This is a genomic window from Pseudomonas sp. BP6, assembly GCF_017875935.1.
Classification (GTDB): Bacteria; Pseudomonadota; Gammaproteobacteria; order Pseudomonadales; family Pseudomonadaceae; genus Aquipseudomonas; species Aquipseudomonas putida_Y.
Genome location: NZ_JAGINI010000001.1, coordinates 3474949 through 3590291 on the forward strand (window position 1 = coordinate 3474949; position 115343 = coordinate 3590291).

Annotated in this window: 98 protein-coding genes, 1 other RNA gene and 2 pseudogenes (2 of these 101 only partly in view); 58 read left to right on the forward strand and 43 right to left on the reverse strand. The window is 62.8% G+C overall.

Annotated features, from left to right (window positions below; translation table 11 throughout):
- The 4 genes and pseudogenes from J3A98_RS15770 to J3A98_RS15780 all read left to right on the forward strand — a co-directional run.
- Positions 1 to 469: pseudogene (locus tag J3A98_RS15770) on the forward strand (DUF6861 domain-containing protein) (its annotated part extends 66 nt beyond the left edge of the window); the annotation flags it as partial.
- A 45-nt stretch (positions 470 to 514) separates the two neighbouring features.
- On the forward strand, positions 515 to 592 hold the full coding sequence (locus J3A98_RS26975) for a hypothetical protein (RefSeq protein ID WP_348635637.1): 78 nt from the start codon (positions 515 to 517) through the stop codon (positions 590 to 592).
- Positions 593 to 610: 18 nt separating this feature from the next.
- On the forward strand, positions 611 to 1228 hold the full coding sequence (locus tag J3A98_RS15775) for a GAD-like domain-containing protein (protein WP_209967255.1): 618 nt from the start codon (positions 611 to 613) through the stop codon (positions 1226 to 1228).
- Positions 1229 to 1250: 22 nt separating this feature from the next.
- Complete coding sequence (locus J3A98_RS15780; RefSeq protein ID WP_209967256.1) at positions 1251 to 1877, forward strand: GAD-like domain-containing protein; 627 nt, start codon at positions 1251 to 1253, stop codon at positions 1875 to 1877.
- Positions 1878 to 1893: 16 nt separating this feature from the next.
- Here J3A98_RS15780 and J3A98_RS15785 read toward each other — a convergent pair whose 3' ends face one another.
- The 5 genes from J3A98_RS15785 to J3A98_RS15805 are packed head-to-tail and all read right to left on the reverse strand — an operon-like array spanning position 1894 to position 8006.
- Positions 1894 to 2460, reverse strand: coding sequence for a nucleotidyltransferase family protein (locus J3A98_RS15785; RefSeq protein ID WP_209967258.1), 567 nt, complete (start codon positions 2458 to 2460; stop codon positions 1894 to 1896).
- Positions 2457 to 3428, reverse strand: coding sequence for an XdhC family protein (locus J3A98_RS15790; RefSeq protein WP_209967260.1), 972 nt, complete (start codon positions 3426 to 3428; stop codon positions 2457 to 2459). Before J3A98_RS15790 ends, J3A98_RS15785 begins: the two co-directional genes overlap by 4 nt.
- A gap of 3 nt (positions 3429 to 3431) precedes the next feature.
- Entirely contained in the window at positions 3432 to 4643 is a 1212-nt protein-coding gene (locus J3A98_RS15795; protein WP_209967262.1) for a cytochrome c, read from the reverse strand.
- Positions 4644 to 4645: 2 nt separating this feature from the next.
- Positions 4646 to 5182, reverse strand: coding sequence for a (2Fe-2S)-binding protein (locus tag J3A98_RS15800; RefSeq protein ID WP_003254265.1), 537 nt, complete (start codon positions 5180 to 5182; stop codon positions 4646 to 4648).
- A complete protein-coding gene (locus tag J3A98_RS15805) occupies positions 5175 to 8006 on the reverse strand; it encodes a xanthine dehydrogenase family protein molybdopterin-binding subunit (RefSeq protein ID WP_209967264.1) in 2832 nt (943 codons plus the stop codon). The genes J3A98_RS15800 and J3A98_RS15805 overlap by 8 nt, the downstream gene beginning before the upstream one ends.
- Before the next feature lie 657 nt (positions 8007 to 8663).
- Here J3A98_RS15805 and dsbD point away from each other — a divergent pair.
- The 5 genes from dsbD (at position 8664) to J3A98_RS15830 (ending at position 14227) form a co-directional block, all read left to right on the forward strand.
- Entirely contained in the window at positions 8664 to 10379 is a 1716-nt protein-coding gene (gene dsbD / locus J3A98_RS15810; RefSeq protein ID WP_209967266.1) for a protein-disulfide reductase DsbD, read from the forward strand.
- The gene (locus J3A98_RS15815) at positions 10379 to 11215 is read left to right on the forward strand and encodes a TlpA disulfide reductase family protein (protein ID WP_209967269.1); all 837 of its coding nucleotides are present in this window, start codon (positions 10379 to 10381) and stop codon (positions 11213 to 11215) included. Before dsbD ends, J3A98_RS15815 begins: the two co-directional genes overlap by 1 nt.
- A gap of 1 nt (position 11216) precedes the next feature.
- Entirely contained in the window at positions 11217 to 11975 is a 759-nt protein-coding gene (dsbG, locus tag J3A98_RS15820) for a thiol:disulfide interchange protein DsbG (RefSeq protein WP_176685682.1), read from the forward strand.
- Positions 11976 to 12788: 813 nt separating this feature from the next.
- Positions 12789 to 13526, forward strand: a complete 738-nt coding sequence (locus tag J3A98_RS15825) for a hypothetical protein (protein ID WP_209967271.1) — start codon at positions 12789 to 12791, stop codon at positions 13524 to 13526.
- Positions 13526 to 14227: an ATP-binding cassette domain-containing protein gene (locus J3A98_RS15830; RefSeq protein ID WP_209967273.1), complete on the forward strand. Its 702-nt coding sequence runs from the start codon at positions 13526 to 13528 to the stop codon at positions 14225 to 14227. The genes J3A98_RS15825 and J3A98_RS15830 overlap by 1 nt, the downstream gene beginning before the upstream one ends.
- A 41-nt stretch (positions 14228 to 14268) precedes the next feature.
- Here the strand turns inward: J3A98_RS15830 and J3A98_RS15835 are convergent, their stop codons facing one another.
- Positions 14269 to 27222: a non-ribosomal peptide synthetase gene (locus tag J3A98_RS15835; RefSeq protein WP_209967275.1), complete on the reverse strand. Its 12954-nt coding sequence runs from the start codon at positions 27220 to 27222 to the stop codon at positions 14269 to 14271.
- A 303-nt stretch (positions 27223 to 27525) separates the two neighbouring features.
- Between J3A98_RS15835 and J3A98_RS15840 the strand changes: the two genes are divergently transcribed.
- Complete coding sequence (locus tag J3A98_RS15840) at positions 27526 to 28056, forward strand: RNA polymerase factor sigma-70 (RefSeq protein ID WP_010954997.1); 531 nt, start codon at positions 27526 to 27528, stop codon at positions 28054 to 28056.
- A 226-nt stretch (positions 28057 to 28282) separates the two neighbouring features.
- Here the strand turns inward: J3A98_RS15840 and J3A98_RS15845 are convergent, their stop codons facing one another.
- Complete coding sequence (locus J3A98_RS15845) at positions 28283 to 29296, reverse strand: GNAT family N-acetyltransferase (protein WP_209967277.1); 1014 nt, start codon at positions 29294 to 29296, stop codon at positions 28283 to 28285.
- 63 nt (positions 29297 to 29359) lie between these two features.
- On the reverse strand, positions 29360 to 30160 hold the full coding sequence (locus J3A98_RS15850; RefSeq protein ID WP_209967279.1) for a transporter substrate-binding domain-containing protein: 801 nt from the start codon (positions 30158 to 30160) through the stop codon (positions 29360 to 29362).
- A gap of 171 nt (positions 30161 to 30331) precedes the next feature.
- Here J3A98_RS15850 and J3A98_RS15855 point away from each other — a divergent pair, with 171 nt between their 5' ends.
- On the forward strand, positions 30332 to 30883 hold the full coding sequence (locus J3A98_RS15855; RefSeq protein WP_176685184.1) for an exonuclease domain-containing protein: 552 nt from the start codon (positions 30332 to 30334) through the stop codon (positions 30881 to 30883).
- A gap of 74 nt (positions 30884 to 30957) precedes the next feature.
- A complete protein-coding gene (locus J3A98_RS15860) occupies positions 30958 to 31242 on the forward strand; it encodes a pyrimidine/purine nucleoside phosphorylase (RefSeq protein ID WP_021784456.1) in 285 nt (94 codons plus the stop codon).
- A 103-nt stretch (positions 31243 to 31345) separates the two neighbouring features.
- On the opposite strand, the gene J3A98_RS15865 is transcribed toward J3A98_RS15860, so the two are convergent.
- Positions 31346 to 32038: an alpha/beta family hydrolase gene (locus tag J3A98_RS15865; protein ID WP_245355031.1), complete on the reverse strand. Its 693-nt coding sequence runs from the start codon at positions 32036 to 32038 to the stop codon at positions 31346 to 31348.
- A gap of 50 nt (positions 32039 to 32088) precedes the next feature.
- Here J3A98_RS15865 and ccoN (J3A98_RS15870) point away from each other — a divergent pair, with 50 nt between their 5' ends.
- From ccoN (J3A98_RS15870) to J3A98_RS15945, 16 genes are all read left to right on the forward strand, one after another.
- Positions 32089 to 33513 (forward strand): cytochrome-c oxidase, cbb3-type subunit I, encoded by a 1425-nt coding sequence (gene ccoN, locus J3A98_RS15870; protein WP_003254280.1) that lies wholly within the window; start codon positions 32089 to 32091, stop codon positions 33511 to 33513.
- A gap of 13 nt (positions 33514 to 33526) precedes the next feature.
- A complete protein-coding gene (gene ccoO / locus J3A98_RS15875) occupies positions 33527 to 34135 on the forward strand; it encodes a cytochrome-c oxidase, cbb3-type subunit II (protein WP_003254281.1) in 609 nt (202 codons plus the stop codon).
- A 5-nt stretch (positions 34136 to 34140) separates the two neighbouring features.
- Positions 34141 to 34335, forward strand: coding sequence for a cbb3-type cytochrome c oxidase subunit 3 (locus J3A98_RS15880; RefSeq protein WP_021784453.1), 195 nt, complete (start codon positions 34141 to 34143; stop codon positions 34333 to 34335).
- Positions 34332 to 35273: a cytochrome-c oxidase, cbb3-type subunit III gene (gene ccoP / locus J3A98_RS15885; RefSeq protein ID WP_176685182.1), complete on the forward strand. Its 942-nt coding sequence runs from the start codon at positions 34332 to 34334 to the stop codon at positions 35271 to 35273. Before J3A98_RS15880 ends, ccoP (J3A98_RS15885) begins: the two co-directional genes overlap by 4 nt.
- 785 nt (positions 35274 to 36058) lie before the next feature.
- On the forward strand, positions 36059 to 37501 hold the full coding sequence (gene ccoN / locus J3A98_RS15890) for a cytochrome-c oxidase, cbb3-type subunit I (RefSeq protein WP_003254284.1): 1443 nt from the start codon (positions 36059 to 36061) through the stop codon (positions 37499 to 37501).
- Positions 37501 to 38109, forward strand: coding sequence for a cytochrome-c oxidase, cbb3-type subunit II (gene ccoO, locus J3A98_RS15895; RefSeq protein WP_003254286.1), 609 nt, complete (start codon positions 37501 to 37503; stop codon positions 38107 to 38109). The genes ccoN (J3A98_RS15890) and ccoO (J3A98_RS15895) overlap by 1 nt, the downstream gene beginning before the upstream one ends.
- Positions 38110 to 38114: 5 nt before the next feature.
- Positions 38115 to 38306 carry a CcoQ/FixQ family Cbb3-type cytochrome c oxidase assembly chaperone gene (locus J3A98_RS15900; RefSeq protein ID WP_003254287.1) on the forward strand — a complete coding sequence of 64 codons (192 nt, stop codon included), beginning with the start codon at positions 38115 to 38117 and terminating at the stop codon, positions 38304 to 38306.
- Entirely contained in the window at positions 38303 to 39280 is a 978-nt protein-coding gene (gene ccoP / locus J3A98_RS15905) for a cytochrome-c oxidase, cbb3-type subunit III (RefSeq protein WP_176685181.1), read from the forward strand. The genes J3A98_RS15900 and ccoP (J3A98_RS15905) overlap by 4 nt, the downstream gene beginning before the upstream one ends.
- Positions 39281 to 39576: 296 nt before the next feature.
- Entirely contained in the window at positions 39577 to 40992 is a 1416-nt protein-coding gene (gene ccoG, locus J3A98_RS15910; protein ID WP_209967281.1) for a cytochrome c oxidase accessory protein CcoG, read from the forward strand.
- 15 nt (positions 40993 to 41007) lie between these two features.
- Entirely contained in the window at positions 41008 to 41538 is a 531-nt protein-coding gene (locus J3A98_RS15915) for a FixH family protein (protein ID WP_176685179.1), read from the forward strand.
- A 136-nt stretch (positions 41539 to 41674) separates the two neighbouring features.
- Entirely contained in the window at positions 41675 to 44149 is a 2475-nt protein-coding gene (locus tag J3A98_RS15920; RefSeq protein ID WP_209967284.1) for a heavy metal translocating P-type ATPase, read from the forward strand.
- Complete coding sequence (gene ccoS, locus J3A98_RS15925) at positions 44128 to 44343, forward strand: cbb3-type cytochrome oxidase assembly protein CcoS (RefSeq protein WP_176685177.1); 216 nt, start codon at positions 44128 to 44130, stop codon at positions 44341 to 44343. The genes J3A98_RS15920 and ccoS overlap by 22 nt, the downstream gene beginning before the upstream one ends.
- A complete protein-coding gene (locus tag J3A98_RS15930) occupies positions 44336 to 45016 on the forward strand; it encodes a sulfite exporter TauE/SafE family protein (protein WP_176685176.1) in 681 nt (226 codons plus the stop codon). The genes ccoS and J3A98_RS15930 overlap by 8 nt, the downstream gene beginning before the upstream one ends.
- A 104-nt stretch (positions 45017 to 45120) precedes the next feature.
- The gene (hemN, locus tag J3A98_RS15935) at positions 45121 to 46503 is read left to right on the forward strand and encodes an oxygen-independent coproporphyrinogen III oxidase (RefSeq protein ID WP_209967286.1); all 1383 of its coding nucleotides are present in this window, start codon (positions 45121 to 45123) and stop codon (positions 46501 to 46503) included.
- Between the two features lie 186 nt (positions 46504 to 46689).
- The gene (gene fnrA / locus J3A98_RS15940; RefSeq protein WP_003254301.1) at positions 46690 to 47424 is read left to right on the forward strand and encodes a Crp/Fnr family transcriptional regulator FnrA; all 735 of its coding nucleotides are present in this window, start codon (positions 46690 to 46692) and stop codon (positions 47422 to 47424) included.
- A 55-nt stretch (positions 47425 to 47479) separates the two neighbouring features.
- Positions 47480 to 48028, forward strand: a complete 549-nt coding sequence (locus J3A98_RS15945) for an adenine phosphoribosyltransferase (protein WP_009683910.1) — start codon at positions 47480 to 47482, stop codon at positions 48026 to 48028.
- 117 nt (positions 48029 to 48145) lie between these two features.
- On the opposite strand, the gene recR is transcribed toward J3A98_RS15945, so the two are convergent.
- The 3 genes from recR to dnaX all read right to left on the reverse strand — a co-directional run bounded on the left by recR (position 48146) and on the right by dnaX (position 51532).
- Positions 48146 to 48748, reverse strand: coding sequence for a recombination mediator RecR (recR, locus tag J3A98_RS15950; protein ID WP_003254304.1), 603 nt, complete (start codon positions 48746 to 48748; stop codon positions 48146 to 48148).
- 303 nt (positions 48749 to 49051) lie between these two features.
- Positions 49052 to 49387, reverse strand: coding sequence for a YbaB/EbfC family nucleoid-associated protein (locus tag J3A98_RS15955; protein WP_003254305.1), 336 nt, complete (start codon positions 49385 to 49387; stop codon positions 49052 to 49054).
- A 63-nt stretch (positions 49388 to 49450) separates the two neighbouring features.
- Positions 49451 to 51532: a DNA polymerase III subunit gamma/tau gene (dnaX, locus tag J3A98_RS15960; protein ID WP_209967290.1), complete on the reverse strand. Its 2082-nt coding sequence runs from the start codon at positions 51530 to 51532 to the stop codon at positions 49451 to 49453.
- Between the two features lie 121 nt (positions 51533 to 51653).
- On the opposite strand from dnaX, the gene J3A98_RS15965 reads away from it, so the two are divergent.
- Positions 51654 to 52460 (forward strand): ABC transporter substrate-binding protein, encoded by an 807-nt coding sequence (locus J3A98_RS15965; protein WP_209967292.1) that lies wholly within the window; start codon positions 51654 to 51656, stop codon positions 52458 to 52460.
- A 265-nt stretch (positions 52461 to 52725) separates the two neighbouring features.
- On the opposite strand, the gene J3A98_RS15970 is transcribed toward J3A98_RS15965, so the two are convergent.
- Together J3A98_RS15970 and J3A98_RS15975 are read right to left on the reverse strand one after the other, a co-directional pair.
- Positions 52726 to 53001, reverse strand: a complete 276-nt coding sequence (locus J3A98_RS15970; RefSeq protein ID WP_049588194.1) for a hypothetical protein — start codon at positions 52999 to 53001, stop codon at positions 52726 to 52728.
- A 358-nt stretch (positions 53002 to 53359) separates the two neighbouring features.
- The gene (locus J3A98_RS15975) at positions 53360 to 53848 is read right to left on the reverse strand and encodes a DUF2938 domain-containing protein (protein WP_209969876.1); all 489 of its coding nucleotides are present in this window, start codon (positions 53846 to 53848) and stop codon (positions 53360 to 53362) included.
- An 83-nt stretch (positions 53849 to 53931) separates the two neighbouring features.
- On the opposite strand from J3A98_RS15975, the gene J3A98_RS15980 reads away from it, so the two are divergent.
- Positions 53932 to 54351, forward strand: coding sequence for a helix-turn-helix domain-containing protein (locus J3A98_RS15980; protein WP_176685170.1), 420 nt, complete (start codon positions 53932 to 53934; stop codon positions 54349 to 54351).
- Between the two features lie 28 nt (positions 54352 to 54379).
- On the opposite strand, the gene ffs is transcribed toward J3A98_RS15980, so the two are convergent.
- From ffs to J3A98_RS16005, 5 genes are all read right to left on the reverse strand, one after another.
- An RNA gene (gene ffs, locus J3A98_RS15985) (signal recognition particle sRNA small type) lies at positions 54380 to 54476 on the reverse strand.
- Positions 54477 to 54769: 293 nt separating this feature from the next.
- A complete protein-coding gene (ligA, locus tag J3A98_RS15990) occupies positions 54770 to 57100 on the reverse strand; it encodes an NAD-dependent DNA ligase LigA (protein ID WP_209967294.1) in 2331 nt (776 codons plus the stop codon).
- Between the two features lie 235 nt (positions 57101 to 57335).
- A complete protein-coding gene (zipA, locus tag J3A98_RS15995; RefSeq protein ID WP_209967297.1) occupies positions 57336 to 58229 on the reverse strand; it encodes a cell division protein ZipA in 894 nt (297 codons plus the stop codon).
- Positions 58230 to 58434: 205 nt separating this feature from the next.
- A complete protein-coding gene (gene smc, locus J3A98_RS16000) occupies positions 58435 to 61923 on the reverse strand; it encodes a chromosome segregation protein SMC (protein WP_209967299.1) in 3489 nt (1162 codons plus the stop codon).
- A 3-nt stretch (positions 61924 to 61926) separates the two neighbouring features.
- A complete protein-coding gene (locus tag J3A98_RS16005; RefSeq protein ID WP_209967302.1) occupies positions 61927 to 62586 on the reverse strand; it encodes a GntR family transcriptional regulator in 660 nt (219 codons plus the stop codon).
- A gap of 268 nt (positions 62587 to 62854) precedes the next feature.
- Between J3A98_RS16005 and xdhA the strand changes: the two genes are divergently transcribed.
- The 4 genes from xdhA (at position 62855) to guaD (ending at position 68981) form a co-directional block, all read left to right on the forward strand.
- Positions 62855 to 64309, forward strand: coding sequence for a xanthine dehydrogenase small subunit (xdhA, locus tag J3A98_RS16010; RefSeq protein WP_209967304.1), 1455 nt, complete (start codon positions 62855 to 62857; stop codon positions 64307 to 64309).
- Positions 64302 to 66701 (forward strand): xanthine dehydrogenase molybdopterin binding subunit, encoded by a 2400-nt coding sequence (gene xdhB, locus J3A98_RS16015; RefSeq protein ID WP_209967306.1) that lies wholly within the window; start codon positions 64302 to 64304, stop codon positions 66699 to 66701. The genes xdhA and xdhB overlap by 8 nt, the downstream gene beginning before the upstream one ends.
- Before the next feature lie 119 nt (positions 66702 to 66820).
- Entirely contained in the window at positions 66821 to 67666 is an 846-nt protein-coding gene (xdhC, locus tag J3A98_RS16020; RefSeq protein WP_021783021.1) for a xanthine dehydrogenase accessory protein XdhC, read from the forward strand.
- A 10-nt stretch (positions 67667 to 67676) separates the two neighbouring features.
- Positions 67677 to 68981: a guanine deaminase gene (gene guaD / locus J3A98_RS16025; protein WP_209967308.1), complete on the forward strand. Its 1305-nt coding sequence runs from the start codon at positions 67677 to 67679 to the stop codon at positions 68979 to 68981.
- On the opposite strand, the gene aqpZ is transcribed toward guaD, so the two are convergent.
- On the reverse strand, positions 68978 to 69676 hold the full coding sequence (gene aqpZ / locus J3A98_RS16030) for an aquaporin Z (RefSeq protein ID WP_176685153.1): 699 nt from the start codon (positions 69674 to 69676) through the stop codon (positions 68978 to 68980). The genes guaD and aqpZ overlap by 4 nt on opposite strands.
- A gap of 149 nt (positions 69677 to 69825) precedes the next feature.
- Positions 69826 to 70581, reverse strand: coding sequence for a GntR family transcriptional regulator (locus J3A98_RS16035; protein WP_176685152.1), 756 nt, complete (start codon positions 70579 to 70581; stop codon positions 69826 to 69828).
- A gap of 313 nt (positions 70582 to 70894) precedes the next feature.
- Here J3A98_RS16035 and J3A98_RS16040 point away from each other — a divergent pair, with 313 nt between their 5' ends.
- On the forward strand, positions 70895 to 72214 hold the full coding sequence (locus J3A98_RS16040) for an NCS2 family permease (protein ID WP_223843640.1): 1320 nt from the start codon (positions 70895 to 70897) through the stop codon (positions 72212 to 72214).
- Positions 72215 to 73470: 1256 nt separating this feature from the next.
- Here J3A98_RS16040 and uraH read toward each other — a convergent pair.
- Positions 73471 to 73824 (reverse strand): hydroxyisourate hydrolase, encoded by a 354-nt coding sequence (uraH, locus tag J3A98_RS16045; protein WP_003254328.1) that lies wholly within the window; start codon positions 73822 to 73824, stop codon positions 73471 to 73473.
- Between the two features lie 399 nt (positions 73825 to 74223).
- Between uraH and puuE the strand changes: the two genes are divergently transcribed.
- From puuE to J3A98_RS16080, 7 genes are all read left to right on the forward strand, one after another.
- Positions 74224 to 75150, forward strand: coding sequence for an allantoinase PuuE (puuE, locus tag J3A98_RS16050; RefSeq protein WP_176685151.1), 927 nt, complete (start codon positions 74224 to 74226; stop codon positions 75148 to 75150).
- On the forward strand, positions 75150 to 75665 hold the full coding sequence (uraD, locus tag J3A98_RS16055; RefSeq protein ID WP_176685150.1) for a 2-oxo-4-hydroxy-4-carboxy-5-ureidoimidazoline decarboxylase: 516 nt from the start codon (positions 75150 to 75152) through the stop codon (positions 75663 to 75665). The genes puuE and uraD overlap by 1 nt, the downstream gene beginning before the upstream one ends.
- 49 nt (positions 75666 to 75714) lie before the next feature.
- A complete protein-coding gene (locus J3A98_RS16060) occupies positions 75715 to 76218 on the forward strand; it encodes an ureidoglycolate lyase (RefSeq protein WP_003254333.1) in 504 nt (167 codons plus the stop codon).
- A gap of 44 nt (positions 76219 to 76262) precedes the next feature.
- Positions 76263 to 77582 carry a urate hydroxylase PuuD gene (locus tag J3A98_RS16065; RefSeq protein ID WP_176685149.1) on the forward strand — a complete coding sequence of 440 codons (1320 nt, stop codon included), beginning with the start codon at positions 76263 to 76265 and terminating at the stop codon, positions 77580 to 77582.
- A 229-nt stretch (positions 77583 to 77811) separates the two neighbouring features.
- On the forward strand, positions 77812 to 79167 hold the full coding sequence (locus J3A98_RS16070) for a nucleobase:cation symporter-2 family protein (protein ID WP_021783012.1): 1356 nt from the start codon (positions 77812 to 77814) through the stop codon (positions 79165 to 79167).
- A 137-nt stretch (positions 79168 to 79304) separates the two neighbouring features.
- On the forward strand, positions 79305 to 80090 hold the full coding sequence (locus J3A98_RS16075; protein ID WP_209967310.1) for an outer membrane protein OmpK: 786 nt from the start codon (positions 79305 to 79307) through the stop codon (positions 80088 to 80090).
- A 353-nt stretch (positions 80091 to 80443) separates the two neighbouring features.
- On the forward strand, positions 80444 to 81226 hold the full coding sequence (locus J3A98_RS16080) for an outer membrane protein OmpK (RefSeq protein ID WP_003254339.1): 783 nt from the start codon (positions 80444 to 80446) through the stop codon (positions 81224 to 81226).
- Between the two features lie 138 nt (positions 81227 to 81364).
- Here the strand turns inward: J3A98_RS16080 and J3A98_RS16085 are convergent, their stop codons facing one another.
- Positions 81365 to 82279: a DUF808 domain-containing protein gene (locus tag J3A98_RS16085; protein ID WP_209967311.1), complete on the reverse strand. Its 915-nt coding sequence runs from the start codon at positions 82277 to 82279 to the stop codon at positions 81365 to 81367.
- Positions 82280 to 82411: 132 nt separating this feature from the next.
- Here J3A98_RS16085 and J3A98_RS16090 point away from each other — a divergent pair, with 132 nt between their 5' ends.
- Positions 82412 to 83023, forward strand: a complete 612-nt coding sequence (locus tag J3A98_RS16090) for a TetR/AcrR family transcriptional regulator (protein ID WP_209967314.1) — start codon at positions 82412 to 82414, stop codon at positions 83021 to 83023.
- A 122-nt stretch (positions 83024 to 83145) separates the two neighbouring features.
- On the opposite strand, the gene J3A98_RS16095 is transcribed toward J3A98_RS16090, so the two are convergent.
- A complete protein-coding gene (locus J3A98_RS16095) occupies positions 83146 to 83586 on the reverse strand; it encodes a heme-binding protein (RefSeq protein WP_010955037.1) in 441 nt (146 codons plus the stop codon).
- Between the two features lie 257 nt (positions 83587 to 83843).
- Here J3A98_RS16095 and gcl point away from each other — a divergent pair, with 257 nt between their 5' ends.
- The 6 genes from gcl to J3A98_RS16125 all read left to right on the forward strand — a co-directional run bounded on the left by gcl (position 83844) and on the right by J3A98_RS16125 (position 91511).
- Positions 83844 to 85619 carry a glyoxylate carboligase gene (gene gcl / locus J3A98_RS16100; protein ID WP_010955038.1) on the forward strand — a complete coding sequence of 592 codons (1776 nt, stop codon included), beginning with the start codon at positions 83844 to 83846 and terminating at the stop codon, positions 85617 to 85619.
- 54 nt (positions 85620 to 85673) lie between these two features.
- Positions 85674 to 86456 (forward strand): hydroxypyruvate isomerase, encoded by a 783-nt coding sequence (gene hyi, locus J3A98_RS16105; RefSeq protein WP_176685145.1) that lies wholly within the window; start codon positions 85674 to 85676, stop codon positions 86454 to 86456.
- A gap of 152 nt (positions 86457 to 86608) precedes the next feature.
- Positions 86609 to 87502 (forward strand): 2-hydroxy-3-oxopropionate reductase, encoded by an 894-nt coding sequence (locus J3A98_RS16110; protein ID WP_103462236.1) that lies wholly within the window; start codon positions 86609 to 86611, stop codon positions 87500 to 87502.
- A gap of 240 nt (positions 87503 to 87742) precedes the next feature.
- On the forward strand, positions 87743 to 89017 hold the full coding sequence (locus tag J3A98_RS16115; protein ID WP_209967316.1) for a glycerate kinase: 1275 nt from the start codon (positions 87743 to 87745) through the stop codon (positions 89015 to 89017).
- The gene (pyk, locus tag J3A98_RS16120) at positions 89014 to 90429 is read left to right on the forward strand and encodes a pyruvate kinase (RefSeq protein WP_003254349.1); all 1416 of its coding nucleotides are present in this window, start codon (positions 89014 to 89016) and stop codon (positions 90427 to 90429) included. Before J3A98_RS16115 ends, pyk begins: the two co-directional genes overlap by 4 nt.
- A gap of 206 nt (positions 90430 to 90635) precedes the next feature.
- Positions 90636 to 91511: an urea transporter gene (locus J3A98_RS16125; RefSeq protein WP_209967319.1), complete on the forward strand. Its 876-nt coding sequence runs from the start codon at positions 90636 to 90638 to the stop codon at positions 91509 to 91511.
- A 497-nt stretch (positions 91512 to 92008) separates the two neighbouring features.
- On the opposite strand, the pseudogene J3A98_RS27200 reads toward J3A98_RS16125, so the two are convergent.
- Positions 92009 to 92269, reverse strand: a pseudogene (locus tag J3A98_RS27200) (RHS repeat-associated core domain-containing protein); the annotation flags it as partial.
- 179 nt (positions 92270 to 92448) lie between these two features.
- Between J3A98_RS27200 and J3A98_RS16135 the strand changes: the two are divergent.
- Together J3A98_RS16135 and J3A98_RS16140 are read left to right on the forward strand one after the other, a co-directional pair.
- A complete protein-coding gene (locus J3A98_RS16135; protein ID WP_209967323.1) occupies positions 92449 to 93270 on the forward strand; it encodes an ion transporter in 822 nt (273 codons plus the stop codon).
- A 210-nt stretch (positions 93271 to 93480) separates the two neighbouring features.
- Positions 93481 to 94479, forward strand: coding sequence for a sulfate ABC transporter substrate-binding protein (locus J3A98_RS16140; RefSeq protein ID WP_209967324.1), 999 nt, complete (start codon positions 93481 to 93483; stop codon positions 94477 to 94479).
- Between the two features lie 13 nt (positions 94480 to 94492).
- Here J3A98_RS16140 and J3A98_RS16145 read toward each other — a convergent pair whose 3' ends face one another.
- Both J3A98_RS16145 and J3A98_RS16150 read right to left on the reverse strand, forming a co-directional pair.
- Positions 94493 to 95449 carry a class I SAM-dependent methyltransferase gene (locus tag J3A98_RS16145; RefSeq protein WP_209967327.1) on the reverse strand — a complete coding sequence of 319 codons (957 nt, stop codon included), beginning with the start codon at positions 95447 to 95449 and terminating at the stop codon, positions 94493 to 94495.
- 1 nt (position 95450) lies between these two features.
- Positions 95451 to 96374 carry a DMT family transporter gene (locus J3A98_RS16150; protein WP_209967329.1) on the reverse strand — a complete coding sequence of 308 codons (924 nt, stop codon included), beginning with the start codon at positions 96372 to 96374 and terminating at the stop codon, positions 95451 to 95453.
- A gap of 133 nt (positions 96375 to 96507) precedes the next feature.
- Here J3A98_RS16150 and J3A98_RS16155 point away from each other — a divergent pair, with 133 nt between their 5' ends.
- The 3 genes from J3A98_RS16155 (at position 96508) to J3A98_RS16165 (ending at position 99719) form a co-directional block, all read left to right on the forward strand.
- Positions 96508 to 96945: an Lrp/AsnC family transcriptional regulator gene (locus J3A98_RS16155; protein WP_064493259.1), complete on the forward strand. Its 438-nt coding sequence runs from the start codon at positions 96508 to 96510 to the stop codon at positions 96943 to 96945.
- A gap of 496 nt (positions 96946 to 97441) precedes the next feature.
- Positions 97442 to 98974: an NCS1 family nucleobase:cation symporter-1 gene (locus tag J3A98_RS16160; RefSeq protein WP_209967331.1), complete on the forward strand. Its 1533-nt coding sequence runs from the start codon at positions 97442 to 97444 to the stop codon at positions 98972 to 98974.
- 16 nt (positions 98975 to 98990) lie between these two features.
- Positions 98991 to 99719: an aspartate/glutamate racemase family protein gene (locus J3A98_RS16165; RefSeq protein WP_209967333.1), complete on the forward strand. Its 729-nt coding sequence runs from the start codon at positions 98991 to 98993 to the stop codon at positions 99717 to 99719.
- Between the two features lie 115 nt (positions 99720 to 99834).
- On the opposite strand, the gene J3A98_RS16170 is transcribed toward J3A98_RS16165, so the two are convergent.
- From J3A98_RS16170 to J3A98_RS16195, 6 genes are all read right to left on the reverse strand, one after another.
- Positions 99835 to 101028: a D-amino acid dehydrogenase gene (locus J3A98_RS16170; protein ID WP_209967335.1), complete on the reverse strand. Its 1194-nt coding sequence runs from the start codon at positions 101026 to 101028 to the stop codon at positions 99835 to 99837.
- Positions 101029 to 101072: 44 nt separating this feature from the next.
- On the reverse strand, positions 101073 to 101735 hold the full coding sequence (locus J3A98_RS16175) for a histidine phosphatase family protein (RefSeq protein WP_176685136.1): 663 nt from the start codon (positions 101733 to 101735) through the stop codon (positions 101073 to 101075).
- Positions 101736 to 101969: 234 nt separating this feature from the next.
- Positions 101970 to 102308: an FKBP-type peptidyl-prolyl cis-trans isomerase gene (locus tag J3A98_RS16180; RefSeq protein WP_003254365.1), complete on the reverse strand. Its 339-nt coding sequence runs from the start codon at positions 102306 to 102308 to the stop codon at positions 101970 to 101972.
- Positions 102309 to 102434: 126 nt separating this feature from the next.
- Positions 102435 to 102842, reverse strand: coding sequence for a GFA family protein (locus J3A98_RS16185; RefSeq protein ID WP_176685135.1), 408 nt, complete (start codon positions 102840 to 102842; stop codon positions 102435 to 102437).
- Between the two features lie 67 nt (positions 102843 to 102909).
- Entirely contained in the window at positions 102910 to 103698 is a 789-nt protein-coding gene (locus J3A98_RS16190; RefSeq protein WP_209967337.1) for a PhzF family phenazine biosynthesis protein, read from the reverse strand.
- 51 nt (positions 103699 to 103749) lie between these two features.
- Entirely contained in the window at positions 103750 to 104688 is a 939-nt protein-coding gene (locus J3A98_RS16195) for a 2-hydroxyacid dehydrogenase (protein ID WP_209967339.1), read from the reverse strand.
- Between the two features lie 84 nt (positions 104689 to 104772).
- On the opposite strand from J3A98_RS16195, the gene J3A98_RS27205 reads away from it, so the two are divergent.
- Positions 104773 to 105018, forward strand: coding sequence for a hypothetical protein (locus J3A98_RS27205; protein ID WP_209967341.1), 246 nt, complete (start codon positions 104773 to 104775; stop codon positions 105016 to 105018).
- 562 nt (positions 105019 to 105580) lie between these two features.
- Here J3A98_RS27205 and J3A98_RS16205 read toward each other — a convergent pair.
- Genes J3A98_RS16205 through ccmA form a run of 10 tightly spaced genes read right to left on the reverse strand, consistent with a single transcriptional unit; the run spans position 105581 to position 112923 of the window.
- Positions 105581 to 105997 carry a hypothetical protein gene (locus J3A98_RS16205; RefSeq protein WP_209967343.1) on the reverse strand — a complete coding sequence of 139 codons (417 nt, stop codon included), beginning with the start codon at positions 105995 to 105997 and terminating at the stop codon, positions 105581 to 105583.
- 12 nt (positions 105998 to 106009) lie between these two features.
- Positions 106010 to 107203 (reverse strand): c-type cytochrome biogenesis protein CcmI, encoded by a 1194-nt coding sequence (gene ccmI / locus J3A98_RS16210; protein WP_209967345.1) that lies wholly within the window; start codon positions 107201 to 107203, stop codon positions 106010 to 106012.
- Positions 107196 to 107672, reverse strand: coding sequence for a cytochrome c-type biogenesis protein (locus J3A98_RS16215; RefSeq protein ID WP_209967347.1), 477 nt, complete (start codon positions 107670 to 107672; stop codon positions 107196 to 107198). Before J3A98_RS16215 ends, ccmI begins: the two co-directional genes overlap by 8 nt.
- On the reverse strand, positions 107669 to 108205 hold the full coding sequence (locus tag J3A98_RS16220) for a DsbE family thiol:disulfide interchange protein (RefSeq protein ID WP_209967349.1): 537 nt from the start codon (positions 108203 to 108205) through the stop codon (positions 107669 to 107671). Before J3A98_RS16220 ends, J3A98_RS16215 begins: the two co-directional genes overlap by 4 nt.
- Positions 108202 to 110190, reverse strand: coding sequence for a heme lyase CcmF/NrfE family subunit (locus tag J3A98_RS16225; protein WP_176685425.1), 1989 nt, complete (start codon positions 110188 to 110190; stop codon positions 108202 to 108204). The genes J3A98_RS16220 and J3A98_RS16225 overlap by 4 nt, the downstream gene beginning before the upstream one ends.
- On the reverse strand, positions 110187 to 110642 hold the full coding sequence (gene ccmE / locus J3A98_RS16230) for a cytochrome c maturation protein CcmE (RefSeq protein WP_176685424.1): 456 nt from the start codon (positions 110640 to 110642) through the stop codon (positions 110187 to 110189). Before ccmE ends, J3A98_RS16225 begins: the two co-directional genes overlap by 4 nt.
- Entirely contained in the window at positions 110639 to 110815 is a 177-nt protein-coding gene (gene ccmD / locus J3A98_RS16235) for a heme exporter protein CcmD (protein WP_003254380.1), read from the reverse strand. The genes ccmE and ccmD overlap by 4 nt, the downstream gene beginning before the upstream one ends.
- The gene (locus J3A98_RS16240) at positions 110812 to 111579 is read right to left on the reverse strand and encodes a heme ABC transporter permease (protein WP_010955058.1); all 768 of its coding nucleotides are present in this window, start codon (positions 111577 to 111579) and stop codon (positions 110812 to 110814) included. The genes ccmD and J3A98_RS16240 overlap by 4 nt, the downstream gene beginning before the upstream one ends.
- A 46-nt stretch (positions 111580 to 111625) precedes the next feature.
- On the reverse strand, positions 111626 to 112294 hold the full coding sequence (gene ccmB, locus J3A98_RS16245) for a heme exporter protein CcmB (protein ID WP_012051653.1): 669 nt from the start codon (positions 112292 to 112294) through the stop codon (positions 111626 to 111628).
- Positions 112291 to 112923: a cytochrome c biogenesis heme-transporting ATPase CcmA gene (gene ccmA / locus J3A98_RS16250; protein ID WP_176685423.1), complete on the reverse strand. Its 633-nt coding sequence runs from the start codon at positions 112921 to 112923 to the stop codon at positions 112291 to 112293. Before ccmA ends, ccmB begins: the two co-directional genes overlap by 4 nt.
- A 268-nt stretch (positions 112924 to 113191) precedes the next feature.
- Here ccmA and J3A98_RS16255 point away from each other — a divergent pair, with 268 nt between their 5' ends.
- The 3 genes from J3A98_RS16255 to J3A98_RS16265 form a co-directional block, all read left to right on the forward strand.
- Positions 113192 to 114748, forward strand: a complete 1557-nt coding sequence (locus J3A98_RS16255) for a flagellar hook-length control protein FliK (RefSeq protein WP_209967350.1) — start codon at positions 113192 to 113194, stop codon at positions 114746 to 114748.
- Complete coding sequence (locus tag J3A98_RS16260; RefSeq protein WP_176685421.1) at positions 114745 to 115083, forward strand: EscU/YscU/HrcU family type III secretion system export apparatus switch protein; 339 nt, start codon at positions 114745 to 114747, stop codon at positions 115081 to 115083. Before J3A98_RS16255 ends, J3A98_RS16260 begins: the two co-directional genes overlap by 4 nt.
- A gap of 67 nt (positions 115084 to 115150) precedes the next feature.
- Positions 115151 to 115343, forward strand: the beginning of a protein-coding gene (locus J3A98_RS16265) for a DUF6543 domain-containing protein (protein WP_209967352.1). Its footprint extends 2519 nt past the window's final position; only the first 193 of its 2712 coding nucleotides appear in the window; it begins with the start codon at positions 115151 to 115153; the stop codon falls past the right edge of the window.

Genomic DNA, 115343 nt, shown 5'->3' on the forward strand with positions numbered 1-115343 from the left:
CTACCCAAGCGGTGGCCAGTTCCGCACCAGCCTCAATGAAGAGGTCGCCTCACTGGGCCTCAACCTGCGCCGGATCGAAGCTGTCCGCACAGCCTTCTACCACGCTGAATGGCAGGCGGCGCACATGCTACGCCAGCGCTTCGCAGACCTCGACATCAACAGCATCGTCGACGAACTGCTGAGGGTCGTGCAGCAGATGGCAATGATCGTCGTCGGCAGCACCATTACCGGTGGCCTGCTTGGCGCGGGGGTAGGCGCATTCGCCGGCGGCGCCGGAACCATTCCGTTCGCCGGCGCAGGCGCGGCCATGGGCCTCAAGGTCAGCGGCTGGATCCTCGGTGCGCTGGGGCTGGCTTCCATTGCCGAGTTCTTCGTCGAGGGCTTGCCGCGTATCGGCGAGTACTACGTCGATGGCATCCGCTTCGCCTGGGAAGGCACCTGCGGCAATGAAGGTACCGGCCCGTTCTGGGTCAACTCCAGCATTGGTGCTCAATGGCGAAACAGACTAGCCAGCATAAAAGAGGCTGCGGAAAAATCGCCGAAATTCGGCACCCACTCGACTTGCATGAATGTAAGACTTCATAAGTGCTAACGACAAGAGGCATCGCAAATGGATGAGGTATTCTCCATATTCCTTGACAATATAGGCGCGCCTTTTTCCCGTCGAGAGGTGCCCCCCTCCAGCATTGATCGCTATAACGGAAAACTTCCAGAGTTGTTACTTGCATACTGGAAAGAGCATGGATGGTGTGGTTTTGGCGAAGGTATATTCTGGCTGGTTAATCCACAGGAGTATGAGGGCGTTGTCTCATCCTGGACCGAGGGCACCCTCCTTGAAAACCGGGACACTTACCACTTGGTTGCCAGAAGCGCTTTCGGCGACCTGTATCTTTGGGGAGAGAACAGTGGCTTTTCAGTAAAAATCACAAGTCTTCTGTCCCGTTACACAGGTGAAAACTGCACACTCACTGAAACGGAAGCAACCAGAGAGGTCCAAAGCTTCTTTCTATCAAGAAAAAAAGAACACAACGACTTTGAAAGCCTTTTTGAGCCCGCGAAGAAAAAGCTGGGCATCTTGAAAGAAGATGAGATATATGCATTTGTTCCTGCATTGATGCTGGGAGGGCGCCCCGACCTCAAAAACCTGGAAAAACTTAAAGCAATAGAGCATTTAATTTTGCTGTCTCAAATCACCGAACTCGAACCCTACAGCTTCTCTGACTTCTGAGCACACAAAAGGACCTAAACGAATGGATGTCATCTTCAGCATTTTCCTGGAAACCTTCGGCGAACCCATCAGCCAGCAACCCGTACCACCTGCCGCTGTCGATCATTACCAAGGCAAACTCCCCAATCGCCTCCTTGAATACTGGCAAGACCACGGCTGGTGCGGCTACGGCGGCGGCTTGTTCTGGCTGGTAAATCCTCAGGAATACCAGGGTGTAGTGGCCTCTTGGTTGGCCGGTACGCACTTCGAAGAATGCGACACTTATCACCTCATCGCCCGCAGCGCTTTTGGCGACCTGTACCTATGGGGTGAGAAAACCGGTTCGGTGCTGACCATTGCGGCCTACCATTCCCGTTACCTCGATGGCGCTCATAGCTCAGGCGACGAAGAACGGGACAGCAGGATCCACGGTTTGCTCATGTGGCTGATGACCGAGTGCGTCTACTTCGACGACCTGTTCGAACCTGCCAGGGAACGGCTCGGCACCCTGGGCCCAGACGAGATGTATGGCTTTGTCCCCGCCTTGATGCTGGGAGGCCCAGACAGCCTCGAGCGTCTTGAAAAGCTGAAGGCAGTGGAGCATCTGGTGCTGCTTTCCCAACTGGGCGAACTCGAACCCTATGAACTCACTGGCGAAGAAGATGAATAGCCTTTGACGAACGCATTCAAGGGCGCACCGCATCCGGCCTATCGACATCCTGCAGCACGCCGGCATCCTCGACATCCAGCCGGACGCAACGGTCCGCATGGGCCTTCAGCACCGAACGCGCCCCTTCATCACCCTTCAGCCGGGCAAGCGCCGGCCAGAAATCACGCCCGAACAACACCGGATGGCCCTGTCGTCCGGCATGACAAGGCAGGACTATCGTTGATCCACTGGCCTCGCGTGCAAGCAAATCCAGGGTCGCGGACGCCACCCAGGGCATATCACCCAACAGAATCGCTACTGCCTGGGCCTCGCTGTCAGCCAGCGAAGCGGCCCCGGCCGCCAGGCTATGGCCCATGCCCAATGTGAAATCCGGACTGGAGACCACCCTGCACCGCGCAGGCAACCCTAGGTCCACGCCTCGCTCCCCTTCACGCAACACCACCCGCACATCATCGAACACTGCGCAGGCGCTCTCTACGCTGTGCACCAGCAAGCTTCGACCGTCAGCCAGCAGCGAACGGCGCTTGTCAGAGCCAAAACGCACACTGCTGCCTGCCGCCAATACCAACGCAACCACGCTCACAGCGCCGCCCGCTCGATGCCGTTGCGCACACGAAGGATATCGGCCAGTACCGCCAGGGCGATCTCGGCCGGGGTCTTGCTGCCCAGGTTCAGGCCAATCGGCGCATGGATGCGCGCCAGCTCGTCGCAACCCAGGCCACCAATTCGCTGCAAGCGTTCGCGACGCTTGTCGGAGGTGGCCTTGGAGCCCATCACGCCGATGTAGAACGCTTCGGTCCGCACGGCTTCAAGCATGGCCAGGTCATCGATTTTTGGATCATGGGTCAATGCCACCACTGCCGTGTCGGCATGGCAACCGCCATTGGCGATGAATTCCGACGGAAGCTCGCGGCGCACCTCAATGCCATTCAGCACTACGCCGTCGAGTACTTCATCACGCGGCTCGCAAAGGATGACCTCAAACCCCATGCCCCTGCCGAATTCGACGCAAAAATGCGCCACGCTGGAATAACCGGCCAGCAGCAGCCGCTGGGCGGCGCCGACACGCAAGCGCACCCGGGCATTTTCCCGTTCCACCCGTGGCCCCTGACTATGGTCATCGAGCAGCTGGCGGGTACCCGTAGGCAGGCTCACCTCACGCAGTATCCGGCGCTGGCCCAGCAGCGCACGTTCCAGCTCACGCAGATGCGCCTGCACCTCGCATTCAACCGGCAGGTTCTCCACCAGTACTTCAAGCACACCGCCACACGGCAGGCGAACGCGCGAACGCGGGTCGCTGCCGTCGCCATAACGCACGATGGCAACTGGCTCCGGGAATTCCCCCAGGGCCACGCGTTCGAGAAAGTCGTCTTCGACACAGCCACCGGACAGCGAGCCCAGCCACTGGCCGCTGGCGTTCACCGCCAGCAGCGAACCCGGTGCACGCGGCGCCGAGCCGTAGGTGGCGAGCACCGTGCACAACCATACCCGCTGGCCGTTGCAGGACCACTGCAAAGCCTGACGGATCACCCGTAGATCGAGATGCTGCACGCTTTACTCCGCCTTCAGCTCGGCGAGCTGCTGTACGCTCAGGTCGCCGGGCAATCCACCCCAGGCCTGGCGCAGGTAGTTGACCATATCCGTCACCTGTTGGTCATCCAGCTTGTCGGCAAAGCCCGGCATCGGCTGCATGCGCTCGAAGCCGGTGAACTGCTGTTCACGGATGCCTTCGAGGACCACCTTGACCAGGTTGCGGGAGTCGGCCTGGCGCAGCACGGTGTTGCCGCGCATGGCCACGGCGATGTGCGGCTTGCCCTCGCCGTCGACCCCATGGCAGCCGGCGCAGACGTTCAGGTACTGCTGGTGGCCACGCTTGGCACTGTCGCTCATCTGCTCCAGGGCAACAGTCTCGATAGCCTTGGCCGGCGGCGGCTGGTCGCCCAGCAGGTAGGTAGCCATGGCCGCAAGGTCTGCATCTTCCAGGTGCTGGGTGCTGTGGTGCACCACCGGGAACATCTCGTTGAACATGCTGCCCTGGGCGCTGATGCCGTGCTTGAGGAAGGTGGTCAGGTCCGGCTGGGTCCAGCCGCGCTCGGCCAGGTCCTGGGCCAGCAGGCTTGGCGCCAGGTAGCCACCCAGCAGGCCGCCGCTCAGGCGCTGGTCCTGCTGCAGCGCACCGATCGGGTTGCGCGGGGTATGGCATTCGCCACAATGGCCCATGACCTCGACCATGTACTGGCCGCGCTGCCAGGCCGGGCTTTTACCCTCGGTCGGCTGCAGTTGCACGCTCTTGCCATACAGCATGTTCCAGCCGCTGAGGCCCATGCGCACATTGAACGGGAAGCGCAGCGAGGTCTGCGGTGCCGGGCGGTTGATCGGCGGTATGGTCATCAGGTAGGCGAGGATTGCGTCCGAATCTTCACGCTTCATCAGGTGGTACGAGGTGTAAGGCATCGCAGGATAAAGGTTGGCGCCATCCTTGCGCTTGCCCTCGGTGACTGCGGCGAAGAACTCGTCGGCGCTGTAGTTGCCGATGCCGTACTGTTTGTCCGGGGTGATATTGCTGCCATAAATGGTGCCGAACGGCGAATGGATCGGCAGGCCACCCGCATACGGCGCGCCGCCTTCAGCGGTATGGCAGGCCATGCAGTCGGCCGCGCGGGCCAGGTATTCACCGCGCTTGACCTGCGCATCGTCGGCTGCCAGGGCAATCGAACTGACAGCCAGCCCGAGGACCAACGCCGAAGCGCTACGTACGAAGCCCATGTTCAACCCTCCTTGACCAGGCCGAGATCGTTGAGCACCTTGCGGGTGGCATCGTAGTAACGCACGTAGCCTGTGCAGCGGCAGATGTGGTGACCGAGGCTGGCCTCGATGCGGTCCTCCACTTCGCTCTTCTTCAGCGGCTGGCGCTGGGCCGTTTCCACCAGCACGGTAGCGGCGTTGACGAAGCCTGGTGCGCAGTAGCTGCACTGGAAGGCGAACAGGTCGACGAACTTCTGCTGGATCGGGTTGAGCGTCAGGTTACCGGCCTCGTCTTTCTTGGCATGGCCTTCGATGGTGCGAACCTTCTTGCCTTCGAAGTAATGCGCACCGGTGATGCAGGTGCGCACTTCTTCGCTGGTGCCGTCGGGGTTGTCGACGATCACCACGCAGGCGTGGCAGATGCCCTGGCCGCACCCCAGGCGCGAGCCGGTGAGGTTCTGGTGTTCGTGCAGGTAGTCGATCATCGCCAGGTCCGCGGGGACCTCGACCGGCCCGACCGGTTGACCATTGAGCGTCAGTTGCAGTGGACGGTTAGCCATTGAGGGCCTCCTTGATACGGGCTGGGGTGATGGGGAGATCGCGCACGCGCTTACCGATGGCATGCGCGACGGCATTGCCGATGGCACCGACGACCGGGATCATCACCACTTCGGCGATGCCCTTGGAGGGGTCGGTCGGTGACAGCGGCGGGAGGATTTCGCTGGTCTGCTGCCACACCGCCACATCGCGCGCATGCGGCAGGCGGTAGCGGTTGAAGTTCCAGTCGCCCTCCCCGGGCCCACCCTCGTACAACGGCATTTCTTCGGTCAGTGCATGGCCAATGCCCATGGCGATCCCGCCTTCGAGCTGGCCCTTGACCAGCTCCGGCACCAGCACCCGGCCGCACTCGACCCAGCTGTGGTGGTTGAGCACCTGCGTCTCCAAGGTGCCTTTGTTGACCTTGACCTCGACGATGGTCGCCACCGGGCTGTAGTAGGTGACCATGGCATTGTTCAACTGGGTGTCGGGGTAGGCCGCATTCTGCCGGTCGAGCAGGTGGTAGCCATGGCTGTTCATCTGCGCCTTCTTCGCATTCACCGCCCCATCGCCGTATTTCACCGCCACCGCGTCGAGCGGTAAACGCTCACGCACGCCGTCGATGACGAAGTCGGCCTCGGCCCAGCTCCAGCGGTTGAAACCGTGCACACTGGCGCCGGTGACCAAGCCCATGTCGTGGGCCTTCTGTGCGAGCTGGGCGAACGGAATCGGTTGCAGACCGTTACCAGTCAGCTCTCCGTTGACCCACACAGCATTTTCGCGGCGCACCACCAGTGGGTTGGCCTGGCCGCCATACGGGCCCTGGCTCCAGATCGCCATGGCCGCCGGCCACAGGCCATGGTTGAACAGCACACGCGCCGCTTCGCGGGTAGCATGGCTGAAGTAGAAGGCCGAGTTGGTCGCCGACGATGGCGACGCCAGCTTGCCGACCCAGCGCGGGTTGCGCAGCGCGGCGTCCTGCTCAGGCTGGCTGATCAGGTACGGGTTGCCGCTGGTGCTCAGTTGCAGCTCAGGCCATTCGGTGACTGCCGTCGTTACCTCGTCGGCCGAACGGCCAAGGAAATCGCTGACCACCAAAGCCTGGGAGGTGGACATGCCGGTACCCAGCTCGGTGCCGATGTGGCGCAGGCTGATGCGCCCGTCGCGGCTGAATTCGATGCTGGCCATCGGTGCTTCGGAGCCCGTGCCGAAGTCCTTCTGGCAAATGGCAAACCCCACCCCGTACCAGTGGTCCTGATCCTGCGCGTCCATCTGCCGCTTGCGTGCGTCGCGGTCGCGCCACCATTCATGCACAGCTGCCTTGTCGAGGATCTCGTAAAGCCGCAGGGCGCCCGCCGGCACCGCACCCTGGGTGTTCTTCATGCCCGATTTCAGCGCGTTGGCGCGGCGCAGGTCGATGGCATCGACCCCCAGGCGGCCGGCGATCTCATCCACCATCATCTCGGTGGCTGCCATGCTCTGCAGGGTGCCGTAACCACGCATGGAGCCGGCCTCGACACCACGGGAATAGTAGGCGGTAACCGACAGGTCGTTCTGCGGCATGTAGTAGATCGACTGCGCTGCAGTGGCGCCTACGGCTGCCACCGACGGGCTGTAGTTGATGCGCCCGCCGCCGTCGCAGCTCATGTCGGCGCGGAAGATCTTGAAGCTGTTGTCCTTCTTGTCCACCGCCAACTGGTAGCGGATATCGAAGGCATGGCGCTTGATGCCGCTCTGGAACTGCTCGTAGCGGTCGTTGGCCAGGCGGATCGGCACCCCGGCGCCGTACAGCGCGGCCACCGCGGCATAGAAGACGAAGATATTGTTGTCTTTTGAGCCATAGCCCACGGTATAGCCCGGGTGCATGTTCAGCGTGTTCAGGGCGAAGCGCGACGGCTTGATCATGTGCACGCATTCCTGCGCCACTTCGAACGGGCACTGGGTGGCGACCACGAAGTGCAGCGTGCCCGTGGTAGGGTCGTACCAGCCGTTGCCGTTGTCCGGCTCCAGCGCGGCAGGTTCGATGGACGGCGTCTTGTAGCGCTCGTCGAACACCAGCCAGTCCTCGGGCGGGTTGTCCAGCTGCTCGGCCATGCGCTTGGCGTAGAACAACCCCTGCTCGGTCAGGTCGCCGTGCTGGTTGGGCTGCTTCGACCACACCGGCTTGCGGTTGAGGATGGTGGGGAACAGCATGGAGTTCTTCAGGCTGGAGAACTCATCGTCGTCGAACGGCGTGGTGCCGCCCACCCGCACGAAACGGAAGCTGCCATAAGGGTCGCGCTGGTACAACGGCGCCTGGGCACCGTAACGGATCGCCTGCTGATTGAACTGCAGCTTGCGCTTGGCCTGGCGGAAGCGCTCGAAGTCGTGCCAGATCAGGATCGCCACCGGGTGGCCGATGAACATCGGCACCTTGCCGGGCGGCAGCAGCGGGTCGGGCGAATGGGCCTCGGGCCAGGCGATGCCGTCCTGTTCGAGGTCGGCGGCGGTGACGATGCGGTCCGGCTGCAGGTCGGTGCCGAGCAGGCTGAGGTCATGGCCGGCATAAATCCGGTCGACCTTGGTCGCCTTGAGCAGCAGCGCATGACCTTGCTGCGCGGGCCAGCCGGGCATGTCCTTGGCGCGGATGTCGCGCGCGAACACTTTGTCGCCGCAGACCTTGGACAAGGCATCGTTACGGAAACGCGCCTTGCCGTCGTGGTTCATCCACTTCTGCGGCGAAGTGGTAACGCGCTCCTCCATCAACGCGGCGAATGCCGGGCTGCCTAATGGCGCCATGGTCACACCGACACCAGCGATCAGGCCGCCTTGCAAAAAGGCGCGCCGGGAAATATCACGGTTGGACATGCTTGATCCTCTGGGCAGTTGGGGCCTGCCCTTTCTTTTGATTCTTGGCCTGGCTTGAGAAAACTGACCTTGGCGTCAACTTTACAGGAATTGGGTGGATATAGGCAAAGTCAAGCCGACAATGTGTCGCGGTGTGTATAGGGCAAGAGGCGGAATTCGCGCTTTGGCGGGTAGGTGTTTGCCGGGAGATTTTCAGCGCCTGGTAGGTGTTCGCCGGGAGATTTTCAGCGCCTGTGAGATCGAGCGCCGCCCGCGCGGCGCTTCGCGGGTAAACCCGCTCCTACGTTTGTTTCGGGCCAATTATTCCTGTGGGATTTGCGCGCGACCGCCTTGGCGCATGTCTCGATATCGCGTCGTACAAACAAGGCGGTCGCACGCGACTGGTGCAGGAGGGACTGGCCCGAAACAAGCGTAGGAGCGGGTTTACCCGCGAAGCGCCGCGCGGGCGGCGCTCGATCTCACAGGCGCTGAAAATCTCCCGGCAAACACCTCAAAACTCCAACGCCGCCCCTCGAAAATCCAACAACGAAGACCCTGCAAATCCAGAACAAACTCTTAATACTCCTGACCCACCCCCAACCCCAACACCCGCGTTAACCTTCATTTAATCGACCCCAGCCAGCATGGCCCCATTCCCAGATCTGCCAAGGCGAAGACATGCGCGTTCTCCTGCTCTTCCTCACACTCCTACTGGCCGGCCCGTTGCAAGCCAACCCGTTCGATGTGAAACCAGACTTCCTGCCGGTTGACCAAGCCTTCGTGCTCACCCACGACCGCCAGGCCGACGGCCAGATGCGCCTGTACTTCCAGATCAAGCCGGGCTACTACCTGTACCAGAAGCGCCTGAAGTTCGATGGCCTGCCCACCGAGCAACACCCGCAACTGCCACCGGCACTCAACCATCACGACGAGTTCTTCGGCGACAGCGCGGTGTATCGCGACCAGCTTGAACTGCTATTGCCTGCCAACGCCCAGGGTCAGTTGCGCCTGGGCTGGCAGGGCTGCGCCGATGCCGGCCTGTGCTACCCGCCGCAAACCACCTCGATCGACTTGGGTGGCAGCGTAACGCCCGCCGCCGAGCAAGCCAGCGACCAGGCCCTGGCCAGCGGCCTTCAGCAAGGCCACCTGGCCTGGAGCCTGCTGGCGTTCTTCGGCCTTGGGCTGCTGCTGGCCTTCACCCCCTGCTCGCTGCCGATGCTGCCGATCCTTGCCGGGCTGGTGCTGGGCAATGGCGCCAGTGCCCGGCGCGGCTGGCTGCTGGCCGGGGTCTATGTGCTGAGCATGGCCCTGGTGTACGCCGGGCTCGGGGTGGTTGCTGCCCTGCTGGGTGCCAGCCTGCAGGCCTGGCTGCAGCAACCCTGGCTGCTGGGTAGCCTGGCGGGGCTGTTCGTGCTGCTGGCACTGCCGATGTTCGGCGCCTTCGAACTGCAACTGCCTGCCGCCCTGCGCGACCGCCTGGACCGCGCCGGGCAAGGTACCCGTGGCGGCAACCTGTATGGCGCGGCATTGCTCGGGGCGTTGTCCGGCCTGTTGCTCGGCCCGTGCATGACTGCGCCGTTGGCCGGTGCGCTGCTGTACATCGCGCAAAGCGGTGACGTACTGCAAGGCGCGCTGGTGCTGTTCAGCCTCGGCCTGGGCATGGGCGTGCCGCTGCTGTTGCTGGTAACCCTGGGCAACCGTTACCTGCCGCGCCCGGGTGCGTGGATGAACCGGGTCAAGGGTGTGTTCGGTTTCGTGTTCCTGGCCATGGCACTGTACACCGTGCGCAGCCTGCTGCCTGCTACCTTGCTGCTGGCACTGAGCGGCGCCTGGCTGATCGCCCTGGCCTGGGCCGCCTGGCCAGCCCTGCAGCGCCTGCCGGCGTTGCGTGCAGTGCCGTTGCTCGGCGCCCTGTGGGGCGGCCTGTTGCTGGTCGGTGCGGCAGCAGGCGGCGACGACCTCTGGCAGCCACTACGCCCGTTCGCCGGGGGTGGCAGCACAGCGGCCGCTGGCCAGCATGCCGAGGACAGCTTCGTCACCGTCAGCCGCCCCGAGGACCTGCAACGTGAACTGGACGCGGCCAAAGCCCGCGGCCAGTGGGTGATGCTCGACTACTATGCCGACTGGTGCGTGTCGTGCAAAGTCATGGAAAAACAGGTGTTCGCCCGCAGCGACGTGCAGACCGGCCTGGCCGGCGTGCACCTGCTGCGCCTGGACGTGACCGCCGACAGCCCGGCCAGCAAGGCCCTGCTGCAGCGCTACCAGGTACCCGGCCCGCCCAGCATCATCTGGATCGGCCCGGAAGGCGAAGAACGCCGCGCGCGGCGCATCACCGGTGAGGTGGATGCAGCAGCGTTCCAGCAACACTGGGTCCAGACCAGGAGCCAAGGCTGATGCTGACCGTAACACTCGGGCCACTGACCATGGCCCTCAACCACCTGCTGATGCTCACCGCCCTGGTGATCGCAAGCGTGGTCGGCTGGTGGGTCGCCCGACGTGGCGGCGAGAGCCCGGAATCGGCGCTGTTCAACCTGTTCCTGATCGGCCTGCTGTGTGCCCGCGCCGGTTTCGTGCTGGCCTACTGGACGATGTACCAGGACGAACCACTGCAAATCATCGACATCCGTGATGGCGGCTTCCTGTTCTGGCCGGGCCTTGCCGGCATCGTGGCAGGTGCCCTGTGGCAGGGCTGGCGCCACCCCGGCCTGCGTCGCCCGCTAGGCTGGGCGCTGTTCAGCGGCGCACTGTTCTGGGGCCTGGCCAGCCTCGGCGGCCACCTGTACAGCAAAGGCACCGAGTTGCCCGAACTGAGCCTGCGCAACGCCGGCGGCCAGTCCGTGGCATTGCACAGCTACCGCGGCAAGCCGCTGGTCATCAATATCTGGGCCACCTGGTGTCCACCGTGTCGGCGTGAGATGCCCGTGCTGCAACAGGCACAAAGCGATTACCCGCACGTGACCTTCCTGTTCGTCAACCAGGGCGAGACCCCGGAAAACGTCAGCACCTTCCTCGCCACCACCGGCCTGAGCCTGACCCACGTGCTATTCGACGGCACCGGCCTGCTGGCCCAGCGTGTCGGCTCCATGGCCCTGCCCACCACCCTGTTCTACGACGCCAACGGGCGGCTGATCGGCAGCCACCTGGGCGAGCTGTCCCGGGCCAGCCTGCGCCACGCTCTGGAACCCTTCGAACGGGCCCTGGCGCCCGCCCCTGCCGCACAAGGAAACTGACATGCGATTGACTGCACTGCTGCCCCTGTCCCTGGCCCTGCTGGCCACCCCTGCCCTGCAGGCCGAAGAACTGCCCAAGGCGGTTCAGCAACTGCAAGCCAAAGGCGCCGTGATCAAGGGCAGCTTCGATGCGCCCAACGGCCTGCGCGGTTATGCCGCCGAGTACCAGAACAACGCCCTGGCCCTGTACCTGACCCCTGACGGCAAGCACGTACTGGTCGGCAGCCTGTTCGACGAACAGGGCAAGGACCTTAGCGCCGAGCCACTGCAGAAGCTTGTATACGCGCCGATGAGCAAGGAAATCTGGGCGAAAATGGAAAAAACCGCGTGGATCGCCGACGGCAAGGCCGACGCGCCGCGCAAGGTATACCTGTTCAGCGACCCGAACTGCCCATACTGCAACATGTTCTGGGAACAGGCGCGGCCGTGGGTGGAGTCGGGCAAGGTGCAGTTGCGCCATATCATGGTCGGCATCATCCGTGAGGACAGCCCGGGCAAGTCGGCGGCGCTGCTGGCAGCGAAAGATCCGGCCAAGGCCCTGCAGCAGCATGAAAAGGCCGGCAAGGCCAGCACCCTGAAGGCACTCGAGCAGGTGCCAGAGGCTGTGCAACAGAAGCTGGCGGCGAACATGGCGTTGATGGAAGAGATGGGGTTGCAGGCGACCCCGGCCATTTTCTATCAGGATGAGCAAGGCAACCTGCAAAGCCAGCAAGGGGCACCACGGCCGGAGATGCTTGGGAAGATTCTGGGCAAGCGCTAGTGCATGTGGTGGGGCACAGATAGAGCGCCGCGAAGCAGATGACGCGGGGCATGGCACCGGCTACGCCGGTGTTCGCGGGTGAACCCGCTCCTACGGGGCTCGCGCTAACGGCTGGATTGTGATCGCAAGGCCTGCGCGGTCGGGTGTAGGAGCGGGTTTACCCGCGAAAGGGCCGGACCTGCTGGCCAATTTCCACCAGCCGTTCACCGTTGCCGCCGCCATTGTATTCGCGGGTAAACCCGCTCCTACGCTGATCGGGAGTGGACACACATTGGTGATTGGACGCAGGCCGTTCTTTCGCAAGCAGTAGATCTCCAGGCCCGGCAAATCTACCCCGCGCAGATTTAAATCTGCCACTCAACATACCCAGAAACAATTATTCGGCACGCCCCTTCGCCAAACATCGTCTGCTTGCTTCCCTTATTCAAATCCCACACACACGCACAACAAAGAACACTCGGACGTTCACGACAGAGTATTCGAGCATCAAAAACAGAAATTTCTCACACAATTAGAAGAAAAAATAAACCCCAAAAAACATTATCAGACTTAAGTAAGACCCTTCTGAAGAATTTTCCCACAAAAATAGCTTTAAACCAAACATTCCAATATCACTTCCAGCCACGCCACCCCCACCGAAAGATTGACTTTAAACAGCCGAACGCCTAAACCTCCATACCCGTACCTTTCAGACACACCAAAAACCAGGAGGCACTCATGAAAAATCAATATGGCATTAACCTCGTGGCATTGGCTTCGACACTCACTGCAAAATCAAATAACACGCAACCATGACACCAAAATGGTCCACCCATGAACCCAAACCACTTTATCCGCAGCGCAAAAAAAATCACGAGTATCACAAGAATCTTGACCACTGAGCACTTGAGGGAGCCCACATCGCTTCTTTGGTCAGCGCTGGCCCCTTGCATACTCTACATGATCACCAACCCAACGCATGCAACCTCAACCTATACCGCTTCAGCCGCCTGGTTCTACTCATACATCTCTGCCACCCTCGCGTTCTTTGGATTCAGCTTCTACCTTATCGGCAGAAGGGAAAGTGGCTTCACGCGGTCCTTCATCTACCAACACGGCGCAATCAAGCTATTCCTGACGGCCCATACACTCAGCTATTTATTATTGAGCACACTTTACGCCACACTATTTTACCTCTTGACCAAACCCTTGCGAGGTCAGTACTCACTCCCTGAATTCCTCTATCTGATGGCATGCTTTTACACCAGTTACCTCATGTTCACCTGTATCGGCCTGGGGATCGCTGCGCTGCCGATAAAATTCAGCACGGCCAGCACCCTTTTTTCGCTCATGTCATTTCTCATGCTGGTCTCCGGATACAACGGCGCCACAATGGGGCACGATGCTTCGCAGGCGCTAACGCTGATCAACCCGCTCTTTTTAAGCGCGCAGATCTTCCATGGCGAAATGCCCCTTCTCAACAGTTTCCTGATTGCACTTTCGGCCTCTGCAGCCTCGACATACCTGACTGGAAGGTATTTCAGAATTCAACCCATATGGAGCCGATACTGATGGACATTTTAACTATAAACAACCTTCAATTCGGATACAGCGGAAACCCGCTGCTGAACGACATTGAACTCACTATAAAAGCGGGGGAACTGGTCGGTATTCTTGGCAACAACGGAGCCGGAAAGACAACCCTTTTCGACCTCATCTGTAAAATAAAGAAGCCGACAAAGGGTGCTATTTCCAATTTATCCAGGCGTCAGGCCTATTTGACGCAAATCCTTACACCGCCCCCATTGCTCCGCATGAACGAAGCGGGCAAGCTTATCACCAGCCTGACCCCCAACGTTTCCCCAGATCACACAGAGATTCTCTCGAAACTAGCCAAATGGTCCCCGCCACTGTCCAGGCGATATGCGGACATCGCCAAGAAAAAAGCCGCCAATTGCAGCTACGGTGAAATTCGCAGCTATTTCACGCTGACCTTGCTACTTTTAAACAGTGACTTGATCATTCTTGACGAGCCAACGGCTGGCGTAGACCCTGAATTTCGACACTATATATGGCTCGGTATTAAAAGCGCGTGCGCGGAAGGTGCGAGCGTGCTGATATCTTCTCATTACACAGAGGAAATCACGAAAAACTGCCAGCGCTTTTATATGCTCGCAAACAAACGACTGGAAGCGTTTGACAGTGGTGGACAGTTCATGGAACGCCACCACGCCAAATCGCTGGATGAAGCCTTTATCAATGCTTCGGTCTAGGTACCGTGGCCATTGAAAGGGGCGCCAAGCGCCCCTGCCCATCACAGCCCCTCCAGCTCCGCCATCAGGTCACTGAGCCGATCGACCTTGTCATCATCCAGCGCACTGCCCTGCAGCCCCTGTACATACTCGGCCAACGCCTCCACCGTGCTGCACTCGAACATCGCCCGCAGCGGCACGTTCAGCTGTAGCTGCTTCTGCACCCGCGAAGCGATCTGCGTGGCCAACAGCGAATGCCCGCCCAGCTCGAAGAAGTTGTCGTGCACCCCCACCCGCTCGGCTTTGAGCACATCGGCCCAGATACCCGCCAACACGCCCTCCAATTCGTTGCGTGGCGCCTGATAGGCCTGACTGTATTGGCCGCCGATGTCGATGGCTGGCAGGGCCTTGCGGTCGAGCTTGCCGTTGGCGTTGTGCGGCAAGCTGTCGAACCAGCCCCAATGCAACGGCACCATGTACTCCGGCAACTCGGCACGCAGTCGTTGCTTGACCTGCTCCAGCAACGCGGCATCGGCACTGACGCCCTGGTGCGCCACCAGGTAGCCAACCAGATGCTTGCCGTTCACGCCCTCCTGCACCGCCACGGCAGCATCGCGAATTTCCGCCTGCTCATGCAGCCGGGCCTCGATCTCGCCCAGCTCGATGCGATAGCCGCGAATCTTCACCTGATGGTCGATGCGCCCGACGTACTCCAGCACACCGTCCGGGCGTTGCCGCGCCAGGTCGCCAGTGCGGTACAGGCGTTCGCCCGGCGCCCCGTAAGGGTGAGGGATGAACGCCAGTGCCGTGCGCACCGGGTCACCGACGTAGCCACGGCCTACACCCGTACCAGCCACGCACAACTCGCCCACCGCACCCAGCGGCACCAGTGCCTGGTCCTCGCCGAACAGGTACAGGCGGTTGTTATCGGTTGGCGTGCCGATGGGCAGGTAGCTGCCTTGGGTCGAGGCGGCATCGACGCGGAAGAACGCCACGTCATCCGAGCACTCCGCCGGCCCATAGGCATTGACCAGGCCGATCTGCGGGTAGCGCTGCAGCCACTGCGCCGCCAGCTCCGGTGGCATGGCCTCGCCGGTCGGCAGCATCCAGCGCAGGCCGTCGAGGGCCTGGTGGTCGCTGGCCAGCATGCCCTGGATCAGCGACGGCACGCTCTCCAGCACGGTGATGCCGGTAGTTTGCACATGCGCCAGCAGGCCCTGCGGGTCATGGGCGATGGCGTTAGGCACGATCTCTACCTTGGCGCCGAACAGCGGCGCAGCCAGGAACTGCCAGACCGAGATGTCGAAGCTTTGCGAGGCGGTCTGGGCAATCACGTCCTGCTCGCTCAGGGCCAGGTACGGCACCTTGCTCAGCTGGTTGTTGAGCATGCCACGCTGCTCGACCATCACCCCTTTCGGCAGGCCGGTCGAGCCTGAGGTGTAGATCACGTAGGCGAGGTTGTCCGGGCCACTGTGGATACCCGGATTGTGGCTTGCGATCGGGTTGGCCTGGATGTCTTCCCAGACCAGCAGTCGCGGCCGCAGCGCAGTCTCCAGCTCACCGAGCAACTGCCGCCCCTGCTCGGCGCAGGCCGCGCTGCACACCAGCACTGGCGTACGGCTGAGCTGGATGATGCTTTGCAGGCGCGCCGCCGGCAGGCCCGGGTCCAGCGGCAGGTAGCCGGCCCCGGCCTTGAAGCTGCCGACAATCATGCCCAGCAGCGGCAACCCACGCTCGGCAAGCAGTGCCACTGGCTGGTCCACGCAGACCCCGGCAGCCACCAGCGCATGGCCCAGGCGGTTGGCCGCCAGGTTCAGCCCGGCGTAATCGTAGGACGCCTCCAGGCAGCAGGCCACGGTACGCTGCGGATGCGCCACGACCTGCGCTTCGAACTGCGCGATGTAGCTTTGTTCCAGCGGATAAACCCGCTCGGTCCGGTTGCAGTCCTCCAGCAGGAAGCCTTGCTCTTGGGCGCTCAGCAACGGTAGCTCGCTCACCGTCCCTTCAAAACCTTGTACCAGCGCCAGCAGCAGGCGCTTGAATTCGGCCAGCAGACGCTCGACGGTCGGGTAGTCGAAGTAACGCTGGTCGAACGACAGGTGCAGGCCCAGGTCATCACCCGGGTAACACACCGCCGTCAGCGGGAAGTTGGTGTGGGTACGGCCCGAGTCGGAGCTGGCGTTCAGGTGCTGGGCGTGATCGAGCACGGCGGTTTCAACCGGCGCATTCTCGAACACGAACAGGCTGTCGAACAGCGGCTGGCCCTTGGGCAACTCGCTGCACGCCTGGATCGCCACCAGCGGCAGGTATTCGTACTCGCGCAGTTCCATGTTGCTTTGCAGCAGGCCCTGCAGCCACTGGCGTACGCTGCAACGCTCACCAGCGATGGGCAACTGCACGCGCAGGGCCACGCTGTTGATGAACAGGCCGACGGTGCGTTGCATCTGCGGCATGCTCACCGGGCGACCGGCCACGGTCACGCCAAAGGCCACATCGCGGTCGCCGCTGTGACGCGCCAACACCAGGGCCCAGGCCGCCTGGGCGAAGGTGTTGACGGTGAGCTGATGAGCCTGGGCCAGTTCGCGCAGACGCACACCATCACTCACCTCCAGGCGGGTGTAGCAGTCGCCGACGACCATGCCGCTACCGGCGTGATCATGGCGCAGCGGGCGGTCGCTAGGGATGGCTGTAGCACGTTCGAAGCCGGCCAGGTTGGCCTGCCACCAGGCGCGTGCGTCGTCCAGGCCCTGGCGTTGCAGCCAACCGATGTAATCGCGGTAACGCGGCGGCACCGGCAGTTGGGCCTGACGGCCTTCGCCAAGGGCCTGGTAGACCTCGAAGAAATCGTTCATCAACAGCGAGCGGCACCAGGCATCGATAAGGATGTGGTGGTTGCTCATCATGAACCAGTAGCGTTCATCGGCCACGCGCACCAGGCGCAGGTGGAACGGTGCCTCGCTGAGCAGGGCAAAGCCGGCCTCGCGCTCCTGCTTGTGCAGAGCCTGCAGGCGCTGCTCCTGGGCATCCTCAGCCAGGCCGCGCCAGTCCTGGTAGTCCACCGCCAGGTTGCCTGGCTTGTGGATGATCTGCAGCATCGCCTCGCCGCTGTTCCAACTGAACGAGGCGCGCAACGCTTCGTGGCGCGCCACCACCGCCTGCCAGGCCTGGGCGAAACGCTCGGGGTCTAGCGCGCTGTTGATGCGGTAGCGGTCCTGCATGTAGTAAAGGCCGGTGCCCGGCTCCAGCAGGGTGTGCAGCAGCATGCCTTCCTGCATCGGCGTCAGCGGGTAAACGTCCTCGATCTGCGCGGCCGGTACCGGCAATGCGTCGATCTGCTCCTGAGTCAGGTGCGCCAGCGGGAAGTCCGATGGGGTGAAGCTGCCATTGCCATCGGCCAGGCAATGCGCGACCAGCGCCAGCAGCTCCTGACGATAGGCCTCGGCCAGACCCGCGATGGTCTGCTGGTCGTAGCGCTCGGCGCTGAAGGTCCAGCGCAGTTGCAGAGCACCGCCATACACCTGGCCATCGACGCTCAACCAGTTGGGCAACGGCGCATCGAGGTCATGCGCCAACCCGGCCGGTGCCTCCAGGGGCTGGAACAAGGCCGCACTGTCGAACTGCTGGTCGAACTGGCCCAGGTAGTTGAAGGTGATGCGCGCCTGCGGCAAGGCCGCCATCTGCTCGCGCCCGGCGGCATCCGCCAGGTAGCGCAGTACGCCGTAGCCCAGGCCCTTGTGCGGCACATGGCGCAGTTGTTCCTTGATGCGCTTGATCGAACCGGCCCGCGCCGCGTCGTCTTCACCTGGCAGCGGACGCAGGCTCAGTGGGTAGGCATTGGTGAACCAGCCGACGCTGCGGGTCAGGTCCATGTCTTCGAACAGCCCGTCACGGCCATGGCCTTCGAGCTGCACCAGCACTTCTTCATCGCCGCTCCAGCGGCACAAGGCCCGCGCCAGTGCAGTCAACAGCAGGTCGTTGACCTGGGTGTGGTAAGCCGCCGGGGCTTGTTGCAACAGTTGTCGGGTCTGCTCCACGTCCAGGCCGATAGCCAGGGTCTGGGCGTGGCGGTGCAAATTGCTGCCCTGCGGGTGATCGCATGGCAGTTCGCGGCGCACGCTACCCAGTTGGCCTTGCCACCAGGTCAGTTCGTCACGCAGCGAATCGCTGCCGGCGTAGCTGGCCAGGCGCGCGGCCCAGTCGCCGACGGCGTGGGTCTTGGCCGGCAGAGGCTGGCCACGGTACAGCGCCTGCAGGTCTTCCAGCAGCACCCGCCAGGACACACCATCGACCACCAGGTGATGGATCGCCAGCAACAACCGCTGGGTGCCCTGCCCGTCACGCACCAGCAAGGCGCGCAGCGGCGGCCCCTGTTGCAGGTCCAGGCTGCGCTGCACGTCGGTGTAGAGTGCCTGACAATCATTGAAATCGGCGACAGTGGCGCTCCACAGCAGTTGCTCGGCGCCAGGCTGCGCGTACTGCGCCTGCCAGCGGCCCTGGGCGTCGCTGAAGCGCAGGCGCAGGCTGTCATGGTGCTGCACCAGCGCAGCCAATGCCTGTTCAAGGGTGGCCTCAACCAAGGGTTGGCGCACCTCCAGCAGCACGGCCTGGTTCCAGTGTTGCGGCTGTGGTACGTCACTGTCGAAGAACCAGTGCTGGATCGGCGTCAGCCCGGCCTGGCCCTGGCGCAGGCCCTGCTCGACGGTGCTCGCGGCTTCGCTGAGCTGAACCACAGTTGCCAGGGTCTGGATGGTCTGATGCTGGAACAGGTCGCGTGGGGTGAATTGCAAGCCGGCCTGTCGGGCGCGGCTGACCACCTGAATCGACAGGATCGAGTCGCCGCCCAGTTCGAAGAAGTTGTCCTGCACCCCGACCTGGGCAACGTTCAGCACGTCGCGCCAGATCTGCGCCAGTTGCGCTTCCACCTCATTACCCGGGGCCTGGTACTGCTGGCGCGCCTGCTCCAGGTCGGGCAGTGGCAAGGCACGGCGGTCGAGCTTGCCGTTCCCCATCAGCGGCAGGCTTTCGAGCAGAACCAAGTGTGCGGGCACCATGTAGTCCGGCAGGTGCTGGCGGGCATTGGCCTTCACCGCTTCGCGCAGCAGGCTTTGCGTATCGCTGTCGGCAGGGGCCTGCTTGCACACCAGGTAACCCACCAGTTGCTTGCCACCCGGCAGATCAAGGGCCAGCACCACGGCTTCTTCGACATCGGCATGCGCTTGCAGGCGGCTCTCGATTTCGCCCAGTTCGATGCGGAAGCCGCGGATCTTCACCTGCTGGTCGGCACGGCCGACATACTCCACCAGGCCATCAGTACCCAGGCGTACCAGGTCGCCGGTACGGTACAGGCGACCGCCTTCGGCACTGAACGGGTCGGCGACAAAGCGCTCGGCAGTGAGGCCTGGCCGGTCGTGGTAACCCTGGGCCAGGCCGGCGCCGCCGACATACAGTTCGCCAATGCCGCCTTGCGGCAACAAGGCCAGATCCTCGTCGAGGATGTAGGCCGTACGGCTACCGATGACGCGGCCGATCGGTACGCTGCCAAGGTCTGCTGGCAAGGCCTCTGGGGCCAGGCACGCCAGCGGCATGACCACGGTTTCGGTCGGGCCGTAGGCATTGAAGCACTGCTGCGGCGCAAAGGCCTGGCGGATGCGTTGCAGGTGCTCGCCGGTCAGCGCTTCGCCGCCGGTGATCACCAGGCGCACCGGCAACTGTTCGCCCCGCCCACCCAGGTACTGGGCCAGTTGGCTGCCGTAGCTAGGGGTGAAACCGAGGATGCTCACCTGCTGCTCACGCACCAGTTGGCAGATTTCCTCGGCGCCCCACTGCCCTTGGGCACGCAGCACCACACGGGCGCCACACAGCAGCGGCGCCCACAGGCGCTCGCTGGCGGCATCGAAGTTGATCGAATAGAAATGCAGTTCGCAGTCATCGCTGCGCATGCCGAACGCGGCGATCACTGCCTGGCAATGCATGGCGAATTCGCCATGGCTGACCACCACACCTTTGGGCTTGCCGGTGGAGCCGGAGGTATAGATCAGGTAGGCCTGGTGCTGCGGCAAATTGAGGTTGTCCAGCGGCGCGTCGCTGTGCGCCGGCAGGCTGGCAGCGTCGTCTTCCAGGCTCCAGCGCGCCACGCCTTCGGGCAGCTCGCCGAGGGTTTGCAGCAACGCGCGCTGGCTCAGCAGCAGGCCGATGCGGCTGTCTTCGATCATGTAGCGCAGGCGGTCGAGCGGGTACTCGGGGTCGAGCGGTACATAGGCGCCACCGGCCTTGAGGATGGCCAACAGGCCGACGACCATTTCCAGCGAGCGCTCCAGGGCCAGGCCCACGCGCACCTGCGGGCCGACACCACGCTCGCGCAGGGCGCGGGCCAGGCGGTTGGCCTGTTGGTCGAGTTCGGCGTAGGTCATGTGCTGGCCGGCAAAGGTCAACGCGCCAGCCTGTGGCGCGCGCGCGGCCTGGGCGGCGAACAGGCCGTGCAAGGTCTGGTCGAGGTCGAAATCGTGCTCGCCCTGCAACTGGCCCACCAGCACCTGCTGCTCGGCGCTGCTCAGCATCGGCAGTTCGCACAGGCGCTGTTGCGGGTTGTCCAGCAGGCCGACCAGCAGTTGCTGCCAATGCTCGGCCATGCGCGCGATGCGCGGCTCGTCGAACAGGTCACGGCTGTAGGTCAGGCAGCAACCCAGGCGACCGTCGAGGTCGGTCACCTCCAGGTACAGGTCGAACTTGGTGGCGCTGGCGTCATTGACCAGGTAATCCACCTGCATGCCGGCAAGCTGGCGGCTTTGCTGGAAGGCCCAGCGCTGCACGTTGCACATCACCTGGAACAGTGGGTTGTAGGCGCTGCTGCGCGGCGGCTGCAAGGCCTCCACCAACTGGTCGAACGGCAGGTCCTGGTGTGACTGGCCTTCGATGGCGGCCTGACGCATCTGCTCCAACAACTGAGCGGCGGTCATCTGGCCGTCCAGCTCGCAGCGCAGCACCTGGGTGTTGAGGAAGGCGCCGATCAGCCCTTCGCTTTCCGGACGGATGCGGTTGGCCACCGGCGCGCCGATACGCAGGTCGCGCTGGCCACTGTAGCGGTGCAGCAAGGCGGCCAGGGTGGCGGTCATGGTCATGAACAGGGTCAGGCCGCGCTGGCTGTTGAAGGCATGCACGCGGGCGACCAGGGCCGGGCCGAGGTCGAAGCGGTACAGCTCGCCACGGTGGCTTTGCACAGCCGGCCGCGGGCGGTCGGCGGGCAAGGCCAATACCGGGTGTTCATCGCCCAGGCGAGCCTTCCAGTAGGCCAACTGGCGCGCGCCCTCGCCGCTTTCCAGCCATTGCCGTTGCCACACGCTGTAGTCCAGGTACTGCACCGGCAGCGGCGCCAGCGGCGACTCGCGGTCATCGACGAAGGCCTCGTACAGCTCGCCCAATTCGCGGGCGAAGATGTCCATGGCCCAGCCTTCGGTGACGATGTGGTGCAGCGTCAGCACGAAGCAGTGCTCGCGCTCGTCGGCCTTGACCAGACAGGCGCGCAGCAGCGGCCCCCGCTCCAGGTCGAAGGGCTGGTGCGCCTGGTCGTCGGCCAGTTGTTGCAAACGTTGCTGGCGGGCATCGTCTGACAAAGCGCTGAAGTCTTGCCAGTCCAGATGCAGACCGCTGTCTTCGGCCACGCACTGGTACGGCACGCCGTCGATGCTGGGGAACGTGGTGCGCAAGGTTTCGTGACGCACGATCAGCGCCTGCAGCGCACGCTCGAAGGCGTCCACGTGCAGGGTGCCGCGCAGGCGTGCCATGCCGCCGACGTTGTACGCCGGGCTGTCAGGCTCCATTTGCCAGAGGAACCACATGCGCTGCTGCGAGTACGACAGCGGTACGGCCTGGCGGCGGTCGACGCGGGCGATTTCGCCTTGCAGGTTGCGCTCGCCGACCGCGCGCAAGCGCGCGATCTCGGCACAGAAGGCGCCCAGTTCGCTGGCTTCGAACAGGGTCTTGAGCGGCAGCTCGACATCGCAGGCCTGGCGGCTGCGCGAGACAATCTGGGTGGCCAACAGCGAGTGGCCACCCAGGGCGAAGAAGTCGTCCTGCAGGCCGATGCGCGGCAGGTTCAGCACTTCACGCCAGATCGCAGCGACCTGTTGCTGCAACTCGGTTTGTGGTTCGACATGCACACGCTGCTGCCACACCGGAGCCGGCAGCGCCTTGCGGTCGACCTTGCCGCTGGGGCCCAGCGGCATCTGTGCCAGCGGGATGAGCTGTGCCGGCACCATGTACGCTGGCAACTGGGCAGCCAGCACTGCCAACAGCTCGGCGGGCTGGGCGCTGCCACAGTAGTAGCCCACCAGTTGCGCGCCGACAGCATCCTTGTGAATCAATACCAGCGCCTGTTCGACACCCGCCTGCGCCAGCAGGCAGGCCTGGACTTCCTCGGGTTCGACGCGGAAGCCACGCACCTTTACCTGCTGGTCGAGGCGGCCAAGGTATTCCAGTGCCTCCATCTGCACCTGCCAACGGGCACCATCGCCACTGCGGTACAGACGCTGACCATTACCGTCGGCCTGGGGTACGAAGCGCTCGGCAGTGAGGCCGGGGCGGCCCAGGTAACCACGGGCCAACCCCGCGCCACCGAGGTACAGCTCGCCCGGCACCCCGGGGATAGTCAGTTCCAGCTCATCGTCCAGCACGCGGCACAGCACATTGCCCAGCGGCCGGCCGATGGGCGAGCGCTCGCCGTCCGCTGCCTGGCAGTGCCAGTGGGTGACGTTGATGGCGGTTTCGGTCGGGCCGTAACGGTTGTGCAGCTGCACCTGCGCCAGCACTTGCAGCACGCGGTCTCGTAGCGTGGCGGACAACGCTTCGCCACCCGAGAACACCCGGCGCAGGCTGGTGCAGGCACCCGCCTGCGGCTCCTGGACGAACACCTGCAACAGCGGCGGCACGAAGTGCAGCGTGGTCACCCCATGGGCCTGGACCATGGCAGCGATACGCTGCGGGTCGCGGTGTTCACCAGGGCCGGCGAGCACCAGCTTGCAGCCGGTGACCAGCGGCCAAAAGCATTCCCACACCGATACGTCGAAGCTGATCGGTGCCTTCTGCATCAGCACGTCGCTGTCATCCAACGCATAGGTGGCCTGCATCCACTGCAGGCGATCGGCCAGGGCCGCGTGAGTGTTGCCCACGCCCTTGGGTTGGCCGGTCGAGCCGGAGGTGTAAATCACGTAGGCCAGGTTGTCACCGTGCAGGTGCAGACCGGGAGCGTGGCTGGGCCAGCTGTCCAGGTGCAACTGGTCGAGGGCAATGGCACTGACACCGTCGACCTGCGGCAGCTTGCCCAGCAGGCTGCTGTGGCTCAGTAGCAAACGGGCGTCGCAGTCGGCCAGCATGTAGGCCATCCGTTCGGCCGGGTAATCGACATCCAGCGGCACGTAGGCACCGCCAGCCTTGAGAATGGCTAGCAGGCCGACCAGCAATTGCGGCGAGCGCTCGATGGCAATGGCCACACAGGTATCGGGGCCGACGCCTTTGTCACGCAGGTAGTGGGCCAGGCGGTTGGCTTGCTGGTGCAACCCGGCGTAATCCAGGCTGCCCCCGTCCCAAATCAGGGCGGTGCGCTGCGGCGTCAGGCGTGCCTGCTCATTGAGTTGCTCGACCAACAGGTGCTGCGCTGCGGCGGCCGGTGCCTGGCCCCAACCCAGCAGTTGCGCACGGCCGGGCTCATCCAGCAATTGCACGTCGCCCAGCGCCTGCTGCGGCGCGGCACACACCTGTTCCAGCAGCGCCAGCAGGTGATGGGCCAGACGTTCGACGGTGCTGGCTTCGAACAGCTCCGCGGCATAGTCGAAGGCCAGGCTCAGGCGGCCCAGATGGTCCTCCTCACTGTGCAACTGCAAGTCGAACTTGGCTTCGCGGCTGTGCCACGCCAGCTCTTCGGCCAACAGCCCCGGCAGACGCCGCAGGGCTGACAGGTCGCGTTGCTGGTGGTTGAACATGACCTGGAACAGGCCTTGCTCTCGGGCCTCTGGCAAGGCTTCGACCAACTGCTCGAATGGCAGGTCCTGGTTGGCCTGGGCTTCCAGGGTGGCCTGACGGACCTGGGCCAGCAACTGCGCGAACGGCAGGCGGCCATCGAGCTGCGCGCGCAACACCTGGGTGTTGATGAAGAAGCCGACCAGGCCCTGGGCTTCCAGTCGCGGGCGGTTGGCGTTGGGCACACCGACGCGGATATCGGCCTGGCCGCTGTAGCGGTGCAGCAGCGCCTGCCAACCTGCCAGCAGGACCATGAACAGGCTGGCGTGCTGCTCGCGGGCCAGGCCCTTGAGCGCTTCGGTAAGCCTGGCCGGCACCTTTAGGCTGAAACGGGCGGCGCGATGGTCGCGCTGGCTGGCACGTGGATGATCGGTACACAGGTCGAGCACCGGCAGTTCATCGCCCAGGCGCGCCTGCCAATACTGCAGCTGCCGCTCGGCTTCGCCTTCGGCCAGCCATTGCCGCTGCCAGGTGCCATAGTCGGCGTAGCCCAGGGTCAGCGGTGCCAGGCTGGCCTGCAGGCCCTGGCAGTGGGCGGCATACAGTTTGGCGAACTCATCGAGCAGGATGTTCAGCGACCAGCCGTCAGCGACGATGTGGTGCAGAGTCACCCACAGTTGATGATCTTCATCGCCCAGCCGCGCCAGGGTCACCCGCAGCAACGGGCCCTGGGTGAGGTCGAACGGCTGGCAGGCCTCGGTTTCACGCTGCGCGGCAACCTGCTCGGGCGAGTGCCCCCCAAGGTCCAGGCAATGCAGGCTGAACGGCTGTTGCGGCAGGATACGCTGCAGCGCCTGGCCATTCTCTTCGCTGAACACGGTACGCAACGATTCATGGCGTGCCACCAGCGCCTGGAAGGCCGCTTTTAGGGCGTCGACATCCAGCTCGCCGCGCAGGTGCAAGCCGGCGGGAATGTTGTAGGCCGCTGATTGCGGCTCCAGCAGCCACAGCAGCCACAAGCGGTTCTGCGCCAGCGACTGGGGCAACGCCTGGGCGCGCTCCAGCGTGGTGATGGCCACGGTGCCTGCGGCGCCATCGGCGATGATCTGTGCCACGGCCTTGCTGTAGTCGGCCAGTACCGGCGCCTCGAACAGCGTGCGCAGGCTCAGGTCGATACCCAACTCATCGGCCAGGCGCGCTGTGGCCTGGGTGGCGGCGATGGAGTTACCGCCCAGCAACAGGAAGTGGTCGTCCGCGGCCACCGCCTCTACCTCGAGGATGTCGCGCCACACAGCGCCGATGCGTGCTTGCAGCTCATCACCAGCGGTTGCACCGGCACCGGCTTCGCTTGCCTCAGGGAAACGGGCATAGCAGTCCAGGCTGCCATCGTCCATGCGCAGGCGGCAGGCAGAGCGCTGCAACTTGCCGCTGGAGGTCTTCGGCAGCGCACCGGGGTTCAGCAGCAGGACCACGGCGGGGGCCTGTCGGCAGGCGTCGGCGACGACCTGGCGCAGGGTCTTGATCAGGTCCTGGGGCTTGATTGCCTTTTGCACGTTGCGGCTGATCTCCACCGCGACACCGATGCCCTCCTCGCCTTGGTGCTCGACGGCGAACACCGCCACCCGGCCTTTACGCAGCACCTGAACTTCGCGCTCGAGGTTTTTTTCCAGGTCTTGTGGGTACAGGTTTTGCCCACGCACGATCAGCATGTCCTTCAGACGCCCGGTGACGAATACCTCGCCGTCACGCATGAAGCCCAGATCGCCGGTGCGCAGCCAGGTCTGGCCGTCCATTTCGACAAAGGTGCGAGCGCTGGCTTCGGGGTTGCGCCAGTAACCCAATGCGATACTCGGGCCGCCGGCCCAGATCTCGCCAACCTGGTTGTCATCCAGCACTTGCAGGCGTTGTGGTTCGACGATACGTACGGCATGCCCCGGCTGTGGGTAGCCGCAGCTCATCAGCACACTGCCCTTGCCCGGCTCGGCACGGTTGGCAGCGAAGGCTGCGGCGTCCAGCTCCAGCGCGGCGATACCTTGGCCACGGCGGCTGCCGCTGACGAACAGAGTGGCTTCGGCCAGGCCATAACTGGCGAAGAAGCTGTGCGGATCGAAGCCGCAGGCCTGGAACTTGTCGGCAAAGGTGGCCAGGCTGTCCTGGCGGATTGGCTCGGAGCCCGAATAGGCTACGCGCCAGCGGCTCAGGTCGAGCCCGGCCAGCGAAGCCTCGCTCACCCGCTCGCTGCACAGGCGGTAGGCAAAGTCGGGCCCGCCGCTGATGGTGCCGCCGTATTCGCTGATGGCCTGCAACCAGCGCAACGGCCGGGCCAGGAAGTACCCCGGCGACATCAGCACGCAAGGCACGCCACTGAAGATCGGCTGCAGCAGGCCGCCGATCAGGCCCATGTCATGGTACAGCGGCAGCCAGCTGACGATCACGTCGTCGGGGTTGAGGTCGATGCCAAAGCCTTGGCGGATCAGTTGCTCGTTGGCCACCAGGTTGCCATGACTGACCTGCACGCCCTTGGGCAGCGCAGTGGAACCGGAGGTGTACTGCAGGAAGGCGATGTCATCGCCCTTGAGTACGGGCTCACGCCAGTTCGCCGCCAGGGCCGGGTCCAAGCCATCCACTGCCAGCAGTTGGGGGGCATTGTCCGCCGCCAGGGCTTCCAGGCCCTGCAAGCTGTCGTGCAGCGCCGCCACGGTCAGCAGCAGGCGCGGCTCGGCGTCGTCGATGATCGACAGCAAACGCTCCTGGTGATGCTGACGCGCGGATTCCGGCGGGTAGGCCGGCACCGCGATCACGCCTGCGTACAGGCAACCGAAGAACGCCGCCACGTAATCCGGCCCGCTGGGGAACAGCAACACGGCACGGTCACCGAAGCTGGCGCGCGCCTGCAAGGCAGCGGCGATGGTGCGCGCGCGCTGGTCGAGGTCCCGGTAGCTGAGCACGGCCTGCTCGCCGGGAGCGTCGGCCAGAAAGCGCAAGGCGATCCTGTCCGGGGTCCGCGCGGCGCGTTGCGCCAGGGCCTGGACCAGCGAGAGCGGGAGTTCGAAGGCGTCCGTCATGGGGTGTTCCTGCCAGTGTCTGGTTAGGTCCGACAGCTGCTCCGCGAACGAGGGCGGGCAACGTATGCGACCGGGGATGTACACAGGGGAACGGATGGGAGGGGGGAGAAATTAGCAGGGAGGGCAGGCTTTAAGGGTTGATAAGGCATACCCCAAAGCCGGCCGCGGCTTAGAACTGAAACCAGAGATACTAATTACATTTCGCATTTGACAATTATTATCATCTTACATAGCTTGTCGCACGTCTTAGGAAGCTTCCCAACCTTGGGCGCCTCCTTCCCCCTCTGTGACAAGGTGATTTCCATGGCGGAACAACTATCCACAAGTAAGTGCGATTCACCATTACTGCAGGCCTTCGTCGACAACCGCAGCATCCTGGTCAAGATCGCCGCCCGCATCACAGGCTGCCGTTCGCGCGCTGAGGACGTGGTACAGGATGCCTTTTTCCGGCTCAGCACCGCCCCGCAGATCACCTCATCGTTCAAGGCCCAGCTGAGCTACCTGTTCCAGATCGTGCGCAACCTGGCGATCGACCACTATCGCAAGCAGGCGATGGAGCTGAAGTACTCCGGTAGTGAGGAGGAAGGCATGAACGTGGTGGTGCAGAACGCCTCGCCTGAAGCCACCCACATCAACCGCGCCGCGCTGAACGACATCGCGGAGGCCTTGAACGAACTGCCGCCACGCACCCGCTATGCTTTCGAGATGTACCGCCTTAATGGCGTGCCGCAGAAGGACATTGCCAAGGAACTGGGCGTATCGCCGACCTTGGTCAACTTCATGATCCGCGATGCGCTGGTGCATTGCCGCAAGACGGCCAGTCGGCAGGCCTGAAGCTAGCTGCAAGCAAAAGCGAGAGCGAACCTGGATCGCTCTGCTTTTGCTTGCAGCGCTAGTGTGGTGTTTTGCAAATACGGCCAATAGCTCGCGAGCGATTTTTGCGTTCAGGCAAGGCGTCGCGACGAGTCGTAGCCCAGCTACGGCGAGGAGCGACAACGCCGCATGAGTGCAAAAAGCGCCGCGAGTTATGGTCGTTATTTGTGAAACACCACACTAGCCCCTACGTCAGCTTGCAACGATCGAAAAACCGCTCCCGCCCCAGAATCATCAACGCCGCCCGCTTGTGTGGAAAGTCGAACTCTTTGTCGCAATGGAAACATTGGTCGTGCATGTAGCCAATCATCTTGCCGTTGTCGGCGCGCGGCTCGGCCACCACCCGCTGGGTGCGCGGGTCATCCAGGAACAGGTAGTGCACCAACGCCGATAGCCAACTGGCCACCTTGTGCGGCCCTCGGTGGCTCTCCTCTCCCACCAGCATATGGATACCGCGGTCGTAGTCATCGGCCGGGTAGAAGGGGGCAATGCGGTCCTCCTTGGCCCAGTACGCCTCGAAGTAGGCAAACGGCTCGTCATCGAAACAACCGATCAACGTCAACGTATGCGGGTCGGCTTCGAGCTTGCCCAAGTATTCGCGGTGCTGCGCCAGCGTGCCCCCCTCCTGCCAGAACGCCTCCACACGAGGGTTGTTCTGCCAGCGGTTGAAACGCTCCAGGTCATGCTCGATCTCCAGGGTACGCAGCGATACCCAACTGCCCAAGCGCGCATCGAAGCGTCGGTACACTTCGCCCCGCGGCTTGGGTGCCCGGCGCGGGTGGCGCTTGCCGTCGCTGATCTGCATCTGCTGCGGATAGACCCCGGCGGCCGACTCGCCCAGCCACGGCTGCGGTAGCTGCCAGAACAGTGCGCGCTCGCACAGGTACTGGCCAGGCTGTTCACCGGCCAGCAGCAGGCCACTGGCCAACGCCTGCGACTGCACTTCGGGCAGGTGCCAGGTCAGGCGCTGGCAGGCCGAATCGCGCGCCAGCAACCAATAGCAGGCGGCCCACAAGGCTTGGTAGGGGCGCTCGGGGCAAAAGCGCTCAAGGTGAACGTGCAGAGAAGCGCCAGGCTCCAGGCGCAACTGGATCAGGGGGCGGCCTTCAAGGGCCAGGCTTAGCCAGCTGTCGCCCTCCTCGGCACTGAGGCTGCGCCAGCGTGGCGGTGACTGTGGCTGCGAAGCGGCATCGTACGGCATGGGCTTGACTCACGAGAATGAAGAAAAGGCACACTGCAGGGAACGTTGCCGCAACACGGGAATTTAGTCTTGCGGTGCAGCCACCGTGATACGGTACGGCTCGAAGATGCGCGCCAGTTCGCCACTGTCGCGCAGGGCGCGCAGCAGCGCCGCGAACGACTGCTCGCCGATCGGCGCCCCCGGACGCAGCAAGGCGTAGTGGTGATAGACCTGGTCAATGCGTTGCGAAGGCACCAGTTGCGCCCTGCTCGCCGGGTTGCGTGCCAGGAAATCGCTGAGGTAGGAGCGCGTGACCAGGGCGATATCGGCGCGGCCGGCCTGCACCATCAGCAGGTTGCTGTCGTGGGAATAGGTCAGGGTCGCATTGTATGTCTTGCGCAGGTAGCCCGGCTCAGCGTTGAAACTGGCGAACGCGTAGTGGTAGCCGTTGAACAATGCCAGGCGTTTGCCGCGCAGGTCATCGAAGTAGTGTGGATCATTGCCATTTGCCTTGCGGGCGACGAACACTTCGGCATCTTCCAGGCCCATGTCCACGGCCTGATGGGCAATCTGCTCCCAGCCCCATTGTGGGTTCTCGAAAATTGCCATGTCGGTGCGGCCCTGCTGGAAGTCACCGAAGCGCCGCTGGATAGACGTAGGCACCAGAACGAAGTGATAGTGCTGCTGCGCCCGGTTGAGTGCATCGACCAACTGCGGCAGCAAACCGGTATCGGCGCCTTGCTCGGGGCGCACCGTGTAAGGCGGGAAATGGGCCGCGCCAATCTTCACTTCGACCGCTTCACCCGCCCGTACGGGTGCCGCCAACCAGAACACGGCCAGCAGCATCAGGGTGGACAAGGCCTTGAGGCCGGGCGCTGGAGTCAAGACGGACACTCATCACGGTTTATGCCGGTATCTGCTTAAGCTAGGCGTTTTCCGGGGGCGGCACAACTACCGGTGCCTGCTCTTTGTGCCAAAGCAGGCGGCAAAATGCCATAGGATGCCGTATGCCCAGACATTGGCTACGCTCTAGCAGGATCTGCAAGGGAGCCTGGTATGGGCCATTGGTTGGTGATCGACCTGGAAGCCACCACCGACGATGGTGGGTGGCCAGTCACAGAGATGGAAGTCATTGAAATCGGCGCAAGCCTGGTTACCCGCGAAGGCCGCGAGGTCGACCATTTCCAGCGTTTTGTAAAGCCACGGCGGCGTCCGCAGTTGACCCCGTTCTGCCGCGAACTGACCCACATCAGCCAGGCCGACGTGGACAACGCCGCGCCGTTTCGCGAGGTGTGGGCAAGCTTCGAGCGCTGGCTGGGGCACCACCGCGGGCAGCTTCAGGCCTGGGTCAGCTGGGGCGACTACGACCGCCAGCAACTGCACCAGGAGTGGCAGCAGCACGGCCTCGACAGCCTGCTGCGCACATTGCCGCACATCAATCTCAAGCAACGCTTTGCCAAGGCCCGCCACCTGCAGCGCCCCACCGGCCTGAACGGCGCCCTGCAACTGGCCGGCATGCACTTTTGCGGGCAACAGCACAGGGCCCTGGAAGATGCGCGCAACACGGCGCGGCTATTACCGTTGAGCCTGCCCGCCAACAGCCCCTGAAAGCAGATGACGAGGCCTGTGGGCTTGGGCATACTGGCGAGCCCTTTTTCACCACCTCTTTTCAGGAGTCGCCCATGTTCCAGGTCAACGAGTACTTCAACGGCACCGTCAAGTCGATCGCATTCTCGGGCGAAGAAGGCCCGGCCACCGTCGGCGTCATGGCTCCGGGCGAATACGAATTCGGCACTGCCAAGCGCGAGATCATGCATGTGGTATCGGGCGCGCTGACCGTGAAACTGCCGGGTAGCGACAACTGGGAAACGTTCAAGGCAGGCGACAAGTTCAATGTTGCCGCCGACAGCAAGTTCCAGCTGAAAGTGGCGGTGGATACTGCCTACCTGTGCGAGTACCGCGACTAAGCGTCGGCCTGTGCCGGCCTCTTCGCGGGTGAACCCGCTCCTACAGGTGCTTCGATGTTGTGCGGTCCTTGTAGGAGCGGGTTTACCCGCGAAGAATCCAGCACTAATCCTTCAGGAAGTCAGCAACGCGTTCAGCCGCCGCCTGCAAGTGCTGCTCATGGCTGAACCCCGAAGCCTTCAACGGCTTCAGGTCATGGTCCCCCGCCGCTAGCCAGCTCACCTCGATCGCCGGCGACAACGCATACCCCGCCACCGCCTCGCGGTTACCCAGCGCATCCCGCTCGCCCTGCACGATCAACGTCGGTGTCTTCAACTCGGCCAGGTGCTCTACCCGTGGCTTCTCGGGTTTACCCACCGCGTAGAACGGATAGCCCAGGCACACCAGCGCATCCGCGCCCAGTTCGTCGGCCAGCAGGCTCGCCATGCGCCCGCCCATGGACTTGCCCCCCACGGCCAGCTTGCCCGCGACCAAAGGTCGCACTTGCCGGTACACCTCGCGCCAGCATTCAAGCAACACCTTCTGCGGGTTCGGCGGCCGCTTGCCACCGGTAACCCTGCGCTCGGCCATGTACGGGAACTCGAAGCGCACTACCGCTACCCCAAGAGCCGCAAGCCTTTGCGCCATTTCGTCCATGAACCCGCTGTCCATCGGCGCGCCCGCGCCATGGGCCAGGATCAGGCACCCTTTGTAGCCCTCTTTACCTTCAACCCGCGGAGGATCGCAGCGCAAGCCTGGGACATTTGCGACCTTCGCCCATTGATCCCCGTCAATACCGGCACTTTGCCCATTAATCATGCTTGCCTCGCTGTAAAGCCTGCCAAATAACCGTGGATGGGAACCCATACATGAACACAACCAGCAGTACCGCCTATAACTACAAGGTGGTCCGCCAATTCGCCATCATGACGGTGGTGTGGGGAATCGTCGGGATGGGGCTCGGCGTCTTCATCGCCGCCCAGCTCGCCTGGCCGTCCCTCAACTTCGACCTCCCCTGGACCAGCTTCGGCCGCCTGCGCCCCCTGCATACCAATGCGGTGATCTTCGCGTTCGGCGGCTGCGCACTGTTCGCCACCTCCTATTATTCGGTGCAACGCACCTGCCAGACCACCCTGTTCGCACCGGGCCTGGCCGCGTTCACGTTCTGGGGCTGGCAACTGGTTATCCTGCTGGCGGCCATCAGCCTGCCGCTGGGCTACACCAGCTCCAAGGAATACGCCGAACTGGAATGGCCGATCGACATTCTGATCACCATCGTCTGGGTGGGCTACGCCATCGTGTTCTTCGGCACGCTGATGAAGCGCAACACCAAACACATCTACGTCGGCAACTGGTTCTTCGGCGCCTTCATCCTGACCGTGGCACTGCTGCACATCGTCAACAACCTGGAGCTGCCGGTCAGCCTGACCAAATCCTACTCGGTCTACGCAGGCGCCACCGATGCCATGGTGCAGTGGTGGTACGGCCATAACGCGGTGGGCTTCTTCCTGACCGCAGGCTTCCTGGGGATGATGTACTACTACGTGCCCAAGCAGGCCGAACGGCCGGTGTATTCGTATCGCTTGTCGATCGTGCACTTCTGGGCACTGATTACCCTGTACATCTGGGCCGGCCCGCACCACCTGCACTACACCGCCCTGCCCGACTGGGCGCAGTCGCTGGGCATGGTGATGTCGCTGATCCTGCTGGCACCTAGCTGGGGCGGCATGATCAACGGCATGATGACCCTGTCGGGCGCCTGGCACAAATTGCGCAGCGACCCGATCCTGCGCTTCCTGGTGGTGTCGCTGGCGTTCTACGGCATGTCCACCTTCGAAGGCCCGATGATGGCCATCAAGACGGTCAACGCCCTGTCCCACTACACCGACTGGACCATCGGCCACGTCCACGCCGGCGCCCTCGGCTGGGTAGCGATGATTTCGATCGGCGCGCTGTACCACACCATCCCCAAAGTGTTCGGCAAAGAACGCATGTACAGCCTCGGCCTGATCAATGCGCACTTCTGGCTAGCCACCATTGGTACCGTACTGTACATCGCTTCGATGTGGGTCAACGGCATCGCCCAGGGCCTGATGTGGCGCGCGGTCAACAGCGACGGCACGCTCACCTACTCGTTCGTGGAAACCCTGGTGGCCAGCCACCCAGGCTTCGTCGTGCGCTTCGTCGGCGGCGCGATCTTCCTCAGCGGCATGTTCCTGATGGCCTGGAACACCTGGCGCACCGTGCGTTCGCCAGCGCTTGACGTCGCCCCTGCGAACGCCCAGTTGGCTTGAGGAGAAACGCCTGATGAAACATGAAGTCATCGAGAAAAACGTCGGCCTGATGGCCCTGCTGATGGTATTTGCCGTCAGCATCGGCGGCCTGACCCAGATCGTCCCGCTGTTCTTCCAGGACGTCACCAACAAACCGGTGGAGGGCATGAAGCCCTACACCGCGTTGCAACTGGAAGGCCGCGATGTCTACATCCGCGAAGGTTGCGTAGGCTGCCACTCGCAGATGATCCGCCCGTTCCGCGCCGAAACCGAGCGTTACGGCCACTACTCGGTGGCCGGTGAAAGCGTGTGGGACCACCCGTTCCTGTGGGGCTCCAAGCGCACCGGGCCGGACCTGGCCCGGGTCGGTGGCCGCTACTCGGACGACTGGCACCGTGCGCACCTGTACAACCCGCGCAACGTGGTGCCGGAGTCGAAGATGCCGTCCTACCCGTGGCTGGTTGCCCAGCAGGTCGACAACAGCCACACCGACGTCAAGATGCGCACCCTGCGCACCCTGGGCGTGCCGTACACCGACGACGACATCGCCGGCGCCCGTGAAGCAGTCAAGGGCAAGACCGAGATGGATGCACTGGTCGCCTACCTGCAAGTGCTCGGCACTGCGATCAAGAACAAGAGGTGAGTGCGATGGAAATGGACATAGGCATGATCCGCGGGCTGGGCACCCTGGTGGTGATGATTGCCTTCATCGGCCTCACCCTGTGGGTCTTCAACCGCCGCCGCGACCGTGATTTCGCCGAAGCGCGCCTGCTGCCCTTCGTCGACGACCGCCTGCCCCCTGCCGGGCAGGAACCTGCTGCAAAAAGGAGTAACGGGCAATGACCACCTTCTGGAGTACGTACATCAGCGTACTGACCATCGGTAGCCTGATTGGCCTGACCTGGCTGCTGCTCGCCACGCGCAAGGGCCAGAGCAACAACACCACTGACGAGACCATGGGGCACAGCTTCGACGGCATCGAGGAGTACGACAACCCGCTGCCCAAGTGGTGGTTCTGGCTGTTTGTTGGCACCTTGGTGTTCTCGGTCGGCTACCTGATCCTCTATCCGGGCCTGGGCAACTGGAAAGGCATCCTGCCGGGCTATGAAAATGGCTGGACCGGTGCCAACGAATGGCAGAAGGAAATGGACAAGGCCGATGCCAGGTTCGGTCCGATCTTCGCCAAATACGCCGCCATGCCCGTAGAAGAAGTGGCGAAGGACCCGCAGGCGCTGAAAATGGGCAGCCGCCTGTTTGCCTCCAACTGCTCGGTGTGCCACGGCTCCGACGCCAAGGGCGCTTTCGGCTTCCCCAACCTCACCGACAATGACTGGCGCTGGGGCGGCGATCCGGAAACCATCAAGACCAGCATCATGGGTGGTCGCCATGGCGTGATGCCGGCCTGGGCCGAAGTGATTGGTGACCAGGGCGTGGCCGATGTGGCTGCATTCGTGGTCAGCAAACTCGATGGCCGCACACTGCCTGAGGGCGCGAAAGCCGATGTCGAGAACGGGCAGAAGATCTTTGCTGCCAACTGCGTGGCCTGCCACGGGCCGGAAGGCAAAGGTACGCCCGCCATGGGCGCGCCGAACCTGACCCACCCGCAGGCGTTCATCTACGGCTCGAGCTTTGCCCAGTTGCAGCAGACCATTCGTTATGGCCGCCAGGGGCAGATGCCGGCGCAGGCCGAGATCCAAGGGAATGACAAGGTGCACCTGCTGGCGGCTTACGTGTATAGCCTGTCGCAGGATGGTTCGGCTGAGACTGTGACGGCCAAGTGAGTTCGCCGAAAGGGATTTGCCAAGTGAGTTCGCCGAAAGGCATTCGCCGCCTGTGAGATCGAGCGCCGCCCGCGCGGCGCTTCGCGGGTAAACCCGCTCCTACGTTTGTTTCAGGCCAATTAATCCTGTGGGATTTGCGCGCGACCGCCTTGGCGCATGTCTCGATATCGCGTCGTACAAACAAGGCGGTCGCGCGCGCCTGGCACAGGAGGGATTGGCCCGAAACAAACGTAGGAGCGGGTTTACCCGCGAAGCGCCGCGCGGGCGGCGCTCGATCTCTGCCCCACCACAACACTCAAACCTTACACCCCCGCCCCATCACAACCCCCAAACCTTACACCCCCGCCCCATCACAACCCCCAAACCTTACACCCCCGCCCCATCACCCCCCCAAACCTTACACCCCCCGCCCCACATAACCCTCAAGCCTTGCACCCCCCCGCCCCACTACCAGCCTCAGTCCCCTTCCCTTGCACCCCCACCGAACACAACTAAGCTTGTTGCCTCAGTGGGCTTCGCTCCGAAAGGACCGGAGCAGACGCGGCGCATGGCCTGTCGCCGCCCCAGAAAAAGCTTGACCGATCGATCAGAAAAAGGTGAAAAACGGTACACATTACAAATATTTATTTGTGTACAATCGCCCAGACCCGATCCCTGCGGGACATCGGTGAACGGGTCTGGACACGGGTCGGCGTACCAAAGTTGCGTTGCGGTAACCTTGCCGGTTATCAATACTGGCGCCGATTTTTCGACCAACAAGAACATCAAAACCGTGGAACCTTAGAATGAGCACAGCAATCAGTCCGACTGCTTATAACTATAAGGTCGTCCGCCAGTTCGCCATCATGACGGTGGTCTGGGGGATCCTTGGCATGGGCCTCGGCGTCTTCATCGCCTCGCAGCTGGTGTGGCCGCAACTGAACCTGGACCTTCCCTGGACCAGCTTCGGCCGCCTGCGCCCGCTGCACACCAACCTGGTGATCTTCGCCTTCGGGGGCTGTGCGCTGTTCGGCACCAGCTACTACGTGGTGCAGCGCACCTGCCAGACCCGGCTGATCTCCGACAGCATGGCCGCCTTCACCTTCTGGGGTTGGCAAGCCGTGATCGTCGGTGCGCTGATCACCCTGCCGATGGGCTACACCACCACCAAGGAATACGCCGAGCTCGAGTGGCCGCTGGCGATCCTGCTGGCCATCGTCTGGGTAACCTACGGCCTGGTGTTCTTCGGCACCATCGTCAAGCGCAAGACCAAGCACATCTATGTCGGCAACTGGTTCTACGGCGCCTTCATCGTGGTCACCGCGATGTTGCACATCGTCAACCACATCTCGCTGCCGGTGAGCCTGTTCAAGTCCTACTCGGCCTACTCCGGCGCCACCGACGCGATGATCCAATGGTGGTATGGCCACAACGCCGTGGGCTTCTTCCTCACCACCGGCTTCCTGGGGATGATGTACTACTTCGTGCCCAAGCAGGCCGAGCGACCGATCTACTCGTATCGCTTGTCGATCGTGCACTTCTGGGCACTGATCACCCTGTACATCTGGGCCGGCCCGCATCACCTGCACTACACCGCCCTGCCTGACTGGGCGCAGTCGCTGGGCATGGTAATGTCGATCATCCTGCTGGCGCCAAGCTGGGGCGGCATGATCAACGGCATGATGACCCTGTCGGGCGCCTGGCACAAACTGCGCACCGACCCGATCCTGCGCTTCCTGGTGGTGTCGCTGGCGTTCTACGGCATGTCCACCTTCGAAGGCCCGATGATGGCCATCAAAACCGTGAACTCACTGTCGCACTACACCGACTGGACCATCGGCCACGTCCACGCCGGCGCCCTCGGCTGGGTGGCAATGATTTCGATCGGCGCCGTGTACCACATGATCCCGAAACTCTACGGCCGCGAGCAGATGCACAGCATCGGCCTGATCAATGCGCACTTCTGGCTGGCCACCATCGGCACCGTGCTGTATATCGCCTCGATGTGGGTCAACGGCATCACCCAGGGCCTGATGTGGCGCGCCATCAACGATGACGGTACCCTCACCTACTCCTTCGTCGAAGCCCTGCAGGCCAGCCACCCCGGCTACATCGTCCGCGCCCTGGGCGGTGCGTTCTTCGCCAGCGGCATGCTGCTGATGGCCTACAACGTGTTCCGTACCGTACGTGCCGCCAACCCGGCACAGGCTGAAGAGGCCGCCAAGATCGTCGTTGTGGGAGCGCACTGATGAAGCATGAAGCCGTCGAGAAGAACATAGGCCTGCTGGCCTTCTTCATGGTCATCGCCGTGAGCGTCGGTGGCCTGACCCAGATCGTCCCGCTGTTTTTCCAGGACGTCACCAACAAGCCGGTCGAGGGCATGAAGCCGCGCACCGCGCTGGAGCTGGAAGGCCGTGATATCTACATCCGCGAAGGCTGCGTGGGCTGCCACTCGCAGATGATCCGCCCGTTCCGTGCCGAAACCGAGCGTTACGGCCATTATTCGGTAGCCGGCGAGAGCGTGTGGGACCATCCGTTCCTGTGGGGCTCCAAGCGTACCGGGCCGGACCTGGCCCGCGTCGGTGGCCGCTACTCCGACGACTGGCACCGTGCGCACCTGTACAACCCGCGCAACGTGGTACCGGAATCGAAGATGCCTTCCTACCCGTGGCTGGTCGAGAACAAGCTCGACGGCAAAGACACCGCGAAGAAGATGGAAGTGCTGCGCACACTCGGCACCCCGTACACCGACGCCGACATTGCCGGCGCACGTGACGCGGTCAAGGGCAAGACCGAAATGGACGCCATCGTCGCGTACCTGCAGGGTCTTGGCACCATCATCAAGAGCAAACGGTGACGCTGATGGATATCGGGATGATTCGCGGCCTGGGCACCGTCGTGGTGATGGTGGCCTTCGTGGGCCTGGCACTGTGGGTATTCAACCCACGGCGTAAAAAGGACTTCGACGAAGCGACCCAACTGCCCTTCGCGGATGACCCCGAGGCCACTCGGCACGTCGAGCAAGCAAAAGCTTCTGGGAGCAAACAACAATGACAACCTTCTGGAGTCTGTACGTTACCGTCCTGACCCTGGGCACCATCTTCTCGTTGACCTGGCTGCTGCTGTCGACCCGCAAGGGCCAGCGCGAAGAGGTTACCGACGAAACCGTCGGGCATGCCTTCGATGGCATTGAGGAATACGACAACCCGCTGCCGCAATGGTGGTTCTGGCTGTTCGTCGGCACCATCATCTTCGCCCTCGGCTATCTGGTGCTGTACCCGGGCCTGGGCAACTGGAAAGGCGTCCTGCCGGGCTATTCATACCTGGATAACGACAAGCGGACCGAGTTTTCCAACGGCCAGCCGGGCTGGACCGGCGTGCACGAGTGGGAAAAGGAAATGGCCAAGGCCGACGCCCGCTTCGGGCCGATTTTCGCCAAGTTCGCAGCCATGCCCATCGAGGAGGTGGCCAAGGACCCACAGGCATTGAAAATGGGCGCGCGGCTGTTCGCCTCCAACTGCTCGGTGTGCCACGGTTCCGACGCCAAGGGCGCCTTCGGCTTCCCCAACCTCACCGACAATGACTGGCGCTGGGGTGGCGAGCCGGAAACCATCAAGACCAGCATCATGGGTGGTCGCCATGGCGTGATGCCGGCCTGGGCCGAAGTGATCGGTGACCAGGGCGTGGCCGATGTGGCTGCATTCGTGGTCAGCAAACTCGATGGTCGCACACTGCCTGAGGGCGCGAAAGCCGATGTCGAGAACGGGCAGAAGATCTTTGCTGCCAACTGCGTGGCCTGCCACGGGCCGGAAGGCAAAGGTACGCCCGCCATGGGCGCACCGAACCTGACCCACCCACAGGCGTTCATCTACGGTTCGAGCTTTGCCCAGTTGCAGCAGACCATTCGTTATGGTCGCCAGGGGCAGATGCCGGCCCAGGAACAGCTGCAGGGCAACGACAAGGTGCACTTGCTGGCGGCTTATGTTTACAGCCTGTCGCACCAGGCTGAACCGGCCAAGGCTGAGTAAGGCAGGCCTGGCCTCTTCGCGGGTAAACCCGCTCCTACACAGGATCCTTGTAGGAGCGGGTTTACCCGCGAAGAGGCCGGTACTGGCACAGCATTTCTCGCAGGCAAGTGACCTGGATCAATTGACACCCGCCATAACACGTTTCATACCACGAACCCAACGCGACTAAAGGTCGCAGTGCGAACCCATACTGCCATCAGCGGCGTATCATGGTCCGCAGAGCGCTAGCAGATTGCGCGAGACTGCGGCCCGCACGCACTGGCCGCGGCGTTTCTCCACTGCCGTGGGACTTGATGATGAGCAAGCAAATTCCGGTACATGATGTAACCCCGCCCGCCAACAAAGGGAAGGATTCCGTCGACCTCTATGCCTCCCGCGAAAAAATCTACACTCGCGCCTTCACCGGCCTGTTCCGTCGCCTGCGCATGGTCGGTGGTGCCGCACTGTTCCTGCTGTACTTCGGCACCGTGTGGCTGAACTGGGGCGGTCACCAGGCCGTGTGGTGGAACCTGCCCGAGCGCAAGTTCTACATCTTCGGCGCCACCATCTGGCCGCAAGACTTCATCCTGCTCTCGGGCATTCTCATCGTCGCCGCCTTCGGCCTGTTCTTCATCACGGTGTTCGCCGGCCGGGTGTGGTGCGGCTACACCTGCCCGCAAAGCGTGTGGACCTGGATTTTCATGTGGTGCGAAAAGGTCACCGAGGGTGACCGCAACCAGCGCATGAAGCTCGACAAAGCCCCCATGAGCGGCAACAAGTTCCTGCGCAAATTCGCCAAGCACAGCCTGTGGCTGCTGATCGGCTTTGTCACCGGCATGACCTTTGTCGGCTACTTCTCGCCGATCCGTGAACTGGCAATCGAATTCTTCACGGGCCAGGCCGATGGCTGGGCCTACTTCTGGGTCGGTTTCTTCACCCTCGCCACTTACGGCAACGCCGGCTGGCTGCGCGAACAGGTGTGCGTGTACATGTGCCCCTATGCACGCTTCCAGAGCGTGATGTTCGACAAGGACACGCTGATCGTGTCCTACGACCCACGCCGCGGCGAAACCCGCGGGCCGCGAAAAAAAGACGCTGACTACAAGGCCCAAGGCTTGGGTGACTGCATCGACTGCACCATGTGCGTGCAGGTCTGCCCTACCGGCATCGATATCCGTGACGGCCTGCAGATCGAGTGCATCGGCTGCGCCGCCTGTATTGATGCCTGCGACAGCATCATGGACAAGATGAACTACCCCAAAGGGCTGATCAGCTACACCACCGAACACAACCTGTCCGGGCAGAAGACCCACATGCTGCGCCCGCGCCTGATCGGCTATGCCGTGGTACTGCTGGTGATGATGGTCGGGCTGGCGACGGCCTTCGCTACCCGTTCGCTGGTCGGCTTCGACGTCAGCAAAGACCGCGTGCTGTACCGCGAAAACGCCCAGGGGCGGATCGAGAACGTGTATAGCCTGAAGGTGATGAACAAGGACCAGCGCGATCACGTCTACGTGCTGGACGCCGCCGGCCTGCCGGACCTCAAGCTCGAAGGCCAACGCGAAATCCGCGTGGCAGCCGGTGATATCGTCAGCCTTCCCGTGCAGCTGTCGGTCGCCCCCGAGAAACTGCCATCAACCACCAACGAAATCACCTTCATCCTCAAGAGCGCCGACGACAGTGACGCCCAGGTTGAAGCCAAGAGCCGTTTCATCGGCCCACAGATCCGCTAAGAGAGATAACGCACAATGCCTGCCGCCACCGCCGCCAGCCCCTGGTACAAACACCTCTGGCCCTGGATCATCATCGGCATCCTTACCACCTCGGTGTGCCTGAGCCTGACCATGGTCAGCATCGCTGTGCACAACCCGGACAACCTGGTGAACGACAACTACTACGAGGCCGGCAAGGGCATCAACCGCTCGCTGGACCGCGAGCTGCTGGCGCAGCAGCTGGGCCTGAAAGCCAGCGTGCATCTGGACGAACTGACCGGCGAAGCAGACCTGCGCCTGACCGGTAACAGCGACCCGCAAAGCCTGGAGCTGAACCTGATTTCGCCAACCCAGCCAGAGAAGGACCGCAAGGTGCTACTGAGCCGGGTCGAAGCAGGGCGCTATGTGGGGCAGTTGGAAGACAAGGTCGACGGGCGCCGCTTTGTCGAACTGCTGGGTAGCGAAGGGGGCCAGGTGTGGCGCTTGTTCGAAGAGGAAAAAGTGGCGCATGGTGTGACCTTGCAGCTGGGTGATGAAGCACTGCAAGGCGCCGAACACCAACAGTAGCAACACCGCAAATCCCTGTGGGAGCGGGCACGCCCGCGAATGCGATAGCTCAGGCAAAGGTATTTCCAGGTCTGACGCATTCGCGGGCGCGCCCGCTCCCACAGGGTTTCCTATCTGCCTGAGCAGTGTCTGCCCTATGACCCAACCCACCCCCTGCTACCACTGCGCCCTGCCCGTCCCCACCGGTAGCCGCTTCACCGCCGTGGTCCTCGGCCAGCCCCGGCAGTTCTGCTGCCCAGGCTGTCAGGCGGTGGCCGAGTCGATCGTCGCTGGAGGCCTGGAACATTACTACCAGCACCGTAGCGACAACAGCGCCAACCCCGAAGCCCTGCCCAAGCAACTGCAGGACGAACTGGCCCTCTACGACCGCAGCGACGTGCAACAAACCTTCGTCCGCCACCAGGGCGAGCTGGCCGAAACCACCCTGCTGGTCGAAGGCATCAGTTGTGCCGCCTGCGGCTGGCTGATCGAAAAGCACTTGCGCAACCTGCCCGGTGTCGCCGAAGCGCGCCTGAATCTGTCCAATCACCGCCTGCTGCTGAACTGGGACGACAACCAGCTACCGCTGTCGCGCCTGCTCACCGAGCTACGACAGATCGGCTACGCCGCCCATCCCTATCAGCCCGACCAGGCTACCGAACAGCTGGCCCGGGAGAACCGTAGCGCCTTGCGCCGCCTGGGCGTGGCCGGGCTGCTGTGGTTCCAGGCGATGATGGCAACCATGGCCACCTGGCCGGAGTTCAACATCGACCTGTCGCCCGAACTGCACACCATTCTGCGCTGGGTGGCACTGTTCCTCACCATCCCCATCGTGTTCTACAGCTGCGCGCCGTTCTTCAAAGGCGCGGCACGCGACCTGCGCACCCGCCACCTGACCATGGACGTTTCAGTGTCGCTGGCCATTGGCCTGGCCTTCGGCGCCGGCATCTGGACGGCCATCACCGGCAGCGGCGAGCTGTATTTCGACACGGTGGGCATGTTCGCCCTGTTTCTGCTCACCGGCCGCTACCTGGAACGCCGAGCCCGAGAACGCACGGCTGCGGCCACTGCCCAGCTGGTCAACCTGCTGCCGGCCTCGTGCCTGCGCCTGGACGCCATCGGCCGCAGCGAGCGCATCCTCCTTGGCGAACTGCGCTGCGGTGACACCGTGCAAGTGCTGCCAGGCGCGGTAATCCCGGCCGACGGGCGTATCGTAGAAGGCCGCTCCAGCGTCGACGAATCACTGCTGACCGGCGAATACCTGCCACAACCCCGCCAGGTGGGCGAGCGGGTCACCGGCGGCACGTTGAATGTCGAAAGCACCCTGAACGTGGAAGTCGAAGCCCTCGGTCACGATTCACGGTTGTCGGCCATCGTCCGCCTGCTGGAGCGTGCACAGACCGAAAAACCGCGCCTGGCGGAAATTGCCGACCGTGCCTCGCAGTGGTTCCTGCTGTTTTCGCTGCTGGCCGCCGTTGCCATCGGCCTGTGGTGGTGGCACCTGGACCCGACGCGGGCGTTCTGGATCGTGCTGGCGATGCTGGTGGCGACCTGCCCCTGTGCGCTGTCGCTGGCCACGCCAACTGCGCTTACGGCCGCCACCGGCACCTTGCACAAGCTCGGCCTGTTGGTGACCCGCGGTCATGTGCTGGAAGGCCTGAATCAGATCGACACGGTAATCTTCGACAAGACCGGCACACTGACCGAAGGCCGCCTGACCTTGCGCAGCATTCGCCCGCTCGGCAACCAGGCAGCCGACCGCTGCCTGGCCCTTGCCGCCGCGTTGGAAAACCGCTCCGAACACCCCATCGCCCGCGCCTTCGGCCGTACCGCCACGCCTGCCGATGATGTGCAGACCGTACCTGGCCTGGGCCTGGAAGGGCTGGTGGACGGGCAGCGCCTGCGCATTGGTCAGGCCACCTTCGTCTGCGCCTTGAGCGGCGCGCAGCCCCCCGCCGTGCCGGAGCCTCGCGGCCAATGGCTGCTGCTGGGCGACCGCCAGGGGCCATTGGCCTGGTTTGGCCTGGACGACCGTCTGCGCGACGATGCCCCTGCCCTGCTCGCTGCCTGCAAGGCACGTGGCTGGCGCACGCTGCTGCTGTCGGGCGACAGCTCGCCGATGGTTGCCGAAGTGGCCGCACAACTGGGCATCGACCAGGCCATTGGCGGCCTGCGGCCAGACGACAAACTTGACCGGCTGAAAGCCCTGCAGGCGCAGGGGCGCAAGGTGCTGATGCTTGGCGACGGTGTCAACGATGTGCCGGTGCTGGCCGCCGCCGACATCAGCATCGCCATGGGTAGCGCCACCGACCTTGCCAAGACCAGCGCCGATGCCGTACTGCTGTCCAACCGCCTGCAAGCGCTGGTGCAGGCCTTCGACCTGGCCCGTCGAACGCGGCGCAACATCCTCGAGAACCTGCTGTGGGCGACCCTGTATAATGGCCTGATGTTGCCGTTTGCCGCGCTCGGCTGGATCACGCCGGTGTGGGCCGCCATCGGCATGTCGGTCAGCTCGCTGATCGTGGTGCTCAATGCCCTGCGCCTGACCCGTATGCCAGTGGCCTTGGGCCCGCTGCCCCACGAAGCCCCTTTATCCGGGAGGAAGTCGCCATGCCCGCCCTCTATGTCATGATTCCGGCAGCCCTGCTGCTGGTCGGCGTGGCCGTGTACATCTTCTTCTGGGCGGTAGACAGCGGCCAGTACGACGACCTTGAAGGCCCCGCCCACAGCATCCTGTTCGACGATCAGGACCCGCGCCACCAGGCTGCCGTGAAGCCCGACGACGCCCCAACCGACACCGACAAGGAACCACCTCCACGTGCCTGACCTGCTTCCCCTTGGCTCGGCGCTGGTCCTTGGCCTGCTGGGTGGCGGCCACTGCCTGGGCATGTGTGGCGGCCTGATGGGGGCCCTGACCCTGGCAATACCGCCCGAACAACGTGGCAGGCGCCTGCGCCTGCTGCTGGCCTACAACCTCGGGCGCGTTCTCAGTTATGCCTGCGCCGGCCTGCTGCTGGGCCTGGCAGGCTGGGCCGTGGCCAGCAGCCCGGCAGCGCTGGCGCTGCGGGTGGCTGCGGCGCTGCTGCTGATTGCCATGGGCCTGTACCTGGCCGGCTGGTGGAGCGGGCTGACCCGTATCGAGGCGCTTGGCCGCGGGTTGTGGCGGCATATCCAGCCGCTGACGTCGCGCTTGCTGCCGGTGTCCAGCCTGCCCCGGGCATTGCTGCTGGGCGCCCTATGGGGCTGGTTGCCGTGCGGGCTGGTGTACAGCACCCTGCTGTGGGCGGCCAGCCAGGGCAATGCCGGCTACAGCGCAGCGTTGATGCTGGCGTTCGGGGTGGGCACCTGGCCAGTGTTGCTGGCAACCGGGCTGGCTGCCGAACGGGTAAACGCCCTGTTGCGACGACGCAGCGTGCGTGTGGCGGGCGGTGTGCTGGTGATGCTGTTCGGTGTCTGGACCCTGCCGGGCCCACACCAGCACTGGCTGATGGGGCATTGACGGGGCCGCTCTGCGGACCCAATGCCCTTGATACAAATCAACACAGTTTCCTACAGACGGCCATAGACTCCGGTGCACTGCTGCTCTTTCCGGGGACTACCCTCATGCTCGACGAACTACGTTGGGATACCGACCTGATCCGCCGCTACGATCTCGCCGGGCCACGCTACACCTCTTACCCAACCGCCGTGCAACTGCACAGCGAGGTGGGTTCGTTCGACCTGCTCAACGCCCTGCGCGAGAGCCGACGGGCCGTGCGCCCGCTGTCGCTGTACGTGCATGTGCCGTTCTGCGCCAACATCTGCTACTACTGCGCCTGCAACAAGGTCATCACCAAGGACCGCGCGCGCGCCGCGCCCTACCTGCAGCGCCTGGAGCAGGAAATCCAGTTGATCGCCTGCCACCTGGACCCTAAACAACGTGTGGAACAGCTGCATTTTGGCGGCGGCACACCAACCTTCCTCAGCCATGTGGAACTGCGCCAGCTGATGGCCACCCTGCGCCAGCACTTCCACCTGCTGGACGACGATTCCGGCGACTACGGCATCGAGATCGACCCCCGCGAAGCCGACTGGTCGACCATGGGCCTGCTTCGCGAACTGGGCTTCAACCGCGTCAGCCTGGGCGTGCAGGACCTCGACCCGGCCGTGCAGCGCGCGATCAACCGCCTGCAGAGCCTGGAGCAGACCCGCACCCTGATCGAGGCTGCCCGCACGCTACAGTTTCGCTCGGTCAACCTCGACCTGATCTACGGCCTGCCCAAGCAAACCCCGGAAGGCTTTGCCCGTACCGTCGAAGAGGTGATCCGCCTGCAGCCCGACCGCCTGTCGGTGTTCAACTATGCCCATCTTCCAGAGCGCTTCATGCCGCAACGCCGCATCGACAGCAACGACCTGCCCAGCGCCGCCGCCAAGCTGGAGATGCTGCACGCCACCATCGACCAACTGACCGCCGCCGGTTACCGCTACATCGGCATGGACCATTTCGCCCTGCCCGACGACGAACTGGCCATTGCCCAGGAAGAAGGCACCTTGCAGCGCAACTTCCAGGGCTACACCACCCACGGGCATTGCGACCTGATTGGCCTGGGAGTGTCGGCGATCAGCCAGATCGGCGACCTGTACTGCCAGAACAGCAGTGACCTCAGCACCTACCAGGACAGCCTGTCCAACGCCCAACTGGCCACCCAGCGCGGCTTCCTGTGCAACCACGACGATCGCATACGCCGGGCGGTGATCCAGCAACTGATCTGCCATTTCGAGCTGGATTTCGAACCCATCGAACAGGCTTTCACCCTGGATTTTCGCGGTTACTTCAACGACCTCTGGCCCGAGCTGCTGACCTTGCAGCGCGACGGCCTGATCAGCCTGGACGACAAGGGCATTCGCATCCTGCCCGCCGGCCGGCTGCTGGCGCGCTCGGTATGCATGGTGTTCGACGCCTACCTGACGATGCACAACCGCCAGCGCTTCTCGCGAGTGATCTGAAAAACAAGGCGTTCAACCGCATGGACAAGCTTCCTTGTCAGGCACACTATGAGCACACATGGACTCCCGGCAGGCCACCTGCCGGGGTTTCGCCAGCGCGCACCATCATCGCGCACACTGGCCTACACCCTGTGTCGTGAGTTACCCTTACGACTTATGTGTGCTTTCCCACAAGGATCGATTCAAATGTCCGAGCCAGTCAAACTGCGCCCACACAACCAGGCCCATTGCAAGGATTGCAGCCTGGCCCCCCTGTGCCTGCCTCTTTCGCTGAACCTGGAAGACATGGACGCACTGGATGAAATCGTCAAACGCGGGCGGCCGCTCAAGAAAGGCGAGTTTCTGTTCCGCCAGGGTGACAGTTTTGGCTCGGTCTACGCAGTACGGTCCGGGGCCCTGAAAACCTTCAGCCTCAGCGACAGCGGCGAAGAGCAGATCACGGGCTTTCACCTGCCCAGCGAGCTGGTCGGCCTGTCGGGCATGGATACCGAGGCCTACCCGGTATCGGCCCAGGCTCAGGAAACCACTTCGGTGTGTGAAATCCCCTTCGAGCGGCTGGACGAGCTGTCGGTGCAACTGCCACAGCTACGCCGCCAGCTGATGCGGGTAATGAGCCGCGAAATCCGCGACGACCAGCAAATGATGCTGCTGCTCTCGAAAAAGACCGCCGACGAGCGCATTGCCACCTTCCTGGTCAACCTGTCGGCGCGCTTCCGCGCTCGCGGCTATTCGGCCAATCAGTTCCGCCTGAGCATGTCGCGCAACGAAATCGGCAACTACCTTGGCCTGGCGGTAGAAACCGTGTCGCGGGTGTTCACCCGCTTCCAGCAGAATGGCCTGCTGCGCGCCGAGGGCAAGGAAGTGCACATCCTCGACCCGATCCAGCTGTGCGCGCTGGCCGGTGGTGCAATCGAGGCCTGAGGCCAGTCTTTAGCGGGTATACTTGGGCATTCGTTTTCCCAGGATACCCGCAACAATGCACAGCGACGCCTTCGACCTCAAAGCCCTGATCCGCCCGGTAGTGGACTTCCCCAAACCGGGTGTGATCTTCCGCGACATTACCCCGTTATTCCAGTCGCCACGCGGGCTGCGCTATGTGGCCGACCAGTTCATCGAGCGCTATGTCGAGGCGGAATTCAGCCACATCGGCGCCATGGACGCGCGGGGTTTCCTGATCGGCTCGATCATCGCCCACCAGTTGAACAAGCCGCTGATCCTGTTCCGCAAGCAGGGCAAGCTGCCGGCTGACGTGTTGAGCGAGGGTTACCAGACCGAGTACGGCGAGGCCTTCCTGGAAGTGCATGCCGACAGCCTGTGTGAAGGCGACTCGGTGCTGATCTTCGATGACCTGATTGCTACTGGCGGTACGCTGCTGGCGGCGGCCAACCTGGTGCGTCGTACCGGGGCGCAGGTGTTCGAGGCGGCGGCGATCATCGACCTGCCGGAACTGGACGGCTCGCGTCGACTGCAGGCGGCCGGGGTACCTACCTTCTGCCTGACCGAGTTTTCCCTCAGCGAGTACTGAGTGGGCTTTTGGGGCTGCTTTGCAGCCCATTCGCGGGTAAACCCGCTCCTACAAAGGCCGCGCATTTTTGTAGGCGCGGGTTTACCCACGAATGGGCCGCCAAGCGGCCCCAATGAATCAGAGCGAAATGGGCCGGCGCCCTGCAAAGGCATGGGCCAAGGTACCGCCGTCCACCATCTCCAGCTCACCGCCCAGCGGCACACCATGGGCAATGCGAGACGCCACCAAGCCCTTCTCGCTCAGCAACTGGGCAATGTAATGCGCCGTCGCCTCCCCCTCCACCGTCGGGTTGGTCGCCAGGATCACCTCGGTAAAAGTGCCCTGCTCTTCGATCCGCGCCATCAGCTGCGGAATACCGATCGCCTCAGGCCCCAGGCCATCCAGCGGCGACAGGTGCCCCTTGAGCACGAAGTAACGGCCACGGTAGCCAGTCTGCTCCACCGCATACACATCGGTCGGCCCCTCGACCACGCACAGCTGTGTGTCGTCACGGCGCGGGTCGGCACACTGCGGGCACAGCTCCTGCTCGGTGAGGGTGCGACACTGGCGGCAATGCCCTACCCCTTCCATGGCCTGGGTCAAGGCCTGAGCCAGGCGCAGCCCGCCACTGCGGTCGCGCTCGAGCAGTTGCAGGGCCATGCGCTGGGCGGTTTTCTGGCCAACGCCTGGCAAGATGCGCAGGCCATCGATCAGTTGGCGGATGAGGGGGCTGAAGCTCATGGGAAAGGCCTGACAATTCAATAAGAGGCGGTTTATACCCAGCGGGGGCGGTGGCGTCAAATCAGGTCACCCCAAGTCTACGCGGCCTGCAGTTTTATGATAGAAGCAACTGCCTTGCACAAAACTGGAAAGCCAGTGTGATCACTGTGGGAGCGGGCATGCCCGCTCCCACAGTGATCGTGCAAAATTTCAAAGTTCGAGCACAACAGTTGCACCCGACATAAAAAAGCAGACCGCAGTTGGGTGAAATCTACGCAAAAAAACGCCGCTGATATCAGCGGCGTTTTTGAGTACCTCAATGCCTTAGAACGGCATCTTGAAGCCCGGCGGCAGCTGCATGCCGGCGGTCATGCCGCCCATCTTTTCCTGGCTGCTTTGCTCAACCTTGCGCACTGCGTCGTTCAGCGCAGCGGCAATAAGGTCTTCCAGCACTTCCTTGTCGTCTTCATCAGTCGACATCAGGCTCTGGTCGATGCTGACGCGCTTGACGTCGTGACGACCGGTCATCACCACGCTCACCAGGCCGCCACCGGACTGGCCAGTGACTTCGGCGTTGGCCAGTTCTTCCTGCATCTTCTGCATTTTTTCCTGCATCTGCTGGGCCTGCTTCATCAGGCCGGCCATGCCACCTTTCATCATGGGGTATACCTCGATTGGGTCATGTGATGCGGCCCGGCACCGGGCCGGCCGCATGGTTATCCGTTACTGGCCCTGACTGGCCAGGGCTTCTACAGGCTCAATAGTATCCTGCCGCACCTTGGCGCCGAACAACTTGATCATCTGCTGGATCAACGGATCCTGCTCGATCGAAGCGACTGCATCCTGCTGGCGCTCGGCGCGCTTGCGTGCCGCGGCCTGAGCCGGGGTTTCCTGCTCGGGCAGGATCAGCTCGATGCGCAGGTTCAGCGTACGCCCCAGGTGCTGGTTGAGCGCTTCGTTCAGGCGCCGCTGCTGGGTTGCGTTGAACAGCGCCCCCTGGCCTGGATCCAGATGCAGCAGCCAGTCGTCGCCCTCGGCGGCAATCAGCGTACAGTTTGCCGCGATGTTGCCTGTCATCCCGGACACAGGCAACTGTGGGAATAATTCCAGCCATTGCAGGGCCAGGCCGGTAGCCGGTTTGGCTGCCGGCAACGGTTCGGCAGCCGGTTTGGAGACGTCTTCCTGAACATGTTCGGCCAACTCGTCCAGGTAGCTGAAACCTGCCGGATCGCTTTCGCCGCCGTAATAGTCTTCGTCCAGCGGTGGCTCATCGTCGCGGTCCATCCCCACGGCAGCGTAGGCGGACGGGTCGAAGGGCGGCTCGTCGTGCGCTGGGGTAGCCTGTGCGGGCGCCACCGGGGCAACAGGCTCGGGCTCGGGCGCAGGAGCCGGGGCAGGCGCAGGTTCAGCCGCTAAAGGCGCAGGTGCAACTGCAGGTTCTTCCCACGGCAGGTCGACCACTTCGGCGACAGGCTCAGGTACGGAGATGGCCTCGGCTTCGGCCTTCAGCTCAACGTCTGGCTCGGCCTCCGGCTCATGGTCAACCGTCGCGGGGGCAGGCACCTCCAGTTGCGGCACTTGCGCTACCGGTTCCGCCGGCACGGCGGCGACAGGCGATGAAAGCGCGACCGACGCCGGGGCTGCCACCTGCGCTGCAGGATCAGCTGTGGCCTGGCTGATCCCCACTGGCTTTAGCACCGGCTTCGGCGCGTCGTCCGTGTCGGCCGGGCGGAACGCCAGCATGCGCAGCAGCACCATCTCGAAGCCGCCGCGCGGGTCCGGCGCAAGGGGCAGGTCACGGCGGCCAATCAGGCCCATCTGATAATAGAACTGCACATCCTCGGCCGGCAGCGCCGAAGCCAGTGCCAACACCCGCTCGCGATCACCCTGGCCGTTGTCTACCGCGTCGGGCAGCGCCTGGGCAATGGCTACACGGTGCAGCACATTGAGCATTTCGGCCAGAACACCCGACCAGTCCGGCCCTTGCTCGGCCAGGTTACGCACGGCCTCCAGCAAAGCCCTGGCATCGCCTTCGAGCAGTGCCTGCAAGACACCATACACCTGGCCATGGTCGAGGCTACCCAACATGGCACGCACATCGGCGGCCAGCACCTTGCCTTCACCAAAAGCAATGGCCTGATCGGTCAGGCTCATGGCATCACGCATGGAGCCATCGGCCGCACGACCCAGCAGCCACAGGGCATCTTCCTCGAACGGCACGTTCTCGGCGGCCAGTACATGGCTGAGGTGCTCCACCACCCGCTCCGGGCTCATGTTCTTCAACGAGAACTGCAGGCAGCGCGACAGGATGGTGGCCGGCAGCTTCTGCGGGTCGGTGGTGGCGAGGATGAACTTGACGTAGGGCGGCGGCTCTTCCAGCGTCTTGAGCAAGGCGTTGAACGAGTGGGTCGAGAGCATGTGCACTTCGTCGATCAGGTAGACCTTGAAGCGCCCACGGCTGGGGGCGTACTGCACGTTATCGAGCAGTTCGCGGGTGTCCTCGACCTTGGTGCGGCTGGCGGCGTCGATCTCGATCAGGTCGACGAAGCGGCCTTCGTCGATTTCACGGCACACCGAACAGGTGCCACAGGGCGTGGAGGTGATGCCGGTTTCGCAGTTCAGGCACTTGGCGATGATACGGGCGATGGTCGTCTTGCCCACGCCGCGGGTACCGGTGAACAGGTAGGCATGGTGCAGGCGCTGGTTGTCCAAGGCATTGATCAAGGCCTTGAGCACATGGGTCTGGCCGACCATTTCGCGGAACGAGCGCGGACGCCATTTTCGTGCAAGAACCTGATAACTCATCGAAAAACCATCGTAGCCTGATCGAGCGGAAGATCGCTAATGCTAGCGGAGCGGGGGCAAAATTGCACCCTGCGCGAGTCGTCTAAGCTTGGAATGACGCATTGTCCAGGGAGGATTGCCTTTGCGAAGTCTGCTGGCCCTGTTACTGCTGTGGTCTACCCACAGCCTGGCTGACCAGCCGGTGCTACGCTTTTCCGTAGCCGAGAGCTGGAGCATGCCGCTGGTGCGCATCGAAGACGATCAGCCAGTGGAGGGATTGCTTCACGACCTGATGCAAGCCGTTGCCAGGGAGGTGGGCGTTCGCCCCGAGTTTCACGTCATGGCCCGCCTGCGTCTGGAGGAGGCGATGAGCAGCGGCGACATAGATGTCCGTTGCTACGTGAGTACCCAATGGCTCAACGACCGTCCAAGGGATTTTGTGTGGAGTATCCCGCTGATTCATCAGCGCGACGTGCTGGTTGGCCGCGCTGGCGACAGCACCCCGACACCCCCGGAGCGACTGCCACCCCAGGCGATCGGCACGGTGCTGGGCTACACCTATTCAACCCTGCAACCACTGCTGGACAACGGCCAGCTGCACCGTGAGGACAGCCGCAGCCAGTTGCTGGTGCTGCAAAAGCTGCAGGCCGGCCGGTACCGCCATGCGGTGAGCAACCAGTTGTCGTTGCAGTGGTTCAACCAGGGATTGCCAGCGGAGCAGCAGCTGCAAACACTGGCGGTGCTGGACGAACAGGATTTGGGGTGCATGGTGCGCAACGATCCGGCGATACCGACACAAGGGCTGTTGCGGGCGTTGGTAAGAATGAAGCAGTCGGGGGAGATCGAGCGGATTTTGCAGCGGTATGAAGGGAGGGGCGACCCGGACAGTATGTCTGTGGCCCGGCCCGAAATATCCAGCAAAATGCCGGCACACAGCCAGCGCAACTAACGGCCCTGCTCATTTCGCGAACGCTTGCGCAAACACTGTGGGAGCAACTGTCTTGCTCAATTTCTAAAAGCTGGCGCGATCCCTGGACTGCTCCCAAGGGTTGGATTGGTGTCCAACTTCTTGGGGGCAGTCCATCCCTGTGGGAGCGGGCTTGCCCGCGAACACGGGCGAAGCCCGTGCCATCCACCGCGCTATATTCTTCGCGGGCACGCCCGCTCCCACAGCGTTGTGCGGCACACTCACAATCTCTATCACAAACTCAACGTCACCGGCCTTTACGTTCAAACGCCACGCTGACAGCATCCGCCTGCCCCCAGGCAATCTGCATGGCCCGCAACCCATGCTCCAACAACTGCCTGGTTTCTTCGTCCTGAATACGCTCAAGCGCCCGCCGGCTATCGCTGTAGGCGAACATCAGGTAGTGGGACACATTCATCAACGCGAACTCCATCGGGACGATGCCTTCGCTGATCGCGCGGGAAAGGGATTTGCCTTGGGGAAGATCGAAGACGTGGGGCGGATCGGGGACCAGTTTTTTCATGAGTTCACCATACCGGGCTGAGAGCACCCTTTCGCTTCCACACTTAGGGTGACAGTTGTACGCGGGGTGGAAGACCAGGGGTATGGCAAACCCGGCAGGCCCGAAGGCCTCCCACGCACAACTGTCATATCGACAGCCGCCAAACCACCCAGGCTTCCACACCCGATCGCTGAACTGACAGCGACCGCGAAAGCCTAGTGGGCGAGGTTGACCGGGACAATCAGACGGGAGTCGACGGAACACGTAGGATAATTCGCTATGCCTGCCTGACGCGTAGGGGCTTTCCTAGACTGTTATCAGACCTATCTTAAAAGTGGGCACTCTGATCATGTGCTTACTGTAATCGGGATCCCTGTCTTCACACCAAAGCCCGTAAATACGCACTCAAGAACAACCCCACACCAAACACAAAATGCGTGACCAGGCTCTTCAGGCAGTTCCGCGCAGGTGTCGGCGTTCTGGACGCAAAGAACCCTGCCCCCATGGCCGGCTGCATGAAGCACAGCGGCGCCACGACTGTACCCACACCCACAACTACCGCAGATAAAAGAGTAGGCGATCGCAACCAGCCCTCCCCCACGATCACAAGCAGCAGCATCGCGAAAAGCACGCCGGTGGCGTAGTGAATCACCCATCCCCACGCCAACTCATTTCGCACCGGTTCCGCTTTGGCAATCGCTTGGTGCGAAACACGCCCACCTAGCAGGTGCCCCGCCCAACGCCCGACCATGGCAAAGTTCAGCGTTGCCACACCCAACCGCCTCAGCAGCAGCCCCCACAGGTCCATCACTACAGTGGCACCGATGCCAATCGGCAACGCAGCTAAAAACATTGAAGTAAACGTCATTGAACAAGCCCTCGAAAGTTGACGGTCATTACCCATGCCGCGCAGCATAGAAGTTGAAGTCAACTTCAAGTCAAGGACCCGAAATGGACATTGCCGACGTCGCCAAACGCACAGGCGTACCTGCATCGACACTCCGCTACTACGAGAAGAAAGGCTTGCTCAAGTCCCTGGCCGGGCGCGGCCAGCGACGACAGTTTGCAGCCGATGTGGCGGACAGGCTGGCGCTGATCGCCCTGGGGCAGGCTGCAGGGTTTTCGCTGGATGAAGTGGGGGCGATGCTGGTGGACCTGCAGGTCGACCGGCAGAAGCTGAATACCAAGGCAGACGAGCTTGACGCGCGGATCAGGCGCTTGCAGGCCATGAGCAAGGGGTTGCGCCATGCAGCGCAATGCCCTGAGAAAGATCATCTGGCATGCCCGAAATTTCAGCGGCTGATGAAGCTGTCGGCGGCGGGAGCACTGGGCGAAAAGCAGGAAAGAACGAAAGCGTTCGTTATAGATTGAGGTTTTCCGACCCCGAAAATGGAGGCGGCCCCACCAGCCACACCCCGGCACTCGATGTTCCCGCTATGGCTGCTCCCTTCCGGGCCTGACCAGGTTAACGGGTAATCAATGCGGGGGGACCGATGGGGCCACCACTACATGCCTCGCTGAGCAGCGAGTGGCGCCATTGTACCGGTCTTTGGGGCAGATACAACCACTGCGGCAGAAAAAGTCATCATTTCTCAATGACTTGTCAGGGTCGAGGCGGCCTGGACGGGCCCATTCGCGGGTAAACCCGCTCCTACGGGCACCGCTTGAATGTCGCAAGCAGCACCGTCCCTGTGGGAGCGGGCTTGCCCGCGAAGCAGGCGCCGCGATGGATGGCACCGGCTACGCCGGTGTTCGCGGGCACGCCCGCTCCCACAGGGGCCGCGGATGCCTAGACCGCTATGCCCTGCTCAGCCAGGAAGGTAACGAAGGCATCTTCGTCCAGCACCTTCACACCCAGCTCAGCAGCCTTGGCCAGTTTGGAGCCTGCCCCAGGCCCTGCCACCACGCAGTGGGTCTTGCCAGAAACGGAACCGGCTACCTTGGCCCCCAGGCTTTCCAATTTGTCCTTGGCAATGTCCCGGCTCATACGCTCTAGCGTCCCGGTCAAGACCCAAGTCTGCCCGGCCAGCGGCAAGCCTTCGGCTACCTTCTTCTCACAGCCCCAGTGCATGCCGAACGCCAGCAGCTGTGCCTCGATGTCCCGCGCCAGCTTCTGGTTCGCTTCGTCCTTGAAGAACTCGCGCACCGCGTCAGCCTGCTTGGTCGCCAGGGCCTGGCGCAGGTCAATGCCGTCGGCGGCGATGATCTTGTCCAGGCTGTCGAGCTTGGCCACCAACTTTTCGGCACCGGTCGGGCCGACGGAGGCGATGTCGAGCTTGGCGATCATCCCGGCCAAGGTAGTGCTGGCAGCGAACTCGGCGGCCAGCTCGCCTTCGTCCTGCAACTGCATACCGCTGTCGAGCAGTTGCTGGATAACCTTCTGGTTGTGCTCGTCTTCAAAGAAGTTGTGGATCTCGTAGGCAACCTCCAGGCCGATGTCCGGCAGGTAGGTGAGCACCTGCGGCAGCGCCTGCTGGACGCGGGCCAGGCTACCCAGCGAGCGGGCCAGCACCTTGGCGGTCTCTTCGCCTACATCAGGAATACCCAGGGCGTAGATGAAGCGCGCCAGGCTCGGGCGCTTGCTGGCTTCAATGGCATCGAGCAACTTCTTGCTGGACACCTCGGCGAAGCCTTCAAGGCCGACGATCTGCTCGAACTGCAGCTTGTACAGGTCAGCCGGTGAGCCGATCAGGCCTTCATCCACCAACTGCTCGACGCTCTTCTCGCCCAGGCCGTCGATGTCCATGGCACGGCGCGATACATAGTGAATGATCGCCTGCTTGAGCTGGGCGCCACAGGCCAGGCGACCAACACAGCGGTACACTGCGCCTTCGCTGGTGGTTGCCTTGCCTTTGCTGCGCTTTACCAGCTGGGTACGCTCGACCTGCGAACCACACACCGGGCACTCGCTTGGTACGTCTACCGGGCGGGCGTCTTGCGGACGACGCTCCAGCACCACCTGCATCACCTGCGGGATCACGTCGCCGGCCCGGCGAATGATCACCGTATCGCCAATGCGCAGGCCAAGGCGGGCGATTTCGTCCATGTTGTGCAGGGTGGCGTTGGACACGGTCACACCGGCCACCTTGACCGGCCGCAGGCGCGCCACAGGCGTTACCGCCCCCGTACGGCCAACCTGAAACTCGACGTCCAGCACCTCGGTCAGCTCTTCCATGGCCGGGAACTTGTGGGCAATCGCCCAGCGCGGCTCACGGGCGCGGAAGCCCAGCTCGCGCTGGGCGGCCAGGCTGTTGACCTTGAACACTACACCGTCGATCTCATACGGCAGGCTGTTACGGCGCTCGCCAATGTCGCGGTAGTAGGCCAGGCACTCTTCGATGCCGGCCGCATGCTTGAGCTCGCGGCTGATCGGCAGGCCCCAGACTTTGAGTTGCTCGAGGATGCCGATGTGGCTGTCGCCGATACTCTCGGACACCTGGCCGACGCCATAGCAGCAGAACTCCAGCGGGCGGCTGGCGGTAATTTTCGAATCCAGCTGGCGCAGGCTGCCAGCGGCAGCGTTGCGCGGGTTGGCGAAGGTCTTGCCACCGGCCTCGGCCTGGGCGGCATTGAGCCGGTCGAAACCGGCCTTGCTCATGTACACCTCACCGCGCACCTCCAGCACTGCCGGCCAGCCCTTACCCTGCAACTTGAGCGGGATGTTGCGCACGGTGCGTACGTTGGCGCTGATGTCTTCGCCAGTGGTGCCGTCGCCACGGGTGGCGCCCTGCACCAACTGCCCGTCGCGGTACAGCAGGCTCACGGCCAGGCCATCGAGCTTGGGTTCGCAACTGTAGTCGACCGCGCCAGGCTGATCGAGGCCTTCTACCACGCGACGGCCGAACTCACGCAGGTCGGCTTCTTCGAAGGCGTTGCCCAGGCTGAGCATGGGCACTTCGTGGCGTACCTGGCTGAACGCCGCCAGGGCAGCTCCACCTACACGCTGCGTGGGCGAGTCAGGGGTTACCAGGTGCGGGTGTTCGGCTTCCAGCGCCTTGAGCTCGTTGAACAGGCGGTCGTATTCGGCATCGGGCACGCTGGGCTCGTCGAGCACGTAGTAGCGATAGTTGTGCTGGTCGAGCTCGGCACGCAGTTCGAGGATACGGGATTCGGCGGTCATGGGATTGTCTTCTCTTGCAAAGCAAAAGAGCAGCTTGGGGTGTGCGTGGGGTTCCAGGTGTCTATTGACTGTGCCGGCCTCTTCGCGGGTAAACCCGCTCCTACAAGGGCATCACATACCTCCAGGGCGGTGATGTACCTGTAGGAGCGGGTTTACCCGCGAAGAGGCCGGCACAGGCAACGACGATACCCGAACCGGCCAGCACGCCCTCAGGCTGCTCTTTCGTCTGGATCTGTCAGCGCTTCTGGGTCAGCGCACGGCGCTCGAACTCGACGATACGCTGGCGATAGTGCTCGATGGTCTGGGCGGTCAGCACGCTGCGCTGGTCGTCCTTGAGCTCACCGTTCAGTTCGTGGGCCAGCTTGCGCGCCGCGGCAACCATCACGTCGAAAGCCTGTTTCGGATGACGTGGGCCCGGCAAGCCGAGGAAGAAGCTCACCGCGCGGGTGCTGAAGTGATCGATGTCGTCCAGGTCGAACACGCCAGGCTTGACTGCGTTGGCCATCGAGAACAGCACCTCGCCGTGACCGGCCATGCTCTCGTGACGGTGGAAGATGTCCATTTCGCCGAAGCGCAAGCCGCTTTCCAGGATGTTCTGCAGCAGCGCCGGGCCCTTGAAGCCCCCCTCGTCACGGGAGATCACGCTGATGACCAGCACCTCTTCAGCGGGTGGCAACTCCTTGACGCTGCTGCTGGCAGGCGCTGCGCCGCTACTACGGTTGTTGTCGGCGGCAAAGTCGTCATCGCTGTCGGCAAACAGGTCGGGCTCGCGCTGCTCGGCGCTCAGGTTCAGGTCACCCTGCTGCACATCGGCAGCCGCACTGGCACGCTTGCCGCGCTTGCTGGCCTTGACCGGCTTGGGCTCGCGCTCGCGATCACGCGCAGACGCGCTGAGCGACGGCAGGTCGCTTTCGTCAAGCTCAGGCTCCTTGTGGGTATCGAGCACTCGCGACGGGCCGAGCACCTCGGCACTGCCACCCTCTTCGTCCGGCAGGTTGGAATAACTGCGATCCAGACGGAATTTCAACTTGCCTTTGCCGCCGCGCATGCGGCGCCAGCCGTCGAAAAGAATCCCGGCAATAACAATGATGCCGATAACGATCAGCCACTCGCGCAGACCGATTTCCATGTAATCCCGTGCCTCTATAAAAATATGCTTGAAAACAAAGGGTTCAAAGCCCTTTAACACGTGGCGCCAACTCTATGTTCTGACAGGCGTTTTACCCACGCAAAAAACGAGTGACATTAAGCTAGCACGACCAAAGACAACTTTACACCGTCTGTCGCACACGGCGGGGGCATTTCGCTACAGAATGTGCCCCTATCGTCGTACATCAAGCGTCGACCATGGCCATGGCCGCCTCCACATCAACCGCAACAAGGCGTGAACAACCCGGCTCATGCATGGTCACCCCCATCAATTGATCCGCCATCTCCATCGCAATCTTGTTATGGGTGATGTAGATGAACTGCACGCTTTCACTCATTTCCTTGACCAGACGCGCATAGCGCCCGACGTTGGCATCGTCCAGCGGCGCATCGACCTCGTCGAGCATGCAGAACGGTGCGGGGTTCAACTTGAAGATGGCAAACACCAGCGCCAAAGCGGTCAGTGCCTTCTCGCCGCCGGACAGCAAATGGATGGTGCTGTTCTTCTTGCCCGGGGGGCGCGCCATGATCGTCACCCCTGTATCGAGTAGATCTTCGCCCGTCAGTTCCAGATAAGCGCTGCCACCACCGAAAACTTTTGGGAAAAGTGCCTGTAATCCGGCATTTATCTGATCAAAGGTATCCTTGAAGCGGTTGCGGGTCTCCTTGTCGATCTTGCGGATGACGTTTTCGAGGGTTTCCAGCGCTTCGACCAGGTCGGCGTCCTGGGCGTCCAGGTAACGTTTGCGCTCGGACTGCTGCTCGTATTCTTCGATGGCCGCCAGGTTGATCGCCCCCAGGCGCTGGATGCGCGCCTCAAGCTGCTCCAGTTCCTGTTCGGTACCCTGCTCGCTGGCCTCGGCTTCCAGGGTGGCGAGCACGCCTTGCAGGTCATAACCGTCGGCCAGCAACTGCTCTTGCAGGGTCTTGCGCCGCACATCCAGGCCCTGGCACTCCAGGCGCAGTTGCTCCAGTTGACCGCGCAGCAACTGGGCCTGCTGCTCGGCCTGGGTGCGGCGCTTTTCGGCATCGCGCAGTTCGCGGTCGGCTTCGTCCATGTGCAGGCGAGCCAGGCGCATTTCCTCGTCGACGCTCATGCGCCGCTCCAGCAGCTCCTCCAGCTTCAGGCGTAGCTCTTCCTGCGGGGCCTCACCCTCCTCCAGGTTCAGGCTCAGTTGTTCCTGGCGCTCGGTCAGGCGTGCAGCTTGCAGCTCCAGACGCTCCAGAGCCTGGCGGGTAGAATCGTACTGGGCACGCAGCGAACCCAGGCGTACCGCCAACTGGTGAGCGTGGTCCTTGTGCTGACGGGCCTCCTGACGCACCCGGTCAAGGCTTTCGCGCAGGGTGTCGCGGCGGGCCATCAACTGTTCGCGCTGCTCGGTGTCCTGGGCCATGAGCTCCAGAGCCTCTTGCAGCAGCAGGCGGGCTTCGCCCAGTTGCTCATGCTCCAGGGCGCGCTGCTCTTCCAGCTCGCCCAGCTCTTCCTGCAGGCGGCGGCGGCGCAGCTCGACCTGCTCGGCGCGCGCGCGGCTGGCCGAAAGGCTGGCCTTCAGCTCGCCGTGCAGGCGGTTTTCATCCTGGGTGCGGCGGCGCAACTGTTCGCGCTGCTCCTCCAGGTCCAGCTGCTGCTCGCGCAGGGCCTGCAACTGTTGATCGAGCTGTTCCAGCGCCGCTTCCTGTTCCAGTTGTTCCTGGCCCAGGCGTTCGATCTCCTGGCCGCGCGCCAGCACGCCGCCTTCGGCCTCGCCACCCCGGCGTACCCGCAGGAAGTGCCGGCCGACCCAGTAGCCATCGCGACTGACCAGGCTCTGCCCTTCGCCGAGCGCCCCGCGTTGTTCCAGCGCCTGGGCAAGGTCTTCCACAGGCCTCACCTGGCCCAACCAAGGTGCCAGGTCGATACGGCCCTCGACCTTCTCCAGCAAGCTGCCGGGCAACGTCGCCCCCGCACCGACGGCCAGCAGCAAGCGCAGCTCTCCCTGCTCCAGGCCCGCAAAATCGAGGTCGTTGAAATCGTCCACCAGCACGGCCTGCAGATCGGCACCAAGCACGGTCTCTACCGCCAGCTCCCAACCCGGCTCCACCCGCAAGCCTTCGGCCAGCCGCGGCTGTTGCTCCAGCCCTTGGCCGTGCAGCCATTGCGCAGCACCTGCGCCCGGCTCCAGGGCGGCCTGCTGCAAGGCTTCAAGCGAGGCCAGGCGCCCGCCCAGGCGCTGCAGATCGCCCTGTGCCTGCTGTTGCGCCTGGGTGGCCTGCTGCAGTTGCTCGCGCGCGCTTTCCAGGCGCTCGATCACCTGCTCTTCGCAGAGGTGCAGTTCTTCCAGCAGCATTTCGCTGCTGGCCAGCTGCTCGGCCAGTTCGAGCATGGCGGCATCCTGCGGGTCGCTGCCCAGTTGCTCGCGCTCCTCGACCAACTTGCGCTGGCGCTCGGCCTGGCGCTCAAGGCTGGTTTCCAGTTGCTGCAGGCGCGCCTGCTGCACTTCGGCCTGGCGGCGCGGTTCGGCGGAACGGCTGTTGAAGCTGTCCCACTGCTCCTGCCAGCCGTGCATGCCCAGTTCGGCCTCTTCAAGCGCGGCAGCGGCTTCCTCGGCAGCCGCCTGGGTCATTTCCTGCTCGGGTTCGAGCATGGCCAGCTCTTCGCCCAGGGTCGCCAGCAAGGTACGGTCGTGGCCCAGGTGCGATTCGGTTTCCAGGCGTGTGCGCTCGGCTTCCTTGAAGTCGTCCTGCAACTGCCGCAGGCGCTGCTGGCCGTGCTGGATGCTCTGCTCGACCCGGGCGATGTCACCGGCAACCGAGTAGAAACGGCCCTGCACCTGGTTGAAGCGTTCGGACAGTTCGTGATGACCGTCGCGCAGGCGTTCGATGCTGGCATCGGCATTGCGCTGCTCGGCCACCAGCGCCTCGTGAGAAACGCCCTGATCGCCGATCACCGACTCGCGCTGGCGGACTTGTTCGTCCAGGCCTCGCCAGCGCAAGGCAGACAGGCGCGCTTTCATCTGGCGCTCCTGAGCCTTGTACTCACGGTACTTCTCGGCAGCCTGGGCCTGGCGATGCAGACGCTCCAGCTGGCGCTCGAGCTCTTCGCGCAGGTCAGTCAGACGCGCCAGGTTTTCCTGGGTGCGACGGATGCGGTTCTCGGTTTCGCGGCGGCGCTCCTTGTATTTGGAAATGCCAGCTGCTTCCTCGATGAAGTTGCGCAACTCCTCGGGCTTGGCCTCGATCAGCTTGGAGATCATGCCCTGCTCGATGATCGAGTAGCTGCGCGGCCCCAGCCCCGTCCCGAGGAAGATATCGGTGATGTCACGCCGGCGGCACTTGGTGCCGTTGAGGTAATAGCTGTTCTGCCCGTCGCGGGTAACCTTGCGGCGGATCGATATCTCGGCGTAGGCGGCATACTCGCCGACCAGGGTGGTTTCGCTGTTGTCGAACACCAGCTCGATACTGGCCTGGCTGACCGGCTTGCGCCCACTGGAGCCGTTGAAGATGACGTCGGTCATCGACTCGCCGCGCAGGTTCTTCGCCGAACTCTCGCCCATCACCCAACGCACCGCGTCGATGATATTGGACTTGCCGCAGCCGTTTGGGCCGACCACGGCCGCCATGTTGCTGGGGAAGTTGACCGTGGTCGGGTCGACGAACGACTTGAACCCGGCCAGGCGAATGCACTTCAGGCGCATCGGTCAGCCTCTGGCCAGTGCCGCCAGCACCAGTTCGCAGCTGCGCTGGCCATAGGCGGTGAGCACCTCGCGAATGCGCGGCAGGTCGCGGGAGACCACGGCTTCGAGCAGGCGGGCGAACAGGTCGAGATAGTCGCTCATGTTGGCCTGGCGCTGGTCCAGCGACAGGTAATAGGCACGGCTCATGGCCGGCTGCAGGTTTTCCACGGTTTCCTGCAGGAACGGGTTGTCGGCGAATGGATAGGCCGCACGCATGACCGCAAAACTGTCGGCGACGAAGGTCTTGATGTCGAGCTGGTCATGGGCACGCTGCAGCCGCTGCTGGATCTCCAGAAACGGGCGCAAGTCGGCTTCGGTGCGCCATTTTTGCGCAACCGCATTGCCCAGCAGGATGTAGAACTCGCCCATCAGCGAGCACAGGCTGCGAACGCTGCGCTCGTCCAGCTTGGTCACATGGGCACCCCGGCGCGGCAGGATCGCCACCAGATGGCGGCGTTCGAGGATCAGCAGTGCCTCGCGCACCGAGCCGCGGCTGACGTTGAGCGCCTGGGTAACCTTCTGCTCCTGGATACGTTCGCCTGGCGCCAGCTCGCCGCGGATGATGCGTTCGGCCAGGTAATCGGCAATCTGCTCGGAGAGGCTGTCCGGGGCCTTGAACGTCATGGTTTTCCTTCAAAATCATTGAACTGGGCACAAGGGGCGAATTGTAGCGTACTTGGGCGGTAGTCGCGCAGAGGGGCCAGGTGGTTTATTTGACCTGTCAGACAGCCACGCGCCCGGCGCGATCTATGCTTGGAATAGAGGCAGTGTGTTCGGCTGGGCATGGACATGTGCATTTTCTTGACCTTTGGGTCAGAAAAATATTGACCTGCTAGACAGGTCTTGCTTAGAGTCCGCCCAACAACAATAAAACCATTGCGAGGCCATCCCCGTGATCCAGTTTCTCGTCAACCAGGAGCTGCGTAGTGAGCACGCCCTGGACCCAAACATGACGGTGCTGCAGTACCTGCGCGAGCACCTGGGCAAAACCGGCACCAAGGAGGGCTGCGCCAGTGGAGACTGCGGTGCGTGCACCGTGGTGGTCGGCGAACTGAGCCAGGACGACCAAGGCAACGACAGCCTGCGCTACCGCAGCCTCAATTCGTGCCTGACCTTTGTGTCGTCGCTGCACGGCAAGCAACTGATCAGCGTCGAGGGTCTCAAACAACAGGGCCAATTGCACAGCGTTCAACAAGCGATGGCAGACTGCCACGGATCGCAATGCGGCTTCTGCACGCCCGGCTTCGTCATGTCACTGTTTGCCCTGCAAAAGAACAGCAGCGGCCCCGACCTGCACCAGGCCCAGGAAGCCCTGGCTGGCAACCTGTGCCGCTGCACCGGTTACCGACCGATCCTCGACGCTGCCGAGCAGAGCTGCCGCCAGCCCTGCCGCGACCAGTTCGATAGCCAGCAGGCGCAAACCATCAGCCGCCTCAAGGCCATTGCCCCGACCCAGACCGGCGAGCTGAACAGCGGCGACAAGCGCTGCCTGGTACCGCTGACCGTCTCCGACCTGGCCGACCTGTACAGCTCGCACCCTGAAGCGCGCCTGCTCGCGGGGGGGACCGACCTGGCGCTGGAAGTCACCCAGTTCCACAAGACCCTGCCAGTGATGATCTATGTCGGCCATGTGGCGGAGCTCAAGCGCATCGAGAAAACCGCCAGCCACCTGGAAATCGGCGCCGCCACGTCGCTGACTGACTGCTACGCCGCACTGAACGAAGAGTACCCTGACTTCGGGGCACTGCTTCACCGCTTCGCCTCGCTGCAAATCCGCAACCAGGGCACCCTCGGCGGCAACATCGGCAACGCCTCGCCGATCGGCGACTCGCCACCCTTGCTGATCGCACTGGATGCGCAGGTCGTCCTGCGCCAGGGCGAGCGCCAGCGGGTGATGCCACTGGAAGACTACTTCATCGATTACCGCATCACTGCCCGACAGGACAGCGAGTTCATCGAGAAGATCATTGTGCCGCGCGCCACCAGCGACTGGGCGTTCCGCGCCTATAAAGTGTCCAAGCGCCTGGACGATGACATCTCCGCCGTGTGCGGGGCGTTCAACCTCAGCATCGAAGACGGCGTAGTCAGCGGGGTACGCATCGCCTTCGGCGGCATGGCGGCGATCCCCAAACGCGCCCGCGCCTGTGAGGCGGCGCTACGTGGCAAGCCATGGGACCAGGCTGCCATCGAGCGCGCCTGCCAGGCCCTGGCCGAAGACTTCACCCCGCTCAGCGACTTCCGCGCCAGCAAGGAATACCGCCTGCTGACCGCGCAGAACCTGCTGCGCAAGTATTTCATCGAACAGCAAACACCGCACATCGAAACCCGGGTGACCGCTTATGTCTAACCATCACGCAGCCAAAAGCCAGGCCGAGATGGCCGAACTGTTCAGCCAGGACCTGACCACCGGGGTGGGCCGCAGCGTCAAGCACGACAGCGCCGACAAGCATGTATCCGGCGAGGCTGTGTACATCGACGACCGCCTGGAATTCCCCAACCAGTTGCACGTCTATGCCCGCACCGCCGACCGCGCCCATGCGCGTATCCTGCGCATCGATACCACGCCGTGCTACGCCTTCGAGGGCGTGCGCATTGCCATCACCCACGAAGACATCCCCGGCCTGAAGGACATCGGCCCGGTGGTGGCCGGCGACCCGCTTCTGGCCATCGACAAGGTCGAGTTCTTCGGCCAGCCGGTGCTCGCTGTCGCTGCCCGCGATCTTGAAACCGCACGTAAAGCGGCCATGGCCGCCATCGTCGAGTACGAAGACCTGGAACCGGTGCTGGACGTGGTCGAGGCGCTGCACAAGAAGCACTTCGTGCTCGATAGCCACACCCATCAGCGCGGCGATTCGGCGGCCGCCCTGGCCAGCGCCCCGCACCGCATTCAGGGCACCCTGCACATCGGCGGCCAGGAGCACTTCTACCTGGAAACGCAGATTTCCTCGGTAATGCCTACCGAAGACGGCGGCATGATCGTCTACTGCTCCACGCAGAACCCCACCGAAGTGCAGAAACTGGTCGCCGAAGTGCTCGACGTACCGATGAACAAGGTGGTGCTGGACATGCGCCGCATGGGTGGCGGTTTTGGCGGCAAGGAAACCCAGGCCGCCAGCCCGGCATGCCTGTGCGCGGTAGTTGCGCGCCTGACCGGCCAGCCAACCAAGATGCGCCTGCCGCGGGTCGAAGACATGACCATGACCGGCAAGCGCCACCCGTTCTACGTCGAGTATGACGTGGGCTTCGACGACAACGGCCGGCTGCACGGCATCAATTTCGACCTGGCCGGCAACTGCGGCTATTCGCCCGACCTGTCCGGCTCGATCGTCGACCGCGCCATGTTCCACTCCGACAACGCTTACTACCTGGGCGATGCCACCGTCCACGGCCACCGCTGCAAGACCAACACCGCCTCCAACACCGCCTACCGTGGCTTTGGCGGCCCACAGGGCATGGTCGCCATCGAGCAGGTGATGGACCATATCGCCCGTCATCTGGGCCGTGACCCGCTGGCCGTGCGCAAGGCCAACTATTACGGCAAGACCGAACGCAACGTCACCCACTACTACCAGACCGTCGAGCACAACATGCTCGAGGAGATGACCGCCGAGCTGGAAGCCAGCAGCGACTACGCCGAACGCCGCGAGTCGATCCGCCGCTTCAACGCCAACAGCCCGATCCTGAAGAAAGGCCTGGCGCTGACTCCGGTCAAGTTCGGCATTTCGTTCACCGCCACCTTCCTCAACCAGGCCGGTGCGCTGATCCACATCTATACAGACGGCAGCATCCACCTGAACCACGGCGGCACCGAGATGGGTCAGGGCCTGAACACCAAGGTAGCCCAGGTGGTGGCGCAGATCTTCCAGGTGGATTTCAGCCGCATTCAGATCACCGCCACCAACACCGACAAGGTGCCTAACACCTCGCCTACGGCTGCTTCCAGCGGCGCCGACCTGAACGGCAAGGCGGCGCAGAACGCGGCTGAAATCCTCAAGCGCCGCCTGACCGAGTTTGCCGCACGGCACTATCAGGTGACCGAGGAAGACGTCGAGTTCCGTAACGGCCATGTGCGCGTGCGCGACCAGATCGTCAGCTTCGAGCAACTGGTGCAGCAGGCTTACTTCGCTCAGGTGTCGCTGTCCAGCACAGGGTTCTACCGCACACCGAAGATCTTCTACGACCGCAGCCAGGCTCGCGGCCGGCCGTTCTACTACTTCGCCTTTGGCGCTGCCTGCGTGGAAGTGATCGTCGATACGCTGACCGGCGAATACAAGATGTTGCGCGCCGACATCCTGCACGACGTGGGCGATTCGCTGAACCCTGCGATCGACATCGGCCAGGTAGAGGGCGGTTTCATCCAGGGCATGGGCTGGCTGACTACCGAAGAGCTGGTGTGGAACGCCAAAGGCAAGCTGATGACCAACGGCCCGGCCAGCTACAAGATACCGGCCGTGGCCGACATGCCACTGGACTTGCGGGTAAAACTGGTGGAGAACCGCAAAAACCCGGAAGACACCGTGTTCCACTCCAAGGCCGTGGGCGAACCACCATTCATGCTCGGCATCGCTGCCTGGTGTGCAATCAAGGATGCCGTGGCCAGCCTCGCCGACTACCGCGTGCAGCCGCAGGTGGATGCGCCAGCTACACCTGAGCGGGTGCTGTGGGGCTGCGAGCAGATGCGCAAGGCAGTGGCTGAAACACAGTCGCGCGAACTGGAACTGGAAACCATCACCCCCTGACAACGCAAGGCCCTGGTAGGAGCGGGTTTACCCGCGAATGCGATATCAGCTTCACCGCTACATTCGCGGGTAAACCCGCTCCTACCAGGGTCGGCAGCATGGCTTAGAGAGGTTGCATCATGCACCAATGGATCAACGCCCTCGCCGACCACCAATCACGTGGCGAAGCCTGCGTGCTGGTGACCATCATCGAGGAACGCGGCTCAACACCGCGCAATGCCGGCTCAAAGATGGTGGTCAGCGCCAGCGGCCTGTTCGACACCATCGGCGGCGGGCACCTCGAATACAAGGCCTTGCACATCGCCCGGCAAATGCTCGAAGAGCAGCGCACCACCCCGCACCTGGAGCGCTTCAGCCTCGGCGCCAGCCTGGGCCAGTGTTGCGGCGGCGCCACCGTGCTGCTGTTCGAGCCGATGGCCGCTGTGCAGGCGCAGATCGCCGTGTTCGGCGCGGGCCATGTCGGCAGGGCTCTGGTACCCTTGCTCGCCGCGCTCCCCTGCCGGGTGCGCTGGATTGACTCGCGTGAACAGGAATTCCCCGAACTCATCCCCAAGGGGGTGACCAAGGTCGTCAGTGAGGAACCGGTCGACGAAGTCGCGGACCTGCCGCCCGGCAGCTACTGCATCGTCATGACCCACAACCACCAGCTCGACCTGGAACTGACCGCCGCCATTCTCAAGCGCAACGATTTCACCTGGTTCGGCCTGATCGGCTCGAAGACCAAACGGGTCAAGTTCGAGCACCGCCTGCGCGAGCGAGGTTTCGACGAGGCCGTCATGGCACGCATGCGCTGCCCTATGGGCCTGACCGAGGTCAAGGGCAAGCTGCCCATCGAGATCGCCGTGTCTATCGCCGGTGAAATCATTGCCACTTACAACGCCTGCTTCGGCCAGCACGACGCTGCCGCCAATGCCGGCCCCATTGCCCAATTGCTGCCGCCCTCCCGCCGCAGCCAAGCCATTTGACGAGTGTGTTATGACCGTTACCCGCAAAGCCTACCGTGCCGCCATCCTGCACAGCATTGCCGACCCGGCCGAGGTGGGCCTGGAGGCTTCCCATGAATACTACGAAGACGGCCTGCTGGTGGTCGACGATGGCCGCATCAGCGCCGTTGGGCACGCCAGTGAACTGCTGCCGACGCTGGATGCCGGCATCCCGGTCGAGCACTACCAGGACGCGCTGATCACCCCGGGCTTCATCGATACCCACATCCACTTCCCGCAGACCGGCATGATCGGCTCGTACGGCGAGCAGCTGCTGGACTGGCTCAACACCTACACCTTCCCCTGCGAAAAGCAGTTCGCCGACAAAGGCCACGCCGACCAGGTGGCGAAGATCTTCCTCAAGGAACTGCTGCGCAACGGCACCACCACTGCGCTGGTATTCGGCAGCGTGCACCCGGAGTCGGTCAACGCCCTGTTCGAAGAAGCCGAGCGCCTGGACCTGCGCCTGATCGCCGGCAAAGTGATGATGGACCGCAATGCCCCAGACTACCTGACCGACACCGCCGAGTCCGGCTATGCCGAAAGCAAGGCACTGATCGAGCGCTGGCACGGCAAAGGCCGCCTGCACTATGCAGTGACCCCACGCTTCGCCCCAACCAGCACGCCGGAACAATTGACCCTGGCCGGCCAATTGCTCAAGGAGCACCCGGGCGTGTACATGCACACGCACCTGTCGGAAAACCTCAAGGAAATCGACTGGGTAAAGTCGCTGTTCCCCGAGCAGAAGGGTTACCTGGACGTCTACGATCACTTCGAGCTGCTCGGCGAGCGCTCGGTGTTTGCCCACGGCGTGCACCTGTGCGACAACGAGTGCCAGCGCCTGGCCGAAACCGGCTCGGCCGTGGCTTTCTGCCCCACCTCCAACCTGTTCCTCGGCAGCGGCCTGTTCAACCTGCCCCAGGCCGAGCGGTTCAAGGTCAACGTGGGCCTGGGCACCGACGTTGGCGCCGGCACCAGCTTCTCTCTGCTTAACACCCTGAACGAGGCATACAAGGTGATGCAGCTGCAAGGCGCGCGCCTGCACCCGTACAAATCGCTGTACCTGGCCACCCTCGGCGGCGCCCGCGCGCTACGCCTGGACGACCGTATCGGCAGCCTGCGCCCAGGCAACGATGCCGACTTCGTGGTGCTGGACTACAAGGCCACGCCACTGCTGGACTACCGCATCCAGCAGTCCAACAGCATCGAAGAAACCTTGTTCGTGCTCACCACCCTGGGCGATGACCGTACCGTGCGTGAAACCTACGCCGCCGGGCGCTGCGTGCACCAGCGCTAAGGTTCTTTCGCCAAACCCCGATACAGCGCGCCGCCGATTGCAGCCCCGATCAGCGGCGCCACCCAGAACAGCCACAGCTGCTGCAGGGCCCAGCCCCCGACGAACAAGGCCGGCCCCGTGCTACGCGCGGGGTTGACCGAGGTATTGGTGATCGGGATCGAGATCAGGTGGATCAGGGTAAGGGCCAGGCCGATGGCGATGGGTGCAAAACCGGCCGGTGCGCGGGCGTCGGTCGCCCCCATGATCACCACCAGGAACATGGCGGTCATCACCACTTCACTGATGAAGCCGGCGCCCAGCGTGTAGCCACCGGGCGAGTGGTCGGCGTAGCCGTTTGAAGCCAACCCCGAAGACAGCTCGAAACCGGCCTTGCCGCTGGCGATGAGGTAGATCACCCCGGCCGCCAGGATGGCACCGATGACCTGAGCGATCACATAAGGCAGCAGCTCTTTGGCCGGGAAGCGCCCGCCTACCACCAGCCCGAACGACACGGCAGGGTTTAGATGGCAACCAGAGATATGGCCAATCGCGAAAGCCATGGTCAGTACAGTGAGGCCGAAGGCGAAGGCGACACCGAGTACACCGATGCCGAGAGGGGAACTGGCTGCGAGTACCGCACTGCCACAGCCACCAAGGACCAGCCAGAAGGTGCCGATCAGTTCGGCCCCCATGCGTTTACCCAGGGACATGCTCATGAATCCGTTCCTCAAGAAGTTGAACGCAACGAATGCGCAAGCCCAACTGCTTGATGAAGGTTTGCTCACAAGAATTTAGCAGACCTTTGGGTTATGGCCAGTAGTGCCTGGGGGCTGCCTTGCAGCCCCTCGATCACACCGGCAAACGATCAACCCTTGATGGAAACCTTCGGCTTTTTCAACAGGTGCGAGAAGACCGCATGCAAATCGTCCGAGGCGCTCTCCTCGTCCAGGTTCAGCTTGCTGTCGATGTGGTCCATGTGATGCATCATCAGGCTCACGGCCTGCTCGGCATCGCGCGCCTCGATAGCATCGATAAGCTGCATGTGCTCATCGTAAGAGCAGTGCGAGCGGTTGCCGCTTTCGTACTGGGCGATGATCAGCGAAGTCTGCGAGACCAGGCTGCGCTGGAAACTCACCAGCGGTGCATTGCCCGCCGCTTCGGCCAGCTTGAGGTGGAACTCGCCGGAAAGGCGGATGCCGGCACCCCGGTCACCGCGCGAGAAGCTGTCGCGCTCCTCGCGCACCATCTGCCGCAGCTCGTTGAGCTGATCGGGGGTGGCATGCTGCACCGCCAACTCGGTGATGGCGCGTTCGACCATGCGCCGCGAGAAGAACACTTGGCGCGCCTCTTCCACGGTCGGGCTGGCCACCACCGCGCCGCGGTTCGGCCGCAGCAGCACCACGCTTTCGTGGGCCAGGCGCGACAAGGCGCGTCGGATGATGGTGCGACTGACGCCAAAGATCTCGCCCAGCGCTTCCTCGCTCAACTTGGTGCCCGGAGCCAGACGCTGCTCGAGGATCGCCTCGAAAATATGCGCGTAGACGATGTCGTCCTGGGTACCGCTGCGGCCGGCCTTGCCGACTCGTGCAGGTTTCTTCAGAGGTTGCAGCTGTTCGTTCATGGGCTCTCGAGGCACGAAGAGAAAGTATGGCGCCATTGTACACAGGCTGAGGCGATTCCGCAGGGGGCGTTTTACCTATATAGCCGTTGTACGACACATTGCGCATACAAAACATAAAACATTATTTGCTTTCTTTGTACACAAAAGCATAATCCATCGAGCGACTTCTTGACCCATGAGTCAACAAACCGGTCAGACGTCTGCCTTCCCTCGCGGAGCCGCCAAGTGCATTGCGCAGGAAACTGGCTCCATAACAACAAGAAAGACTTGAGGAGTACCCGCTGTGGAAAGCCGCAAATCCGAAGCCCCTACGCTGGATCTCGCCCCACCGCTCGAAACGAGCTGGCTGGAGCGGATTTTCAAACTCAAGCAACACGGCAGTACCGTCAGAACCGAAATGATCGCTGGGGTGACCACCTTCATCACCATGGCCTACATCATCTTCGTCAACCCCAACATCATGGCCGACGCCGGCATCGACCATGGTGCCGCTTTCGTCGCCACCTGCATCGCCGCCGCGCTGGGCTGCCTGCTGATGGGCCTGTACGCCAACTGGCCGGTGGGCCTGGCGCCGGGCATGGGGCTCAATGCCTTCTTTACCTACACCGTTGTCGGCACCATGGGCTACAACTGGGAAACGGCGCTGGGGGCGGTATTCGTCTCGGGCGTGCTGTTCATGTTCCTGACCTTGTCGAAAGTGCGCGAATGGCTGCTCAACAGCATCCCGGTCAGCCTGCGCCATGCCATGGGGGCCGGCGTCGGATTGTTTCTCGGGCTGATCGGCCTTAAGACCGCAGGCATCATCGTCGACAGCCCTGCCACCCTGATCAAGCTGGGCTCGCTGCATGAACCGGGGCCACTGCTGGCAGCCGTGTGCTTCCTGCTGATCGCCATCCTCAGCTACAAGCGGGTATTCGGCGCGATCCTGATCAGCATCATGGGTGTCACCCTGGCCGGCTGGGGCCTGGGCCTGGTCAAATTTGGCGGGGTGATGTCGATGCCGCCGAGCCTGGCGCCCACCTGGATGGCCATGGACGTGGCTGGCGTGTTCAACGTCAGCATGATCAGCGTGGTGCTGGCGTTCCTCTTCGTGCACATGTTCGACACTGCCGGCACCCTGATGGGCGTCGCGCAACGGGCCAACCTGGTGGCGCCGGACGGGCGTATCGAGAACCTGTCGAAGGCGTTGAAGGCTGACAGTGCCTCGAGTGTGTTCGGTGCGGTGGTAGGTGTACCGCCGGTGACCAGCTATGTGGAGAGTGCCGCGGGGGTTGCCGCAGGTGGCCGAACTGGCCTGACGGCTGTGGTGGTAGGCCTGCTGTTCATCGCCGCGATGTTCTTCGCGCCGCTGGCCGGGATGATTCCGGCCTATGCGACAGCAGGTGCACTGATCTATGTTGCAATGCTGATGATGGGCAGCATGGCGCATATCCATTGGGATGAGGCCACCGACAGCATTCCGGCGATCGTCACGGTGATCATGATGCCGCTGACGTTCTCGGTCGCCGATGGTATTGCCCTGGGCTTCATCAGCTATGTGGCCTTGAAGGCGGGTACCGGCAAGTACAAGGAAATCTCGGCCAGCCTGTGGGTGCTGTGCGCGATCTTCATCGCCAAGTTCGTATTCCTCTGATCAAGGGTGTCTGGCTTTAGATTTCCAGTGTTTTCGAAACCGAGCGCCGCCCGCGCGGCGCATCGCGACCAAGGTCGCTCCTACGCTTGTTTCGGGCCACTAATGCCTGCGAGGGACGTGCGCGACCGCCTTGTTGGTATGCCGCGATATGGCGCCCTTGCTCAACATTTGAAAGGCCTTCGCGGTCGCCCGTAGGAGCGGGTTCACCCGCGAAAGGGCCGGCCCTGCCTGCCAATCTCCACCCGCCGTTCACCGTTGCTGCTGCCACCGTATTCGCGGGTAAACCCGCTCCTACAACGGTGGCGGACAGTTGGACACAGCCCGCTGTAGGAGCGGGTTTACCCGCGAAAGGGCCGGCCCTGCTGGCCAATCTCCACCCGCCGTTCACCGTTGCTGCCGCCACCGTATTCGCGGGTAAACCCGCTCCTACCACGGTGGCGGACAGTTGGACACAGCCCGCTGTAGGAGCGGGTTTACCCGCGAAGAGGCCGGCCCTGCTGGCCAATCTCCACCCGCCGTTCACCGTTGCTGCCGCCACCGTATTCGCGGGTAAACCCGCTCCTACAACGGTGGCGGACAGTTGGACACAGCCCGCTGTAGGAGCGGGTTCACCCGCGAAAGGGCCGGCCCTGCTGGCCAATCTCCACCCGCCGTTCACCGTTGCTGCCGCCACCGTATTCGCGGGTAAACCCGCTCCTACCACGGTGGCGGACAGTTGGACACAGCCCGCTGTAGGAGCGGGTTCACCCGCGAAAGGGCCGGCCCTGCCTGCCAATCTCCACCCGCCGTTCACCGTTGCTGCCGCCACCGTATTCGCGGGTAAACCCGCTCCTACCACGGTGGCGGACAGTTGGACACAGCCCGCTGTAGGAGCGGGTTTACCCGCGAAAGGGCCGGCCCTGCCTGCCAATCTCCACCCGCCGTTCACCGTTGCTGCCGCCACCGTATTCGCGGGTAAACCCGCTCCTACCACGGTGGTGGACAGTTGGACACAGCCCGCTGTAGGAGCGGGTTCACCCGCGAAAGGGCCGGCCCTGCCTGCCAATCTCCACCCGCCGTTCACCGTTGCTGCCGCCACCGTATTCGCGGGTAAACCCGCTCCTACCACGGTGGTGGACAGTTGGACACAGCCCGTCGTAGGAGCGGGTTCACCCGCGAAGAGGCCGGCACAGGCAACGCAAAAAACAGCAGACGAAAAAAAGCCCGCCAGTGTGAGAGCGGGCCAAAGGACCTACGAAGATTCTTCTAGCGACCAACTAGCTTCCACGATAGGTCGAATAGCTGTACGGCGAAATCAGCAGCGGCACGTGGTAATGCTCCTGCGACTCGTCGATGCCAAAGCGCAGCACAACAACATCCAGAAACGCCTGGGCCGGCAGTTGCACGCCACGGGCGCGGTAGTAATCCCCAGCGCTGAACTGCAACTGGTAAACGCCAGTGCGGTAATCGTCCCCCTGCAACAGCGGCGCATCGACGCGGCCATCGCTATTGGTCAGGGCGGTGTTCACCAGCTCCAGCTGCTGGCCTTCGACGCGGTACAGCTCGACCTTGATCGAGCTACCCGGGCAGCCATGCGCGGCATCCAGTACGTGTGTGGTCAAACGTCCCATTGCGTGTCGCCTCTTGTTCAATCTGTGGGCAAAAAATACTCAGCCATCGCACCAGCTTAGCGCCTGCGGCAGGCGGGAATGACGTTATTAAGACATTCCACCCATGAATTGTACACAATTTTTTGATCTCCCCTGTCGCACCCTCCCTTTGATGCCCATAAACGACCCATCGGTCGCAAATACGCGCACCATAACGATGCCAACTTTATTAGCTGACCAATCAGGCAGGTTTCTTGCACTGTATTTCCAAGTCGCTGTCAGGCGACAAAAGGGAAGAAATGCGGAAAAACAGGCTTACAAAAGATTTCAGAAGTTGTATACAATCAGCCCATCCGGTGGTGCGACATACCGACGCGGCCCGCCCACCCCCCGCACTAACGCACAAGAAGGAAGACTGCAGTGAGCGCTGATTACCCTCGCGACCTGATCGGTTACGGCAACAACCCTCCTCACCCGCAATGGCCGGGCAACGCCCGCATCGCGCTGTCTTTCGTCCTCAACTACGAGGAAGGTGGCGAACGCAACATCCTGCACGGTGACAAGGAATCCGAAGCCTTCCTGTCCGAGATGGTCGCTGCCCAACCACTGCAGGGCCAGCGCAACATGAGCATGGAGTCGCTGTATGAATACGGCAGCCGTGCCGGTGTATGGCGCCTGCTGAAGCTGTTCAAGGACAGCGGCGTACCACTCACCATCTTCGCCGTGGCCATGGCCGCCCAGCGCCACCCCGACGTGATCCGCGCCATGGTCGAAGCCGGCCACGAGATCTGCAGCCACGGCTACCGCTGGATCGACTACCAGAACATGGACGAGGCCCAGGAGCGCGAGCACATGCTCGAAGCCATCCGTATCCTCACCGAACTCACTGGCGAGCGCCCGCTGGGCTGGTACACCGGCCGAACCGGCCCGAACACCCGCCGCCTGGTGATGGAGGAAGGTGGTTTCCTCTATGACAGCGACACCTACGACGACGACCTGCCCTACTGGGAGCCAAACAACCCCACTGGCAAGCCGCACCTGGTGATCCCCTACACCCTGGACACCAACGACATGCGCTTCACCCAGGTACAGGGCTTCAACTGCGGCGAGCAGTTCTTCCAGTACCTGAAAGACGCCTTTGATGTGCTGTACGCCGAAGGCGCCGACGCACCGAAAATGCTTTCCATCGGCCTGCACTGCCGCCTGGTCGGTCGCCCGGCGCGCCTGGCAGCACTCAAGCGCTTCGTCGATTACGCAAAAAGTCATGACCAGGTCTGGTTCGCCCGTCGCGTGGATATCGCCCGCCACTGGCACACCACCCACCCGTACAAGAAAGAGAACGCCTGATGACCGCCTTCAATACCCTCAAACCATCCGCCCTGGACCGTGACACCTTCGTCAAGGCCTTCGCCGACATCTACGAGCACTCGCCGTGGGTTGCCGAAAAAGCCTACGACCTGGGCCAACTGGGCGAGCTGGACGAGATCGAGGCGCTGCACCAGCGCATGAGCGACATCCTGCTCAGCGCCAACCACGCCGACCAGCTGGCGCTGATCAACGCTCACCCGGACCTGGCCGGCAAGGCAGCCATCCAGGGCGAGCTGACAGAATCGAGCACCAACGAACAGGCCGGCGCCGGCATTCACCAGTGCACCGCCGAGGAGTTCGCCCGCTTCACCGAGCTGAATGATGCCTACAAAGCCAAGTTCCAGTTCCCGTTCATCATGGCAGTGAAGGGCAGCAACCGGCACCAGATTCTCGCCGCCTTTGAAAAGCGCATCCACAACGATGCCGATGCCGAATTCAAGGAAGCCCTGACGCAGATCAACCAGATCGCCCTGTTCCGCCTGCTGCAGCTGTAAGCAACAGCCGAACCTTATTCAGAAAACGAACAATAGAAGAGATAACCGCATGCGCACCCTGATGATCGAGCCCTTGACCAAAGAAGCCTTCGCCCAGTTCGGAGACGTGATCGAAACCGACGGCAGCGACCACTTCATGATCAACAACGGCTCGACCATGCGCTTTCACAAGCTCGCCACGGTCGAAACCGCCGAGCCTGAAGACAAGGCGATCATCAGCATCTTCCGCGCCGACGCGCAGGACATGCCGCTGACCGTGCGCATGCTGGAACGCCATCCGCTGGGCAGCCAGGCTTTCATCCCGCTGCTCGGCAACCCCTTTCTGATCGTGGTCGCGCCCGTTGGCGATGCACCTGTATCAGGCTTGGTCCGAGCCTTCCGCAGTAATGGCAGGCAGGGCGTTAATTACCATCGCGGCGTCTGGCACCACCCGGTGCTGACGATCGAAAAGCGGGATGATTTCCTGGTGGTTGATCGCAGTGGTTCTGGCAACAACTGCGATGAGCATTACTTCACCGAGGAACAGATGCTGATCCTCAATCCCCACCAATAAGAAAAGGTCAGTCATCTTCTCGGTGACTGGCAGAGGTACATACTGTGGAAGCACACCTTCACGAATGGCTGAACCTGAGCATTCGCTGGGTTCACATGATCACCGGCGTCGCCTGGATCGGTGCATCGTTCTACTTCGTCTGGCTGGAGAACCACCTGAACCGAAGCAACCCGCGCGATGGGTTGTCGGGTGATCTCTGGGCGATTCACGGCGGTGGTATCTACCACCTGGAGAAATACAAGCTCGCCCCCCCGAAAATGCCCGAGAACCTGCACTGGTTCAAATGGGAAGCCTACTTCACCTGGATGTCCGGTATCGCCCTGCTGTGCGTGGTGTTCTACTGGAACCCGACCCTGTACCTGCTGGCACCTGGCAGCACCCTGAGCGGTGCCGAAGGCGTGGCCATCGGTATCGGTTCGCTGATCGCGGGCTGGTTCATCTACGACTTCCTGTGCGACTCGCCCCTGGGCAAGAAGCCAGCGCTGCTCGGTGGTGTGCTGTTCGTGCTGATCATCGCAGCCTGCTGGGGCTTCAGCCTGGTGTTCAGCGGCCGTGGCGCCTACCTGCACACCGGCGCGATCATCGGCACCATCATGGTCGGTAACGTGTTCCGCATCATCATGCCGGCCCAACGCCAGCTGGTGGCGGCGATCGAGAACAACCAGACGCCCGACCCGGTACTGCCGGCCAAGGGCCTGCTGCGCTCGCGTCACAACAACTACTTCACCCTGCCGGTGCTGTTCATCATGATCAGCAACCATTTCCCGAGCACCTACGGTAGCCAGTACAACTGGCTGATCCTGGCCGGTATCGCAGTAGCCGCGGTTCTGATCCGCCACTACTTCAACACCCGCCACGACAGCAACAAGTACGCCTGGACCCTGCCCGTCGGCGCCCTGGCGATGATCTGCCTGGCTTACGTTACCGGCCCGAAACCGATGGCCGTAAGCCCTGAGCAAGCAGCAGCGAAGATCGAGTACCAACCGCTGCCGGCAACTGCGGTAGGCGGCAAGACCGCTGCCGAGCAGCGCGCCGAGGACGCCGCCAAGGCTGCCGAAACACCTGCGCAGGCACCGGCCCAGGCCGCTGCCCAGGCCGGTGGTGGCGACTTCGACAAGATCCACAATGTCATCCAGGAACGCTGCACCGTGTGCCACTCGTCCAAGCCGACCAGCCCACTGTTCAGCACCGCCCCTGCCGGCGTGATGTTCGACACTCCGCAGCAGATCCAGGCCCAGGCCGCGCGCATTCAGGCGCAAGCGGTTGCCAGCCAGATCATGCCGCTGGGCAACATCACCCAGATGACCACCGAAGAGCGCAAGCTCGTCGGGGACTGGATCGCCAAAGGCGCCCAGGTCAACTGACAGCACCTCGCCAGGCAACCCGCCCCCAAGGGAATCATCTTTCCCTGAAGGGGTGGGCTGACCCGCAAATCGGGGGATTGCACATCCCTTGTAGGAGCGGGCTTGCCCGCGAAGAGGCCGGTAACCCCAGCCTCAAGCTCCATGTGTTACGCAACAAGCAAGCATCGAGCGCGCAGGCATGAAGCCTGCCGCTTGGATCCGAGAATAAAAACAAAACTCGAGGTGCTGCATGTCCGAGTCACGCAAGGCGTATATCCCCATTGCGCCGCCGCGCGAACCCTTGCCCCTGTTCCAACTGTTCCTGGTTGGCCTGCAACACGTTCTGCTGATGTACGGTGGCGCGATCGCCGTGCCGTTGATCATCGGCCAGGCCGCCGGGTTGTCCCGTGAAGAAGTCGCTTTCCTGATCAACGCCGACCTGCTGGTCGCTGGCGTCGCTACCATCATCCAGTCGTTCGGTATCGGCCCGGTGGGCATCCGCATGCCGGTGATGATGGGTGCCAGTTTCGCCGCCGTCGGCAGCATGGTGGCCATGGCCGGCATGCCCGGCGTAGGCCTGCAGGGGATCTTCGGCGCGACCATCGCTGCCGGGTTCTTCGGCATGCTGATCGCGCCGTTCATGTCCAAGGTTGTCCGCTTCTTCCCACCGTTGGTCACTGGTACGGTGATCACCTCGATTGGCCTGTCGCTGTTCCCGGTGGCAGTCAACTGGGCCGGTGGCGGCCAGGACGCTCAAACGTTCGGCTCGCCGATCTACCTGCTGGTGGCCGGCCTGGTACTGGCCGTGATCCTGCTGATCAACCGCTTCATGCGCGGTTTCTGGGTCAATGTGTCGGTACTGGTGGGCATGGGCCTTGGCTACATCCTGGCCGGCTCCATCGGCATGGTCGACCTGTCGGGCCTGAATGAAGCACCGTGGTTGCAGGTGGTCACCCCGCTGCACTTCGGCATGCCGACCTTCAGCCTGGCGCCGATCCTGTCCATGTGCCTGGTAGTGGTGATCATCTTCGTCGAGTCCACCGGCATGTTCCTGGCCCTGGGCAAGGTGACTGATCGTGAAGTAACCCCTGGCATGCTGCGTCGCGGCCTGCTGTGCGATGCCGGTGCGTCGTTCATTGCGGGCTTCTTCAACACCTTCACCCACTCCTCGTTCGCCCAGAACATCGGCCTGGTGCAGATGACCGGGGTGCGCTGCCGCTATGTCACCATCGTGGCCGGTGCACTGCTGATCCTGCTCAGCCTGCTGCCCAAGGCGGCCTTCCTGATTGCCTCTATCCCGCCTGCGGTACTGGGCGGCGCGTCCATCGCCATGTTCGGCATGGTCACCGCCACCGGGATCAAGATTCTTCAGGAGGCGGACATCGGCGACCGCCGCAACCAGCTGTTGGTTGCCGTGAGCGTCGGCTTCGGGTTGATCCCCGTGGTACGTCCGGAGTTCTTTGCCCAGATGCCACAGTGGATGGAACCCATCACCCACAGTGGAATCGCCATGGCCACAGTCAGCGCCCTGGTGTTGAACGTACTGTTCAACATCCTTGGCGGTGCCGACCGCGCAATGCACAACGACGTCTGTCACCAGCATTGAGCCAAAGGGGGCGGCGCATGGCTGCCCCTCGTTCACCTCTGCAGTAACCGCTACGCCGTCGACCCGCCGGAATGGGTCGCCCGGGGCGCCTGCGCGCCAAAAACACCAACAAAAACAATAAGTCCGGGAATCACAACATGAAGCGCATCACCACGTCCCTGTTGTTGGGCAGCAGCCTGCTGGCCACCCTACCCTCGCACGCAGGCGAATGGCTGCAATGGCACGGCGAAAGCCTGACCTACCTGTACGGCAAGGACTTCAAGGTCAACCCTGATATCCAGCAGACCATCACCTTCGAGCACGCCAACAAATGGAAGTACGGCGACACCTTCATGTTCGTCGACAAGATCTTCTACAACGGCAAGGCCGACCCCGGCAAAGGTGTGACCACCTACTACGGCGAGTTCAGCCCACGCCTGTCATTGGGCAAGATCTTCGACCGCAAGCTTGCCTTCGGTCCGATCAAGGACGTGCTGCTGGCCATGACCTACGAGCGCGGTGAAGGCGACAACGAGGCCTACCTGATCGGCCCAGGCTTCGACTTGAACATCCCCGGCTTCAACTACTTCACCCTCAATTTCTACGTGCGTAACACCGAAGGCAGCCGCCCCGGTGACAACGTCTGGCAGATTACCCCCGGCTGGTCGTACACCCTCCCCGTGGGGCGGTCAGACATTCTGATCGACGGTTACATGGACTGGGTTACCGACAACGACCAGACCCGCCGTGGCACCTATCACGCCAACCTGCACTTCAACCCGCAGGTCAAATACGACCTGGGCAAGGCGCTGAACCTGGGCGCCAAGCAGCTCTACGTTGGCTTTGAATACAGCTACTGGAAAGACAAGTACGGCATTGACAGCCGCGGCAACCTGGACAGTAACCAGAGCGTCGCCAGCGCGCTGGTCAAGGTCCACTTCTGACAAGCTGACCAAACGCACAGGTTTGATCCACCCCGCTCCAGGACGGAGCACTTGAGGCGCGGCGCGCAAGCCAGTAATCTGCGCGCCCCCTCGATCAGGGCAGAACGGATTCTGCCTGCGTTTACTGACCGCTCAGTCAATGAATTCGGGCGGTTGGCCAACGTGTTGCCAGCCTGAAAGACCCTTTTCATCCGTTCAGAACGAAGTCGAGCAGGAAGGTTTTGCCAACCCGGAAAAGTTGGCCCAACCCTTGCCAAACAGCTGTGGCCTATCGAAAAAAGCTGACTCAAAAGACAAAAAAAGCGCCGACACCGAGCGCTGACAACAGATCAATCAAGGGAGCGACACTCGCAATGCGTACTATCAAGAGCCTGATCCTCGCTGGCGGCCTGCTGGCCTGCGGCACCACCTTCGGCGGCGACCTGCTGCAATGGCAGAACAACAGCCTGACCTACCTGTGGGGCAAGAACTTCAAGGTCAACCCGGCGATTCAGCAAACCGTCACCTTCGAGCACGCCGATGGCTGGAAGTACGGAGACAACTTCATTTTCGTCGACAAGATTTTCTACCAGGGCCAGAAAGACGCCGGCAACGGCCCGAACACCTACTACGGTGAGATCAGCCCACGCCTGTCGTTCGGCAAGATTTTCGATCAGAAGATCGAGTTTGGCCCGGTCAAGGACGTGCTGCTGGCGATGACCTACGAGTTTGGCGAAGGTGACACAGAGTCTTACCTGATCGGCCCAGGCTTCGACCTGGCCATTCCGGGCTTCGACTACTTCCAGCTAAACTTCTACAACCGCACCACCGACGGCAGCCGCGCTGGCGACAACGTGTGGCAGATCACCCCGGTGTGGTCGTACACCATTCCGGTCGGCGATTCCGACGTACTGATCGACGGCTTCATGGACTGGGTGGTGGACAACGACGAGAACCGCCGCGGCACCTACCAGGCCAACCTGCACTTCAACCCGCAGATCAAGTACGACCTGGGCAAGGCATTGCACCTGGGTGAGAAACAGCTGTATGTGGGTGTGGAGTATGACTACTGGAAAAACAAGTACGGCATCAAGGACAGCGATGCCTTCACTACCGACCAGAACACCATGAGCTTCCTGGTCAAGGTTCACTTCTGAACTGATCGCTCGGGGCCGCGCTGCGGCCCATTCGCGGGTAAACCCGCTCCTACAGGGGCCGCGCCGGGTTCAAGGCAAACGCGATACCTGGGGGGGCGGGTTCACCCGCGAACCGGGGCAAAGCCCCGGCCACACGCCTCAATTGGCTGGCCGAACTGCCCGCCACAATTTCCCCGCAACGCTTACCACCGCCAGCACCACAGCACCTGCGATGACTCCGACCCCGCCGTTGAGCAACGCACCGGTCAACGCCCCGCCACGCCCTTCGCTGAACGCCTCGATGGCATGATGCAGCGGCTCGATGCCATGCACCAGGATCCCACCGCCAACCAGGAACATCGCCGCAGTACCAATCACCGACAGGCTTTTCATCATGTACGGCGCCGCCCGCAGGATGCCGTTACCCACTGCCTGAGTCAGCCTGGAGGTTTTGCGGGCCATCCACAGCCCAAGGTCGTCAAGCTTGACGATCCCGCCTACCAACCCATACACACCAATGGTCATGACCACCGCAATGCCCGACAGCACGATGATCTGCTGGGTCAGCGGCGAGTCCGCGACGATACCCAAGGTAATGGCGATGATTTCCGCCGACAGGATGAAGTCGGTACGCACCGCCCCCTTGATCTTGGCTTTTTCAAAAGCCACCAGGTCAACGCTGGGATCGGCAACGGCCTCCTTGCGCGCCTCGTGCTGTGCCTCATCCTCTTCCTTGCTGTGCAAGAACTTGTGCGCCAGCTTCTCGAAACCCTCGAAGCACAGGTACGCACCGCCCAGCATCAGCAGTGGCGTTACCGCCCACGGGATGAAGGCACTGATCAGCAGGGCCGCCGGCACCAGAATGGCCTTGTTCAGCAGCGAGCCTTTGGCCACCGCCCACACCACCGGCAACTCGCGATCAGCGCGCACGCCGGTGACCTGCTGAGCATTCAGTGCCAGGTCGTCACCCAGCACACCCGCAGTCTTTTTCGCCGCAACTTTGGTCATTAGCGAGACGTCATCCAGCAGCGTGGCGATGTCGTCGATCAGTACCAGTAGACTGCTTCCTGCCATGTTTGCCTGTTTCCCCTGAATTGAATGTGCCGGAGTCTAGCCGAAAGTCGCTGCCTTGAGCGCCCGTCGAGCCCGGTGCTACCATGCCCGATCCCCCTTAGAGGTGGCCAGACACGAGGAAGATCCCTGACCATGAGCACCATTCGCGAGCGCAACAAGGAATTGATCCTGCGCGCGGCAAGCGAGGAATTCGCCGACAAGGGCTTCGCCGCCACCAAGACCAGCGATATCGCGGCCAAGGCCGGCCTGCCCAAGCCGAACGTGTATTACTACTTCAAGTCCAAGGACAACCTTTACCGCGAGGTCCTGGAAAGCATCATCGCGCCAATCATGCAGGCATCCACGCCGTTCAATGCAGACGGCGACCCGAAGGAAGTGCTGAGCGCGTACATTCGTTCGAAGATTCGCATTTCGCGTGATCTGCCTTATGCGTCCAAGGTGTTCGCCAGCGAGATCATGCATGGCGCGCCGCACCTGTCAGCGAACCAGGTAGAGCAGTTGAACGAGCAGGCCCGACACAACATCGAGTGTATCCAGCGCTGGATCGACCGCGGGCAGATCGCCCATGTGGACGCGCATCACCTGATGTTCAGCATCTGGGCGGCGACCCAGACCTATGCGGACTTCGACTGGCAGATTTCTGCAGTGACCGGCAAGGCCAAGCTGGCCGACAGTGATTATGACGCGGCAGCCGAAACCATCATTCGTATGGTCTTGAAAGGTTGTGAGCCTGAGGCAGCCTGAACCATCCCGAAGGGCCATTCGCGGGCAAGCCCGCTCCCACAGGATCACCACATGCCTGAAGATAGTGGAGTCCCTGTGGGAGCGGGCTTGCCCGCGAATGGGCCAGAACAGGCAATAGAGATTTAGGCCGCTACCCCGGCATCTGCCCGCAACCCCACCTCCTCGATCGCACTGATCGCACACTGCTCGTCGATATCCGACGTATCGCCGCTGATCCCCACGGCACCCAGCACCTTGCCGTCCTGATCACGAATCAGCACCCCACCCGGCGCCGGCACCACCGGCCGCTCACCCATGCCGTTCAACGCGGCAAAAAAAGCCGGCCGCTGCTGCGCATCCAGCGCCAGCAAGCGCGATCCCTTGCCCAGGGCAATCGCGCCCCAGGCCTTGCCAGTGGCCACTTCAGGACGAATCAGGCTGGCGCCATCCTCGCGCTGCAGCGCCAGCAGGTGCCCGCCGGCATCCAGCACCGCCACGGTCAGCGGCGCGGCATTGATCTTGCGGCCCGCCACCAGCGCGGCATTCACCAGGCTGACGGCGACTTTCAGGTTCAGAACGTTCATGGAAAGGTCCTCTTCTTGTTGTGAGAAGCCCTGAGGGCAGTTGAAAACCGATCGAACAAATAGAACACAACGAGAGATGTTTTTGTATACAATATTTTTAAACGATCGTATGCGATGGCGCAAACCCTCGTTTTCACGGGCGCTCTGACGAAAGCCAGCTTAGTCGATGAAAACCCATTGACCTGAGCCGCCAGGCGTGAATACACTCTGTCGCAAAGCAAGTTGTATACAATTACAAAATCGATGAGGCACAAACCATGAGCAAAATGAGAGCAATCGATGCAGCCGTTCTGGTCATGCGCCGTGAAGGTGTAGATACCGCGTTCGGCATCCCGGGGGCTGCCATCAACCCGTTGTATTCGGCCCTGAAGAAAGTCGGTGGCATCGATCACGTCCTCGCTCGTCACGTCGAAGGTGCCTCGCACATGGCCGAGGGCTACACCCGCGCCAACCCGGGCAACATCGGTGTGTGCATCGGCACGTCCGGCCCTGCCGGCACCGACATGGTCACCGGCCTGTACAGTGCCTCGGCCGACTCCATCCCGATTCTGTGCATCACCGGCCAGGCGCCACGTGCCCGCCTGCACAAGGAAGACTTCCAGGCTGTCGACATCACCAACATCGTCAAGCCGGTGACCAAGTGGGCGACCACCGTTCTGGAGCCAGGCCAGGTGCCTTACGCCTTCCAGAAGGCCTTCTATGAAATGCGTACCGGCCGCCCAGGCCCGGTGCTGATCGACCTGCCGTTCGATGTGCAGATGGCCGAAATCGAATTCGACATCGACGCCTACGAACCGCTGCCCGTGCACAAGCCGTCCGCCACTCGCGTACAGGCCGAAAAAGCCCTGGCCCTGCTCAATGATGCCGAGCGCCCCCTGCTGGTAGCCGGTGGTGGCATCATCAACGCCGACGCCAGCGACAAGCTGGTCGAATTCGCCGAACTGACCGGCGTACCCGTGATCCCGACCCTGATGGGCTGGGGCACCATCCCGGACGACCACGCACAGATGGTCGGCATGGTCGGCCTGCAGACCTCGCACCGCTATGGCAACGCAACCCTGCTGAAATCCGACCTGGTATTCGGTATCGGTAACCGCTGGGCCAACCGCCACACCGGTTCCGTCGATGTCTACACCGAAGGCCGCAAGTTCGTGCACGTCGACATCGAACCGACCCAGATCGGCCGCGTGTTCACCCCGGACCTGGGCATCGTTTCCGATGCGGGCAAGGCACTGGACGTGTTCCTGGAAGTGGCCCGCGAGTGGAAAGCCGCCGGCAAGCTCAAGTGCCGCAAGGCCTGGCTCGAAGAGTGCCAGGAGCGCAAGTCGAGCCTGCAGCGCAAGACCCACTTCGACAACGTGCCGGTCAAGCCGCAGCGCGTCTACGAAGAAATGAACCAGGTATTCGGCAAGGACACCTGCTACGTCAGCACCATCGGTCTGTCGCAGATTGCCGGCGCCCAGTTCCTGCATGTGTACAAGCCTCGCCACTGGATCAACTGCGGCCAGGCCGGCCCGCTGGGCTGGACCATCCCTGCCGCGCTGGGCGTGGTCAAAGCCGATCCGAAGCGCAAGGTTGTGGCGCTGTCGGGTGACTACGACTTCCAGTTCATGATCGAAGAGCTGGCGGTAGGCGCACAGTTCAACCTGCCGTACGTCCACGTGCTGGTCAACAACGCCTACCTGGGCCTGATCCGTCAGGCGCAGCGTGGCTTCGACATGGATTACTGTGTACAACTGGCGTTCGAGAACATCAACTCGACCGACGCTGCCACCTACGGTGTCGATCACGTCGCTGTGGTCGAAGGCCTGGGTTGCAAGGCCATCCGTGTGTTCGAGCCAGCAGAAATCGCCCCTGCCCTGATCAAGGCACAGAAGATGGCCGAAGAGTTCCGCGTGCCGGTGGTGGTTGAAGTGATTCTCGAGCGTGTGACCAACATTTCCATGGGCACCGAGATCAACGCGGTCAACGAGTTCGAAGACCTGGCCCTGGTCGGCAACGACGCGCCAACCGCCATCTCGCTGCTGGACTGATCGCCTGACGCCCCCAGGCACGCCCTGGGGGCCTTCATCGCAAGGAGACAACTCATGCCTCGCTTCGCTGCCAACCTGTCCATGCTGTTCACCGAACAGGACTTCCTGGCCCGCTTCAAAGCTGCCGCTGACGCTGGCTTCAGCGGCGTCGAATACCTCTTCCCCTATGACTTCAGCGCAGCTGAAATCAAGCAGCAGCTGGAGGCCAACGGCCTGACCCAAGTGCTGTTCAACCTGCCGGCAGGCGACTGGGCCAAAGGTGAGCGCGGCATCACCTGCCACCCCGACCGCATCGAAGAATTCCGCGCAGGTGTCGACAAAGCCATCGAATACGCCAAGGTCCTTGGCAACACCCAGGTCAACGCCCTGGCCGGCATCCGCCCACAAGGCCCGGACTGCGCCACCGTGCGCAAGACCTTTGTCGAGAACCTGCGCTACGCCGCTGACAAGCTCAAGGCCGCCGGGATCCGCCTGGTCATGGAAATGATCAACACCCGCGATATCCCCGGTTTCTACCTGAACACCACCCAACAGGCGCTGGAAATCCAGGCCGAGGTAGGCAGCGACAACCTGTTCCTGCAGTACGACATCTACCACATGCAGATCATGGAAGGTGACCTGGCTCGGACCATGGAAACCAACCTGCAGCTGATCAACCACATCCAGCTGGCCGACAACCCAGGCCGCAACGAACCAGGCACCGGCGAGATCAACTACCGCTTCCTGTTCGAGCACCTGGACCGCATTGGCTACCAGGGCTGGGTGGGCGCGGAGTACAAGCCGCTGACCACCACCGAAGCGGGCCTGGGCTGGCTGAAAACCCACAACGCAATCTGAGGAACAACTCGGGACCCTGTGGGAGCGGGCTCGCCCGCGAACACCGGCAAAGCCGGTGCCATCCACCGAGTTGTCTGCTTCGCGGGCGAGCCCGCTCCCACAGGGGGCCAAAGCTTGCTTGAGATATCACAATTACAAAGAGGTAATTTCTCATGGCTAAAATCGGTTTCATCGGCACCGGCATCATGGGCAAGCCCATGGCCCAGAACCTGCAAAAGGCAGGTCACAGCCTGTTCATTTCCACCCACCACGACGCTGCGCCAGCCGACCTGATCGCTGCCGGTGCCGTGGCCCTGGCCAACCCGAAAGAGGTTGCCCAGGAAGCCGAATTCATCATCGTCATGGTGCCCGACACCCCGCAGGTAGAAAGCGTTCTGTTCGGTGAAAACGGCGTGGCCGAAGGCGTCGGCCCGAACAAGGTGGTGATCGACATGAGTTCGATCTCGCCAACCGCGACCAAAGTGTTCGCCGAGAAAATCAAGGCAACCGGCGCTGCCTACCTGGACGCTCCTGTATCCGGTGGCGAAGTCGGTGCCAAGGCTGCGACCCTGAGCATCATGGTCGGTGGCTGCCCGAACGCCTTCGAGCGCACCCTGCCGCTGTTCGAAGCCATGGGCAAGAACATCACCCGCGTCGGTGGCAACGGTGACGGCCAGACCGCCAAGGTCGCCAACCAGATCATTGTCGCCCTGAACATCCAGGCCGTCAGCGAAGCATTGCTGTTCGCCGCCAAGAACGGTGCCGACCCGGCCAAGGTGCGTGAAGCACTGATGGGCGGCTTCGCCTCGTCGAAAATCCTCGAAGTGCACGCCGAGCGCATGATCAAGGGCACCTTCGACCCAGGCTTCCGCATCAACCTGCACCAGAAGGACCTGAACCTGGCCCTGCAAGGCGCCAAGGAACTGGGCATCAACCTGCCCAATACCTCCAATGCCCAGCAAGTGTTCAACACCTGCCAGGCCCTGGGCGGCGGCAACTGGGACCACTCGGCGCTGATCAAAGGCCTGGAGCACATGGCCAACTTCTCGATCCGCGGCGACAAATAAGTCGTTTTTAGCCTTCACTGGCCTCTTCGCGGGTAAACCCGCTCCTACCAAAGACCGCACAATCGCTCAGAGCTGTGCATTTAGGAGCGGGGCTTGTCCGCGAAGAAGCCAACGCCGTTGAACCTGCGACCACAGGCCCAATGGTGGCATCGAGCAACACCCGCCCCTGGTTCGGCCTGCACGGAGGCAGTTCCAGGGGCGTCTTTGATTCTGCAGAACAACAATAACTGGGAGCCTGCCATGTCGGTCGATCCGCAAAAACTTCTCCGCGAGCTGTTCGACACAGCCATCGCCGCCGCCCACCCCCGTCAAGTCCTCGAAACCTACCTGCCCGCCGATCGCAGCGGCCGGGTTATCGTCATCGGCGCCGGCAAGGCCGCAGCCGCCATGGCCGAAGTGGTCGAGAAAAGCTGGCAGGGCGAAGTCTCCGGCCTGGTCGTCACCCGCTACGGCCATGGTGCCAACTGCCAGAAGATCGAGGTGGTCGAAGCCGCCCACCCGGTCCCGGACGCTGCCGGCCTGGCTGTGGCCAAGCGCGTGCTGGACCTGGTCAGCAACCTCAACGAAAACGACCGCGTCATCTTCCTGCTGTCTGGCGGTGGCTCGGCGCTGCTGGCCCTGCCTGCCGAGGGCCTGACCCTGGCCGACAAGCAGCAGATCAACAAGGCGCTGCTGAAATCCGGCGCCACCATCGGCGAGATGAACTGCGTGCGCAAGCACCTCTCGGCGATCAAGGGCGGGCGCCTGGCCAAGGCCTGCTGGCCGGCCACGGTCTACACCTATGCCATTTCCGATGTACCGGGCGACCTCGCCACGGTAATCGCCTCCGGCCCCACAGTGGCCGACCCGAGCACCTCGGCCGACGCCCTGGCCATCCTCAAACGCTACAACATCGAAGCGCCCAAAGCGGTCATCGACTGGTTGAACAACCCGGCCTCGGAAACCGTCAAGGCCGACGACCCGGCCTTGGCCCGCAGCCACTTCCAGTTGATCGCCAAACCCCAGCAGTCGCTCGAGGCCGCCGCCGTCAAAGCCCGCCAGGCCGGTTTCAGCCCGCTGATCCTCGGCGACCTTGAAGGCGAATCGCGCGAAGTGGCCAAGGTGCATGCCGGTATCGCCCGGCAAATCGTTCAGCACGGCCAACCGCTCAAAGCGCCCTGCGTGATCCTGTCGGGTGGCGAAACCACCGTGACCGTACGCGGCAATGGCCGTGGCGGGCGCAACGCCGAGTTCCTGCTCAGCCTCACCGAAAGCCTGAAAGGCCTGCCGGGTGTTTACGCCCTGGCCGGTGACACCGACGGCATCGATGGCTCGGAAGATAACGCCGGTGCCTTCATGACCCCCGCCAGCTACGACCGCGCCGAAGCGTTGGGCCTGTCGGCCAGCGACGAATTGGACAACAACAACGGCTACGGCTACTTCGCCGCGCTGGATGCGCTGATCGTCACCGAACCGACTCGCACCAACGTCAACGACTTCCGCGCCATCCTGATCCTCGAGACTGCCCAATCATGACGCCTGATAAAAAAGTAAAGATCCTCGCCACCCTTGGCCCTGCGATCAACGGCATCGACGATATCCGCCAGCTGGTCGAAGCCGGGGTGAACATCTTCCGCCTCAACTTCAGCCATGGCGAGCATGCCGACCACGCCCTGCGCTACCAGTGGATCCGCGAAGTCGAGCAGCAACTGAACTACCCGCTGGGTATCCTCATGGACCTGCAAGGGCCGAAGCTGCGCGTTGGCCGCTTTGCCGAAGGCAAGGTGCAGCTGCAACGCGGCCAGGCCCTGCGCCTGGACCTGGACAAAACCCCGGGCGACAGCCGCCGGGTCAACCTGCCGCACCCCGAAATCATCGCCGCCCTTGAGCCCGGCATGGACCTGCTGCTGGACGACGGCAAGCTGCGTCTGCGCGTTACCGCCAAGCACAGCGACGCCATCGACACCGAGGTACTGAACGGTGGCGAGCTTTCCGACCGCAAGGGCGTCAACGTACCGCAAGCGGTGCTCGACCTCTCCCCGCTCACCGAAAAAGACCGCCGCGACCTGGCCTTTGGCCTGGAGCTGGGTGTGGACTGGGTCGCCCTGTCGTTCGTGCAGCGCCCTGAAGACATCGTCGAAGCGCGCCAGCTGATTGGCGACCGCGCCTACCTGATGGCCAAGATCGAGAAGCCATCGGCGGTGGAGCAACTGCAAGCCATCGCCGAACTGGCAGACGCGATCATGGTGGCCCGTGGTGACCTGGGCGTGGAAGTACCGGCCGAAAGCGTGCCGCAGATCCAGAAGCGCATCATCGGTACCTGCCGCCAGCTGGGCAAGCCGGTGGTGGTGGCCACGCAGATGCTCGAGTCGATGCGTTTCTCGCCAGCACCAACCCGTGCCGAAGTCACCGACGTGGCCAACGCGGTGGCCGAAGGTGCCGACGCTGTGATGCTGTCGGCCGAGACGGCCTCGGGCGACTACCCGCTGGAAGCTGTGCAGATGATGAGCAAGATCATCCGCCAGGTGGAGAACGGCCCGGACTACCAGGCCCAGCTCGACGTCGGCCGGCCAAAGGCCGAAGCGACCGTATCGGATGCCATCAGCTGCGCCATCCGCCGCATCAGCGGCATTCTGCCGGTGGCGGTGCTGGTCAACTACAGCGAGTCGGGTGCCTCGACCCTGCGCGCGGCACGTGAGCGGCCACGGGCACCGATCCTCAACCTGACGCCGAACCTGAACACCGCGCGCCGCCTGAGCGTGGCCTGGGGCGTGCATTCGGTGGTCAACGACCGCCTGCGTCAGGTCGACGAGGTGGTTTCCACCGCCCTGGAGATTGCCCAGGCGCAAGGCATGGCCAGCCGTGGCGACACGTTGCTGATCACCGCTGGCGTGCCTTTCGGCAAGCCGGGTACGACCAACACGCTGCGGATCGAGACTTTGATCTGAGATTGCCGGGGGCGCGTTGCGCCCCTTTCGCGACACAAGGCCGCTCCCACAGGGCCGCGCTGGCACAAGGGAATGCGATCCCTGTGTGAGCGGCCTTGTGTCGCGATTGGAGGGCAAAGCCCTCCCCGAATACCGCTCTACCTGACCGCGGAAAACCGAGGCCCAAAGAGGCCCACCGCTCCCCCATCAACCTCACTGACTGCCCCATGTACACCAAAAATTTCGTCAACCCGTGCCCCGACTGGGCCACGGCGTTACTCAACGGCTTCAGCCAGGTGCTGCTGCTGCGCAACCCCCTGTGCGGCCTGTGCTGCCTGCTGGCCATCCTGCTGACCGCACCCAACCTGGTCGGCGGCGCGCTGCTTGGTGCCTTGGCCGGCCTGCTCACCGCCCAGGCACGCGGCTATGACCGTGCCGACCGCCAAGCGGGGCTGTACTGCTACAACGGCGTGCTGATCGGCATCCTGATCAGCGCGGTGCTGCCCTGGTCGGCGATCCTGCCGCCACTGATCATCGCCGCCGGCGGCCTGTCCAGCATCATCACCCACCAGTGGCGCAAGCGCGGCGGCAAGTTGCTGATTGCCTACACCTCCCCTTTCGTATTGCTGGGCTGGGCCACACTGCTGGTCGCCAGCCCCTCGCCCAACGGCTTCGTCGAAGCCGACCCGCTGTATGCGTTGGCCCGCGGCGTGGGCCAGATTTTCCTGCTCGACCAGCCCTTGGCCGGGTTGCTGATCATCGTCGGCATGTTCATCGCCAACCCCTATGCGGCGTTGTGGGCGGTGATTGGCTCGGCCATTGGTGGCGGCGTGGCGTTGCTCACCGATCAGGCGCAAGCCGCCTGGTTAGGCCTGTACGGCTTCAATGGCGCACTGGCGGCACTGGCCTTTAGCCGGCAAGGTGAAAAGCCCTGGGTGACGGTGCTGGCCATTGCCCTGGCGCTGTTGCTACAACCGCTGCTCAACTTGATGCCCATTGCAGGGCTGACAGCGCCGTTCGTACTGGCCTGCTGGCTGATGCATTCGGGCAACCACTTCTGGCAGCTTCTGCTGCGTCGGAATATATGGCGCCTACATAACTGAAGGCCAGAACACATCGGATGTGCAGGACTCTGTCAGCCACGCTGTGCCACTTACCCATGACCAAAGGATGCCAGCGCCTGGACATCCAATACCTGGCGTGCGCCCTGCTCCCTGATAAACGCCATGGAGTGCTCGATATCGGCAATCTGAGTGTTCTGGGCCCGCTGATGATTGGGAATCATCTGGTCCAGACTCATTGGCTGAGTGCCCGGCCTGTGTTCCCAGTGCCAATGGTTATGCCAAGACGCTCCAAGCTCATCGATAGTTGGCCCTTGTGACGGAACGCCTGCTACTGTCGCTACGGGACGTATCTTCACAGGCGCGCCACTGAAATCTTCGGTAGTGCCAGAGCCGCTAAAGTCAACGACTTCACTCAAAACAGTGCGCGCAAGCTGATACTTGCCGGGACCATTTTTGAAAACCGGTGAAACTCGATCATCTGTCGCTTTTACAGGACTGACCACGGCCACTCGCCTTGCCCGCCCCGGCAAACGTTTCAAAATGCCTGTTCCACCAGTCGGGTCCAAGCGATTGACCGGATCACCTTGGCAATAGGAATACGTGTTGACCCCACCCTTACCGAACGGACTCAACATGTCAGGGCTGAAAAAGCGCATAAGTGCAGGGCAATAGAATCGATACCCGTTGCCCAGAGCATAGCCTTGAAGCACCTCTTCCTTCCTCTCGCCATTGAACCCCAACGCAGCGCCCGGCCCCTTCTGCAAAAAGCCGTAAGCGTTATATGACAGTGTTCGCCGAGCCAAGCCCCGTGGTTCAGTTACCCTTTTCATGACCGTCTCACACACTTGCCCGTGCCTGACGCTATTCTGCGCCCACCACTCAGATACCTAAAACTGGCATTTTTGCCAGTTCAGCCTGTTGCAGGCCCGGACACTGACCTTTTAGGCTTGTTGCTTACGCACCCGGATCACAAGCCATGCAAACCCCGCAATCAATACGCGAGCGGCTCTTCGTCATCGTCTTCCAGACCGACACCGTAGCCGGTCGCCGCTTCGACAAGATCCTGCTACTGATCATCCTGGCCAGCCTGGTCACGGTGATCCTCGACAGCATCGACGAAGTACACCAAGGCTACGCCGGCCTGCTGGCCGGCATCGAGTGGGGCTTTACCGCGATCTTCCTGGCCGAATACATCACCCGCCTGTACTGCTCGCCGAAGCCGCTGCGCTATGCCTTCAGTTTCTATGGCCTGGTCGATTTACTGGCGGTCGTGCCGGGGATCCTCGCGCTGTACTACAGCGACGCCCAGTACCTGTTGATCATTCGTGTGATACGGATGCTGCGGATCTTCCGTGTACTCAAGCTCAGCCCGTACCTCAAGCAGGCCCATTACCTGATGGAGGCGCTGCGCGGCAGCAAACAGAAGATCATCGTGTTCCTGGTGACGGTATCGACGCTGGTGACCGTGTTCGGCACGCTGATGTACGTGATCGAAGGGCCTGAGCATGGCTTTACCAGCATCCCCAAAGGCATCTACTGGGCCATCGTTACCCTGACCACCGTGGGCTTTGGCGACATCGTGCCGAAGACTCCGCTGGGGCAGGTGCTTTCGTCGCTGGTGATGATCACCGGTTATTCGATCATTGCCGTGCCGACCGGTATTTTCACGGCAGAGCTGGCAAATGCCATGCGCGGGGAGCAGTTGCAGCATGATTGCCCGACCTGCTGCAAGAAGACCCACGAGCATGGGGCAGCGTTCTGTTCTCGCTGTGGGAATGGGTTGTTTCCCAAAGCGTGATAGCGCCTGTGCTGGCCTCTTCGCGGGTAAACCCGCTCCTACAACAGGCGCGGACCGTGCGCGGTCCCCCGTAGGAGCGGGTTTACCCGCGAAGAGGCCGGCACAGGCAGAAGCATAACCAAAGCATTTTTTGTTCTTTAACCCGTATAAACCCACCCGCTATAGTCGCTGGCAATCTGCCCCAACACCCTTCAAGAACAAGGAAGCATCGTGAAAAAGCTCTTCACCGCCTCGCTGCTCGCCGCAGGCCTGGCCTTGGGTAACCTCGCCCAAGCCGCCCCCACCTTGCTCAACGTTTCCTACGACGTGATGCGCGACTTCTACAAGGACTACAACCCGGCCTTCCAGAAGCACTGGGAAGCCGAACACAACGAGAAGGTCAACGTGCAGATGTCCTTCGGCGGCTCGAGCAAGCAGGCGCGTGCGGTGATCGATGGTCTGCCGGCCGATGTCATCACCATGAACATGGCCACCGACATCAACGCCCTGGCAGACAAGGGCAAGCTGGTGCCCGACAACTGGGTAAGCCGCCTGCCGAACAACAGCGCGCCATTCACCTCGGCCACGGTGTTCATCGTGCGCAAGGGCAACCCAAAAGCCCTCAAAGACTGGCCCGACCTGCTCAAGGACGGTGTGCAGGTGATCGTGCCCAACCCGAAAACCTCGGGTAATGGCCGCTATACCTACCTGTCGGCCTGGGGCTACGTACTCAAGCAAGGCGGCGATGAAAGCAAAGCCCGCGACTTCGTCGGCAAGCTGTTCAAGCAGGCACCCGTGCTGGACACCGGTGGCCGTGCCGCCACCACCACGTTCATGACCAACCAGATCGGTGACGTACTGGTCACCTTCGAGAACGAAGCCGAGATGATCGCCCGCGAGTTTGGCCGCGACCAGTTCGAAGTGGTCTACCCAAGCGTATCGGCCGAAGCCGAGCCACCGGTGACGGTGGTCGACAGGGTGGTGGCCAGGAAAGGCACCCAGGCCGTGGCCGAGGAATACCTGAAGTACCTGTGGTCACCAGCAGCCCAGGAGATCGCCGCCAACAACTACCTGCGCCCGCGTGATGCAACGGTACTGGCCAAGTACACCGACCGCTTCCCGAAAGTGGACTTCCTGTCGGTGGAGAAAACCTTCGGTGACTGGCGTACCGTGCAGAAGACCCACTTCAATGATGGTGGGGTGTTTGACCAGATCTATACCGGTCAGTAACGCACGAGCAACATCAAACCCGGCGGAACACCAAGGCCTTCAGCCCCCCCGCCGGGTCAACGTCCGGAAATTCCGGCGGGTTTTCCAGGCGCTCGACATAAGCCAACGAAGGCGCCTGCGCTGCCATGCCTTCGATCAGAAACTCAGGCCCGATCCCAGGGTCGTTGACACACGCCAGCACCGTCCCGCCTTCGCTCAACAACTCCGGCAAACGCCGCAGGATCTTTGCGTAATCCTGGGTCAGCACAAAGCTGCCACGCTGGAAGGTTGGCGGGTCGATGATGATCAGGTCATAAGGCCCGTACTTGCGCACCTTGCCCCACGACTTGAACAGTTCATGCCCCAGATACGCCACCCGTGATGCATCGTGGCCATTGAGGCGATGGTTGTCCCGGCCCCGCGACAGGGCCGACTTGGCCATGTCCAGGTTCACCACCTGCTCAGCGCCACCGGCAATCGCTGCCACGGAAAAGCCGCAGGTATAGGCGAACAGGTTCAGCACGCGCTTGCCCGCCGCCTGCTCGCGCACCCAGCGGCGGCCATAGCGCATGTCGAGGAACAGGCCATTGTTTTGCCGCACGCCCAAGTCCAGCAGGTAGGTCAGGCCGTCCTCGATCACTTCGCGTTGCTGGCACGGCTCGCCCAGCAGCCACTGGCCCGGGCTGTCGGGCAGGTAGCGGTGCTGGATGATGACTGCCTGCCCAGTCCACTGCGGGCGCTCGGCCAAGCTGCGCAGCATGGCTTCCAGTTCGGCGAGCTGGCCCTCGGGCGGCTCACGGAACAAGGCGACCGACAGCACGCCCTGCAGCCAGTCGACGGTGACCTGCTCCAGGCCCTGCCAGCAGCGGCCGCGGCCGTGAAACAGGCGGCGGGTTTCCCGTGGTGCAGGGTCGAGGGCGGCAAGCAGGTGTTGCTCGAGGGTGTCGATGGGCGAGGTCATGGCGGATCGCAGGCTGGCAAAAAGCGGCATTCTACCTTGCGGGCCTCTTCGCGGGTAAACCCGCGCCTACAGGATGCCGCGCCGAGCGGAACCACCACCCCTGCTGCATGCCCGCTGCCGCCAGCAGGATCAACCCCACGCCCAGCCACTGCAGCGGCGCCAGGCGGTGCCCGAACGCCACCCAGTCCACCAGAATTGCCGCAATCGGGTAAATGAACGACAGCGCACCGGTCAACGCCGTGGGCAAACGCTGGATGGCGCTGTACAACAGCACATACATCAGGCCGGTGTGCACCATGCCCAGTGTCAACAAGCTGGCCAACGCCGGCACTTCAACCGGCAACCCGCCAAGCGTGACCCATGGCGCCAGCAGCAACACACCCGTGGTTACCTGAATCAACGCTATCAGGTGCGGGGGCGTGCCACTCAGGCGCTTGATGATCAACGCCGCGATTGCATACAAGAATGCCGCCCCCAGCGCCAGGGCAATCCCCAGCAGATAGTCCTCGCCATTACTTTGCCCAGCGCCATGGGCACTGACGATGGCCAGCATGCCTAGGAACGCCACACTCAGCCAGGTCACCTTGGCCAAGGTGATCCTTTCGCCCAGAAACAGCGCCGCCAGCCCCACCAGAATGAATGGCTGCACGTTGTAAACCGCCGTGCCGATGGCAATCGACGCCCGTGCGTACGAAGCGAACAACATCAGCCAGTTGCCGACAATGGCCACCCCACTGGCAATCGCCAGCAAAAATGCCGTGCGGCTGATCACGCCTGGGCGCAAAAAGCCAAACGCGGCGCAAATCGCCAGCAAGGTCACGGCACCGAACACGCAGCGCCAGAACACAACATCCAGCACTGGCTGGCCGGACACCAGCACGAACCAGCCAATGGTCCCGGAAATCAGCATGGCGGCGACCATTTCCAGCGAGCCACGGCGCAATGAACTGTCCATCTCAAATCTCCCGTTGATGATGGCCACAGTATGCAAAGGCGACAGCCTGGCCATCCAGCGGATAACCAAGGCATATTCGTGGCTCTGCCTTTACTATCAAGGCAAATAACACGAATTACCTGATGAGGTGGGTATGACCGATGCCATCGACCAACTATTGATCAATGCCCTGATGGAGGACTCGCGCCGCTCGCTCAAGGCTCTGGCGCAGGTCAGCGGGCTGTCCGCACCCAGCGTCAGCGAGCGCCTGCGCCGGCTCGAAGAGCGCGGCGTGCTGCGCGGCTACACCGTGGAGGTCGACCCTCGCGCCTTTGGCTACCAGTTGCAGGCGATCGTGCGTATCCGTCCGCTGCCGGGGAAGCTGCAAGAAGTGGAGCGCCAGATCATTGCGATTCCTGAGTTCACCGAATGCGACAAGGTCATTGGCGAGGACTGCTTCATAGCCCGACTGCATGTGCGCTCGATGGAGCAGCTGGACACGCTGCTCGATCTCATGAATGTGCTGGCTGAGACCAATACCGCGATCATCAAGAAGACCCCGGTCAAGCGGCGGTTGCCGCCAATGGATTGATGGGCGCCTGTGCTGGCCTCTTTGCAGGCGTGCCCGCGAAGAGGTCAGCACCGGAAAAGCTGACTATTTTTTGTACACAAATACGTAACCATAAGTGCCATTTTTGTGTGCACTTTCTTCAGTAGCGCCCCAATTCGTTACACACTTTCCACCCGTTATTTTGACCAAATGATCAGCTAATCAATCTTTCAAAAATTTAAACTTGTTCGTTTGGTCAACTTATATTCTCTTTATTTCATTAACTTACCTTTTAACAAGATAAGTTCGAAATGATCACCTGTTGAAACCTGCTCTTCCCTTGGCATGGAACTCGCTTTTGTGTGTTCGTGTTTTGTATACAACTCAAACAAAACATAGATACACAAGAATCCGCGACGCCGACCCAATGTCAGCCGCCGCGCCCACAACCCTGTGATGCCAACGCTGCACCGACGAGATGGCGAGCCCGTGCGCATGCCCGCTCATCGCAGTCCATGTGCATCAGGAGCCCGCCGGAATGAGTAGCAGCCTCGACCTTGCCCCTGAACAATCCGTCGCCAGCACACACCCGAGTTCCACGCTTGCCGGTCACCAGCCGGACCTTGTTCTCAGCCCGCGCCTGCATAACCGCGACCTGGCGCCAACCCGGATGGAAGGCCGTCGCTGGGGCGGCTACAGCATCTTCGCGCTGTGGACAAACGATGTGCACAATATCGCCAACTATTCGTTCGCCATGGGCTTGTTCGCCCTCGGCCTGGGTGGCTGGCAAATTCTGTTGTCGCTGGCCATCGGCGCGGCACTGGTGTACTTCTTCATGAACCTGTCGGGTTACATGGGGCAGAAAACCGGGGTGCCGTTTCCGGTCATCAGCCGCATTGCCTTCGGCATCCACGGCGCGCAGATACCGGCGCTGATCCGAGCCATCATCGCCATCGCCTGGTTCGGCATCCAGACCTACCTGGCATCGGTGGTGCTGCGGGTGCTGCTCACCGCCGTGTGGCCGCAACTGGCAGCCTACGACCACGACAGCATCCTCGGCCTGTCGAGCCTGGGCTGGGTGTGTTTCGTGTCGATCTGGCTGGTGCAACTGGTGATCCTGGCCTACGGCATGGAGATGGTGCGCCGTTACGAGGCCTTTGCCGGGCCGGTGATCCTGCTGACCGTCGCCGCACTGGCGGTGTTCATGTACTTCAAGGCCGACGCGCGCATTGCCTGGTCGGTGGCTACGCCGCTGACCGGCTACGAGATGTGGCGCAACATCTTCGCCGGCGGCGCACTGTGGCTGGCGATCTACGGCACCCTGGTGCTGAACTTCTGTGACTTCGCCCGCTCCTCGCCTTGCCGCAAGACCATCCGCGTGGGCAACTTCTGGGGCCTGCCGGTGAACATCCTGGTGTTCGCCGTGATCACCGTGGTGCTGTGCGGCGCGCAGTTCCAGATCAACGGCCAGATCATCGACAGCCCGACGCAGATCGTCGCCGCCATACCCAGCACGCCATTCCTGGTGCTCGGCTGCCTGGCCTTCCTGATCGTCACCGTGGCGGTGAACATCATGGCCAACTTCGTCGCCCCGGCCTTCGTACTCAGCAACCTGGCACCGCGCCACCTGAACTTCCGCCGTGCCGGGCTGATCAGTGCCACCCTCGCGGTGCTGATCCTGCCGTGGAACCTGTACAACAGCCCGCTGGTGATCGTGTACTTCCTGTCGGGCCTGGGCGCCCTGCTCGGCCCGCTGTACGGCGTGATCATGTCCGACTACTGGTTGCTGCGCAAAGGCTGCATCAACGTGCCAGAGCTGTATACCGAGCACCCGGCCGGTGCCTATCACTACAGCAAGGGCATCAACCTGCGCGCCGTGGCCGCCTTCGTGCCGGCCGCACTGCTGGCCATCGTGCTGGCCCTGGTGCCCAACTTCCACGGTATCGCGCCGTTCTCCTGGCTGATCGGTGCCGGCATCGCCGCCGCCCTGTACCTGCTGATCGCGCCACGTAACCGCCATTACCACGACGTCAGCGGCGAGTGCATCGCCGTCGACCACAGCGGCCATTGATCAAGGAGGACTGCCCATGCGTATTCTGATCGCCAACGTCAACACCACCGAAGCCATTACCCAAGCCATTGCCGAGCAGGCCCGTGCGGTGGCCGCACCCGGTACCGAAATCGTCGGCCTCACACCCTGGTTCGGCGCCGAGTCGGTGGAGGGCAACTTCGAGAGCTACCTGGCGGCCATCGCGGTGATGGACCGGGTACTGGCCTTTGAAGGGCCTTACGATGCCGTGATCCAGGCCGGTTATGGCGAACACGGCCGCGAAGGCCTGCAGGAACTGCTTAACGTGCCTGTGGTGGACATTACTGACGCCGCCGCCAGCACAGCAATGTACCTGGGCCACGCCTATTCCGTAGTAACCACGCTTGACCGCACCGTGCCATTGATCGAGGACCGCCTGAAGCTCTCGGGCCTGTATGACCGCTGCGCCTCGGTGCGAGCCAGCGGGCTGGCGGTGCTGGAACTGGAAGCCGACCCGCAGCGGGCCGTGGAGGCGATTGTTGGCCAGGCCGAGCGCGCCGTGCGTGACGACAAGGCCGAAGTGATCTGCCTGGGTTGTGGCGGCATGGCCGGGCTGGACGAGCAGATTCGCCAACGTACCGGCGTGCCGGTGGTGGATGGTGTGAGTGCAGCGGTGACCATTGCCGAATCGCTGGTGCGCATGGGCTTGAGCACGTCCAAAGTGCGCACCTATGCTACGCCGCGGACAAAGAAAGTGGTGGGTTGGCCGATGCGCTTCGGCCGCTAGATATCCTTCGCCTGTACCGGCCTCTTCGCGGCTAAAGCCGCTACAGGACCACCACAAGCCTGAATACCGTGGGGTCCTCGTAGGAGCGGCTTTAGCCGCGAAGAGGCCGGTCCGGTTAACGCATCATCCGGGCCAAACGCTGCGCACTGCCACAGGCCAAGGTGAACCCCAACGCCCCATGCCCCAGGTTCAGCCACAGGTTGCGGTACACCGTCCCACCGATGATCGGCACCCCGGTCGGTGTCGCCGGCCGCATCCCCGCCCACTCCACCGCCTGGCCATAATCCGCCGCCCTCGGCAGCGTCTCCAGCGCCAGCCGCCGCATGCTCTGCAAACGGCGCATGTCCACCGACTCATCGAACCCGACAATGTCCACCATCGCCGCTACCCGCAGCTGCTGCCCCAGGCGGGCGTAGACGATCTTGCGCTCATAGTCGGTAAGGCTCACCTCCGGGGGCAGGTGCGCGGCGCTGATCGGTGCCGTCAGGCTATAGCCCTTCAGCGGGTAGACTGGTATCTGCACCCCCGGTAATGCCAAGCCTGGGCCGCGATGCCCGGCACACAGCACCAACTGCTCCACGTCCAGCTGCTGATCGCCCAGTTGCAGTGCCACGACCTGGCCCTGGCGCTGAAGCAATTGCGTCACCGGCCGGCCAAGCAGGAAATGGCACTGGCCCGACGCGCGCAACAGCGCCTCCAGCCGCAAGCAAAACACGTGACAATCGCCAACCTCTTCGCCCGCCGTGAACACGCCACCCACAAACGGTGCGCCATCCAGGGCAGGCTCCAGCCCGCGCAGCTCGGCAGCCGCCAGCACCTGCTGACTGGACGGGTCCGCCAACTGTTCCCGGCCTTGGGCAAAGGCCCGTTCACTGCGAAATGCCACCAGCTTGCCATTGCGCCGCCAGGCAAAATCCCCCAGGTTCTGGTCCTCGCGCCATTGCGCCAGAACGGCCTGACTGTAAAGCGCCAGCTCAAGCAATTGCCCGGCATTACGGCGATTGACGCTTCGCCGGCAAGCCAGGGTGAATGCCAGCAGCCAGCGCCACTGGGCCGGGTCCATGCGCAAGCGCAATCGCAATGGCGACTCGCCCTGCAACAGCCAGCCCAGCGCCTGCCACGGCACCCCGGCATCAGCCAGCGGCGCCACATAGCGATAGGACAATTGCCCGCCATTGGCAAAGCTGGTGGCCGACGCCAGGCTGTCGCGGGCCTCGATCAGGTCAACCGACCACCCTTCCCGAACCAGCGCGTAAGCCGTCGCCAGGCCCACCACTCCACCACCGATCACCGTTACCCGCTGTTTCATCGCTCATCCCTGTTCCAGCTTCCTTGCCAAACAGTACCAGCGGATCAGGTCGGGCAGCTATGCGCACCGTCATTCAGGCCCTGGCGCACATTACGGCTCAGCAGGCTGGCTTTGCCGTTTTGCCAGGTCAGGGTCAGTACATAGAGCGTGTCGAAGTCTTCGCCGCTCCAATCCTCGGTGATCACCCGCTCCTCCCCCAGGGCCTTGCCGGCCACGGTGTTGATCAGTTCCGGCAGGTAGCCGTGGGACCAGGCAGTGTAGATGGTCGCATTGCGGTACTTGTCGCTCAGCAACTCATCGGCCAGTTCAGCAGTGTCGTTGGCGCCGTAGTCGATATTCACCGGCAAGCCGAGGCGGATGGCACTGGGGGTGATGGTCATCAATGGGCGGATATAGCTGTAGCTTTCGTCCCGGCTGCCTTCCTCGACATGCCGCGTGGGGTTGGCGGCAAACACGTAGTCGGCCTTGCCGAAGCGCTCGGGCAGTACAGTGGCCAGGTCCAGTGCACGGTTGAGGCCCTGGCAGTTCAACTGCCCGAGCCCCTCGCCCGGCTTCTCGCCATGACGCAGAAACACCAGGGTCTGGGTGCCATCCACCGGTCGTGCCCGGCTTTCGACAGCCTCCAGCGCCAACGGTACGGCGATGGCTGTGAGCAACAGACTCAGCAGCAAGTGACGGCGACGGCGGAAGAGTGTTGGCAACTTCATCAAGGCAGGCTCGTGTGGCAGAGAAAATCGGGTTTACCCGCCACATCGCCCGGCCAGTTGCAGGGCGCCCATGTAGTGAATGCCATCCCTGGCAACGCGTGAGGGTCAGAGTGCCCCGAACCCGTTTGGTTCCTCCCTGGAGGTGGATGCCGTTCCCTAGGCAAGGCCTAGATTAGGGGCTGGGTGTTGCGCAATTGTGTAAGGTGCAAGAATTTCGGGTTGCAACGTGCCCACTCAATCATCCCGCGTGAGCACTTCCAGCAGTTCGATCTCGAAGGTCAGGTCCGAATTCGGTGGGATCGCCCCTACGCTGCGTTCGCCATAGCCCAGGTGCGCCGGTACCAGCAGCTTGCGCTTGCCGCCAACGCGCATACCCATCAGGCCTTGGTCCCAGCCTTTGATTACCCTGCCGGTACCGATCACGCACTGAAACGGCTTACCGCGCGACCAGGACGAGTCGAACTCGCTGCCATCGGCCAGCCAGCCGGTGTACTGGGTGGTGATCAGGGCACCTTTGACGGCGGCTTTGCCGTCTCCCTCGACCAGGTCGATGATCTGCAGTTCTTGGCTCATGGGTACACTCCAAACGCTGAAAAACAAAACCGCCCTTTTCTCAGGAATGCACCGGTTTGGCAAGTTCACGCAGAATTGTATGGAGGCATTCGCCGACGGAACGCCCCCGTACAACATGACGTTGAATCAGCTGTTCTGCTCGAACACCTCTTGGCCGGACAGCTCCTTGGTCTGATTGGCGAAGCAGTACCACGCGGGTTTCTGTTCGACGAAGATCTGCAGGTCGAAATCCCAGGCTTGGTCGCCATCGAGCAGGCCGACCGGCACGGCGTGGAAGTCGTTGGCCTTGAGCCGGTAGTACAGGTGCGTACCACAGCGGCCACAGAAAGCACGCTGGGCCCAGTCGGACGAATCATAGACGCTCGGCGCACGCCCTTCGATCAGCGGAGGCTTGCTGCAGTGCACCACCAGCAGCGGGCCACCGGTCCACTTGCGGCACATGCTGCAATGACAAGCGCTGATATGGGTATTGTCGACGCTGACCGTCAGCCGCGTGTCGCCGCACAGGCAGGTGCCGTGTTTTTCCAGGTCCATGGGTGGCTCCTTGAACGGAAAGATGGGCCTGCAATTATAGAAGCCCCCCAGGGCATCACACGCCATACTAGATGTACACATTGCCCCGCAGGTACAACGCCGCCCGCCCACTGATGATTACGCGGCCATTGCCCGGCACTTCACACTGCAATTGCCCTTTGCGTGCCCCGCCCTGCTCGCAGTTCAGCACCTTCTTGCCCAGCCTCTGGGCCCATACCGGCGCCAGCGAAGTGTGCGCCGAGCCGGTTACCGGGTCTTCATTCACACCAACCCGCGGGCCGAACCAGCGGGTGACGAAGTCAAAGCCACGCCCTGCCGCGGTCACGGCAATGCCACGGACGTCGAAGGCCGACAGTGCAACAAAGTCTGGTTTCAACGTATCGAGCAGCAAGGCGTCATCGATCACCACCACATAATCGTCGCTACGGTACACCACCTGTGCCTGGCTCAAGCCCAGCGCCTGCAGCAGGCCCGCCGGCATGTCCACCGCTACGGGTTGCTTGGCCGGGAAGTCCATGGCCAGCAGGCCATCAGTACCACGGCTGACGCGCAACTCGCCACTGCGGGTATTGAAGCGCAGCACTTGCGCCTGCTCACCTAGTTGCTCGAACAGCACGTAAGCCGAGGCCAAGGTAGCATGGCCGCACAGGTCGACCTCCACGGCGGGGGTAAACCAACGCAAGTCAAACGTTTCGCCGTTGCGTACGAAGTAGGCTGTTTCTGACAGGTTGTTTTCTTCAGCAATGCGCTGCAGCACATCGTCCGGCAGCCAGCTGTCCAGCGGGATCACTGCGGCCGGGTTGCCACCGAACGGTTCAGTGGAAAAGGCATCGACCTGGAATATTTCGAGTTGCATGCACACACTCCTTGTTGCCCGGGCGCTGCCAGGCAGATATCTGGAAAAGGGTTACGGGCGTACCGGGGTCAAAACTGGCTCACCGGCAAAGAACGCCTGCAGGTTGCGTAGCACCAAGGCCACCGTGTCGCGCGCGGCTTCTGGCGATTGGCCAGCCACGTGGGGTGTGAGCACGGTGTTGGGTAAGGCCTTGAGTGCATCGGGCACTGCCGGCTCGTCATCGAATACATCCAGCGCGGCGCCAGCCAGCTGGCCACGCTGCAATGCAGCAATCAGGGCTTGCGTGTCGACCACGCTGGCACGGGCGATGTTCACCAGATAGCCGTCAGCCCCCAGGGCCTGAAGGACGTGGGCATCGACCAGATGCCGGGTGTTGGCGCCACCGGGGGTAGCCACCACCAGGATGTCGACGGCTTCAGCCAAGTGTCGTGGGCTGTCGTACCAGGTATAGGGCACCCCCTGGCGTGCTGTGCGGCTGTGGTAGCTGACGTGCATGTCGAAGCCCAAGTGGGCCCGCTTGGCAATCGCCAGCCCTACTGCGCCGAGGCCGAGAATGCCCAGGCGCTTGCCACTCACCGAGGGGCTGATCACCCGGTTCCATTCACCGCGCCGCGTGCTGGCATCGGCACGGGGGATGTCGCGCAGCAGCGCCAGCAGCAGGGCCAGGGTGTGGTCGGCGACGGCCGCGGCATTGGCCCCTGCGCCATTGGTGACGGTTATGCCGCGGGCAGCGGCGGCGGCCAGGTCGACCTGCTCGTAGCCGGCGCCGATCACGCAGATGATCTGCAATCTGGGTAATGCGTCAATTTCGGCGGCGGACAGCCCCAGCGGACCACGGGTGAGTACCGCATCGATTTCTTCGGCGTGGCGATGAATGGCATCGGCGCGCATTTTCGGCGAAGGGGCACGGATCAGGTGGTAACCGGCCTGCTCCAGCATGGGCAGGTAATCGTCGACGGTTTCCACCAGTACCAGGACTGTCTTGCGCATGCCACCTCCGGGTGAATTCGAGGCGTCATTATGCGGAGTCACCGACCGGTACAGTCAATGGAAATAACAAGGCAAAACTGTACTGTGCTGTTGCTGTTGCTGTTGCTGTTGCTGTTGCTGTTGCTGTTGCTGTTGCTGTTGCTGTTGCTGTTGCTGTTGCTGTTGCTGTTGCTGTTGCTGTTGATCTTGATCTTGATCTTGATCTTCGCGACTTCAGGAGGCCGAACGCAGGCCTTGCGGAGGCAGGTGACGGGCATGGATGCCCGTCAAGCGCTGAGGCCCCAGGATGGGGCCTTCGGCGCGGTCCTGCCGGGAGCAAGGCCGGAGTGAGGGGACCCCGGAGCGCAGCGCAGGGGCCGGATGATGGGAGCGCAGCGTTTTTTGGTTACTTTTTGTCGCGTTTGACAAAAAGTGACTCGCCGTAAGGGCGAAAAGGTGAGTCCGTGTCGCCATCGCGAATGGACTGTTCGCTGAGTCAAAACAGACGAGTTCGCTTCTTGCTTTTTGCTTCTTGCCTCTTGCTTCTTGGATGTGGGCACTCACATCGAGTAGGTATTCATTCACGCAGGTGGCGCATAGTCACCTTTCCGCCCTTACGGCGGGTCACTTTTTGTCAAACGCGACAAAAAGTAACCAAAAAACGCTGCGCTCCTATCATCCGGCCCCTGCGCTACGCTCCGGGGTTCCCTCGCTACGGTCTTGCTCCCGGGAGGACCGCGCTGCAGGCCCCATCCTGGGGCCCAGCGCTTGACGGGCATCCATGCCCGTCACCTCCCTTCGCAAGCCCTGCGCTCGGCCTCCTGAAGTCGCAATCTGCGTCGCCTGAACTATCGCGCGCTTACAAGCAAAATCAAAATCAAAAGCAGAAGCAGAAGCAAATAAAGAAACAGCGTTACTGTGCGAACGCCCGCCCCAACCCACCTGGTACACCGCTGCTGTCAGTTTCCTGCCACGGCCCATTCGGGCTCAACGACCAGCTCCAGCCGTTATCAAACCGATAGTAGGTACGCTGCCGGTAGAAGGTATTGGGCTGCTTCTCCAACACATATACACCCAGCCTGGGATCCCAGTGGCTTGCCCCGCCAGGCGGTGGCGCAAAGCTGGCCGAGGTACGCGGCATGGGCTTGGGTATTGCTGCCGGCCTGCTCGGCTGAGTGGAAGGCTGCCCGCCCGGCAAGGGCTTGACCACCGGCCCCGACGGCGGCACACGCTCGATAGGTGGCGCGGGCTGCTCGTACGGCTCGTGCACCGTACACGCAGACAAACCCAGGGCCAGGGTAATCAGGGTCAGGCGGACGGTGCTATGCATGGCATTGCTCTCTTACTGGTCTGGAGTGTCGATGGTCAGGCGCTGGGTAGCCTGGGTGGCGCTAGGCAACGGAGCACCCCGGCCAATCCACTCACCCTGGGTAGGCTGACCCGCGCGTGAAACACGTGCAACCAGTTGGACTTCGGCAAATTGCGACAGTTTCATCTGCGGCATCATCGCATCAGCGTCAGACAATTCCACCTCGATCGGCAACTGCGCCACAGTCACCCGCTTGGCCGCCAGTGGCATCGGCGGGCCATTGCTGGCGCGAGCGAAGATAAATACCGTGTCGTCCGGCTTGACCTTGTCCTTCAAGGCAGCCGCCAGTTCCACACGTACTTTCAGGCGAGCCGCCACAGGTGCAGGCTCGGCCTGCGCTGGCGCCCCACCCAGGCGCTCGGCGGCACGGTCGATCCCCCCCTGCAGGGCCGCTCGCGATGAATCACCTTCTGGCAACTGCGCCAGCAAGCGCTTCCAGTAGTCGATGGCTTCCTGATAACGCTCGCCTTCAAACGCAGCAATACCGCGCAGGCCCAGGCTGGTCACCTCGTTGGGGTCAGCCTTCAGCGCTTCGTCAGTCAGCGCCTGCAATTGCGGGCTCCACTGCTTGTTGGCGGCAAAGTACAGCGCCTGCGCCCACTGCCCCAGCAGCTCGGGCTGACGACCAGCCAGGGCCACGACCCGTTCGAACGTGCGCGCGGCATCGGCCGGGCGCTGCTCGGCCATGTAGGCCCGGCCAAGGAAATACATGGCCTCGGCCGAATCCGGCTGGGCCTGCACCACGCGCTCAAGGCGCGTAGTCATTTCATCCATCGACTTGGGTGCCTCGGCAAATTCCTGGGTCAGCGCCACCTTGTCGGCCGCGCCAAAATGCAGGTACAGCCCCAGCGCCATCAGCGGTACCAGCACTGCCGCCAGCAGCGGCAGCGCCTTGCCCAAATGCCCCTGGCGCGGGGCCTCGGCGCCTTCGGTATCGGCCAGCAACTCGCGGGCAGCCTCGTCCCGGCCCTTGGCCATCTGCGCCTCATCGAGCACACCGGCGGCTTGCTGGGCCGCCAGTTCGGCGACGCGTTCCTGGTAAAGGGCCACGTTCAAGGCCGTGCGGTCTTCTTCCTGCTGGCGACGGCGGCCACGCAGGATCGGGAGCAGCAAAAAGCTGAGGGCAGCGAGCAGCAGAAGGCCCGCGCTAAGCCAGAATTCAATCATGGGTCTGTTCTTTTTCCAGCAGTTTGGCGAGACGCTCGCGTTCTTCGGCAGACAACTCATCGGTGCCTTGCACGGCCGTGGCACGGCGCCGGCGCACGATCACCGCCAGCACCACGAAGCCACCGGCCAGCAAGATCCCCGGGCCAAACCACAGCAGCCAGGTACGCGCGCTGAGCGCCGGCTTGTAGCGCACGAAGTCGCCATAGCGATCGACCATGAAGTCGATGATCTGCTGGTTGCTCTGGCCTTCGCCGAGCATGCGGAAGATTTCCCGGCGCAGGTCGGCAGCAATCGGCGCGTTGGAGTCGGCAATATCCTGGTTCTGGCACTTGGGGCAGCGCAGTTCCTTGGTCAACTGTTGGTAACGCTCGCGCTCGGCCTCGTCGCGAAACTGGTAGGTGTCGATAGCCGCCTTGGCCACACCGGCCAGGCTCATGCCCAGCACCGCAGCTGCCAGCCAGCGCTTCATGGCTTGGCCTCGTCGATCAGGCCCTGGTACAACGGCGCCAGTTGTTCACGCCAGACCGTGGCATCAACGATACCCACGTGCTTGTAGCGGATGATGCCCTTGGCGTCTATCAGGAAGGTTTCCGGCGCCCCATACACCCCAAGGTCCAGGCCCAGGCTGCCCTGCTCGTCACGAATATCCAGCTGGTAGGGGTTGTGGAACTCGGCCAGCCACCTCTGCGCGGCGGCGTTGTCATCCTTGTAGTTGACCCCATGGATCACCACACCCTGCCGTGCCAGCTGGTTCAGGTACGGATGCTCGACCTTGCATGATGGACACCAGGTGGCCCACACATTGACCAGTGCCGGGCGACCCTGCAAGTCAGCCTGAGTCAGGGTGCGGTCCCCCTGTGTCGAAGCCAGGGAAAACACCGGGAACGGTTTGCCGATCATTGCCGAAGGCAGCTCGTCGGGCTTGAGGAAAAGCCCCTTGTAGAGGAACACCGCCACCAGCAGGAACACTGCAAGGGGCACCACCATGATCCAACGCTTCATGCAGCTGCTCCAGACACGCCCAGGACATCACGCACCCGGGTCTTGACCTTGACGCGGTAGCGCCGGTCGAGGGCCGCCAGCAACCCGCCCAGGCCGGTCAGCAGACCGCCCAGCCAGATCCAGCGAACGTAAGGCTTAATATGTACGCGCACAGCCCAGGCGCCATTCTCCAGTGGCTCACCAAGCGCAACGTACAGGTCTCGGGTAAAGCCGGCGTCGATGCCCGCTTCGGTCATCATCGACTGTTGCACGGTGTACAGGCGCTTCTCCGGGTGCAGTGTGGTCACTTCACGACCCTCGCGGCTGACCACGATGGTGCCCTTGTCAGAGATGAAGTTCGGCCCCTCGAAGTGCTTGGCGCCCTGGAACAGGAAGTGGTAGCCACCCAGCTCCACACTTTCGCCCGGCGCCATGCGCAGGTCGCGTTCGGCGCTGTTGTTGCTGGACAGCACCACGCCCAGCGCGCACACCGCCAGGCCCAAGTGCGCCAGTTGCATGCCCCAGTAGCTGCGCCCCAGGCCCGGCAAGCCTTTGATCAGGCCCTTGTGGCGGGTCTTGTCGAAAATGTCACGCAGCCCGCCAAGCACTACCCAAGAAGCCAGGGCGAAGGCCGTCAGCGTCGGCCAATCGAAGTCGTCGACGATAAAGCCGGCAACCGGAGCAAGGATGGCACTGCCGATCAACACTGGGGTCATCATGCTGGCCAGCCATTTGCCCGGGGTGTCCTTCCAGCGCACCACCACGCCCACGCTCATCACCACCATCAGCAGCGCCATCAACGGCAGGAACAAGGCGTCGAAGTAGGGCGGGCCGACCGATAGCTTGGCACCGGTCAGGGCATCGAGCACCAGCGGGTACAGGGTACCGAGCAGAATCATCGAAGCCGCCACCACCAGCACCAGGTTGTTGGCCAGCAGCAGCGTTTCACGCGACCACAGGGCGAAACCGACCTGGCTCTTGACCACCGGTGCACGCAGTGCGAACAGCGTGAGCGACCCGCCGACCACGAACAGCAGGAAAAACAGGATGAAAATACCGCGCGACGGGTCGGCGGCAAACGCGTGCACCGAGGTCAGCACGCCGGAACGCACCAGGAAGGTACCCAGCAGGCTCAGCGAGAATGCGGCAATTGCCAGCAGCACGGTCCAGCTCTTGAACACCCCGCGTTTCTCGGTCACCGCCAACGAGTGGATCAGTGCCGTGCCCACCAGCCAAGGCATGAACGAGGCGTTTTCCACCGGGTCCCAGAACCACCAGCCACCCCAGCCCAGTTCGTAGTAGGCCCACCACGATCCCAAGGTGATGCCAATACCCAGAAAAGCCCAGGCGACGATGGTCCACGGCCGCGACCAGCGCGCCCAGGCTGCGTCCAGCCGGCCGCCGAGCAAGGCGGCGATGGCGAAGGCGAAGGCCACCGAAAAGCCCACGTAGCCCATGTAGAGCATGGGTGGGTGGACGATCAGGCCAAAGTCCTGCAGCAGCGGGTTGAGGTCACGGCCATCAGTCGGCACCTGCGGCAGCAGGCGCTGGAACGGGTTGGAAGTAATGATCAGGAAGCTCAGGAAGCCCACACTGATCATGCCCATTACCGCCAGTACGCGGGCCAGCATCACCTGCGGCAACTGCCGGGAGAACACCGACACAGCAAAGGTCCAGCCGCCGAGGATCAGCGCCCAAAGCAGCAGCGAACCCTCATGGGCGCCCCACACCGCACTGAACTTGTAGTACCAGGGCAAGGCGCTGTTGGAGTTGCTGGCCACATAGGCGACCGAGAAGTTGTCTGTCATGAAGGCATGGGTCAGGCAGGCAAAGGCAAACGCCAGGAAGACGAACTGCCCCCACGCTGCCGGCCGCGCCAGGCTCATCCACAGGCTGTCGCCACGCCACGCGCCAAGCAGCGGCACACTGGCCTGCACGACGGCAAAGCAGATCGCCAGAATCATCGCCAACTGGCCCAGTTCGGGAATTACCAGTGCTGCGTTCATGGCTTGGCCTCTACGCCGGTAGCGGCCTGGCCGCTTTCCTTCAACGCCTTGGTGACCTCGGGCGGCATGTATTTCTCGTCGTGCTTGGCCAGCACTTCATCGGCTACCACCACACCTTCGCCGTTGAGCTTGCCAAGGGCGACGATGCCCTGCCCTTCGCGGAATAGATCGGGGAGGATGCCGCGGTAGGTGATGGGTACCGACTTGTTGAAGTCGGTAACCACGAAACGCACGTCCAACGAGTCGGCCGAGCGCTGAACCGAGCCTTTCTCGACCATGCCGCCAGCGCGAATGCGCGTGTCCAGCGGCGCTTCGCCGTTGGCGATCTGGGTCGGTGTATAGAACAGGTTGATGTTCTGCTGCAATGCGCTCAAGGCAAAGCCGACGGCAACCCCGACGCCGACCAGCAGGCCGACGATGAGCAACAGGCGTTTCTTGCGCTGCGGATTCACTGGTTGTTCTCCCGGCGCAAACGGCGCGCCTCTTCTTGCAAATAGCGACGACGGGCCAGCAGTGGCGCACCAACGTTCAGCGCCAGCACCGCCAGGCAGATGCCATAGGCCGACCACACGTACAGGCCATGGTGGCCCATGGCGAGAAAGTCACCGAAAGTGGCAAAGCTCATTGTGCGGCCCTCCGCCCCAGGCTGTTCAATACTTCGTCCCTGACCCAACTGGCACGTGCTTCGCGCTTGAGCACTTCAAGGCGCATACGCAGCAACAGCACCGCACCGAAAAAGCAGTAGAAACCCAGCGCCGTGCACAACAGCGGCAGCCACATTTCGGCCGGCATCGCCGGCTTTTCGGTAAGGGTGAAGGTGGCGCCCTGGTGCAGGGTGTTCCACCACTCCACCGAATACTTGATGATCGGGATATTCACCACACCGACAATCGCAAGCACCGCACAGGCCTTGGCCGCACTGTCACGATTACTGATCGCCTGGCCCAGCGCAATAATGCCGAAGTACAGGAACAGCAGGATGAGCATGGACGTAAGGCGGGCATCCCACACCCACCAGCTGCCCCAGGTCGGCTTGCCCCAGATGGCGCCGGTAACCAGCGCCACGGCGGTCATCCAGGCGCCGATGGGTGCGGCACATTGCAGGGCGACGTCGGCCAGTTTCATCTTCCACACCAGCCCCACCACCCCGGCCACCGCCAGTAGCACATAGCAGGACTGCGCCAGCATCGCCGCCGGCACATGGATATAGATGATGCGGAAGCTGTTGCCCTGCTGGTAGTCCTGGGGGGCGAAGGCCAGGCCCCAGGTGATGCCGACCAGCAGCAGGAGCACGGCAGCACCGGCCAGCCACGGCAGCATGCGGCCGCTGATGGCATAGAACCATTTCGGGGAGCCCAGCTTGTGGAACCACGTCCAGCTTATTTTCATCAGGGTACATCCAGGGTATTTGCCGGGCTTGAGAGCCCGGGACTCGTTATTCGCCGACGCTGATCTTCAGGCCGGCCGCTATCGCAAAGGGTGCCAGGGTAACGGCCAGGGCCGTCAGACTGGCGAGCCAGAGCAGATGGCCGGTTGCCGGCATATTTTGCAACGCCGCTTGCAACGCACCACTGCCCAGGATCAATACAGGGATATACAACGGCAGAATCAGCAACGCCAGTAACAAACCTCCGCGTTTAAGGCCGACTGTCAGCGCCGCGCCCACCGCGCCCAGCAAGCTCAATACCGGCGTACCCAGCAGCAGCGAACCGAGTAGCACCGGCAGGCAATGGCTTGGCAGCCCCAGCATCAGTGCCAGCAGTGGCGCCAACAATACCAGCGCCAGCCCGGAAAAGATCCAGTGCGCCAGCACCTTGGCCAGCACCAGCAGCGCCAGTGGGTGCGGCGACAGCACCCACTGCTCCAGCGAGCCGTCTTCGAAATCGCTGCGGAACAGGCCGTCCAGCGACAACAACACGGCCAGCAACGCTGCCACCCAGACCAGGCCGGGCGACAAGGTTTGCAACAATTGGCTTTCCGGGCCGACCGCCAGCGGGAACATGGCCACGACGATGGCGAAGAACACCAACGGGTTGGCCAGTTCGGCGGGGCGACGGAACAGCAGGCGCGCTTCGCGGCGCAGCAACAAAATGAATACGCTCATGCAGCCCATTGCCCCAGGTTCAGTTCTCGATAACCGGAGGGCTTGCGTTCCAGTGTGTGGTGAGTCGTCAGCACCACCGTGCCGCCCTGCTCGCAGTGGGCTGCCAGGTGCGCTTCAAGCTGCGCCACGCCTTGCTTGTCGAGCGCGGTGAACGGCTCGTCGAGAATCCAGAGCGGCGGACTAGCCAGGTGCAGCCGGGCCAGGGCCACACGGCGCTGCTGACCGGCTGACAGGGTATGGCAGGGAACGTCTTCGAAACCGCGCAGGCCGACAGCCTCCAGCGCCGCCCAGATCGCCTCGCGGCTGGCCGGCTGGTGCAGGGCGCACAGCCAGGTGAGATTTTCCTCGGCGGTGAGCAAGTCCTTGATACCAGCGGCGTGGCCGATCCACAGCAGTGCGCTGGCCAGGGCATGTCGCTGTTCGGCCAAGGGCTTGCCACCCAGCAGAATCTGCCCGGCCGTCGGCTGCATCAGCCCGGCCAGCAAGCGCAACAGGCTGGTCTTGCCACTGCCGTTGGGGCCACTGATCTGCAGCATGTCGCCGGCGCCCAGCTCGAAATCGAGCTGCTCGAACAGCAGGCGCCAGTCGCGCTCGCAGGCCAGGCCCGCGGCTTGGAGGTGAAGGGTCACGGTTTCGCCTTATCTTTAGTAGGGCTTTGGCGCGGCGTCGCCTGTTTCGCGGGTGAACCCGCTCCTACAGGGTTCGGCGCAGTACTCGGATACCGCACAGAACCCTGTAGGAGCGGGTTCACCCGCGAAGCAGCCAACACCGCTCCAAAGCCCTTGTGTCTCAAGTCGCCCCGCGCGCTGCCGTTATACTGGCAACCACGGGCGCTCGGCATTATTACACGCGCCGCCGCGCTGCCAAGAGGCCGGGCTCGACAGGTTGTATACAATCATGACTGAAATCAATAGTCTCGGCGCACAAAACGCGATCAACAGCCAAGCCATGAAGGCAGGCATGACCGGCGAACTGCTGCGCCTGATCCAGGCGCAGCCCGGTCTACTGGCCCCTGGCGAAACCGCGCAAGCCGAGGTCGTATCGTTGCGCCAGACCGGCCAGGACTTTCAGTTGGTGCTACGGCTGATGCAGGCCAACGGCATACAGACCCAGCTACAGGCCAACGCCAGCCAGCCGCTGCCCCAAGGCAGCCAGATCACCGTCAGCCAGACCGAAAGCAATCGCCTGGCGATCATGCTGCAACAGGCCAGCGCCAGCCAGGTCGCCACCCTCACCCAGCTGGACACCAGCAAGGTGCCGGTCGGCACCTTGTTGCAAGGCAAGGTCCTGACCAACCAGCCGCTGGCCCAGGAACCCGGCCAACCGGCCGTGTACCGAGCGCTGGTCAGCTTGCTCAACAGCGCCCAGGCCGGTGCCACACTGAGCATCGACAGCCCGCGTCCACTGGCCATTGGCAGCCTGCTCAGCGCCCTGGTGCAGGGCGACCAGTCATTGCGCTTCGTGCCACTCAGCGGCAGGCAGGACCAACTCAGCATTGCCCAACAGCTGCTGACCCAGCAAAACCGCCAAGCCTCGCTACCCGGCCTGCTCAACGCCCTGCAACAGCTCACCCGCGACCCAGGCGTCGATGGCGACCTGCGCGCCAGCGCCGAACGCCTGCTGGCCGGCCTGCCGGACGCCCGACAACTGGGCGACGCCAAGGCAGTGGCCCAGGCCCTGAACAACAGCGGCAGCTTTCTCGAAGCGAAGCTGCTGAGTGGGTCCACCGCCAGCATCGCCACCGACCTCAAGGCGCATTTGCTGCGGCTGATGGACCAGGCCCCTGCCCTTCCGGCGGGCGCCACCAATCTCAACCCCGCCAGCCTGGCCGTGACCATGCCGGCACTGGCGCGCAGTGCACTGGGCATGCTCGAGCGGGTCAGCCCCAAGCCGCAGCCGGGGGCGTTCCCGTTACCGTCGCGCCTGCTCAAGGCCATGGAGGACGAAGGCGACCTGCAACAGTTGCTGCGCCTGGCTGCTGCTGCCGTTTCACGCTTGCAGAGCCACGCCATGAGCAGCCTGCAACAGACCGGCACGCTGGAGAACGGCAACCTGCAGACCACCTGGCAAACCGAAGTGCCGATCCGCCACGGCCAGGAGTTCATCCCGCTGCAAGTCAAACTGCAACGCGAAGAAACCCCGCAACAACAAGCCGACCGCCAATATAAAGCCCAAGACCCTCGGCAAGCCCTGTGGCGCATCGAGCTGGCCTTTGACCTGTCCCCGCTCGGCCCCCTGCAAGTACAGGCGCAACTGAGCCAGGGCCGTTTGAGTGGGCAGCTATGGGCGGAGCGCGAGCAGACCGCGCGCTTGATCGACACCCAGCTCGGCGCGCTGCGCGAGCGCCTGCTGGCCCGGGGCCTGGAAGTCGGCGACCTGGAGTGCTACCCGGGCATTCCGCCGCTGGGGCCACGCACACGAATGGAACAACGCTGGGTGGACGAAACCGCATGAGCCACACGACACCACGCCAAGCCATAGCGCTGAACTACGACGGCCATCAGGCACCGACCCTCACCGCCAAGGGCGACGGGGAACTGGCCGAGGCCATCCTTGCGCTCGCCCGCGAACACGAAGTGCCGATCTACGAAAACGCCGAGCTGGTGCGCCTGCTGGCGCGGCTGGAGCTGGGCGATCAAATACCCGAGGCGCTGTACCTGACCATTGCCGAGATCATCGCCTTCGCCTGGCAACTGCGCGGCAAGGTACCTGCGGGTTTCGATGATGCGCCTCCGGAAGAGCACGATATCACCCCGCCATTACCCCTCCTGCCCGGAACTGGCCGGTAACTATCTACCACCCCCTCCCCCACCATGCGCCCAACCTTGTCGGTCTCCCACGTACAAGGTGACCGTCATGATCGACAGCAGAATCAACGCCCAAGGTGTGCAGTTCGTAGTAGACCATCTGGCCAACATCCCACGCCCGGACCGCGAAGCCAATCGCTTGATCCGGCAGTGGCTCGCCGGGCAAGGTGTGCATATCGACCCCGATCGCGTCGATGTGGTCACCCTGCACTACCGGCTGGATGAGCAAGGCTATGTGGCAG

Excerpts from the sequence above, each read along its gene's own strand:
- J3A98_RS16190 (WP_209967337.1), bottom strand. The coding sequence starts at position 103,698 with ATGCAACTCGAAATATTCCAGGTCGATGCCTTTTCCACTGAACCGTTC.
- ccmI (WP_209967345.1), bottom strand. The coding sequence starts at position 107,203 with ATGATTGAATTCTGGCTTAGCGCGGGCCTTCTGCTGCTCGCTGCCCTC.
- J3A98_RS15860 (WP_021784456.1), top strand. The coding sequence starts at position 30,958 with ATGTTCCAGGTCAACGAGTACTTCAACGGCACCGTCAAGTCGATCGCA.
- J3A98_RS15920 (WP_209967284.1), top strand. The coding sequence starts at position 41,675 with ATGACCCAACCCACCCCCTGCTACCACTGCGCCCTGCCCGTCCCCACC.
- J3A98_RS16095 (WP_010955037.1), bottom strand. The coding sequence starts at position 83,586 with ATGAACGTTCTGAACCTGAAAGTCGCCGTCAGCCTGGTGAATGCCGCG.
- J3A98_RS15805 (WP_209967264.1), bottom strand. The coding sequence starts at position 8,006 with ATGTCCAACCGTGATATTTCCCGGCGCGCCTTTTTGCAAGGCGGCCTG.
- dsbD (WP_209967266.1), top strand. The coding sequence starts at position 8,664 with ATGCGCGTTCTCCTGCTCTTCCTCACACTCCTACTGGCCGGCCCGTTG.
- dnaX (WP_209967290.1), bottom strand. The coding sequence starts at position 51,532 with ATGAGTTATCAGGTTCTTGCACGAAAATGGCGTCCGCGCTCGTTCCGC.
- ligA (WP_209967294.1), bottom strand. The coding sequence starts at position 57,100 with ATGACCGCCGAATCCCGTATCCTCGAACTGCGTGCCGAGCTCGACCAG.
- J3A98_RS16240 (WP_010955058.1), bottom strand. The coding sequence starts at position 111,579 with ATGAAAATAAGCTGGACGTGGTTCCACAAGCTGGGCTCCCCGAAATGG.
- zipA (WP_209967297.1), bottom strand. The coding sequence starts at position 58,229 with ATGGAAATCGGTCTGCGCGAGTGGCTGATCGTTATCGGCATCATTGTT.
- J3A98_RS16180 (WP_003254365.1), bottom strand. The coding sequence starts at position 102,308 with ATGAGCCAAGAACTGCAGATCATCGACCTGGTCGAGGGAGACGGCAAA.
- xdhB (WP_209967306.1), top strand. The coding sequence starts at position 64,302 with ATGTCTAACCATCACGCAGCCAAAAGCCAGGCCGAGATGGCCGAACTG.
- J3A98_RS16175 (WP_176685136.1), bottom strand. The coding sequence starts at position 101,735 with ATGAAGTTGCCAACACTCTTCCGCCGTCGCCGTCACTTGCTGCTGAGT.
- J3A98_RS16185 (WP_176685135.1), bottom strand. The coding sequence starts at position 102,842 with ATGGACCTGGAAAAACACGGCACCTGCCTGTGCGGCGACACGCGGCTG.
- ccoS (WP_176685177.1), top strand. The coding sequence starts at position 44,128 with ATGCCCGCCCTCTATGTCATGATTCCGGCAGCCCTGCTGCTGGTCGGC.
- ccoP (WP_176685181.1), top strand. The coding sequence starts at position 38,303 with ATGACAACCTTCTGGAGTCTGTACGTTACCGTCCTGACCCTGGGCACC.
- ccoN (WP_003254284.1), top strand. The coding sequence starts at position 36,059 with ATGAGCACAGCAATCAGTCCGACTGCTTATAACTATAAGGTCGTCCGC.
- pyk (WP_003254349.1), top strand. The coding sequence starts at position 89,014 with ATGACGCCTGATAAAAAAGTAAAGATCCTCGCCACCCTTGGCCCTGCG.
- J3A98_RS16225 (WP_176685425.1), bottom strand. The coding sequence starts at position 110,190 with ATGAACGCAGCACTGGTAATTCCCGAACTGGGCCAGTTGGCGATGATT.
- ccoO (WP_003254286.1), top strand. The coding sequence starts at position 37,501 with ATGAAGCATGAAGCCGTCGAGAAGAACATAGGCCTGCTGGCCTTCTTC.
- J3A98_RS15845 (WP_209967277.1), bottom strand. The coding sequence starts at position 29,296 with ATGCCGTACGATGCCGCTTCGCAGCCACAGTCACCGCCACGCTGGCGC.
- J3A98_RS16070 (WP_021783012.1), top strand. The coding sequence starts at position 77,812 with ATGTCCGAGTCACGCAAGGCGTATATCCCCATTGCGCCGCCGCGCGAA.
- J3A98_RS16090 (WP_209967314.1), top strand. The coding sequence starts at position 82,412 with ATGAGCACCATTCGCGAGCGCAACAAGGAATTGATCCTGCGCGCGGCA.
- J3A98_RS16260 (WP_176685421.1), top strand. The coding sequence starts at position 114,745 with ATGAGCCACACGACACCACGCCAAGCCATAGCGCTGAACTACGACGGC.
- J3A98_RS15835 (WP_209967275.1), bottom strand. The coding sequence starts at position 27,222 with ATGACGGACGCCTTCGAACTCCCGCTCTCGCTGGTCCAGGCCCTGGCG.
- J3A98_RS16060 (WP_003254333.1), top strand. The coding sequence starts at position 75,715 with ATGCGCACCCTGATGATCGAGCCCTTGACCAAAGAAGCCTTCGCCCAG.
- ccoO (WP_003254281.1), top strand. The coding sequence starts at position 33,527 with ATGAAACATGAAGTCATCGAGAAAAACGTCGGCCTGATGGCCCTGCTG.
- J3A98_RS15970 (WP_049588194.1), bottom strand. The coding sequence starts at position 53,001 with ATGAAAAAACTGGTCCCCGATCCGCCCCACGTCTTCGATCTTCCCCAA.
- ccmB (WP_012051653.1), bottom strand. The coding sequence starts at position 112,294 with ATGAGCGTATTCATTTTGTTGCTGCGCCGCGAAGCGCGCCTGCTGTTC.
- J3A98_RS15830 (WP_209967273.1), top strand. The coding sequence starts at position 13,526 with ATGGACATTTTAACTATAAACAACCTTCAATTCGGATACAGCGGAAAC.
- J3A98_RS15865 (WP_245355031.1), bottom strand. The coding sequence starts at position 32,038 with ATGATTAATGGGCAAAGTGCCGGTATTGACGGGGATCAATGGGCGAAG.
- J3A98_RS16170 (WP_209967335.1), bottom strand. The coding sequence starts at position 101,028 with ATGAAACAGCGGGTAACGGTGATCGGTGGTGGAGTGGTGGGCCTGGCG.
- J3A98_RS15780 (WP_209967256.1), top strand. The coding sequence starts at position 1,251 with ATGGATGTCATCTTCAGCATTTTCCTGGAAACCTTCGGCGAACCCATC.
- J3A98_RS16110 (WP_103462236.1), top strand. The coding sequence starts at position 86,609 with ATGGCTAAAATCGGTTTCATCGGCACCGGCATCATGGGCAAGCCCATG.
- J3A98_RS16035 (WP_176685152.1), bottom strand. The coding sequence starts at position 70,581 with ATGAACGAACAGCTGCAACCTCTGAAGAAACCTGCACGAGTCGGCAAG.
- aqpZ (WP_176685153.1), bottom strand. The coding sequence starts at position 69,676 with ATGAGCATGTCCCTGGGTAAACGCATGGGGGCCGAACTGATCGGCACC.
- J3A98_RS16160 (WP_209967331.1), top strand. The coding sequence starts at position 97,442 with ATGAGTAGCAGCCTCGACCTTGCCCCTGAACAATCCGTCGCCAGCACA.
- J3A98_RS16150 (WP_209967329.1), bottom strand. The coding sequence starts at position 96,374 with ATGGACAGTTCATTGCGCCGTGGCTCGCTGGAAATGGTCGCCGCCATG.
- J3A98_RS15815 (WP_209967269.1), top strand. The coding sequence starts at position 10,379 with ATGCTGACCGTAACACTCGGGCCACTGACCATGGCCCTCAACCACCTG.
- ccoP (WP_176685182.1), top strand. The coding sequence starts at position 34,332 with ATGACCACCTTCTGGAGTACGTACATCAGCGTACTGACCATCGGTAGC.
- dsbG (WP_176685682.1), top strand. The coding sequence starts at position 11,217 with ATGCGATTGACTGCACTGCTGCCCCTGTCCCTGGCCCTGCTGGCCACC.
- J3A98_RS16075 (WP_209967310.1), top strand. The coding sequence starts at position 79,305 with ATGAAGCGCATCACCACGTCCCTGTTGTTGGGCAGCAGCCTGCTGGCC.
- J3A98_RS15980 (WP_176685170.1), top strand. The coding sequence starts at position 53,932 with ATGGACATTGCCGACGTCGCCAAACGCACAGGCGTACCTGCATCGACA.
- J3A98_RS16255 (WP_209967350.1), top strand. The coding sequence starts at position 113,192 with ATGACTGAAATCAATAGTCTCGGCGCACAAAACGCGATCAACAGCCAA.
- uraH (WP_003254328.1), bottom strand. The coding sequence starts at position 73,824 with ATGGGACGTTTGACCACACACGTACTGGATGCCGCGCATGGCTGCCCG.
- fnrA (WP_003254301.1), top strand. The coding sequence starts at position 46,690 with ATGTCCGAGCCAGTCAAACTGCGCCCACACAACCAGGCCCATTGCAAG.
- ccmD (WP_003254380.1), bottom strand. The coding sequence starts at position 110,815 with ATGAGCTTTGCCACTTTCGGTGACTTTCTCGCCATGGGCCACCATGGC.
- J3A98_RS16145 (WP_209967327.1), bottom strand. The coding sequence starts at position 95,449 with ATGCCGCTTTTTGCCAGCCTGCGATCCGCCATGACCTCGCCCATCGAC.
- J3A98_RS16195 (WP_209967339.1), bottom strand. The coding sequence starts at position 104,688 with ATGCGCAAGACAGTCCTGGTACTGGTGGAAACCGTCGACGATTACCTG.
- J3A98_RS16085 (WP_209967311.1), bottom strand. The coding sequence starts at position 82,279 with ATGGCAGGAAGCAGTCTACTGGTACTGATCGACGACATCGCCACGCTG.
- J3A98_RS15880 (WP_021784453.1), top strand. The coding sequence starts at position 34,141 with ATGGAAATGGACATAGGCATGATCCGCGGGCTGGGCACCCTGGTGGTG.
- gcl (WP_010955038.1), top strand. The coding sequence starts at position 83,844 with ATGAGCAAAATGAGAGCAATCGATGCAGCCGTTCTGGTCATGCGCCGT.
- J3A98_RS16135 (WP_209967323.1), top strand. The coding sequence starts at position 92,449 with ATGCAAACCCCGCAATCAATACGCGAGCGGCTCTTCGTCATCGTCTTC.
- xdhC (WP_021783021.1), top strand. The coding sequence starts at position 66,821 with ATGCACCAATGGATCAACGCCCTCGCCGACCACCAATCACGTGGCGAA.
- hyi (WP_176685145.1), top strand. The coding sequence starts at position 85,674 with ATGCCTCGCTTCGCTGCCAACCTGTCCATGCTGTTCACCGAACAGGAC.
- J3A98_RS16125 (WP_209967319.1), top strand. The coding sequence starts at position 90,636 with ATGTACACCAAAAATTTCGTCAACCCGTGCCCCGACTGGGCCACGGCG.
- J3A98_RS15855 (WP_176685184.1), top strand. The coding sequence starts at position 30,332 with ATGGGCCATTGGTTGGTGATCGACCTGGAAGCCACCACCGACGATGGT.
- smc (WP_209967299.1), bottom strand. The coding sequence starts at position 61,923 with ATGCGCCTGAAGTGCATTCGCCTGGCCGGGTTCAAGTCGTTCGTCGAC.
- J3A98_RS16115 (WP_209967316.1), top strand. The coding sequence starts at position 87,743 with ATGTCGGTCGATCCGCAAAAACTTCTCCGCGAGCTGTTCGACACAGCC.
- J3A98_RS15975 (WP_209969876.1), bottom strand. The coding sequence starts at position 53,848 with ATGACGTTTACTTCAATGTTTTTAGCTGCGTTGCCGATTGGCATCGGT.
- J3A98_RS15775 (WP_209967255.1), top strand. The coding sequence starts at position 611 with ATGGATGAGGTATTCTCCATATTCCTTGACAATATAGGCGCGCCTTTT.
- J3A98_RS15840 (WP_010954997.1), top strand. The coding sequence starts at position 27,526 with ATGGCGGAACAACTATCCACAAGTAAGTGCGATTCACCATTACTGCAG.
- J3A98_RS15945 (WP_009683910.1), top strand. The coding sequence starts at position 47,480 with ATGCACAGCGACGCCTTCGACCTCAAAGCCCTGATCCGCCCGGTAGTG.
- J3A98_RS15800 (WP_003254265.1), bottom strand. The coding sequence starts at position 5,182 with ATGGCTAACCGTCCACTGCAACTGACGCTCAATGGTCAACCGGTCGGG.
- J3A98_RS15955 (WP_003254305.1), bottom strand. The coding sequence starts at position 49,387 with ATGATGAAAGGTGGCATGGCCGGCCTGATGAAGCAGGCCCAGCAGATG.
- J3A98_RS16220 (WP_209967349.1), bottom strand. The coding sequence starts at position 108,205 with ATGAAGCGTTGGATCATGGTGGTGCCCCTTGCAGTGTTCCTGCTGGTG.
- uraD (WP_176685150.1), top strand. The coding sequence starts at position 75,150 with ATGACCGCCTTCAATACCCTCAAACCATCCGCCCTGGACCGTGACACC.
- J3A98_RS15795 (WP_209967262.1), bottom strand. The coding sequence starts at position 4,643 with ATGGGCTTCGTACGTAGCGCTTCGGCGTTGGTCCTCGGGCTGGCTGTC.
- J3A98_RS15825 (WP_209967271.1), top strand. The coding sequence starts at position 12,789 with ATGAACCCAAACCACTTTATCCGCAGCGCAAAAAAAATCACGAGTATC.
- J3A98_RS16155 (WP_064493259.1), top strand. The coding sequence starts at position 96,508 with ATGACCGATGCCATCGACCAACTATTGATCAATGCCCTGATGGAGGAC.
- J3A98_RS16215 (WP_209967347.1), bottom strand. The coding sequence starts at position 107,672 with ATGAAGCGCTGGCTGGCAGCTGCGGTGCTGGGCATGAGCCTGGCCGGT.
- J3A98_RS16005 (WP_209967302.1), bottom strand. The coding sequence starts at position 62,586 with ATGACGTTCAAGGCCCCGGACAGCCTCTCCGAGCAGATTGCCGATTAC.
- J3A98_RS15900 (WP_003254287.1), top strand. The coding sequence starts at position 38,115 with ATGGATATCGGGATGATTCGCGGCCTGGGCACCGTCGTGGTGATGGTG.
- J3A98_RS16205 (WP_209967343.1), bottom strand. The coding sequence starts at position 105,997 with ATGCATAGCACCGTCCGCCTGACCCTGATTACCCTGGCCCTGGGTTTG.
- J3A98_RS15915 (WP_176685179.1), top strand. The coding sequence starts at position 41,008 with ATGCCTGCCGCCACCGCCGCCAGCCCCTGGTACAAACACCTCTGGCCC.
- J3A98_RS16165 (WP_209967333.1), top strand. The coding sequence starts at position 98,991 with ATGCGTATTCTGATCGCCAACGTCAACACCACCGAAGCCATTACCCAA.
- ccoG (WP_209967281.1), top strand. The coding sequence starts at position 39,577 with ATGAGCAAGCAAATTCCGGTACATGATGTAACCCCGCCCGCCAACAAA.
- J3A98_RS16080 (WP_003254339.1), top strand. The coding sequence starts at position 80,444 with ATGCGTACTATCAAGAGCCTGATCCTCGCTGGCGGCCTGCTGGCCTGC.
- ccoN (WP_003254280.1), top strand. The coding sequence starts at position 32,089 with ATGAACACAACCAGCAGTACCGCCTATAACTACAAGGTGGTCCGCCAA.
- recR (WP_003254304.1), bottom strand. The coding sequence starts at position 48,748 with ATGAGCTTCAGCCCCCTCATCCGCCAACTGATCGATGGCCTGCGCATC.
- hemN (WP_209967286.1), top strand. The coding sequence starts at position 45,121 with ATGCTCGACGAACTACGTTGGGATACCGACCTGATCCGCCGCTACGAT.
- guaD (WP_209967308.1), top strand. The coding sequence starts at position 67,677 with ATGACCGTTACCCGCAAAGCCTACCGTGCCGCCATCCTGCACAGCATT.